Here is a 115343-nt window from a genome sequence, read left to right on the forward strand (position 1 = left end):
GAGTTGAAGGAAAAGGACGTGCTGCGCCGCCGCGCCGACGTCGGCATGGTGTTCCAGAACTTCAACCTGTTCCCGCACCTCACCGTGCTCGAGAACGTCGTCGAGGCGCCCGTCGCGTCGGGCCGCGCGACGCGCGCCGAGGCCGAGCGCATCGCGCGCGAGCTGCTCGCGCGCGTCGGTCTCGCCGCGAAGGCCGACGCGTATCCGCGCCAGTTGTCGGGCGGCCAGCAGCAGCGCGTCGCGATCGCGCGCGCGCTTGCACTGAAGCCGAAGGTGCTGCTGTTCGACGAGCCGACGTCCGCGCTCGATCCGGAGCTCGTCAACGAGGTGCTCGACGTGATCAAGGAGCTCGCGCGCTCGGGAACGACGCTCGTCGTCGTCACGCACGAAATCGGCTTCGCGCGCGAGGTCGCGGACACGATTCTGTTCATGGAGCACGGCCGGATCATCGAAGCGGGGCCGCCCGCGCAGGTGCTCGGCGCGCCCGCGCATCCGCGCACGCGCGCGTTCCTCTCGAAGGTGCTGTGATGGCGGCGCGGCGACAGGCGGACGTGCGGCGCGGCGGCCTGGGCGAAGGCGGTCGCTGCTGTGACGACGTCGCCGAGCGCGAGCGCATCGCGCAATCGCACGCGCTCGCATTGCACCGCGCCGCATCGATCGCATCGGAGGCATCGCCGCGATGATCGACCGACGCACGTTCATCGGCCGCGCGGCGGCGTTCGCGGCCGCGTTGGCCGCCGCGCCGTCCGGCGCGCGCGCCGCCGGCATCGCGGTCGATCTCGATCCGCGTCAGGCGGGCCGCGTGCGCGCCGCCCGCGATCCGGCCGCCATCGACGCCGCGCGCCGCTGCCGTTGGGTCGACGACGGCGCGTTCACCGTCGCGATCGCGCCGCATGCGCCCCCCGTCGCGACGTTCGCGACCGACGCGCGCACCGTCGTCGGCGCGGACCCGGATTACGCGCAACTGATCGCCGATGCGCTAGGCCGGCGGCTCGCGCTCGTGCCCGTTGCGTGGGCCGACTGGCCGCTCGGGCTGAGCTCCGGCAAGTACGATGCGGTGATCTCGAATGTCGGCGTCACTGAGAAGCGCAAGGAGAAGTTCGATTTCACGACGTACCGGCTCGGCCTGCACGGCTTCTATGTGAGGACCGCGAGCCCGATCGCGCGGATCGCCGGGCCGCGGGACGTCGCGGGCCTGCGGATCATCACCGCGTCGGGAACGAGCCAGGAGCGCATCCTGCTCGAATGGAACCGGCGCAACGTCGCGCAGGGGCGCAAGCCGGTCGACGTACTGTACTTCGACGACGACGGCGCATCGCGCGTCGCGCTGCTCTCGGGGCGCGCGGACGCCGAGCTGAATCCGAACGCGACGCTCGCGTACCAGGCGGCGCGCGACGGCAGGATTCGGTGCGTCGGCAACGTGAACGCGGGCTGGCCGGTCAGGGCCGACGTCGCGATCGCGACGCGCAAGGGCAGCGGCCTCGCCGACGCGCTGACGCTCGCGACCAACGATCTGATCCGCGACGGCAAGTACCGGCGGGCGCTCGCGCGATGGGGGCTGCTGTCGGAGGCGGTCGACCGGTCGGAGACGAATCCGCCGGGGCTGCCGTCGTTCTGAGCGCCGACGACGTCCGCTCGGCGCCTTCGCCCCCGCACGCCGCGCAAACGCGCTGGCCGCGATGCCGATGCCCGTGCATAATCTCGGGCCTGATCATCGCGTGACCGCCGCCATGCCCCGATTTTCGCGCCCGACGCCGCCGGCAACCCGGACCGCCGCGCCATACCGTTCGCGCCCGCGCCCGCGCGCCATCGCGTGCGCGCCGGAGGCCGCCGCATGACGCTCGCGCTGCTGACCGCCGTCGTTCTCGTCGCCGCGCTGCTGCGGCTCGCGAAGCGCCGCCGCGCGAGCCGGGCACTGTTCGTCGCGGCCATCGCCGCGTTCTTCGCGATCGGCTGCGGCCCCGTGCCCGCGTGGCTGCTGCGCGGATTGCAGGCGCCGTACGCGGCGCGGCCGGCGATCGAGTGGGGCGCGCGCAACGCGATCGTGATGCTCGGCCTCGGCACCGAGAAGATCGCGGCGACGGGGGCGGTCGAGCCCGGCACGTTCTCCTATTCAAGGGTCGTCGAGGCGGCGAGCCTCTACCGCGACTGCCGCCGCGCGCGCGCGAACGCCGACTGCAAGCTCATCGTGAGCGGCGGCGACGCGCGTCGCAACGGCGTGCCGGAGGCGGCCGTCTATCGCGACGCGCTGATCGGCCTCGGCATCGACGCGGCCGACGTGCTGTCCGAGCCGCGCAGCATGAACACGTGGCAGAACGCGCAATTCACGCGCGCCGTGCTGGACGGCTATCGCGCGGACCGCGTGCTGCTTGTCACGTCGGGCATCCACTTGCGGCGCAGCGTGCTGTATTTCTCGCATTTCGGCGTCGCCGCGACTCCCGTGCGCGCCGAGTATCTGCAAGCGGTGACGTTCCCGCTGCCGCTCGCGCACAACTTCTCGGTCGCCGATCTCGCGCTGCACGAATATCTCGGCATCGCGCGCTACCGGCTCTACGACGCGCTCGGCTGGAACCAGGCGAGGACGCGGCCCGGCGACGCTTGACGACGACGCGCCGCCCGCGGTCGCTGCGCGTCGCTCCCTCAATATTTCGTGCCGGATGCCGTAAACGCGCGAGAGCGCCACGCGGCAAGGGTGGTCGTCGCGTTCGCCGAGCGCCGTCGCCGGCAACCCGACGAGATCCCGCGACGACGATCTTCCGGCACGCGGCGCGCGGCGCGCGGGGCGACGGGTGACGGACCGTCGATCGGCTCGGCGCTGTGCTGGTGCGCGAGCGCCTCGCGCGACACGCCGCGTTTTCGCGCGATCTGATAACCTTGCGCGCTGTAAGAAATGGTTTTCCCTTATTGGTGACGGTTCCGCTATCCGATTCTCTCGCGTTGTCATATAAAGGAAAGACGATAGGCAGCACGGCCCGTCGCCGCCGCGCACGGAGCGGCCGCGCAATCCGCAACCACGCATTCGTTACCCCAGCCACGCAAAATCCAATCCTTCCCCTTCAATACAACCCGCCCGAGACCACCATGCTCCAACTGTCCCGGCGCCAGTTCCTGAAGCTGTCCGCGACGACGCTCGCCGGATCGAGCCTAGCCCTGATGGGCTTCTCGCCGGCCGAAGCGCTCGCCGAGGTCCGCCAATACAAGCTGGCGCGCACTGTCGAAACCCGCAACACCTGTCCATATTGCTCGGTCGGTTGCGGAATCCTGATGTACGGCCTCGGCGACGGCGCGAAGAACGCCACGTCGAGCATCATCCACATCGAGGGCGACCCCGACCACCCGGTCAACCGCGGCACGCTGTGCCCGAAGGGCGCGAGCCTCATCGACTTCATCCATAGCCCGAGCCGCCTCACGCAGCCCGAGTACCGCGCGGCCGGCTCCGACAAGTGGCAGCCGATCTCGTGGAGCGACGCGCTCGACCGGATCGCGAAGCTGATGAAGGCGGACCGCGACGCGAACTTCGTCGAGACGACGGACGACGGCATGAAGGTCAACCGCTGGCTCACGACGGGCATGCTGGCCGCGTCGGCGGGCAGCAACGAGGTCGGCTATCTGACGCACAAGACCGTGCGCAGCATGGGGATGCTCGCGTTCGACAACCAGGCTCGTGTCTGACATGGCCCGACGGTGGCAGGTCTTGCCCCGACGTTTGGCCGTGGCGCGATGACGAACCATTGGGTCGACATCAAGAACGCGGACGTTATTCTCGTGATGGGCGGCAATGCCGCCGAGGCACACCCGTGCGGTTTCAAGTGGGTCACCGAAGCGAAGGCGCATCGCAACGCGCGCCTCGTCGTCGTCGATCCGCGCTTCACGCGCACCGCATCGGTCGCGGACTATTACGCGCCGATTCGCACCGGCACGGACATCGCATTCCTCGGCGGGGTGATCAACTACCTGCTGACGAACGACAAGATTCAGCACGAGTACGTCAGGCACTACACGGATTTCTCGTTCATCGTTCGCGAGGACTTCGCGTTCGACGACGGCATCTATTCCGGCTACGACGCGGACAAGCACGCGTACCCGGACAAGTCGACATGGGACTACGAGCGCGGCGACGACGGCTTCGTGAAGGTCGACGACACGCTTGCGCACCCGCGCTGCGTGTACAACCTGCTCAAGCAGCACTACGCGCGCTACACGCCGGAGATGGTCGAGAAGATCTGCGGCACGCCGAAGGACAAGTTCCTGAAGGTGTGCGAGATGCTCGCGACGACGGCCGTGCCCGGCCGCGCCGGCACGGTGCTGTACGCGCTCGGGTGGACGCACCACTCGGTCGGCGCGCAGATGATCCGCACGGGCGCGATGGTGCAGCTCCTGCTCGGCAACATCGGCATCGCGGGCGGCGGGATGAACGCGCTGCGCGGGCACTCGAACATCCAGGGGCTCACCGACCTCGGGCTGATGTCGAACCTGCTGCCGGGCTACATGACGCTGCCGATGCAGGCCGAGCAGGATTTCGACGCCTACATCCAGAAGCGCGCGCAGCAGCCGCTGCGGCCGAACCAACTGAGCTACTGGAAGAACTACCGCGCGTTCCACGTGAGCTTCATGAAGGCGTGGTGGGGCGACGCGGCCAGCGCCGCGAACAACTGGGGCTACGACTACCTGCCGAAGCTCGACAAGCCGTATGACCTGCTGCAGACGATCGAGCTGATGCACGCGGGCAAGATGAACGGCTACATCTGCCAGGGCTTCAATCCGCTTGCGGCGTCGCCGTCCAAGCGCAAGACGTCCGAGGCGCTCGCGAAGCTGAAGTGGCTCGTGATCATGGACCCGCTTGCGACCGAGACGTCCGAGTTCTGGAAGAATCACGGCGAGTTCAACGACGTCGATTCGTCGAAGATCCAGACCGAGGTGTTCCGGCTGCCGACGTCGTGCTTCGCGGAGGAGCGCGGCTCGCTCGTCAATTCCGGCCGGGTGCTGCAGTGGCACTGGCAGGGCGCGGAGCCGCCCGGCCAGGCGAAGAGCGACCTCGAGATCATGTCGGGGCTCTTCCTGCGGATGCGCGACATGTACCGGAAGGACGGCGGCAAGTATCCCGACCCGATCGTCAATCTGAGCTGGCCGTACGCAAACCCGGAAAGCCCGACGCCCGAAGAGCTCGCGATGGAGTTCAACGGCCGCGCGCTCGCCGATCTGCCGGACCCGAAGGACCCGGCGAAGACGCTCGTGAAGAAGGGCGAGCAACTCGCCGGCTTCGCGCAACTGAAGGACGACGGCACGACCGCGAGCGGCTGCTGGATCTTCTGCGGCGCGTGGACGCAAGCGGGCAACCAGATGGCGCGCCGCGACAACGCGGACCCGACCGGCATCGGCCAGACGCTGAACTGGGCGTGGGCGTGGCCGGCGAACCGGCGGATCCTGTACAACCGCGCGTCGTGCGACGTGAGCGGCAAGCCGTTCGACCCGACCCGCAAGCTGATCGGCTGGAACGGCAGCGCGTGGACAGGCGCGGACATTCCGGACTACAAGGCCGACGAGCCGCCCGAAAACGGCATGGGGCCGTTCATCATGAATCCGGAAGGCGTCGCCCGCTTCTTCGCGCGCGCCGGCATGAACGAAGGCCCGTTCCCCGAGCACTACGAGCCGTTCGAGACGCCGCTCGCCGCGAACCCGCTGCATCCGGACAATCCGCGGGCGCTGAACAATCCGGCTGCCCGCGTGTTCCCGGACGACCGCGCGGCGTTCGGCAAGGTCGACCAGTTCCCGCACGTCGCGACGACCTATCGTCTGACCGAGCACTTCCACTACTGGACGAAGCATGCGCGGCTGAACGCGATCATCCAGCCCGAGCAGTTCGTCGAGATCGGCGAGGAACTCGCGAAGGAGGTCGGCGTCGCGCACGGCGACCGCGTGAAGGTGTCGTCGAACCGCGGGCACATCGTCGCGGTCGCGCTCGTCACGAAGCGGATCAAGCCGCTCACGGTCGACGGCCGGAAGGTGCAGACGGTCGGCATTCCGTTGCATTGGGGCTTCAAGGGGTTGACGAAGCCCGGCTATCTCGCGAACACCCTGACTCCGTCCGTCGGCGACGGCAACTCGCAGACACCGGAATTCAAGTCGTTCCTGGTGAAAGTGGAAAAGGCGTAAGGGGAAAGAGATGGCATTGCAATCGCTCGACATCAAGCGCGTCTCGGCCACCACGACGCCAGCGCCCACCGCGCGCGAGCCGGCGACGGGCAGCGTCGCGAAGCTGATCGACGTATCGAAGTGCATCGGCTGCAAGGCGTGCCAGACGGCCTGCATGGAGTGGAACGACCTGCGCGACGAAGTTGGCACGAACGTCGGCGTCTACGACAACCCGGCCGACCTGACCGAGCACTCGTGGACGGTGATGCGTTTCGCCGAATACGAGAACCCGGCGGGCGACCTCGAGTGGCTGATCCGCAAGGACGGCTGCATGCACTGCGAGGACCCGGGCTGCCTGAAGGCGTGCCCTTCGCCGGGCGCGATCGTGCAGTACAACAACGGGATCGTCGATTTCCACGAGGAGAACTGCATCGGCTGCGGCTACTGCGTGACCGGCTGCCCGTTCAACATCCCGCGGATCTCGAAGCAGGACAACCGCGCGTACAAGTGCACGCTGTGCTCGGACCGCGTCGCCGTCGGCCAGGAGCCCGCGTGCGTGAAGACCTGCCCGACGGGCGCGATCGTGTTCGGCACGAAGGATGACATGAAGCGGCACGCGGCCGAGCGCGTCGCCGATCTGAAGGGGCGCGGCTTCGAGAACGCGGGGCTGTACGATCCGCAGGGCGTCGGCGGCACGCACGTGATGTACGTGCTGCATCACGCGGACGAGCCGTCGCTGTATCACGGCCTGCCCGACAATCCGTCGATCAGCCCGATGGTGAAGCTGTGGAAGGGGATCGCGAAGCCGCTCGCGGTGGCGGGCATCGCGCTGTCCGCGCTCGCCGGCTTCTTCCATTACACGCGCGTCGGCCCGAACGAAGTGACGGACGACGAGGAAGCCGCCGCCCGCGACGAAGCGCGCCGCATCAAGGAGGACGCGAAATGAAGCATGACGACCCGAACCTGATCGTCCGCTACACGGCGAACGAGCGCTCGAACCACTGGATCACCGCGATCTCGTTCGTGCTGCTCGCGCTGTCCGGGCTCGCGCTGTTCCATCCGTCGATGTTCTGGATGACGGCGCTGTTCGGCGGCGGGCAGTGGACGCGGCTCCTGCATCCGTTCGTCGGCCTCGTGATGTTCGCGTCGTTCGCGGTGATGGTCGCGCGCTACTGGCATCACAACCTGCTCGACGCGGGCGATCGCCAGTGGCTGCGGCAGATGGACGACGTGCTCGCGAACCGCGAGGACAAGCTGCCGGAAGTCGGCCGCTATAACGCGGGACAGAAGCTGCTATTCTTCGTGATGGTGGCGTGTCTGCTGTTGCTGCTCGTCTCCGGGATCGTGATCTGGCGGCGCTATTTCTCGTTCTACTTTCCGATCGGCGTGATTCGCGCGGCGGCCGTCGTCCATGCGGCGGCGGCGTTCGCGCTGATCGTCGGCATCGTCGTGCATGTTTACGCGGCGCTGTGGGTGAAGGGCTCGATCGGCGCGATGGTGCGCGGCACCGTGACCGTCGGCTGGGCCAGAAAGCACCATCCGAAGTGGTTTCGCGAGAGCGTGAAGTAACGTCGCATCGCACGAAGCCGGCGCGGCGCGCGGACTCGGTCGGTTCGAGCGCCGCCCGCCGCTTGTCCGCCGGGCCGCCGGGCCGCCCATGCGGGCGGCGGGCGAGCGGACGGCGGACGGAACCCAAAGCGCCGACGATTCGGCGCTTGTTTTTTTAGGGCACTCACGTGACTGACCCAACCCAACGCATTCTCGAACCGGGCGAAATCGCATCGCTCGACCATTCGGCCATTCCGCGCGTGCGGATGCCCGAGCGCGGCGCCGTGTTCGCCGCGCGCGCCGCGCGGCTGCGCAAGCTCGCGGACCTGAACCCGATCGCGGGCTATCTGCGGCTGATGGCGGCCGCCGCCGACGCGCAGCACGAATTGCTGCAGACGTTCGAGCCGAACGCGCCCGCGAAGGCGGCGATCGAGCAGGCGCAGCGCCATTCGATGCCGCTCGCGCCGGCGCTCGGCGGCGCGCGCGATCCGCGCTGGCGCGACGTGCTGCAAAGCCTGCTCGACCGCGTCGAGCGCGCGGGCCTCGTGAATCCGCCGCTCGCGAAACTGATCGACGGGCTGCGGCTGCGCGAGCCCGCCGCGCTCGACGCGCAGGCCGACGCGCTTCTCGCGCAGCGCTTCGCCGAGATCGAGCCGGCGTCGGCGCCGTTCCTGATGGCCGCGCTGCAGGTGGTGTGGACCGCGCTCGCGAGCCGCATCGCGCCCGCCGACGTCCCGTATCTCGAACAGCCCGGCCTGTGCCCGGTGTGCGGCGCGCAGCCGGTCGCGAGCATCGTGCGCGTCGGCGGCCAGCATCAGGGCTACCGCTTCCTCCAGTGTGGGCTGTGCTCGACCGAGTGGCACATGGTCCGCACGAAGTGCTCGCACTGCGATTCGACGAAGGGGATCGCATATCACGGAATCGAAGGCGGCAGCGAAGCGATCAAGGCCGAATCGTGCGACGAGTGCCATACGTACCGGAAGATCGGCTATCAGGAGAAGGACTACGACGTCGAGCCGCTCGCGGACGATCTCGCGAGCCTCACGCTCGATCTGCTGATGGGCGAGGCGGGCTACCGGCGCGCGTCGCCGAATCCGCTGCTGTGGCCCGACTTGCCGGCCGACGCGGCAGGGGACGAGCGGACGTGAGCGGGACGGGCGCGAACGAAGTCAACGTGCTGCTCGCGCGCGTGCCGTCGGTCGAGCGCGTGCTGTCGTCGGGCGAGATGAAGCCGCTCGTCGACGAATACGGCCGCACGCGCGCGCTCGCCGCGGTGCGCGCATCGCTCGACGCGTGGCGCGACGCCGCGCGCCGCGATCCGGCCGCGGCCGGGGCGCTCGACGATGCGCGGATCGCCGCCGACGTGCGCGCGCGGCTCGCCGCCGGCGCGGCGGGCGCGATGCGCGCGGTGTTCAACCTGACAGGCACCGTGCTGCACACGAATCTCGGCCGTGCGCTGCTGCCGGACGAAGCGGTGCGCGCGGTCGTGCAGGCGCTCACGCAGCCGATGAATCTCGAATTCGATCTCGCGACGGGCCGCCGCGGCGACCGCGACGATCTGATCGACGCGCTCGTCTGCGAGCTGACGGGCGCGGAGGCGGCGACCGTCGTCAACAACAATGCGGCCGCCGTGCTGCTCGCGCTGTCCGCGCTCGCGCCGAAGAAGGAAGTGATCGTGTCGCGCGGCGAGCTCGTCGAGATCGGCGGCGCGTTTCGCATTCCCGACATCATGAGCCGCGCGGGCGCGAAGCTGCGCGAGGTCGGCACGACGAACCGCACGCATCTGAGCGACTATGCGCAAGCGATCGGGCCGCGCACCGCGCTCCTGATGAAAGTGCATTGCAGCAATTACGCGATCAGCGGCTTCACGAAGGAAGTGACGCTGCAGGAGCTCGCGCCGCTCGCGCGCGAGCATGGGGTGCCCGTCGCCGTCGATCTCGGCAGCGGCACGCTCGTCGACCTGACGCGCTGGGGCTTGCCGAAGGAGACGACGGTGCGCGAGACCGTCGAAGCGGGCGCGGATCTCGTCACGTTCAGCGGCGACAAGCTGCTCGGCGGCCCGCAGGCGGGCCTCGTCGTCGGGCGGCGCGACCTGATCTCGAAGATCAAGCAGCATCCGCTCAAGCGCGCGCTGCGCGTCGGCAAGCTGACGCTCGCCGCGCTCGAGCCGGTGCTGCGCCTGTACCAGGCGCCCGAATTCCTGCGCGAGCGGTTGACGACGTTGCGGCTGCTTACGCGCGCGCAGGCGGACATCGCGGCGACGGCCGGGCGTGTGCGGCCGGCGCTGCAACGCGCGATCGGCGCGGCGTTCGCGGTCGACGTCGAGCCGATGTTCAGCCAGATCGGCAGCGGCGCGCTGCCCGTCGATCAGTTGCCGAGCTGCGGCCTCGTCGTGCGCGCGAGCGACGGCAAGCGCAGCGGCCGCGCGCTCGCGCAGCTCGAGAAGCGCCTGCGCGGCTGGCCGCGCCCGGTGCTCGGCCGCATCGCCGACGACGCGCTGCGGCTCGATCTGCGCTGCCTCGAAGCGGGCGACGAAGCGGCATTCGTCGCGCAATGCGCGCAAGCGCCGACGGATACGCGCGCATGATCGTCGGAACCGCGGGCCACATCGATCACGGCAAGACGACGCTCGTGCGCGCGCTGACGGGCGTCGACACCGATCGGCTGAAGGAAGAGAAGGCGCGCGGGATCTCGATCGAGCTCGGCTACGCGTACACGCCGCTGCCGAACGGCGACGTGCTCGGCTTCGTCGACGTGCCCGGCCACGAGAAGCTCGTCCATACGATGGCGGCGGGCGCGTGCGGGATCGATTTCGCGCTCGTCGTGATCGCCGCCGACGACGGCGTGATGCCGCAGACGCGCGAGCATCTCGCGATTCTGCACCTGCTCGGGCTCGCGCACGGCGCGGTCGCGCTGACGAAATGCGATCGCGTCGACGCGGCGCGCATCGCGCAGGTGTGCGACGAGATCCGCGCATGGCTCGCGACGTCGCCGCTCGCCGATGCGCCGGTTTTCGAGACGCGCGCGACCGAGCCGGACGATGCGGGCGTCGCCGCATTGAACGCGCATCTGCGCGACACGGCGCTCGCCTGGCGTGCGCGGCGCGACGACGGCCTGTTCCGGCTCGCGGTCGATCGCGTGTTCACGCTCGCGGGGCAAGGCACCGTCGTGACGGGCACCGCGTTCGCGGGGCGCGTGCGCACGGGCGATACGCTCGCCGTCGCGCGCACGGGCGAACCGGTGCGGGTGCGCGGCGTCCATGCGCAGAACCGCGCGACCGACGTCGGCCATGCTGGCGAGCGCTGCGCGCTGAATCTCGCGGGCATCGACAAGGCGGCGCTCGCGCGCGGCGACGCGATCGTCGATCCGCGGCTCGCGACGCTTTCGCCGCGCATCGACGTCGAGCTGACGCTGACGGCGGACGCCGACGTGACGATCTCGCATTGGACGCCGCTGCACGTGCATCTCGGCACGCTGCACAGGGTTGCGCACGTTGCGCTGCTCGAGGGCGATACGCTCGGGGCCGGCCAGCGCGCGCGCGCGCAATTGAATTTCACGGAGCCGGTGTTCGCGGTGCCGGGCGACCGCTTCATCGTGCGCAACGCGCAGGCGACGCGCACGGTGGGCGGCGGGCGCGTGCTCGATCCGTTCGGCCCCGCGCGCAAGCGGCGCACGAGCGCGCGGCGCGCATGGCTCGACGCGCTCGCGCTCTGGCTCGACGAAGGCCGCCTCGATGCGCTGCTCGACGAAGCGCCGCTCGGCATCACGCGCGCGACGCTGATGCACCTGACGGGCTTGCCGGCGGATGCATGGGCGTTGCCGGCCGATGCAGTGAACGTCGCCGCGCCGGGCAGGCATGCGGACGAAGCGCGCGTTGTCGCGCGCGGGCATTGGGACGCGCTGCGCGCACGCGTGCTCGACGCGCTCGCGACGTTTCATCAGCGCTCGCCGGACGAGCAGGGGCCGGATGTCGCGCGGCTGCGCCGGATCGCGGCGCCGCTCGCGGACGATGCGTTGTGGCGTGCGTTGACCGATGCGCTGATCGCCGAAGGCGCGATCGTGCGCAGCGGCCCGTGGCTGCATCTGCCGTCGCACGCGGTGAGCTTCGATGCGCGCGAGGAGGCGTTGGCCGGGCGCTTGCTGCCGCTCGTCGCGGCGGGCCGCTACGATCCGCCGTGGGTGCGCGATCATGCGGCGGCGGCGGGCGCGGCGGAGGACGCGGCGCGCGCGCTGCTGCGCAAGCTCGCGCGGCGCGGCGACGTGCATCAGGTCGTGCGGGACCTGTTCTATCACCGCGACGTGATCGCGGAACTTGCGCAATTGATCGCGCGACTCGCGAGCGAGCACGGCGGCGCGCTCGATGCGGCGACGTTTCGCGACGCGACGGGCCTCGGCCGCAAGCGCGCGATTCAAATTCTCGAGTTCTTCGATCGCGTTGGGTATACTCGCTTCCACCGCGATCTTCACTGGTTGCGCGCCGATAGCCGGTTGCTGATCGGTTCGCAGTAGTCCGGGTTCGGGCTCGTGTAGTTCGCTACGGTTCTCTACGGTTCTTGACGGGGCGGTATGCTTTTTTATATCGGCTCCCGCTTCCGTTCCCGTTCTCGCAGGAAGGCATTCGTATCCGGTGGTGCGGCTGGGCTTCAAACCCAGTTGGTGCGGTCAGCCCGCGCCAGGTCGGTTCGACTCCGGCTGCCTTCCGCCCAATGGGTCTTCCAGGCTATTCCTATCTCTTCTGTTGATGCCATCTAGATCGCTGATTTTAAAGCGGTTTATGGGTAACAGCGTGCTTGCGACTACCGTTGACGTCCCGCACAATTTCCTCGCGAAGTATGGGTAGCGATGTGGGTTTGTGGGTAGGGAGGGCAACATGGCCGGACGACAGTTGCATCGACTCAGCGCTCTGCGAGTCGCGAAAGAAGTAGCGCCGGATCATTACGCGGATGGCGGTGGCCTCTACATGCTGATCGCGGATAGTGGTGCGCGTTGTAAGCACCTCGCGAAGGCCGTTCGCAATACGGTGCGCGCATGATGCATGATCAGGTATCGGGCGATCTGGTTTTCGCGCTCTGGCAATCAGCCTGTGTAGGCCGGTGGGCAAGACTGCTCTTGCAGTTTCCTGGCCAGGTTCCAGGGTAGCAGTTCGTCGATACGGTTGATGGGGTGATCAGCGATATGGGTCAGGACGTATTCGAGGTAGGCGCGCGGGTTGATGCCGTTGAGCTGGCACGTGCCGATCAGACTGTACATCGCGGCAGCCCGTTCGCCCCCGCTATCGGAGCCGGCGAACAAGAAGTTCTTGCGACCCAGAGCAAGCTCGTGTTCATTCTGCCCATATCGGGCAAGAAGTTGAAGTCCATTATCGTTGGCATCCGCTGTATGGTCGCCGCGTCAAGGTTCGAGACGTCGAGAATCGCAGCGGCGGCCGCGTGGTGCATGTCGACGCCGGCCCTGGCGTAGTCAAGGTGGTGGCAGCGTGGATGCTCGATCGGGCCGTGTGTTCAGCCATGGAGCTCGGCGAGCCGAGGGTTACCGTGGCGGTGCTGTGCACCCTGCATAGGCTGCTTGTTGATCGGCGCTTGCGAGCAAACTCGCCGGACGGTTTCAACATCGTCCGGGAGAAACGCAATGGGCCAGCTGCCAAGGGATGTTCCAGCACGACCGCAATCGCCGGCGGTGACGCCGCGCCAGATGAGCATGGTGTTCAACAACGCCGAGCTTCAGGGAATGAACGCGGCGCAGCGCGCAAAGGTAATCGCACATCTTGCAAGCCTGCTGATCCAAGCCGCCGGCGTAACCACCAGGAAGGAGCGTGACGATGACGAACGCTGATCGTTTGCCGGCGCCCCTTCTCCAGCGCAAGGCGGTAGTTTATGTCCGTCAGTCAACGCAGGCCCAGGTCCAGATGAACCTCGAGAGCTAGCGTCGCCAGTACGAGCTCGTGGGAGAAGCAAAGCGGTGCGGGTTTCGCGATATCGAGGTCATCGACGATGATCTGGGTCGATCGGCGAGCGGAACGGTGGCCCGGCCCGGCTTTGAGCGCCTGGTGGCATTGCTCTGTGCCGGTGAAGTCGGCGCTGTCCTTTGCCTGGATGCATCACGTCTTGCCCGTAACGGGCGCGACTGGCACCATCTGCTCGAACTGTGTGGTCTCGTCGAGGCGCGGGTCATCGACCTTGATGGCGTGTACGATCCCTGCCGGCCGAACGACCGGCTGCTGCTCGGCATGAAGGGCCGCATTAGCGAATTCGCGCTCAACGTGCTTCGAACGCGCATGCTGGATGCCGCGCGTGCCAAGGCTCAGCGCGGTGAATTGCGCATCAGCGTACCGATCGGCTACTTCTGGCATCGTGATGTCGGCCTGGGTCTTGATCCGAACCAACGGCTACAGGAGGTGATACGCCTGATCTTTACTCGCTTTCGCGAACTGGGTAGCGCACGGCAGGCCTTCCTGTCGTTACGGGCCGAACAAGTCCACTTCCCACGCCCGACCGATGGCAGGACCCTGACGCACTTCGACTGGACGCTGATACGCTACCGTAACGTGATCTCGGTGCTCAGGAATCCGTTCTATGCCGGAGCCTACGCTTATGGTAAGAGCGGGAAGCAGACGACCATCGTTGATGGCCGTGCACACAAGAGCTACAAGCACCGCAAGCCGTTCGAGGAGTGGGAGGTTCTGCTCAAGGAGCACCACGAAGGCTACATCGACTGGGCAGAATTCGAGCGCAACCAGAAGCTGCTCGCCGCCAACGCCTACGGCAAGGCAGGCGACGTAAAATCAGGGCGTGGCGGGCGAGCCCTACTGGCAGGCCTGCTTGGATGCGCGCGCTGCGGACGTCGCCTGTCGGTAGCCTATACTGGACGCACACCGCGACCGGTCTACCGATGCTATCGCTTTGACCTGCCACCGAAATGCATGAGCTTCGGCGGCTCTCGCATAGACGCCGCGATCGCGAGAGAACTAATGCGTGTCGTGGAGCCAATGGCGATAGAGGCAGCCTTGCAGGCCGAGCAGATGCTTATGGATACCCTGAGCGAGCAGCGTCGGATCATCGAACTTGAACTGCAGCAGGCTCAGTACGAAGCCACGCTGGCAGAGCGACGCTACGTCGCCTGCGATCCCGATAACCGTCTGATCGCCGCGCAGTTGGAGAAGAATTGGGAAGCAGCGTTGCGTTGCGTACTGGCCTGCCAGGCGCGCCTGGAGACTGCACGCACACCGGCGGCACCTATCGCTGCTCCTGACTTTACGAAGCTCGCCGAGGACCTCGATGCCGCCTGGAATGCTCCGGGCGTCACCATGCGCATGCGCCAGCAGGTGGTTCGGGCGCTGATCGTCGATATAGTCGCAGACGTGGACGAGTCAACGCGTGAAGTCATTCTCACGATTCACTGGCAAGGCGGTCAGCACTCGCAGGTGCGGATCCGCAAGCCCAAGACCGGCGAGCACGGATGCAGCACGTCCGACGAAGCGCTCGCAGTCATCCGCAGCATGGCAACCCGATGGTCTGATCAGGATATTGCCGCATCACTAAACCGGATGGGAATACGCACGGGCCAAGGCAAGACCTGGACTGCGCATCGCGTCAGCTCCGTACGGCGAGTGCGCGATATCTATGCGTACAAGTCGGCTGAGAAGGATGGTGACTGGTTGACGATGTCCGAGGCGGCGAAAGCGCTTGGCGTTACCCACTACATAATCCGGCGTCTAATCAACGATAAGGTTCTGCCTGCCGAGCAGGTAATGCCGGATGCCCCGTGGCAGATTCGCGCAAGCGATCTGCGCAGTGAAGCTGTTACGGCGGCGCTGACTCGCAAACATCGCCCGTGTCGCAACGGCGTTGAAGGGCAACTCCCAATGTTTACCGAGGTTTCGGAAGGAGGTGCACAATGAACGCCCAGTCCTCACACAGCGCAGTGCGTTTTCGGCCAGGGCATTGCTGATCTCGGCACGCCCCTCTTGGCAATACAGCACGAGCGCATCCCGCTGATTGAGCGAGTAACGGATCGCCTTGGCAAGGTCGGATTTCTTCGACAGCATCGCGAGCTTGTCCGTCATCCACGTCTTGATGGTCGCGAGCAGGGGCATGCTTTTCTCCTGCCGCACGCGCAGCCGTTCAGCGGCGGGTTTGCCGCGGATGTCCGCCTCGATGCCGTAGAGTTCGCCGATCAATTCGAGTACCTGTCCGGTCGCGTCGGTAGGTGTGCGGTCGTGAACGTCGTGTACCGTCTCGCATGCGCCTTATGCCGAGCTCGGCATAAGGCGCATTATCCCGAGCTCGGTTTTATCCGGGAGAGAACAAGCTTTCGCCAACGTGCGAGCGACGTCTCCGGGGTTCGAACTCCACATAAAGTTGAGCGCGCTCACAAGGACTGTAGGAACGCGAGCAGGTCGCCCTTTGGCTTCCATGACTTTGCGTTCACCGGCTCAATGCAGGCCTTTTTCCAGAACGCCTGCATGGCGTCGCGCTTCATCTGCAGGTTGATCGTGATGTAACGACCTGTCGTTGCGACGCTGGTATGACCCAAGTAATCGCGGATCACCGTCACGTCGGTTCCGGACTGCAGCAACGCGACAGCGCAACTGTGGCGCAGGACGTGCGGGGTGATGTGCTTTCGCATCAGCGCGGGATTGTCCTGAGCCGCCGCGGTCGCGTACTTGGTGAGGATGTAGGCGATGCCGTCGCGCGTCAAGGGTTGCCCGTGCCGATTGACGAACACGCACTGCCCGTCGGCGTCGCGTGACATGCCGCGAAGTCGGTGCAATGCGTTGGCCGTCTCGGGCCACAACGGCAATAGACGTTCCTTTTTACCCTTGCCACGCAGGCGCACCTGCCTTGGTGCAGTCAATTGCAGGTCGTCCCACCGAAGGCCCGCAGCTTCGCTGACCCGAGCACCACAGTTGTATAGGAACAGCAGCAACGTGTAATCGCGCTGCAAAGAGGCAACACCGTGGCCGCTCTGCTCGGAGACGAACTTGAACAGCAACGTCAGCGCATCCCGGTAGGCGCGGATGGTATGAACGCTGGCGCCTCGTTGCCGTGGCAGATACTCGGTGAAGTACGACTGCACATGAGCGAACAGGCCGAGCGACGGCGATCGGCTCATCGCAAGTAGCGCTTGCCACGTGAGTGCTGCTCGAAGGTAAGCGATCATTTACCGACGCCCTAGCATCGGTCACGTGACTCACAGATGCTACGTGTCCACGTGGACACATGGCATCAGAGTCAATGAACGATAAACAGGATTTGCATGAGCGGCTGGTGATCGGCCAGAAACGAGACGGTCGCCGCGAGTACGACGAAGCGGCGCGGGAGGAATTGATCCGGCAATGCCTTCAGCCGGGCGTGTCGATAGCGCGCACGGCGATGGAGTACGGAATCAACCCGAATCTGCTGCGCAGTTGGGTGACGCGCTATCAGCGCAGCCAGAAGACGGCAAATTTGCCGACGGAGCCAGCAGACAACGATGTGATCGATATGCCTGCCTCGTCACCGGCATTTATCCCGGTCGTCGCGGCGGCGGCGCAGCCCGTTACCCCCGAAGCAAAGCTGTCGCTCTCGCTGAACGTGCGCCTGCCCAACGGGGTGGAATTGAAGCTGGGCGAAGCGGGGCTTGAGGAGATCACGACGCTGATCCAGATGCTCGGGAGGCTGCCGTGTTCCGGTTCGACGAAGGGCTGAAGGTCTACCTGCATCGCGATCCGGTCGACTTCCGCATGGGCATCAACGGGCTGTCGATCTTGGTCGAACAGGCGATGCGCCTGAACCCGATGACCTCAGCGCTGTTCGTCTTCGGCAATCGCCGTCGCGATCGCATCAAGATTCTTGGCTGGGGCGGCAACGGCTTCCGGTTGCTACTCAAGCGCCTCGAAGCTGACCGCTTCATCTGGCCGAACGGAGGCGACACGATCATGCTCAGCGCCGAGCAGTTGCACTGGCTGCTCGACGGCATCGACTTGGCCGTGATCCATAAGCATCCCCAGCGATATTACGCGCGGATGAGCTGAACACCACGCGGGTGACATGGTCTAATCGGCCATGCCGAACAATCCCGTCATTTTGAGCGCCGAGGAGTACGAGGCGCTGATTGCCGCGAGCGTCGAACGCGATGCGCTGCGCGGTGAGCTTCGGCTCGTGACGGCTCAGCGCGATCTGGCCGAAGAGAAGCTGCGAGCCTACAAGCACGAATTGTTCGGCGCCTCAAGCGAAGCGCGCCATGTCGACCAGCTGGGCCTGTTCAACGAAGCAGAGGCACTGGCGACGGCTACCGACGCGCCCGCGCGCGAGGATGTGCCCGGTACGTTAGTCGCCGCCCACGCGCGAGGAAAACGCGGGCGCAAACCACTCGATCCGAACCTGCCGCGCGAGATCGTGCGGCACGAATTGCCGGAGTCTGAACGATTCTGCGCGCACGACGGCCATGCCCTCGTGGAGATCGGTGTCGAGACGAGCGAACAGCTTGACGTGATTCCCGAGCGGGTGCGTGTCGTTCAGCACCAGCGGGTCAAGTACGCGTGCCCGTGCTGTGACCTCGGCATTAAGGTCACGCCCGCACCGGCGCGCATCGTCCCGCGCGGGCTGCTCACGGAATCCGCGCTGGCGTGGATCATCACTGGCAAGTACCAGTACGGCATGCCGCTGTATCGTCAGGCCACACTGCTGCGTCGCTTCGGCGGCGATATCTCGTCGAACACGCTGGCCGCCAGTGTGGTGCGGGTGGGACTAGCCACGCAGCCGGTGATTAACCTGATGCGCGACGCGCTGCTCGAATCAGACCTGATATACGGCGACGAAACCACGTTCCAAGTGCTGAAGGAACCAGGACGCAGGCCGCAGGCGAAGAGTTACCTGTGGGCGCAGGTCAACGGCTCAGGGCCACCGGTACGGATGTTCTCGTACTCGCCGGGGCGCGGTGCCCAGCATGCGCAGAAGCTCTATGCCGGCGTGCAACCCGGCACCGTGCTGATGACTGACGGGTACGAACTCTACAACGGCATCGCCCACGATCACCAGCTCGTGCATCTCGGATGCTGGGCACACGTTCGTCGCGGCTTCATCAAGGCCGAGGAGTCGGTGCCGAAGGCTGCACGCTCGCCTGATCTGCTAGCCACGCGCTTCGTGATGCTGATCGGCAAGCTGTTTGCGGCCGAGGCGCGCAGCGCGAAGTGGAAGGCTGAACGCCGGCAGCGACTGCGCGCCCGGTACAGCGCTCGCGTGCTCACCGTCATCGAGCGCATACTGGTCGAGCATCTGCCAAGCGTTGTGCCGTCGAGTCTGCTTGGCAAGGCGCTGCAATACATGAGCGGGCAATGGCCCAAGCTGGTCCGCTACGTCGAGAACGGAAACTGGCCGATCTCGAACAACCTGTGCGAGAACGCGATCCGGCCGTTCGTCGTCGGCCGCAAGGGCTGGTTGTTCTCCGATACTGTCGCCGGCGCGCAGGCCAGTGCTAACCTGTACTCCCTCGTCGAGACGTGCAAGGCGAACGGTGTTGATCCGTATCGCTATCTGGTCTCGCTGTTTAGGGCGTTACCGAAGGCAACAACTCTCAGCGACTACGAAGATCTTTTACCTTGGAGCACTGTAGGCGATGACGTCATCGGACATTCTCATCCGTGAATCGCGACCATCGGATCACGCAACAACTGCATTCTTGCTGCAGCAACTCGGCTACCAGACAACTCCAGCGCTAGTCCTTGAGAAAGTTGAAGCGATGCTTCCGAGCCTGGTAGACAAAATCATTGTGGCGTCCGTGCGAGAAGAAGTTATCGGTAGTATTAGCCTCCACGCACTACCGCTCTTCCACGCGGCGGGCAATCTCGGGCGCATAACTAGCATGGTCGTCGACGAGCGATATCGGGGAAACGGAGTTGGTAGCGCACTGATTGGCGCTGCAGAACACTGGTTTAGGCAGGTCGGGTGTGTAAAGTTGGAAGTGACAAGCGGCGATCACCGACCGGCTGCTCACCACTTCTATGAGCGACATGGTTTCTTGAGGGACGGCCAGCGACTCTCCAAGAAGCTCCATTTATAGAGGGGCGTCTTTGTCTGATCGCTTACCGAAATACGCTGACCATACTCCGTTGTACCGGCAGTCGCAGATTGCCGCGCGCGGCTGACTGCGTGAAGCTCGACCCGGCCAGCACGGGTCGCTGGGGCAGCCAGTGCGAGGCGTTGCGCTGCTACACGATGGCACCGTCCAAGCTGCACGCGGACGACACGCCGATCCCGTTGCTCGCGCCGGGCAAGAAGAAGACGAAGCCTAGATTGATGAAAACCCCTATGTTGTAAACGGACAGTTCTCCTTACATTTATATTACATTTTGATGGCACGCTGATCATGCTGCAGAGAGATCAACCACCCCCTGCCATCAGCCTCATGAGGATTTGAGCATGAACAGGTTTTGCCTCGTCAGATCAAGGTTGCTGGGATTATCGTTCGTTCTTTCCGGCCCTCTCAATGCGGCCATTCGGCACGAGCACGTGCGTCTCACGATCAACCAACAGAAACGAAGGATTCAAGGATATGAAGTTCAATACCCGTAGTCTGATGATGACGGCTGCGTTCTCCATGAGCGTCGTTTCGACCTCCTGTCACGCCTCCGACAGCTCGCAGGACAAACTCAGACAAGTGGTGAGCGAGGCCATCCAGCCGGTGATGGCTAAATACGACGTGCCCGGGATGGCAGTCGGCATCATCGTCAAGGGTGAACCACACGTGTTCAATTTTGGCGTGTCATCGATCGAAACGTATGCGCCTATTACGCGCGACACCTTGTTTGAACTCGGGTCCGTGAGCAAGACCTTGACCGCGACGCTTGCGTCGTACGCGCAGGCGAGTGGCAAGCTGTCCTTGTCGGCCCCAACGAGCCAGTACCTGCCTGCGATGCGGGGTAGCCGGCTGGGCAAAGTGGAACTCCTCAATCTTGGCACGCATACGTCAGGTGGATTTCCCTTGCAGGTGCCAGAGTGGATCCGCAATGACGATCAGCTGATGCAGTATTTCAAGGAATGGCAGCCCGCTTACACGGCTGGAGCGTACCGGACCTATGCCAATCCGAGCATTGGAATGCTCGGCATGATCACCGCGAAAAGCATGGGCCGGGATTTCACGGCGCTGATGGAACAGTGGCTGTTCCCTTCGCTCGGGATGAAGAACACATTCATCAACGTGCCTGAATCCCAAATGGGAAACTACGCACAGGGCCACACTAAGGAAGGCGCGCCGATCCGGGTGGCACGCGGCATGCTGTCGGCGGAAGCCTACGGCGTCAAATCAACGGTGGAGGATATGCTCCGCTTCGTGCGGGCCAACATGGCGCTTGTCCACCTTGACGACACGCTCCAGCAGGCGATCACCGATACGCATACCGGCTACTTCCAGGCAGGGCCGATGACTCAGGATCTGATTTGGGAGCAGTACCCGTACCCTACCAAACTGAAAGCCTTGCTGGAGGGGAATTCGGCCAAGATGGTCTTCGAAGCAACGCCGGTGGTCGCGCTGAATCCGCCGCAAAAACCCCGCCAAGACGTCTGGATCAATAAGACAGGCGCAACGAACGGCTTCAGTGCCTACGTTGCTTTCGTGCCCGAGAAGCAACTGGGGATCGTCATCCTCGTCAATAAAAACATTCCTAATGACGAGCGGATAGTGGCCACGTATCGCATCTTCGCGTCGCTGGTCGATGGTGCGCAGTGATCTGGGGAGCAGCAAGGACCTCAATCGTTGCGCGGCGCTACCAAATAGTCGCCTGCGAGACGAGAGATCGGCAAGCTCCCCCTGCTCAGAAAGCAACTGACAGATCTTGGGTGATGCCGGTGAAAAGTGGCCCACGTATCAAATCGCGCTGCAAGCTGTTTGCGATCGAGCGATGCGCGCAGCCGATGGCGCCTGAGCGCGAAGTGTTGCCGGATCGGCCCGAAGCATGACAGGAAAGACCCGCGCGCTCGGGATGCCGGAACCCTCTCATGGGCATTGTTAACTTGGAGAGATTGAATGCGGGGCGGTGTGAGATGTGAGCGATTTGCTCGAACGGTGCCAACTCAATTTGAGAAAAATAGGATGAGAATTCCAAAGATTTGCCATATCCTCGTCGCAACAATATTTCTGAACCCTGCAGCGTCCCGTGCCGGCGAATTCGCACCTGTCGGCAGCATCTCGGCATTCTATAGATGGAGCGGCGATGTCCCCGCTGTGCCCGGTCAACTGTTGCGGACCGAGTGGCTGACGGCTGAGCAAAGCCTTTCCGAGGCCGGCGAGAACGTCCGCCTTCTCTATACTTCGACCAACGGCGTTGATGGTCACACGCCAATCGTGGTGTCTGGCGCGCTGTATCTCCCAAAGGGCCATCCGCCTCCGGGCGGATGGCCGCTGATCGCCTGGGCTCACGGCACCGTAGGTACCGCAGACATTTGTGCGCCATCGTACGCAGGCCGCAGTCGTCGGGATCGCGACTACTTGGACCATTGGCTGAATAGGGGGTACGCGATCGTCGCAACCGACTATCAGGGACTCGGAACCGTAGGGCCGCATCCGTATGCAGGAACTCGTTCGCTAGCGTACAGTGTGCTCGACGGAGTTCGGGCGGTAGCTGAACGCGGCTTTAACATTTCGAACAAGACAGTAATCGTTGGTCAATCCCAAGGCGCGCGTGCAGCCTTCGCGAGCGCGTTGTACGCAGCGTCGTACGCGCCGAACCTCGATATCGTTGGAATCGTCGCAACCGGCACACCAGACTATCTCTGGGACTCAACCGAAGGTTCCTCCGTTGACTCGCTGGCGACCTCGCCCAAGAAAGTTGATCCCGCCTTTGCCTTCGATCTCTATCAGCTGCAGACGGCTAGACTCCTGGACCCTCCGTTTCGCCCGGAAGACTACCTAAATGAACAGGGGCTCAATATCTTCAAGTTCGCCGAAAATCATTGTGTGCTTGATCTCCAAAACGAAATTGCTCGGACAAAGGCGACCTTTGACAGGAGCTTCAAGAAGAACCCCAAGGACGTGTTTTCCACACTATTTGATCTGGGCGCCTATCCTGAAATCAAGACCAACATTCCGATTTTCTTTGGAACCGGCGGCAAGGATCGCGCTGTTTCCGTTCCAGGCCAGATCGCACTAGTCAAACGAGCTTGCGCAACAGGAAATAGGGTCGAATATCATTTATATCCCAACCTTGATCACTCTGGTGCGTTGCTTGGATCGACGCCAGATTCGACGGTTTTTGTCCGAAAGGCGTTCTCCGGAGAAACAATACTGGGGAATTGCGCTTTGGCGAAACCGACTAAGCGGTCGCAACAAATCAACGAGTAGTCGCCTTGAACCGCACCGGGAATCGTGGAGGCCGGTTGGTTTAAGTTAATGCAGGCACTTCAGCGGCATTGCTGAGTTGCCTGTAGTAGTTTGCCTCAGCCTCAGCGGGCGGGATATAGCCGAGAGGTTCCATCCGCCGATGATGGTTGTACCAGGCGACCCATTCCAGCGTTGCCAGTTCGACGGATTCCCTTGTTTTCCACGGGGCGCGACGATGGAAGAGATCGGCTACCGCACCGACATCTTCTCGCTCGATGGCATCACTGGCAGCCAGCGCGAATACCTGCATTGGCTGATAGGCGCGTGCGCAGCCGATGGCACCGATGTCGAGTCGCTCCTTACGGAGGACGCGATCGACCTGCTGGCAACGAAGCTACGCACACCGTTACAGATCCAGCTCCATCTGACGCTCGCGTTCGAGGCCGGATACCGGACCGGCGAGAAGCCTGTGTCGGCTGCGCTCGTCGAATCGATGCTGTCGCGGCAGCTTGACGATCTCGAGCCGACGCTGACTCGCCACGGCTACCGCATCAAGGACCTTGTCGAGCAGTTCGACGGTAAGCGGCTCGGCTGGGCCGTTTCCTCAGTCGCGCGCACGTGAGGCATGATGGTGTTGGCGTGTCGGAGTCCGTATAGATCACGGGGGATCGTGTCCGCAGTCGCCGATCGTGGACACGATCCATCCCAATCTATTCAGATCTACCCGGTTGAGGGTGTAGGCGGGGTGGCCGGCTTCAGTTTGTCGGCCACGTTCCACGGCAGCAATTCGTCGATGCGAGAGATCTTGTGATCAGCGATGTAGGTCAGGACGTATTCCAGATAGGCACGCGGGTTGATCCCGTTGAGCTTGCACGTCCTGATCAAGCTATACATCGCGGCGGCCCGCTCGCCCCCGCTGTCAGAGCCGACGAACAGATAGTTTTTGCGTCCGAGCGCGATACAGCGCAGGGCGTTTTCGGCAAGCACGTTGCTGATCTCGGCCCGACCGTCCTCGCAGTAGAACGTGAGCGCTGCCCAGTGGTTCAGCGAGTAATTGATCGCTTTGGCGAGCGCGGACTTCGTCGACAGCGTCGCGAGTTTCACCCTGATCGTCGCTTCGAACTTCGCGAGCAACGGCTTGGTCTTTTCCTGCCTCACACGCAAACGCTCGTCAGGCGCCTTGCCGCGGATGTCGGCTTCGATGCTGTAGAGCTCGCCGATCATCTCGAGCAGTTGCTGAGTATCCGGTGTCGGCGTGCGCACGTGAACATCGTAGATGTACCGCCTCGCGTGATCCCAGCATGCTGCCTCTTGGATCTTGCCGTTCGCGTACAACTGATCGAATCCGGCGTAGGCATCGGCCTGCAGGATGCCGTGGAATGCGGCGAGCCGGGTTTGTGGATGGAGCCCTTTGCGATCCGAGGAGAAGTCGAACCATACCGCAGCCGGGTCCGTCGAGCCCGAGCGGCGATCGTCGCGCACGTAGACCCAGAAGCGGCCGGTTGCCGTCTTGCCGTTGCCGGGTGCAAGCATCGCGACCGGTGTGTCGTCGACTTGCACCTTGCCGGGGACCAGTACGTAGCGCTGGATCGCTTCAACCAGCGGTCCGCAGAGCTCCGCGATTTGCCCAATCCAGTGACCCATGCTGGCGCGATCCAACGTCACGCCGTCACGTGCCGCAATCTCCGATTGACGATACAGCGGTTGGTGATCGGCGAACTTCGATACCGCAATATCGGCCAGCAGGCTCGGATGCGCGATGCTGTGCTCGATCGGCAGGCTGGGCATCGCGGGCTGTTCGATGTGCCCGCAATCAGGACAGCACAGCTTGTGGCGAATCGTGCGGATCACTTTGAACGCGGCCGCCACGCGGGCGAACTGCTCGGATACATCCTCGCCAAGTCGCTGCATCGTCGTCGCGCACTTGGGGCAAGCCGGATCCGGCGTGAGTTCGATTTCGTCGCGCGGCAAGTGCAGCGGCAGCGGCTCTCGCGTGGGCGCTCGGCCGGGTGGCGCCTTCGACGTCTTGTCTCGCTGCCCTCGCGTCTCTGCAGCACCCTGGCCGGCCGTCAAGTCTTCGAGTTGAGCTTCGAGTTTATCGATCTGCCGGGCCAGTTTCTCGGACTTGCTCCCGAAGTACATTCGCCTGAGCTTGTCGATCTGCGCCTTCAGGCGCTCGATTTCGTCGTCGCGCGCAGAGCGATCTCCCGCACCATGTTCGCGATCGATGCCTGCTGCTCAAGCAGCGATGCTTGCTGCTCGAGTACCAGGGCCTGGAGCTCAGCGACGGTCGTGGGAAGCGGCGCATATTTCGACATGCATCGCAGTTTACGAGCCTTTACAACATCGACAGAGCAGCGGTACGTCGCGGCTGCCGATCGCGGTAGGGACGTCCCTTTCGGGACGCCCCCCGCACAGATCCGGACGTGCCCAATTAAGGCATCCGGCTCCTACCGTCGGTGTTTGACGAGGAAGCGTTGTTCCGGCCATGGGTGCAGGACGCGTGGCATGGGCAGGTACTTCTCAACGATCACGTTCATGCGACGCCACGTAAGCCGCCGGCGCTGGCTCCGCCTCAGAAGGCTGAGATACCAGCGAATCTTGACCAGGTGGCGAACAGCACGAACAGCCTGAAGGTTGGTCGGCACCGCAAAGTAGGCGTAATGCCCCCGCAGTACCTGAGCCAGCCACCGGCCTTGCTCGTCGATAGGACTTGACCTCATGTGCCGCAGTTCTGTCGCGATTCGCTTGACCGTCTCGGTCTTACGCTTGCGCTTCGTCTTTCTCCAGAGCTGGAAGCCTTTGCCCCCTCGCTTCTTCCCGCAAATGTGCGTGAAGCCGAGGAAGTCGAAGGTCTCGGGCTTCGAGAGCCCTTGCGCCGCGCGCCGTTCGGCAACGAAGCGCCCAAACGCGATCAATCGCGTCTTCTCTGGATGCAGACTCAGCCCAAACTTCGCCAGTCGGTCTCGCAACTCACCCAGAAATGCGTGTGCATCTGATACATACTGGAAACCAACAATGGTGTCGTCCGCGTAGCGGACAACAATCATGTCAGCGTCTGCATGACGTTTCCGCCATGCCTGAACCCACAGATCGTACACATAGTGCAAGTAAATATTCGCAAGCAGGGGTGATATCACGGCTCCCTGCGGCGTTCCCTGAGATGTATCGATCCGCGCGCCTTGCTCCAGCACGCCCGCCTTCAGCCATTTCTGGATCAGGCGGATGATTCGTCGGTCGCCAATACGGTGCTCCATAAACTTGACCAGCCATTCGTGGTTGATCGTGTCGAAGAAGCGACTGATATCGGCGTCGAGAATCCACCAGATGTTGCGCCCCTTGATTCCGTACGCGAGCGCGTCCAACGCATCATGCTGGCTGCGGCCCGGGCCGGAACCCATAACTGAAACCCAGAAACTCCGCCTCGTATATCGGCGTGAGGATCATGACCGTCGCCGCCTGAACGATTTTATCCTCCATGGCGGCGATGCCGAGTGGCCGTTGTTTGCCATCTGCCTTGGGGATGTACACCCGCCGCGAAGGCAACGCCCGATACGCTCCTGCGTGGAGCCGCTGATGCAGCCGCTGGAGATTTTCTTCCAGTGCTGCCTCGTACATTCCCCACGTCATCTGGTCAACGCCCGCTGATGCGCTCTTCTTCAACGACAGGAAGCCCGCACGCAGGACGTCAACGTCAATGTGATGCAGGAGCGCTGTCAGTTTCTCCTTCCCGTTTCTGTTGACAGCTTCCCGTATGCGACTCTGCGCCTGTGACACGGCTTCCCAGCTCTGCGTCCGGACCATGCTTTGCATCATCGCATTCCCTTCGGTCCTGCTCCTTCCCTCCACCAGCTCCGCTGCGGCTGACGCCGCTTTGTTCGCCGGTTTCCCTGGTACTACGAGCGAGTCTGACTTCTCCGGACCGTGCATCATGGTCTACGGCTCCCAGCCTTCACCATGCGGCCCATCGCCCGGCTGGCGAGGGCGGTCTGGAGACCTCGCGGTTCCCGCTCAAGAGACGTACACGCATGCCAGGGTCTACCGACGACGCGGAGCCGCCCACCGCTCGCGATATCGCGGTGGGACGTATTGCCTTCTGCTGACTGGAAAGCATCAGCACTCCGATTGGGAAGTCTTTCGTCGCTCAATGGCTGGCCTACGTGCGCCCCTGTCAACGCTTCGGTGACACTCTCGCGAGTGCCCCCGCATGACTCGGGGCCGATGTGATTCGCTGGTTCTTCATCGCAAAGGACTTTCACCTTCTATCTCTTGACGGTCTCCCGTCGCACCCAATCGATGCCTTCGAGCAACATCGACAGTTGTGCCGCCGTCAGATGAACCTTGCCACCATCAGCCTGTGACCAGATAAAACGGCCTCATTCCAATCGTTTTGCGAGCAACCAGAGCCCGTCGTCGGTCGCCCACAGCAGCTTCACGAGATCGCCGCGGCGGCCACGGAAGATGAACACATGACCGCCCAGCGGATTCTCTTCGAGCGCCGTCTGTACCTTCGCGGCCAGCCCTTGGAACCCCCAGCGCATGTCGGTCACGCCGGCCGCCAGCCAGATGCGCGTACCTGCCGGCAACGCGATCACTTCAGCATTCCTGCAGGAACGCTTCGGTACGCTCGGCAGACAGGCCGCGAATCTTCACGCGCCGCTTGCCGATCTCCACCTCGATCTCGCACACGGGCGTCGGCATCGGTACGCTGCTCATCGCTTCCGACGCCACTGTCGGCTCCGGCGCCCGAAGTACCAATGCCGAGTCGATCACGTCGACGCTCAGCAGTTCCGTGCTTGGCACGCTCGGCGCAACGTCGAGTGCAGGGACGACCAGCTTGCCTTCACGATATTGCTTACGCCATCCGAACACCACATTGGCGTTGATGTCATGCCGTCGCGCAACAATCGACACTGACATGTCGGGCTCTAGCGTCTCTCTGATCACCTGCTGCTTGAATTCTCGCGCGTACGTGCGATGGGGGTGCGCGCGACCCGCTGCGTTCGACATGGCTGACTGGCTCCGTCAATCTAAACGCGCCCATCATGCGTTGGAAAAATCAGCATCAGTAAACGGTCAGGACGAGTCGCTTACGTTCGACGCGAAGCCGGTCGAGATCAAGGCGCTGTTCGGCAACTCGCTGGAGCCGGTGAGGGCCGCGACCCTTCGCGACAAGATGCTCGCGGCCGGGCTGCCGATCTGAAGTCCGTCAGTTGCAGATAATCCCAGTCCATGCCGATGGAATGCAGATCGGCGTGATCGAATGCAGGCTCAGTTGCAGTTAATGCCTCGTAAGCCGTCAATAAACGACGCCCTACCAATGGCAGGCAGAAGGTCAGATACTAGGTGTCCGCGTGGACACATGCACTCAGACCGTGATGACAGAAAAACAGGATCTTCGAAGCAGACTGGTAGTTGGCCGCAGACGGGATGGCCGGCGGGAATTTGATGAAGATGCCGTGCGGGAGCTGGTCGAGTTTTGCTTGAAACCGGGGGTATCGATCGCCCGGGCGGCTATGGAGCACGACGTCAATCCGAACCAGTTGCGCCGCTGGATCTCGCGCCATCAGTAGCAGACACTGCAAACACCAACGAGACCGGACCCGCAGGTGATAGACGGCGTATCAATCGACATCCCAGGCCAGATCACATCATCGTGGATCCGACGGCATGTTCGGCCGATTCGGCTTGGCGCACGCTGTCCACCCAGACAAATTGCAGTGGATAACTTTAAGGCGATGCGCGATGCTTTGAATGTCGAAGTTCTGAGCGAGCCGAAGGTCGGTGGCGCTCCCCGTAGGAGACCGGGCAGTCGTGGAGGAGACGTTCGGACCGGATGCGCCAGTGTCAGGCGTGGCGTGCCGGCACCGCATCAATCCGAACCAGATATTCGCGTGGCGCAAGCAGTGCCAGCGTGCGAGCCTGACGGGCCGTGCAGACTGGCGAGCCGATCATTCCCGCATCGGCGCTGGCTGTCGCCCGCAAGGAGATTCGCACGTTGCAATGGTTATCGGGCAAGAAGATCGTGGAGAGCGAGAGCCTGAAGGCAGTGGTCCAGACGTTTGAGCAAAAAGTTTGATTGCGCGTTCGCGCTTGCTGCCGCAGGACGACCAATGAACACCATCTGCGAACGTCCTCGGCGTGTCACGCTCGGCGTTAGCAGTATAGTATATCTTGCCAGCAAGATGCTTTGGGCCTTGGAAACGGGCGGAAGCGCGGCCCCGATTCGGGCCGCGCTTCGGTCACCGTCCAGCGAGGTCGCCTCTCCAGTCGGAAAGGCTAGGAATTTGCCTGCTTGAACTCATCAAGGCTTACACGACCATCTTCATTGGTGTCCATTTTGCTAAACATATCTTTTATTTGAGAATCAGTCAAATAGTCACCTAGAATTTTCGTCAACTCGGACTCGGTAATAACTCCATCATCATCGTTGTCATACTCCTTGAATCGGGTGATAATTTTCTCCATCTGATTTTCGGTTAACTTGCCCATTTTGATCTCCATTTCAGAAATGTGAATACAGATCTACTTTTTTGACAGTTGAAGCATATTGAAGATAGGTCGTTGTATCCGTTTCGTCAATCGAATCTATTGATGTGATCCGTCCTGAAATAGGTTGACACTTTTTCGCCGAAGCGAAGAGGTACCAAGTGGAGCAAGGGATCAATCGGACGCTGCGGGACTACAGCCTGGCTTTTAAGCTATCGGTGGTGGCGCAGGTCGAAAAAGGCGAACTAACGTACAAAGAGGCGCAGCAGCGTTACGGTATCCGGGGACGCTCGACAGTGCTGGTATGGTTACGTAGTCGGCCCTGAACAATTCGTTTTACTGTGCGGCGGCGTCATGCCGCCGATAGTGCGGCAGTCTCGCCATTGAGCAGGACAGCAAGAATCAATGCGTAAAAAAGCTGCAGCTTTCTCAGGATCATCCGCAGGTTGTGGCCGGCGCCGCACAGCACCGCATGAATTGCATCGCCCAACGAGCCCTTGAGCCAATTCCGATCGAGCTTGCCATCGGCCTTCATGTGTCCGATGGCCGGCTCGATCGCGCTGCGACGCCGGATCATTGCGCGCAGGCCGCGCGTGATGCCGCGTCGCAAGCCGGGGTGATAGATCTTCACGCCGTCGACGGCGACACCCTTGTAGCCGCGGTCGACGACGGCAATCTCCGGTTGTACGTCGCTCAAGATCGCCGCTTGCTCCAACGCTTCGGCCAGCGTGTGCCCGTCGTACGGATTGCCCGGCATCGAACGCGCTCCGACGACCAAACCTTCCTTGTGCGTCGTCGTGATCGACACCTTTACGCCGAATTCGTACGGCTTGCGCGCTTTGCCTTTCGCCAGGCACTCGACTTCCGGCGCGTGCAGTGCATACAGCTTGTTTTTGTCCTTCTGCTTCTGCGTGAGAATCCGCTTCGTGCGGCCAATCAGCTCTTCCAGCGCCGCCCGACCTTGCTGAGCGACGCCGTCCAGTTGGCGCTCGACGTCGCGCATCACGCGCCCCACTCGCGAACGCAAAGTGCGCAGCGCTTTCTTCATCCGCTTGTACTGCTTGGCATGTGCGTAGCGCCCGATCTGGCCCGCCAGACGCGGTGCTTCGCGGTTGTAGTTCTGCCGCAGCTTCAGTCCCTGCTCGGCAGCAGCCTTCACCAGATGTTCCCGGCAACGCTCGAGCAGGCGCGAATCGGTCGGATATGCAATCGCCTTCTCCATGACCGTCGTATCGACGATCACCCGCTTCAGGCTCGAGGTCTTGATGACGTTTGCGCGTTTGAGTGACGACATGGAATTTGTCGAAGGTGATGCGGGCGTTGGGCAGGTGCTCGCTGACGCCCTTGATGAAGGCCGGCGACATGTCGATGCTGACCGAGGTGATTTGCTCGGGCGTGGCGTTGTGCGCTTGCAGATGGGCGGCGAACTGCTCGATGGTGGCGGCGTCCCGGCCTTCGGTAACGAACACGACCTTGCGTTGTTTGGCGTCGGCCACGAGCGTCAGATAGTTGTGCCCGCGCTTGTAGGAAGTCTCGTCGACGGCGGCGCTCGTCACGTCCGACAGATCAATCTCGGCCAACGCCAGCTCGACGTAGCGCTTGCAGATCGCGTGCACGCGGTGCCACGACTCGCCAACGGCGCGGGCCACCGCGGCAAAAGGCATCTGCTGGGCGAGCGTGAGCACCATCGCCTCGAACAGCAGCGTGAAGCCGCTGAGCTTGCTGGCCCAACTGGGCTCGACGAGCGCGACGCGGCCATCGGGCAGCTTCACGCGCGGCGTGCGCACTTCGAGATAGCAGTCGTGCTGAAAGAAGTTCAGGTGCCGGTAGCGCTTGACGACAGTGTCATGTACGGGATGCGCGCCGGCCACTTCCGGATACGGAAAGCGGGTGCCGGCAGTGAAGTCGATCTGAATCGTCAGCCGTTTGGCGGCCGCGTCGAAATCGACGCCGCTCACGAACCACGGATCGCTCACACCCAATGCGGCTTCGAACAACTGGCTATGCATGACTTCCCTTCGTCTTGTCATGCGAAAAATCGGACCATACCACCCACTCAGAATTCAACAGAGGCACATCTACTTTCAGATGGGGGCGTCCTACCGCCTGTCGCAGCGCGATCGACAGATTTTCGACGAGTTCCGCGGTGACAAACACGGAGATCTGGCACGGAAGTACGGTGTCTCGCTCCAGTGGGTCTAAAAGATCATCAAGGCCGTGCGGCGCGAGGAACTCGCCGCCCGGCAGAGTGATCTGTTCGAATAATCGGGCGGGCGGCACCGCTGGTAAAGTACGACTTTCCAGACTGCGCGCCGCCTTCCAGCCTATGAAACAGATTTTCCTCGCCGCTCCCGTCTGATCCCATTCAGTCCCGGTTCGTCCCGGTTTTATCTCGCGGATTCGTCTCGGGTTATCTCACTTCCTCTCACACGTACGGCACGTCATGTGAATTAGAGACGGTTTCATAAAGACTGCTGGGCTCGCCGCAGGGTATTCCAGCAGATCAGGCAGCAGCCGAGTTTGAGGAACGCTTCGTGAATGTCGGCGCGACGTTCAAAGCGAATACGTAGACGGCGGAAATGATGCAGCCAAGCATGAGTACGTTCGACGACCCAACGGACTTTTCCAAGGCCACTACCGTGCGGCTGACCGCGCCGCGCAATGCTGGTGGGGATGTTGCGCTCGTGAAGGATGCGTCGGTATTTGTCGTGGTCGTAACCACGGTCGGCGTAGACGCGGGCAGGACGGCTCAGAGGCCGTCCACGCACGCCGCCGATCGGCACAATGGCCTCGATCAGCGGAACCAGTTGGGTGACGTCGTTACGATTGGCGCCGGTCAGGATTGCCGCGATCGGCGTTCCGTTGGCGTCGGTGGCGATGTGGTGCTTCGACCCGGGTCGAGCTCGATCGGTGGGGTTCGGGCCAGTTTTTCGCCCGCCCCAACCGCACGAATCGACGATGAGTCGACGACCACACGGGAGAAGTCGATCTTCTCGGCTGCTCGCAGTTTCGCCAGCAGCACCGCGTGCAGTCGATCCCACACACCGGCTTGCTGCCAATCGCGCAGCCTGCGCCAACAACTTACGCCTGAGCCGCATCCCATTTCGGACGGTAAGTCGCGCCAACGAATGCCCGTCTTCAGCACAAAAAGGATGCCCGTCAAAGCCGCACGGTCCGCTACCGGCTTGCGACCGGGGTACTTGAAGCGGCGCGGCTTTGGCGGAGGTAGCAGTGCTTCGATCAGTGCCCACAGTTCGTCATCAATGATTGGCTTACCCATCTCCTTGGCCCGTCTGTCACGACGGCCAAGGTTAACAGGATGCTGAAAAAGTTAACAGCCCCTTGGACTCTTTTTGAAACCGTCTCTTAGCCGGAACTTGACTTGACAGGTAGTCGGGTCGATAGCGAGGAAGCGATCAATGGGGGATGAGCTTCTCCCGGGCAAGATCCAGTGAATCGCGGAAGGTGCACCCGTGCGCTGGGCAACGAGGCACTGGACGCCAAAGTGGCGGCGATCTATCGGGCCACTCACACCAGTCAGGGCCGCCCCCGTATCGTGCGGCAATTGAAAGCCCGAGGCCGTCCAGGGTCAACCTATCAGATGTGAGAGGTCCGTTTTCGAGTTTTCTGACCTATTATCAGGCAAATAGGTACCAATGCCGGGCGTCTTGCTTTCGACCGCCTCCTTACCCGCTTGTCTCAGTCGCGGTGCACATATTTCCGACCGCGTGTGCGGTTGTGGACGTTGTCAAGTTGCGCTATTGGAATGGACGCCCCCACGCGACGACATCGATGTATCAAAGTGGTGAGTGTTACCACAACCCATCTAACCGGAATGGGAGCGCACACCATGAAGGTTACGATCACTGTGCGGACTGCCCAAGCCAACCAGATCCGTGGGTTGCCGGCCGAGTTTGGCCTGGTTGTTCCTCAAGGTATCGAAAACATTGTCAGGCCGGTACTGGAACTGATCGAGGCTGCGCCGACCCGCTGCCGGGGACGTTCTGTTTGCTCATCTAGCGATTGCCGGAGCACCTTAAAGAACTCGATCGCCAGGCGGATGAAATTGGCGTGCAGATTGAGGCGTGGCGCCGGAACAGCGACTTGGGCCGCGAGGTGGCGAAAGGTCCCGGAATTGGGCCGCTTATCGCCAGCGCACTGGTAGCGACCGTGGGCGACGCGCGAAGCTTTGTCAGCGGACGCCAACTGGCAGTGCGGCTTGGCTTGATGCCTCGGCAAAACTCCGGCAGAGGCAAGAATGTCCTGTTCGGCATCAGCGTGGCGATACGTGTTTATGAACACTGCTTATCCACGGGGCTCGCGCGGTGATCTACAGAAGCAAACACAAGAGCACGATGCGCGAGCGTCCCCATCTTTGCACGCGCCACTTCCAGCAGTCGGCTGTCGGGCGGGAACGCGATCGCCTTCGCTTGCACCGTGCTGTCGACGATCAAGCGCTTGAACTCGTTGCGTGCAACGGCCTTCATGTCCGCGGCAACCGCGATCGTTGTCGCCAACAGTTCTTCGACGCCGGCCTCGGCCAGCCGCTCGCTATAGCGAATGCTGACGTATTGCGACCCCCTGTCGGAATGATGAATGAGCGTACCGTCATTGTCCGGCCGGCGAGCGTACAGCGCCTGTTCAAGTGCGCCGAGAACGGAGTCCGTGGTCATCGGCGAACTGACGCGCCAGCCGACGATACGTCGGGCGAACGCGTCGATTACGAACGCCACATAGAGCCAGCTCTGCCACGTCGAAACGTATGTGAAATCCGAAACCCAAAGCTGGTTCGGCCGATCGGCCTTGAACTGACGGTTGCTGCGATCCAGCGGACGTTGGGCCGTGACATCAGGGATGGTCGAGCGAATGCGTTTGCCGCTATCGACTTCTTCTCGCTTGACCCACCCCGGCAAGGTCTGGCTCGTGCAGCCGATCTTGGGGGCAATGGATTCGATCGCCGCCCACTGTGACGGATACTCGTCGCGATGCTCTCGTACCATGCGCACTGCACGTTCACGGACTTCAGCAGAACACTTGTTCGACTTGTTCATAGCTCCATTCTCTCAAGAGTTGGAGCCTCTACCAAATCCGGGGCGGTTCAGCCAGTAACGGGAAGACGAGCATTATGCCAACTTCGGAATACCTTGATAATGCCAGCAAGAGCTCACACAAAGACTCCGGGTCTGAGGATATGGCCGGGCAACAGGAAGAGCTGAGCTTTGATACACCTCCTGGTGAGGCGTCAACACCTGACATGGACGCATTGAGGTCTCGCCTGCGGGCCACTATCAGTGATTTTCTGCCAGAGTTTTACGAATTTCATCAGACGGGACGCAATATCCTGTTCCCCAAGCCTGTCGACATTAAAACATTGAAAGAGCGAATCAGCTCGATGCGGATACCTGCATTGATACAACCGTTGCAGAAGGAACTGGAACAGGCCGCCAACGCTTTTTTGGACCGGTTCAGACTGTTTCGAAAAGAGAGGGGCAGACATAACTATTCACTGGAATATGTTAAATTTCGCTCAGCGGTGAAAGAGGCGGGCTGGGATGATCGTGAAACACGGGATTATAATGAGGCGCTTAAGCATGCAAACCGCTTGAGCGGTTATCTCGCGGAAACGCTGGATCTCATCAGCCTCCTCAATGAAAATCAGGAGCGTTTGTCATCGTGGGAAGATTTCTGGAAAAAAAACTATGATGTGCTCCGCAATGAGATTCTTCCGATGGATGCGGACAATCACAGAAGCCAATATGCAGCCAAAATTCGCGGGAACCTGACTAAAAACAATCCCGAGAACATAAAATTTGAAACTATTGTGAACTCAGTTACGCTGGATGAACGGCTGGTTCGTGAAACTCTAAGCGCGGAGACGAAAGGGCGAGCAGAGAGATTGCTGAGCAGCATAGCACTGACCAGGAAATATGCGGAAAAGGCAGATAAAAAAAGAGAAGCCACCAAGTTAGCCAGCTACATCCTTGATCTCTGTCAGGTCTTAAAGGTCGTTATCAAAGCAATCCAGACCAAAAATGAACAAATCCAACCTTCAGCAGACAGAGTGTTCGCTGAACACAGATTGCCTGAGCAGGAAGAAGAGCACACTATAGCAGAGGCAGCAAAACGGCAAATTGTAAAGACGCGGGGAGTGATGACATCGCGAGCACAGCGAGCAAAGGCCGTTTTTGATAAGTTATCTGACAAGGCAAATAAAAATAGGCACCGTATTGCATACAAACTACCTTCCCGTACAGACCCCGATACGGATACAGGCCACGGTAAAACAAACGAAGCTGTCTTTCGGGCCGGCATGATACTCCTTGATAAAATTCAGCAAACTACCGCCAATATATATAAAATCAAACAGGCTACTCGTCCATTGCAGCAAGCAGTGACACAGTCCGATGAACTGGATAAAATATTATATGGCATGCAGGCCATCAGGATATTAGATGAAAAGCTGATTTCTGAATCCGGCAGATGGAAAGGAAAGGCCGAGGGGGCGGAAAATCGACTGCTGCAAGCGCTCGAGATAATGATGCCGCTGAAAGAAGCACGTGAGAAAAATGAATTTCTGTCGAACCTGAGAGCTGAATTAAACCGTGCCTCCCTGGATCCAGCATCAAGAAGCATCATCAGTGATTTTGATGCACATGTAAAAATAATCGTTGAGAGATTGGCCACGATTGAAGCCGGCGTGAATCAGGCCGCAGTACGCCTTTCCAAACATGGTGAAGTAGGTGGGAGAGAACTGAACCAATACCTGTGGCCATTATTGCAGCAGCTAGATCGCATAAAAGGAGAACTGAAAACCAACATTACTCAGGCTACTGGGCGGTCGATCAACAATTTTTCTCGGCATGGCATGTTGGCCAGGAGGATGGGGGAGTGGAATGAGGCTGAGAAGCAACGCTATCTGGAGGAACTTTCTGCAGAAGACCGTGCAGTTGCCGAAACACAATATGACACATTGTTTCTCGAGGTGATTCAGGACTACCTTCCCTTGTTATCCAAGGAGAACGATCCGGAGGGCGAGCGTCTTCTTCAACGGTTGCGCCTCGAAGTGGGCAATGCGGCAGAAGGCACAACGCTTTATCCTGCGACCATGGCCGAAATCCTGGCGGGGATGAAAAGCACTGAAAGAGCAATAAGGGACTGGTCAAGAAGAAAACTGGTCAGGGGCGCCTTTTTGGCAGCCTGTCTGCAAGGTGTCAAGCTGATACCGAAATTGGCATCACTGCCGCTGCGTATCGCTATCAAATTCGTTATCACGGGGGCGAAAGTGGCGTGGGTTGCCCACAAAGGGCAAATAGCCATACGCGGTGGTGAGGGTGATGTAAATGATGAGATAAGGGAATATGCAAAGCGGAGTTTTAAAACTGCAACCATCAAAGTGGTGCTATCACTTCCCCCGGGGCTGGCAACGATGCTGGGGGTTGCCTCGATTGTACTAGACGTTTACGAGGGAGGGTTGCAAGGTGCGGCGAAAAAAATAGCGAAGGATATTGTGGGTGAAGCTCCCTGGCGTGCGCTGGATGTGGGAAGCAGAATGGCGACCATAAATTATACAAAAAAATCGCTGAAAGACTCATTGGATGCAGAAGAATGGTTGCTGGATGATAAGACGGACACTCAGGTAGAAGAACATCACAACGAGTCTGATTCGCAAGAAAATCGTGTGGGTCCCCCAACGGACCCGGGGGAAACGCTCACGCCGTTCAGTGCCCAAAAAGAACTATCGCGTATGGCCGACTCGGCAGACCAGGAGCTAAAGGCACTCGCTGCGCGCCTGCTCGCTCAGCCAGGTATTGGTGAGGTACCACTGTGGCAGTCGAATCTCAACGGCCGCAGCTTTTATAACGTGTCCGGTCGTTGGATAAAATTGAGTGCTGGTGCGTCTGACTGGGAGATGATGCACGAAATTACTCATAGTCTGACTGCGCATAAGTTACGGTACGGACTGAAGCACCCGTCATCAGAACTGGGGCAACTGGTCGCGCGGCTCGATATCCTGCGTAGTAAAGCATCAGCCGCTTATGAAGGTACGGAACCGGACACGCTGTATTACCTGAGCAATCTGGATGAGTTTGTGGCAGGACTGTATTCTGGCAACAGCGACTTTATTAACCATCTAAAGGCTATAGATGCCGATGGCAGGAGTTTGCTGTCGTTGGTGATGGAGGCTATTTGCTCGGTACTAGGCCTGACCACAGAGCACGAGAGTGCCCTGACCCGGGCAATGGGGCTGACCGATGAGGTGATGGGTAAGAAAATACCGGCTGGCACGGACGAACTTGGCGAAATTGACGACGCAGACAGGGTGCTATTTAGTGCGACGGGTGGCTCGGGAAATACGATTCATAGCGGGAAAGACAGGGCTCTGGACGAGCTAATGGAACGCCATCGTATTCCAAAAAATCTCTGGTTGAAAAAAGATAGCAAAATTAACATAAGAATTGGTGAACATAATATGTTGGGAAATATTATTGCTACGCATCATAAGCAGATCAATATTGACGCGCTTGTCACTAAAAGCGAGAGCGAATGGTTGGATTTATCACTATATACATATCCAGAATTTGAGGTTGTCTGGTCAAGTGCATACCCGTCCGCGTTAAGACAAGAGATACGCACTGCTGCCTTTCGCGAACGATATCTCTCCAGCATCGAAAGGTCGAATGCCGGACCAACAAAGCCGCTTGGTTCTCAAGAACTTCACCCGGTGCCGCAAGTGAGTTCCGAGCGCGGGGTTGGTGAAGCAGTGGTGACTAAAACGCATATTGATGAAAATGAAGAAACCTGGGAATCTGATAATCATCAAAAATTCTCTTTGCAAGGAGAGCGAGATCTGCTTGCCGGTGAGGAAATATTGGTATCGGTTACAAACGAGCTGGGTCTTGTGGAATATATGGAAATTGTCATTCCTGATGACAAGCTCAGTAAAGATAAATGGCCGGCCTATGTTGCATCAATCATAAACGGTAACATGAAATTCACCCGGATTGGGGATGTTGATAGCCAGGATACGGCAGCGCCCATTGACCTGAAAACCGGGGAGGATAACTATTTGTGGACCATGAATGATTGCGTTGTGGAATGGCAAATTATCAGGGGAGGCGCAAGTGAGGGGGCGGCAGCTCAGGGTAATGCACAGGCCGGTAACAACTGGGCTCCAACTCCATATAGATTGGCTTTTTCACGTCCCCCATATTCTGATGAAAGTCTGGTGGTTTGGGTTGAAAATAAGAATAATGGTGAATTGATTGAGAGGCTGGAAATTTCGACCATTCAAGATCCTGATGTAAAGAAATGGGGTGGCACTATTAATAATAGTGCCAGGCATATTCGGGTTGGCGAGCAGTCTCAAGGAGCGTTTGTTCCGGCGAGTGATGTGGCCGGGGGGAATGTTTTTTGGGTGGATAATAACGATTATGTCGTCAAGTATGCGTTGGTTCCCTCGGTGGCCCTTGATAAAAATTTAAAATTACAGCAACGTTATCAATTCCTGAATCAGGTCAAGAAGGATAGTCAGGGAACAAGAATGCATTTTGCTTATAGAAAGCGCCATCCATACAACGCGTTGGATCGTGCTGAAATAGGAAGAATTTTCGGGATGGATGCTGAGGCCATCGAGAGAGAGTTAAGTAAAACAAGGAATGAATTGACGGCCGCCGGTCTTTCTCCCGAGGAGGCGACGGACGATAAGGTTTGGGCGAACAAGGAGAGAAATTTTATTAAGGGTGTGGTTGCATTTAGATCCGGCAATCCGTTGTTGGGTTCGTCTGCCGAGAATGTCTCTTTCGCCAAAGCCAAAACAGATGCCCTTCGTTATATTTTGAGCAAGAATCCGGCTCTGGCGAACGGAACTGGAATTTCATCAGCTACAACCGATCAACATCAATTGCTGAGGGCGGCTGATTCCATTTACTCAAAGATGGATATTGAGCAGCAAAATGATTTTATTTTCGCTGCTGCATTGAACTGGAAGCTTGCAACGGATTCCAAATTCGACGATAGAATTTCTACCCTGACGGATGGTGCGGGTCTTGGTTTATTTTCGCTTCGCGAGGAATTGCTTGCGGATTATGGGGCCGAGATGGCGAAACATCTATTTGATACCCATGCTTTTGAGATTCATGATTTTAAATCGCGTAATGAATTTAAAGATGATACGGAATATTTTGCGCAGTTCTCGAACTACGCTAAAAATAATCTGGATGATGATGCGAAAAGGATGTCTCGGCTCCTGGCGAGTCAATCTGGACTCAGTGGCTTCGATTTGAATCGTCCGGCCAAGAGAAGTGTAAAAATAACGCCGAAGGTCCTGTCTCGAACCACAATCACCTACAGGACAGGGAGCAAGGATGATGTTCGGCACAGGTCTTTAATCGGGGATGTTAATTTATTTGAAGCCGATAGTGGTCGATTTTTTATCTACAGCTCAATAGGCGGGCAGGCATTTCTGGAGGATGTGACGGATATCTTCAATGAAGCTGAGTTGAACGACATGCTAAGAGGGAGGGTAAGTTCGGAATCCGCGAAAAAACTTGAGACTCTGTTAAGCAAAAATGTCTCTCTGGATGATGCTGAAACGGAAGGTGGGTATGGATCATATAATCAAACCATTGGAGAAAGGGTCTACGCCGGCCGCAGCAAGTACCAATTCAGTGCGCAGGTTGAAAGTAACGGGCCGGATGGGAATTTGCAAACAAAACTGAATGCCTTTAATTCTGGCCTTCTTAGGCGCACGGTAAATCAGGTGAAGGAGCAGAAATTTCCGCAAAGTGTGTGGGAAAAAATTCGTGATTCGATGATCCCGTTTTATAAGCGCTGGAGTCGTTCGTCTACTGATCCGGATTACGTGCATAGTGATGAAGACTCATATCATGATTTAATGAATTTATTTGGACTTGCCTCTGTTGGTGCCGCGGGTGGTAGTGGAGCAGCGAAATCCGGCAGGGCTCTGTCGGCCGTATTTCGTAACAGCGCGCCAGCTAATGCGCGGGGCATGCTGGCATTGTTTGCGCGGGGGGCACGGGCCGCCGCGCCTGGATTGCGCGAATCGCTAAAAGGGATGACAACACAGTTGGCCGCTGAAATGTTTCCGCCACTTGATTTGGTCAGAGCGGCTCGTGTGGGTGGCAAATATGCGCGACGTGCGTTCACGGCGCCTGATAGTATGAGTGGGCTTCAGGGCATGGCTGGGAGAGGCGGTCAGTCGCTCCGGAGTAGTACACCGTTCGACCCTAAAAACAGTGTTAATGTTGATTTGTCTGACGCGCAACGCTATCAGCCATTGGGCTATAACTCTGTAAATGCACCGAATAATTTGTTTACAAAAGACGGTCGAACATATCTTAGGCAAAACGGTAGCATTTTCGAGTTGGACGCAACTCAAGGAGGAAGAACGTTAAGGGTTCGAATTCCTGGTCAAACGCCTCATACTGGCCCGGAAATAATACATACAAGCGCAGGCTTTATAAGGAAGGAGCCGAGTGGGCTAGGAGGAGGGCGGGAGTGGGGGGGGGCGCGAGTACCGCTGGGTGATAATCGCGGCCAACCCATCCGGGGTACGCTCGGGCGTCCTCTCTATGGTCGGGATAATCCGCTTTCAAAGCCCCGATTGGACCTGAACGAAGCAGGTCAATGGCCGGGCGCGCAAGGAAAGCAGCCTGGGGAGGGGCCGATGCCAGTAGTACGTCCAACGGATACCCCGTGGCCAGGCGCACGGGGAAAGCTGCGTGATGAATGAGGTCGGCAGCGACCCTGCTTCGATTCCACGTACAGCAAGAGGTTTGAAACTTTTTGACTGTACGGAGAGCATGACAGCGAGGGAGGTGCCGAGAAGGCGATATCCGAAGGAATTCAAGCTGGAGGCGTCGCGTTTAGCCGAATCAGTCGGCCAGCGCGAAGTCGCTCGCAGGCGGGATGTGCCGCTGCGACTGATCGCGGCAGTTCGCGGACAGGAGAAAATTATGTCCCATGAAGTGGTGATGGTCGGTGGGGTACGGACGGCGATTGGCGAATTTGGCGAAAGCTTATCGAAAACCACGCCGGGCGAGTTGGGTGCGTTAGTCGTTCGGTAGGCTATGCGTCGTGCAGGTGTTGGAGAGGGTGAGGTCGAGCATATCGTCTTCGGCAACGTGCACCAAACCAGTTCCGCAGACGTGTATCTTTCCCGCGTCGTCGCCATTCAGGGCGGCGTAGGGAATCAGGCTGCGGCACTCACCATCAATCGCCTGTGCGCGTCCGGCCTTCAAGCGATCATAAGCGCGGCGCAATATATCGAGCTGGGTGATGCACGCATCGCGATCGCCGGGGGAGCGGAGGTCATGAGCCGAATCCCGCATGTCCGGGCTGCGTACCGGCCAGCGCATGGGTGATACGATCGTTGTGGATATGCTGGCGGGTGGCCTGACTGATCCTTTCAATCGGATGTTGATGGGCGAAATTGCCGAGCGTATGGCGTGCGACGAGAAAATTTCCCGTTCCGAGAAAGACGAATATGCGCTCAGCTCCCATCAGCAGGCTGCGCTTGCGCAGTCCAAAGGTCGATTTAGTCAGCAAGTCGTTCCGGTCACGATTCCCGGAACGGGGGGGCGATACACAGTTCGAGATAATGAACGCGTCAAGACGGGCATTTCGCTTGAGGAACTCGCCAGGATGCGACCGGCATTTGCGAAGAATGGAACCGTGACTGCCGGCAATGTGTCAGGCATTAACGATGCGGCTGCTGCCATCGTGCTTATGGACTGGGAAACGGCGGCTCGTCGTGAGGTGCATCCTCAGGGGCGATTGGTTGCGTATGCTCACGTCGGGGTTGATCCACTCCAGATGGGTTTAGGCACGGTGCCGGCGACGCGCCGGGTGCTCGAAAAAGCCGGGTTGGTGATCGACGAGATGGATGTCATCGAGGTGAACGAGGCATTTGCGGTGCAGACTATCGCAGTCGTTCGTGCGCTGGAATTGCCACTGAATAAAGTCAACCCGAATGGTGCAGCGATCGCGCTTGGCCACCATGTCGGAGCGACAGGGGCCATCCTCATCGTCAAGGTCCTTGCCGAGCTCGAGCGCATAGGCGGACATTATGGGCTCGTGACACTCTGCATAGGCGGCGGCCAGGGGATGGCAATGATTGTTGAGCGGCTCGCTCTTGCTGGCAAGTCGAGCGCATCTCAAGTCTTGGACTGAATTATTCGATAAATGCAGGGGACTTCAACTCCGGGCTGAAACAGGAAAGGTTGATGGATGGGAAGCGCGAGTAAGGTAAAGATTACCTTAACTCGGTTCTATCACCTGCCAATCGATTTCAGGATGCCTGAAACGTCCGAAAGGGGCGCCCAATGGAGAGCGGAATTGAAACTCATCGGAAGCCAGCAGGCACATGCACTCAGCGCGGGCAGATTCGCTGACGAGCTTTAATTCCGCGCACATTCTAATTTGAGCGATGCGGCCCGTATCGGGAATGCGGGGGGCGGCGTTGCCGAATTTTCAACGCGCAGTTTCTCAGGCGGCCCAGATCAATTGCGGGATGGACCGACAGGTGTTCAGTTGGGCAGTCATCCGCGACCGGCAGCACCGGCGTGATGATCAACATCAATGCAGGGGCGACGGGCAGCTATGTGTTGCCCACCACGCGGACGCCGTTTTCCGTCGACACGTCGAGCGCGATCACCAACAACGGCAACCTGCCGATGTCCGGCAACGGCACGGGCGTTATGAACCGCGGCGCGGCGCTGCTCTGCGTGAACAACGGCAACACGCTCACCAACGGCGCGACCCGCGTAATTTCGACGACGGGCGCGTACAACGACGGGATGGCCGCAAACGGCAACAACAACACGCTCGTCAACAAAGGCACGATTACAACCACAGGCAACAATTCGTACGGGATGACAGCCGCGTGGTGGCAGAGCAATCCCGGCGCGTCGGGCAACCAGATCGTCAATACGGGCACCGTGACGATGTCCAGCAACAACGCGCGCGCGGCGTCGCTGCTCGGCGGCAACGGCACGATCACCAGCGGCACGAGCCAGACCACGGGCAACGCGACGAGCGGCGGCAGCGTCGACGCGGTCGTGTCGAACACGCTCGGCAGCTCGTTCACCGCGACGATCACGAACCAGGCCGGCGGCAGGATCATCAGCAATAACGGCATCGGCGTGCGCTCGACCAACGGCGCGACGACGATCACCAACGCGGGGCTGATCCAGGGCGGCGGCGGCACCGCGATCCAGGGCGGTAACGGCAACGTGACGCTAATCCTGCAGACGGGCTCGCAGATCGTCGGCACCGCGAACGGCGGCGCCGGCACCAACACCAAGACGCTGCAGGGCACGGGCACCGCGTCGAACGCATTTACGAACTTCCAGAGCCTGACGATGGCCGGCACGAACTGGACGTGGGCAGGCACCGGCACGTTCTCGACCGCGCTCGTGCAGAGCGGCACGCTGAATCTCACCGGCACGCTCGGCACGACGACGGCGTCCTTCGTCGCGACCGTCAACGGCCTCGTGCGCTTCCAGCAGGACAGTGCCGGCACGTACACGGGCACGATCGGCGGCACGGGCGCGGTGGAGAAAACCGGCGCGGGCACGTTGACGGTCGCGCCTGCGGCCGCCGGCGGCAACACGTATTCGGGCGGCACGACGATCACGCAGAGCACGCTGTCGGTCGCGGCCGACAACGCGCTCCGCGCATCGTCAGGAAGTCTGACCTTCAACGGCGGCACGCTGCAGCTCGGCAGCGCGTTCAATCTCGCGTCGGGCCGCGCGGTGTCGATCACGTCGAACAACGGCACGATCGATACGCAGGGTTTCAACTCGACGTTGACGCAGGGCATCACGGGCGCGGGTTCGTTGACCAAGTTCGGCAGCGGTACGCTGACGTTGAACGAAGCGAGCAGTTATGCGGGCGGTACCAACGTCAAAGCGGGCACCGTGATCGTCGGCGACGGCACGAGCGCGTCGGCAGCGCTGGGCGGTGGCGGGCCGGTGACGGTGGCGTCGGGCGCGACGCTCGGCGGCTACGGCAGCGTCACGGGCAACGTGACGAACAACGGCACGCTCTCGGTCGCGAACGCGCTGGTGAGCCTCGCGAGCGGCACGATCGGCAATTTCCAGATCAACGGCAACCTGACGAACGCGGGGCTCGTGCAACGCGCCGGCAGCGGCGTCGGTAGCACGCTGACAGTGGCCGGCAACTACGTCGGCCAGAACGCGACGATCGCATTGAACATGACGCTCGCCGGCGACGGCGCGCCGTCGGACAAGCTGATCGTCAGTGGTGGCACGGCGAGCGGTGCCAGCACGCTGAAGGTGACGAACGTCGGCGGCGCGGGCGCGCAGACGACCGGCGACGGCATCCAGGTCGTGCAGGCGACCAACGGCGCGACGTCGAGCGCGAGCGCGTTCACGCTGTCGGGCGGCGCGGTGAGCGCCGGCGCGTATTCGTGCTTCCTCGCGAAGGGCGGCGCGGCGACCGGCACCGGCGATAGCTGGTACCTGCGCAATACGGTGCCGCCGAAGCCGGAGCCGCCGGTCGTCGAACCAGGGCAACCGACACCGCCGCCGGTGACGCCTGTCACGCCGGCCGAGGGCACGCCCGAATCGATCGTCGAAGCCGTCACCGATGCAGGCACCGGCGGCAACCCGGAACCGATCTACCGCCCCGAAGTGCCGCTGTATGCCGAAGCGCCGGCCGTCGCGTGCCAGCTCGGGCTGCTGCAGATCGACACGTTCCACGACCGGCAGGGCGAACAGGGGCTGCTGAGCGAGAACGGCCCGATGCCCGCGTCGTGGGCGCGCGTGTGGGGCGGCAACAGCAACATCAAGCAGAAGGGCGACGTGACGCCGTCGTTCGACGGCACGGTGTGGGGGATGCAGGTCGGCCAGGATCTCTATGCCGACGCAGGGTCACATCCCTCTTGCAAGCACGTTCGGACGGAAGTTGTGCCGAGCATTCCAGGTTGATTGTCATATCACCTATCAACATCGATAGGTGCTTTTTTATTTTTTAATCATATAATTATATTGCCTGGGCGGTGCGGGCTTAATTAACAAGGTATTTATCTACTAACTTTCCACCAAGGATTTGCTATGTCTACCACGCGATCGTCAGCACATGGAAAACAGATCATTGGCTATATTACGCAATATGATGGCTGGAAGGATGTTGCGGGATTGGTGACCCCGGGCAGTTTCAATCAATTGAACGTCAAATTAAGTAATTACACTATGCTTAATTTTTCATTCTTTGGTTTGGCAAAGAATGGCACTTTGCATAGCGCGGATTATAGAAATAAAAATATTTGGCAGAAAGGGGCAGTGCAAGAGCCGGCGCCACTTGTTTACGAGGATGTATGGAGTAGCTATGATCCGTTTATTTTGTATGGATCGAGTGGCATTCCTGGTAATAACGCGGATGGTTTGGTGAAATTGGCGCATAATGCAGGCGTCAAGGTTATGGCTTCATTGGGTGGATGGAGTATGTCCAAACATTTTTGTGAGGTGGCTAAAGACCCCGGCATGCGCAGCACGCTTATTAGCCAGTGTGCCGATCTGATCACACGATTTGATTTCGATGGCATCGATTTCGATTGGGAGTATCCTGGTGCGGCGGGTATGAATATCGAGCACTATTCCGATGACGATTATGAAAATTTTGCGATTGTGATGGAAGAGTTGCGAGTAAGGTTGGATCAGATTAAACCGAATCTCCTGATTACTGCTGCCATGTCTGCTGATCCTAATTATCTGGAGAAATATGATTGGGATAGATTGCAGGCGGTCATGGATTATTTCAATATTATGACTTATGACTTCAATGGCGGTTGGTCCGATAAGGCTGGGCATAACGCTCCGCTGTATGAATATCCCAATGCGGAAAGGCCGCTGTCCATTGATACAGTAACCCAGTACCTTAAGAGAAAAAATGTGGCGATGGCTAAGGTCAACCTTGGTGTGGCATTTTATGGTCGTGGTGTGATTACTAGGGGGCCGGCGGCGCTCAATGCTGAAACCGTCGAAAAAACACAACCGGAAACAAACACACCTGGTTTTGAATTTCAGCCGGATGGACCAATCTTAAGCTGTGGCGATTTCGTCAACTGGAAATATTTTGATGCCACGCCTTTTTATAGCGCCATTATGCAAAAAACTGAAGGCGGGGGAGCTGATGAGTGGGTATATCATTTTGATCCTGATGCAAAGGTTCCATATTTAACCAAGGATAATTATTTCCTTAGCTACGATAATGAACGCTCGGTGAGTATGAAGGCGCAATATGTGGTGAATCAAGGATGTGCGGGAGTTATTATTTGGAATGTTTTTGGGGAAATGCAGAATTTGCTTGAGGGGCAATATCTCGTGGGTAACAAGCTCAAGAAGTGCCCGAACACAACCTACGTATTGTCTGACGCTATTAATGACACGTTTAATGAAGCCAAGCGCTGAATTCCGTCGAGATGGAGGCGTTGGGTTTTTAAGTAGTGCAGCTTTCATGTCGTAAGCATTGGGATATTTGCATGATTGTTGACAAACCATGTGGAGAAGTGGTTGTCTGGTGATTGCTGATGCCATGTCCGATTGACTGAAAATCGGTCTGTAACCATCTGCCGCCGCGCATTGGATCATGATGCGTGGCGGCAGTCTTATTGGATTCAATTCTTTGTGGGCGCAAATATTTTAGGCATATGAGATCAAAATAGTGCCCGATATCATGCTCCGGATATCCATTTTTTGCGGTGGACCAGAGCGCATTTTCCTTGCATATACGTTCAAGAGAAGGGCGAACTTTCGCACACTCAGCGGTTTCCTTGGAGCGTGCTATGCACTGTTCATCGGCGCCAGCGTCCAAAGGAGATGGAAAAACGCAGGTCCTGCCCGAGTGACGTAACGGACGAAGAATGGAGTTTCGTCGTGCCGTATCTCACGCTGACGAAGGAAGATGCACCGCAACGGCAATTTGAGTTGCGCGAGCTTTACAACGCGTTGAGCTGGTTGGCCCATGCACGCGCACTGTGTCGGCTGTAGCCGACGAACTCTCCGCCGGGAGGCAGTGTACGAACAAATCCAACAATGGCTGCGTGCAGGCTGCTTTGAAGCGACGACCGGCGATCGGCGCATGATCGTTCGCGTGGCACCTGGACGCCAGCGCCCACCCAGCGCGGTGATTCTCGATGGGCGAATTTGCAATTGACGTGTGAGAGTGGCCCGCAGGCAGGATATGACGGTTACAAACGCAAACGCGGTTGCAACGTGCGCATTACCGTCGACACGATGGGCCATCCGCTGACGTGCACATCATGCTGGCTAACGAGCGGGCGCGCGCTCAGGTGAACAACCGGCACGGCAGGTTCCGCAGCCCGTGGGCCAGACGGTAAAGCACGCTTTTGCTGATCTGGGTTATGCCGGCGACGGTGCGGCGCAGGCCGCGCGTGACGACGGCATCGAGTTGCAGGTCGTCAAGTTGTCCGAGGCGAAGAAGGGTTTCGTGCGGCTGCCACGGCGCTGGGTGGTCGAACGCAGTATCGAAGTGCAAAACACGGTTCTGTCAGAAAACGGAAAAAAATACCGGATAAGTTTGAATTGAGGCGAGGCGGGTAAATCAGGCAGTATTTTTTTCGGGTGGAGATTCGTGCTGCATTGCTGCCCGCTGGCCACTGAATTGCCAACGATTGTGCCAATTATTTTAAAAATGTAAATTGTGCAATCAACAAGACAAAATCGTTGCATAACCAAGTATCGCGCTTGCGGCGCGCATCATCTTAAGCAATTTCAGAACACCGCCCAACCAAGGGATAACCGTGATTGCAAATGGCTGGTGCAAGGCCGCGCGTGGGTGGCGTACCCCAGATGCTTATAGGGTCGACAAATCATTCTTGATAACAAAATAGAAAGAATATGCTATTTCATTTATGAATTTGAATTTCTGGAGGGGGCGACGTATGCTGATTAGGCAGGACGCGAGAATGATCGATTTCCATTGAGGCGCGTCCTCGAAATGCGCTCGATTTGGCCCGATTTGGCTTAGCCTGATCGCTTGCGCATCGAGAATTCGTAAGACTTGTTATAAATTAGTAATCCTGATGATGGCGATGTATTAGCCCATGGTAGCTACGCGCTGTGGAGCGCTGTATCACATGGAATTTTTGCAACCCGGGGCATCATTGCTGATGCAGTTGGGGAGGTGGAGCGGGCCCGTGCGTGTGTTGGACAGGGCCCATTGCGTGTGCGGCCGTTGGTCAACCTTCTTTCATGTTTCAAGGAGAAATCACCATGGACGCCAATAAAAATCACCAATCGGCAATCGAAGTCTTTCAACTTTTCCTCAGCAAGCTCCGTTCGCTCCACACTTCCCAAACGGAGCTTGTTCACGATGACGATCTAGACGCGGACTGGAAATCGGGGAAGATCAATGCACAAGAGTATGCAAGTCCGCCTGGGCTCTGGGGCGCAAGTTTGTCGATAAAGGTCCAATGCGTGAGTATCGACACGACCATTGGGGTTGCCAATAAACTCGTCGAGGGTAACAAAAATTTCACAAGTGTCGTTTTCGCATACGAACGTTTGGGCATTGCCATTCCGGCAGGTCCTGTTCTCGATGAGGTACTTTCCGGGCCGAGCGGATATAAGTTCCGGATCAACCATGGGTGGGTCACTGGATATCGCGTGAGCCTCGACGCCTATTTCCAAATGCAGTCGATTGGTCCGGTCGTCAACCCGGCGTCGGATGACATTGACCCGAACTGGGTGATGTCGCCGATGACCGATGGGGCGAACAAGGACCGACTCGTTAACGCAGTGCGTACCCGCAGTACCTGTTGCTTCAGCAGGGGGCGTGGGGATCGTGAAGCAGGACGGCGGCATGATCCTGCATACCAACGGCGCAGCCCATTTCACAGACCACCCCGAGTTCGGGCACATCCCCGGTGGGCTGCATTATGTTGATCTGACTCAGTGGGAAGGCGAATCGCGCGATTTCACGGAGGATGACATCAAGAAAATTAATTGATCTGTTTGCGCGTTGTAAAAATGAAGGGTTTGCTAGCCGAGCGCATGTTATCGACACGCGCTCGGCCTGGGTTGGCTTGACCGCTGTAAGCGGCGAACCAGACCCGTCGTGACGTGGATGTCGAAGGTCAGGAAGATGGCGTGCGTGGGCTTCATCGAGTCACACACCCGTCATCGATTCGATCTGAGCTCCCCATGCCCGGCTCGACGGGTCCAGCCCGTGCGCCACGCAAGCCCATCGTTTGTAATCATGCGCGCCGTGCGCCAACGTCGTGTTCGAATGGCAATCCCTCCGCGGAACCGGCGGGATCGGAAGTAGGATTTTCTCGTTGAGGGTGTTCTGTAGAATGAATAAGTCGGGATTCACGGACAGTCAGATCATGGAGGCGTTGAAGGGCGTCGAGTCGCAGCTTGTGGTCCCGGACCGGTGCCGGGAGCCGGACACTAGTCCGGCGACGTTCCATAAGTGGCGCTCGAAGTACGGCGGCATGGACGTTTCGCTGATCGCGCGAATGAAGGAGCGGGAGGCCGGGAATTCCCGGCTGCGCAAGATGCACGTCGAGGAAAGGATCAAGGCCGGGATTGTTGCGGAGGCGCTCGCAATAAAGACCGAGGCCATCTCGCCGGCTTGAGATGGCCACGCGAGCGGTACTCGGCCGAGACGTAGCGATCTGGCTGGCATGCGAGGCGTTCGGGATCAGCCAGGCCTGCTGTCGGTACGTCAGCGTGCGCAATGTCGAGAACGACGACACCGCGAACTGGCTGCTGCGTCTGACAGGCAACCGCAGGAGCCGCCGCTTTGGATTGTGCTTCCTGTCCCCGCGCAACGTGAAGGGTTTCGGCTTGAACGACAAGCGGGTGTACCGGATCCATCGCGAACTGACGCTGAACCTGCGGGTCAAGCCTCGCAGGCGGTTGGTCAGGCAGGTGCCTGAACTACTGGCAGTACCATCTGCCGTCAACCAGGTCCAGTCGATGGACTTCATGCACGACCAATTGGCCGAAGGTCGCAGCATCTGGCTGTTCAATGTGATCGACGACTTCAACTGTGCCGCGCTCGGCATCGAGAGCGACTTCTCGTTGTCGTCGGAGCGGGTGATCCGTGCGCTGCGACAAGTCATCGGCTCGCATGGCAGGCCGAAAGCGGTTCGGTGTGACGACGGCCCGAGCACCTGCGTGCAGCAATCACCGAATGGGGCCGACAGTATGGCCCGGTTCGATTCCATCCAGTCGGGCAAGCCTCAACAAAATGCCTAAGTCGAGCGATTCAACAGAATCATGCAGTACGTCGCAGTACCACTGGGAGGATCTGGACCACGTACAGCGTTTCGCGGCTGACTGGATGAGGACTTGCCATCGCGGCCGCCCGAACATGGCCCTGGCGGATTTGCACGAAAGCTGCGGCTGGCCATGGCCGCTTGGTTTCTACTTCTGAACCCGATGGAAAACGGAGGGATTACCTGCTGTTTGATAGAACACAAGATTCGATGGTGCGCTAGCATCACAACCACGCAAAGAGGGTTGATATGTCCCCCGACCTTGTCGAGAAAGTCTTGCCGATACTAGAGTCTGCCGATGAGGCGACCTGGTTCAGTGCGATTGAGCGCCTGGCACATTCGTTGGGGTTTGAGCAGATTCTGCTCGGAATCCTGCCGCGGCCGGGTTTGCTTTGGGAGGATGCATTCATACGCACTACGTTTCCAGAATCCTGGCGACGACTGTATCAAGAGCAAAAACTCGCCGATATTGACCCGACCTTGATACATTGCTTGACGCATTCTGTTCCTATCATTTGGTCTTCAGAAATTTTTACAACTTCGGCTCAGCATTCGATGTATGAGCTGGCATACGGGCATGGCTTGCGTGCTGGAGTGGCATTGCCAATCCATGGGCCGAGACAAGAATCCGGCATGCTGTGCTTTGCGAGCGACAGCGATCTGAATGCCGAGATATTGCGGCACATTAACGCCCTGCTCCCCGATCTCGTACTGGTTCGAGATATGGTGGCGGAAACAAGTGTGCGTCATACAAATAGCTGCGCAACCGGACACGTTCCGACGCTTACGCCACGTGAGCGAGAATGCCTGCAATGGACGATGCGCGGCAAAACCAGTTGGGAAATTTCACGTATCTTGAGCTGTTCGGTGGCAGCCGTGAACTTTCACATGAAAAACATAAGAGAAAAATTTGGTGTGCCGACGCGACGTGCGGCAGTGGTTATGGCGATTCGTCTAGGCATCGTGGACCCAGCATGACTGTCTGAACCGCGCGGGGGTTCTTCGATGCGCAAATCGCCGCCAAATCATCATGGCACCGGCTCGCAGCTCACGGAATCATCCGCATTGAAGGCATGTCAAATGTACCTGAGGTGCGACAACGTCGAGCTTTAGAGAACGATCCGGGCGCCACGCTCGACGGTAATTGTGCATCTCGAGCCCACCGACGCTACGCCTCAATCTTGCGTTTCGCCTTCGCCAGCGAACGGGCCCAGCGCAGCCCCGGGCTCCCGGCAATATCATCGTGAACAGGCGAGGTGACATACCGTTGCAGCGCATGACCCATTCATCGTGGCTACCTGCCCGTATCCAGGGAGCGTGCACATCTCCACGATTCCCGGGAAGCAGTTCGTTATGCTTTGGCGAAATAAAAGCAATCGTGCTTCGATTGTCAAGATTTTATCTTGCTGGGCGCGTTGTTCGCCAAGACGCTGGGAGATGCAGTGCATTAGGAGCTTCGTTACCTCTCAATTTTGATAGGTTCTCTTTTCCGTCATGACACTATACTTGGACAACACATCGGAGGGAGGTTTTTTATTGGCATTTGGAGCAATCGAGTGTTTATCCCTGGATGGTTGAGTCATGTATAAGAATTACTTTCAATGTAATGCGATTGGTATCGTTTGTTGAGATGGCATCCTGCCACGCTTGGCTTTATAAACCGTGGCGACGGCGACATATTCGTCTCGCCAATCTGCAAGGGGCTTTGTATGTCGCTAACCGCCGAACAAATGGCTGCGAGTTATCCCATCCCTTCCTATCGCTTTCGCGTAAGCGTTGGCAGCGAAGAAATCGCGTTCAATAAAGTTACTGCGCCGACAATAAGTTTTCAAACGATCAGCTATAAAGATGGTCTTGGTGGATGGTTTCAAATGCCGGGGCAGCAGGATGTCATTAATATCACGCTAACAAAAGGGATTTTTCGCGGGCAAGCCCAGTTCTATGACTGGATTACCTCAATTTCCTTGAATAAGGTGGAAAAGAAAGATATTTCTATCAGCCTGACGGACGACTCCGGTACTAATCTCCTTGTGACTTGGAACGTTGTGAATGCTTTCCCGACCAAGCTTACGGCACCGAACTTCGACGCGTCCAGCAACGACGTTGCGATTGAGCAATTGGATCTGACAGCCGATCGTTGCACCGTGAAATATCATCCATGATCGAATCCCGGTTGCAGACTTCGCGCGAAGCCGAGAGTCGTGTACGAGCGAAATGCCTGTAAGTCTTTTTAATGAGGAAGCGTTATGCCAACGAACGTGGTGACGAAATGGCCTGGAGTCTATATTGAGGAAGTGCCCAGCCTGTCATTAGCGATCTCCAGTGGAGCAACCGCGGTTCCTGTTTTTGCTTCCGGGCCGTCGCGTACGGCCAATCCAAATGTTCCGTGGCCGATAATCCGGTTGAACTCCTGGCTGGATTTTGTGGATGGTTTGGCAAATTTAAAAGATGAACAGGGAAATCCTGCTCCTCAAGTCCCGCAATATAATAAAGCCGTTCAGGCAGCTCTCAGGGCTTATTTTGAAAACGGCGGAGGTTATTGTTATCTTGTGCCGACTGATCTACTCTCAACGTACGTTCCTGTTCTGGATGATGTGACTTTGATCGTTGCCGCCGGACAGCCGATGCGCGAGGTCGAATCTGAAGTGACCAACATGATGAGCGCAGACCCCAACTTAAAAATATTTACAATCTACGATTACGCTAAACCAGACGAAGAGCTGGGATTTGATACTAATCTGGATCTTCCGGCAGCCAGTGATCAAGCGGCCATTTATTATCCATGGCTGAAAGCCCCTTGGGCGGTACACCCGGCAAATCAGGAAAGTGAAATGCCTGTTCCGCCAAGTGGTGCAATCGCCGGTGTGTACTGCTCGGTCGATAGAGAGCGCGGCGTATGGAAGGCGCCAGCCAACGTACCGTTGAAAGGTGGTTTGCGGCCAATTTTCAAGATATCTGACGAGGTACAGGGCCATTTCAACAAAGGTAAGGCGATCAACATGATTCGCGAGTTTCACGGCACAGACCCGTTGGTATGGGGAGCAAGAACCCTGCAGGATACGGATTCATGGCGATATGTCTCAGTGCGCCGGCTATTTAATAGTGCGGAAAGGGACATAAAAAGAGCGATGGCCTTTGCGGTGTTCGAGCCTAACAGCCACCCCACTTGGGAACGAGTTCGAGCGGCGGTCGACAATTACCTTTACGAGCTGTGGGAGGAAGGCGCTTTGCTGGGCAACACGCCGGAGGAAGCGTACTTTGTGCGCGTAGGCAAAGGTGTCACCATGAGCGAAACCGACATCAAGCTAGGCAGGATGATCGTCAAGATCGGTATGGCGGCCGTACGGCCCGCAGAATTCATCATTCTGCAGTTTATTACGGAGGTCGGGCGCGGTTAAGCAGAATGCCTGCTTCGACGCGTCGCTATCTCTCTGCTTGCATGTTTGCCAAATATGATTTGGCGGTTCGTGCCCGTGCCCCCTATTCAAGGTTTTAGATCAATAATGGACTAGCATATTATGAATTCAACTCCAGGAGTATCGATTGAGGAACTGTTTTCATTGTCGCTGTCAGTGAGTTCCAGCGCGACTGCGGTTCCGGTAATGATTGGAAAATTTGTTAAGCCGGATGGGACTCTGGTGCCTGTTAGTGATGGATGTGTCAAAGTAGTTGACTGGCTGGATTATCAATCGAAATTCGGTATACCGGATTTGAAGCCTGGAGAGGTGACTGTCACATCTTCGTCGCTTAATATTACAAACCCAAAGGCGACTGAAAAAGGCGTGCGCCAAAAGAAATCGCACGCAACTAATGAGAATGGTGATTCTCTTTATACGTATGAATTTTCCGTAGAGAAATCTCTTGGTTATTCTGAGTATCAATTGGGTGTGTTTTCGCTCATGCATTATTTTGAGAATGGCGGTGGCCCGTGCTATGTGCTGTCATATACCGCCTCGGGAGATTATGATAAATTCTCATCTGAAATCAAGAAGCACCCGGAAATTACATTGATCGTGTTGGCGGAAAATTCATCTGATGAAGGTAGAATATATGCTAAATTAAACGGCTTGCTCGAAAAGGATAAGGGGGAGGGGTATTTTCTCATTGCGCATGGTGACAATGGTGTCGACCCCCCGGTTGGCCGACCGGATACTGGCACGAATCCGGAGCAGACCGCTTACTATTACCCTCGATTGGGCGTGCCGTACAAGCTGCCAAGTCTTGCAGAAAGCGTGCTTGGACAAATTGCTGTAACCGGCTATGTTGATGACGAGAACGACGTCAATAATTTGTCGGAGCTGAAAAACATCAATCCAGATCTTCATGCGCAAATCACTGCAGCGATCAAGAAACAATATGCCGAGTTTCAGTTGATTTTGCCTCCGAGTCCTGCCGTTGCCGGTGCCTATTGCCGAACCGATCGTGAACGTGGTGTATGGAAAGCGGCAGCCAATATCACCTTGCGCAGTGTTGTTTCGCTTGAAGATGTGGTGAGCGATGCACGGCAGAGTGATATGAATAAAAACGGAATCAACGTCATCCGTCAGTTTTCTGGCCAGGGTGTCGTGATCTGGGGGGCCCGTACATTGGTGAATGAGGCCACACCTGATTGGCTGTATGTCCCGGTGCGTCGCTTGTTCAACGCCGCTCAGCGCGATATTTCTGCAGCGATGCGTTTTGCGGTATTCGAACCGAATAGCCCTCCGACCTGGGAGCGTGTACGGGCCGCAATCGACAATTATCTCCATGATCTTTGGCAACGCGGTGCCTTGCTGGGGACGACGCCGGAGGAGGCTTACTTCGTTCAAGTCGGCAAGGACATCACCATGACAGATACTGATATCAAGCAGGGCAGGATGATCGTCAAGGTTGGCATGGCGGCGGTGAGGCCAGCGGAATTTATCATTCTGCAGTTCACCCAGGAAATGGAACAAAGCTAACTGCATTTTTACATCGAAATGCCGGATAAGCCATTATATCGCTGATGCCGAGTGAGGGAGGCTGACACGCCGATTGTTTAATGCCGTGCGGTACGAGGCCATTGGAATCATGCATTGTCGAGGTGTTCGGGTCAAATGGCCGTCAACCGGGAGTGTGTGCGATAGCGGTCGCCAACAGTTTCGGCGATTTCCAGCGGCACGAGGCCTTGGGGAGGAGGCGCCCCGGGACACCGCACGCCACGCAAGTGGGCAGCGATATCACCGCGACCGATATCGCGACGTCAAACAGGACAGGATGGTAGTCGGGACCGGCTTGGCAAAGGTGTAGCCTGCAGGATTGATCTTGCTGCAATTTCCGCAGTGCATGATCTGATGAGCGGCAGATTGATAATCGGTGGCTGATGACGCAAGCCGCAGCTACCAATGTTTGAAAAACGTGAGGAGTGATCGGTGCATCTCAACCAACAACCGGGTGTGACTATTTCCGAGTCGATGATGTCGCTGTCACGACAGGAAATGCCAACAGCGCTACCAGTATTCGTCGGGTTTACTGAGTGCAGCCGGGAGGACGCAGAGAGCGAGCACGACGAACAGATCGTGCTCCACGCCATCGATTCTTTTGAACATTACGTATCAAAACTCGGTGGCCCTCCGCCGCCGATGAATGTCGCGTCCTCAAGTGTGATGTACCACACTGTCAAGCACTATTTTGATAATGGTGGTGATCCGTGTTATGTCATATCTGCTGCAACGTATCGGGAAATTGACGATATTACCGACAAGGAAAAATTCATCGATAAGTTGCTTGAGGCCATCGAAGTTGTCAAACAGGAGCCAACGATTACATTGCTGGCCGTGCCAGACATGTTGATACTGGACGATGACAACGACGATGAAGCCACCGCCATGAAGAAAATGTGGACTGAGGTGGTCAAGTTTGTTGGTGAGGGCAAGCTGTTTGCCTTGCTCGATCCTCCCGCGTCCCCACAACATGCAAGAACATGTGCAGATGCACTGCAGTTGCTTGGATTATCTGCCAATCTGGCTCGATGTGCATCTTATTGGCCGCATTTGATCAGTGATTACCGGAGCAATGCCAATGATGCCAGTTCATCTTTCGTACGCGTAGCGCCATCTGGTGCAGTCGCTGCTGCGATACAGCGTATCGACAGGGAGCGCGGCGTCTGGAAAGCGCCAGCCAATATTGCATTGCTGCGTGTCGTTAAACCACAATACGGCCCCAGTCATAGCGGTGCGGATGAATCCTTGTTTCGACCGACGGCTGCCAGCATCAACTTGATTCGCAGTTTTCCCGGACGTGGCGTGCGGATCTGGGGCTGTCGAACGCTCGCGGCGGATACGCCATGGCAACATATCCAGGTGCGCCGGCTCGTGTCTTATGTTGAAAGCAGTCTGGGCGATATAGCACGTTCCATTGTATTCGAGCCTAACAATGCCATTACATGGTTCAAGTTAAAAGGATTTGCAACTGTTTGGCTGCGAGAACTGTGGCAGCGCGGCGGATTGTATGGCACAAAAGAAGAACAGGCATTTCAGGTACTGGTTGGCCTGGGCGAGAGCATGACGCAAACCGATATTCTGCAAGGAAAACTGCTGATGAAAATATTTCTCGCGGTATTGCAGCCTGCCGAATTCATTGAACTAAGCCTGCAATTCGATATTGGTGACGTGCAGATCAATCGCGTCTCGTCTCCGAATCGGAGTGTGCTGGCATGAATAGTCTGTTCGAGCCCGCGGTATCGCATCGCTTCATGGCGACTTTTCTGTTTCACATCGGTCCGCTACCGATTCCCAGTCCCATCGATATGCGATTCCAGAAAGTGACCGGCCTCAGCCGCACGCTGGAGACCGGGGAAGCCTATCGGGAGGGGGGTAATAATATCGGCCAAATTTACCTGCCGCAACGTGTGACGCACCAAAATCTGGTGCTCGAGCGCGGCGTAATGACCGTTACGCCATTAACCTTCATGTTTGACGACGTATTGGGAAAGTTCAAAAGCCACTACGTCGACGTCATGGTTGTGCTGTTGAATGAATGGTCGTTGCCTGTATGTGGATGGACGTTTACAAAGGCCATGCCGGTAAAATGGGACACCGGTGATCTTGACGCAAATAGCAATGCAATATTAATCAACAGGCTCGAGTTGGCGTATCGTGAAATGCAATGGATCGGGATCAAGGCATGACAATTGAAATCAGGGAATTGATTATTGAGGCGCGGGTGGTCAAGGCGACATCTGAGTCGCTGGCGCCGGCTGTTGGCGTTTCCAGTCTGGGGCGCGGAGAGCAGGAGCGCCTGATAGAACTCATTGTGCGACGAGTTTTGGAAAAACTGTATGATGAACGGGAGGAAATGTAATGTTTTCCCTGGGGGGCGGATTATCAAAACTGATCATTACCGGTTATCGTGAGGACGGAAATCTCACGAAGGAGATCGGGAAGATTGCTGCGATGTACAACCCGGCATCCATTGAGTTGGGCTACAGCAACGATTATGCCGATGATCAATTTATCAATCAAAGCATCCCGGGGAAGCATTATATTGGTACGAAAGCCAGCGATTTATCCCTGAGTTTGATATTTGACGCCATGTTGGCCGATAACGATAAATCGGTTAATGATCAGTTGGCGCAACTGCGCGCACTTTGCTACGACGTCGATCTGGATTCGAGAGAAAAGTGCTTGCTAAAGATCCAATGGGGTAATATGGAATGGGGTGGGAACGGCCATCGCTATTTCATGGGGCGTCCAATGTCCCTGACGCTGCAGTACACACTGTTTGATCGAGATGGTGCTCCATTGCGAGCGACTGCAACGCTAAGGCTCGCCGCGGAATATTTGAAGCCGAAAGACATAGCGCTACCCGACGTGTCGATTCTTCCGATTCCTGACGGAAGCACCCTTCCGCTCTTGATTGCAAGTCTTGGTATGGCAGCAGGGGCTGGCCTTATCGATTATCTTGATCTGTCTGCGGCGAATCAGTTGGATAATCTTTATAACCTTGTGCCAGGAGATTCCCTGGTTTACCGGCCCGGGGAGTAAATGGCATGGCGACCAAGGATTCTCAATTCAGACCTCCTGATCTCGAATTGCTGTTCGGCAAGTCGAAAGAGGAATTGCGGGATTTTCAGTTGGTATCGCTTGAGGTGCGACATGGCATTAACCAGATTCCGACCGCAAAGCTGATTTTGTCGAGTTCGAAAGGTATAGGATGGGACGCTGAAAAATTTGGTAAAGATATTAAACTTTGTCGGATTGGAGAGAGCGTTGAATTAAAGATAAAGTCTGGCGACAGTGTGCTGTTTTCCGGGGTGGTGGTCCAGCAAGAGTGTTTGCTTAACATGGATAGACTGGATATTTCGCTCAAGATGAAGCACAACCTGCATAGATGGAATATCGTCCGTCGCAGCAAGATTTTTGAAGATATGAGCGATGCCGATATTTTGAGGGTCATCCTTAAAGACACTGATATCCACGACGAAGAGACCACGGTCGGAAAGCTGGAGGCAATGGCGGCGGTGCATCAACAGATGATTCAGTTTGATTGCACTGACTGGCAATTTATCAAGGCGAGATTGAATGCCAATGGTGTCTGGCTGATGCCTACACCGGAAGGGATTGATGTTGTCGTGCCAAAACTCACCGGAAAAACCGATCACACAATATATCGCAGTGCTGAAAAAAACAAGTCTGACATTTTGATGTCCGAGGCGAGGTGGCAGTTCAATAGCGAAATCCAACCGGAAAAGATCGAGGTTTTCGATTGGGAGATGCCAGAGCAGAAAATGTCGGATGCCTATGAAGGTAAATCGCTGGAAATGGGCCGGGATGCACTGGATCCCGCGAAACTGCCGGCGCTCACAACATTGCCATGGACCATTGCTCATAGCCTGACGCTGGCTGGCGAGGAACAACTGGCGCTCGCCAATGGCAGGTTGTTATCTCGGCAAGCATCCGGAATTGTCGCCAGTTTCACTGTCTTGGGAAATGCGAATTATGCGTTGGGACAGTCTCTTGCGATATCCGGCTATGGGGAGCATCTCGATGGTGTTGGTCTCATTAGTGAAATCACTCACGCGATGACGCAAGGTACATGGCGTACCACGCTCACTCTTGGAAAAGAAACTAGAGGCACGCCGGAAGACAGTCTTATACCCAGTGTACCAGGGTTGCACATAGGAATTGTTGCCGAATATGAGGAGGATCCCAATACGGACTGGAACCGTATTAAGGTAATCATTCCCATGCTCAGATTGGATGACCAGCCGCTCTGGGCTAGATTTGCTGCGCCGTATGCCAGTAAAGACAGCGGTTTATGTCTTTATCCGGAGCCGGGTGACGAAGTGGTGTTGGGATTCTTTGAGGAAGATCCGCGCCATCCTGTCATTCTTGGTGCCTTGCACAACCCAATCAACAAACCACCTTATCCACCTAGCGAAGAAAATGCGGAGAAGGGACTGTTTCTTAGCGTTGATGGATTGGTGCAGAGTCTGATATTCGATAGGGAACAGGCTACTGCTACGCTGACGCTAACAAAAGACGACGACAAGCACGAGCTGAAGTTTAGCGAAGACGGAATAAGCCTGAGTACCGTAAAAGATATCACCGCCGAGGCTGAGGAAAACATCACGTTGAAAGCGGAAAAGAAATTGAAGGCCGAAGGCGTGGACGGTGTTGATGTTGTCGGCAAAAAAGTCGATCTGAAGAATTGAGGGAGAGAGTGATCATGGTTAATAAAGTAACGGAGGGCGTTTATGGTCGTGGCTGGGCTTTCCCGCCACATTTCAATGTCAATCTGAATGACAGCGAAGGTGGTGGCGTAGCCATGGTGCACGATATCGAAGATATTCGGCAAAGTCTGTTGATTTTATTTAGCACTCAGCCCTATGAACGCATCATGCGAGAAGACTATGGCTGCGATCTGCAATCCGCGGTTTTTGAAAACATCAATGATGATCTTATTGCCGACATAACAAGTAAAATTACTGACGGTATTTTGCGCTATGAGAAACGTGTTACCTTGGTCGCATTGGACATCACACAAGATAAAAAGCGGCCATATGTGTTACGAATTCTACTCACTTATCGCGTGCGTGGCATGGAGACCGAGGAACGGCTGGGAGGGCAGCTCGATATCGGTGAAGGGCAGCGGAGAGGGTTTTTCCTATGAGCAGACTCGTCGTGGTGGATGGTGATGAATTGCAGTTTGAGACGCAATTCGGTGCTCGTATGGTTACACCAACCGGTCCCGCGAAAATCAACGGCAGCGGTCATGCGACCATCAATGGCAAACGTATCTGTGTAAAGGGAGATGAAAAAAAAGTCACAGTGCAGGCGAATTACCAATCGGGTCCGTATCAAGGCGGTCAAGGTATTATTACTATCAAGATGCTGGCGTCCGACCAGGAAGCACCGCGCTGCACCAGTGGTGCAGCGATAATACTCAAGGGTAAGAAATTCACAGCACTATTTACTGTTACCGTGCCCGGTACATCGCCTTCAGGCGACGCCGATTCCTCGTCACCCGAGAGCGACGGCAACGGGAGTTTTGATGTCAGGCAGAAATTCGTTACGGCTGGCTGATGCATTTTATTTGCATCGTGCCATGCATTTTATTGTTTCGAACGGAATGACAAGAAAATGAGCCAGTTTAATTTAATCGATCCACAATCGCTGTGGCTGAACATTGCCGAGCAAAATGACAATACGTCGGACGATAGCTTTATTCTGGACGATCGCACATTGGCATTCCGACTGGCAACGTTTAGGGAATATTGCAACCTCATTCCCTTTGATGACGAGCGGAAATTCACCTGGGCGGATGTCTTTTTTATTGAAAATGTACTTGCTGGAAAAGTAACCCCAGAGCACCTAGCACAATTATATTACGATGCTGACAATGCTGGCGGCGACATGCTGCCGCATCAGGCTTTCTTGCTGGCGTTCTTCTGCATGCTCGAAACGCCACGCGCGCTATTCAATAGCTTTCCCGCTCGCCATCGACAACTGTATTATCGCGATTTGTTGGGTTTGAGAGAGCGGCGTCTGATACCAGATCGAGTGGTTGTGTCGTTCAAATTGAGTGGTAATACGCTGGAGTTGCCGTTGTCTGCCGGGCTGTTACTCGATGGCGGGCAGGATGGTCAAGGGACATCTCGCCAATACAGACTGGAGCAATCGGTAATGCTCAATCACTCACGCTGGACGGATCTACGGTGGCGCCAGCCACCAGATGATGGTAGCGGCGGATGGGAAATCGAGCGTGTAGTGTATGACGAGAAAAATAAAATGCCTTGGCCCAAACAAGGGGTCAGGTTGTTCCAGTACAACGAGGATCTTGACCGGGCTGTCGTGATTGGGCGTTCACCGGTCGCGTCTCTGGACGATGATATAAAAAAGAACGAGACGAAATGTATCGTGCCCCGATCGTCGAAATTGTCCGAGTTGCCGGAGCCGTTGAAGATTACGGCACCGGATAAGACTGCGCGGGCCTATTTTGGCGCAGCGGTCAGTGTTAGCGCAGATGGTCGCATTCTGGCAGTTGGCGCAGAAGGGATTCAATGCGTCTATGTATATCGTCGCAATAGGCAGGACTGGGAATTATCTCCGGAAAGAATCATCGGAGGGAGTGGATTTGGGGGGTGGGTGAAGCTCAGTGCAAATGGTCGTCATCTGGTGGTAAGAGAAGGCACCAATCTTCTGCTCTATGAATATGATGTTATTACATCAGAGTGGAACATGCAGCAGCAGTTTAAAGGACCCACCGGTGATGCCTGGGGCCGCGGCGTGAGCTTCAGCGCCGATGGATCAACGCTCGCGGTGAGCGAAGTGTCGTCTGTTGCTGAACCCGATCCGGATTTTGAATCGGAGACAGACGTTCATTTCAAACCGGGTAAGGTATATGTGTATCGTCGAGAGGACGAATGGCAGGATCCTGTTACTCTAGCCTATGAAGAAACGAAATCGTTTGGGCGATCGGTCAGCGTCAATATAGATGGCACGATCCTGGCAGTAGGTGTGCCTGGCAAAAGACAGGTGCTCGTATTTGATGATGATTGGGAAAAGCCCGTGCATCTGGAATACGGCGATGAGAAGGCAGTGGCAATGGGCGTGGAGATCAAACTAAATGCTGCTGGCGACCAAATAATTGTACGATCAGACGACGGATCAATTCTCGCCACCAGCTATCGTGAGCTGGGTAAATGGGGCTCTTTGAGGGGAGTTTCGAATGTCACTTATCCAGCGCTCGAAATGTGCTGCGAACGTGGAATGCTCGCGCTGGGGAACAAGGACGCCGTCAATTTGGTTGGAGCGGCCTATGTATCAAGCTTTATCGGTGGCCGGTGGAGCGAGGCGATAACTCTGAATGCCGAGGGCGAGGATGCCCAGCGATTTGGCTCAGCGATGGACTTGAGTGTCGACGGATGTGTTCTCGCGGTGGGTGCCTACGCAAAAATCGTCGACGGGAAATATGGTGCTGGTACGGTTTATCTATATAAGCTGGCGGACCCGCCAGAGGCAACGCGGCAGCTTTACCTTGGTTTTCAGGGCATCGAGCCCGGCCAAGCACTGAACCTGCACTTGCAATTGGAAAGTCCGCAGGCGTTTGACATTACATGGGAATACTTGAGCAAAGACAATCGATGGCGCAGTTTGACGTACGCAGTAGCCGACGCCACGGGCGGTTTGTTGTATTCGGGTTTATTGTCCACGCCGCTACCAGAAGACGCAGGCTTAACCGTTTCAGGGATGCCTAGTGGACGTTACTGGATACGTGGCGTGTTGCGACCTACTCGATCCATCGAATCTGATGAATCCGAGCAGGACACATCGCGCTACCCCTGGTTGAAGGGGTTGTATTGCAATTGTGCGACTGCGGTCTTGTATAACGGCGAGCTCCTGGAACCAGCGCATTTCGATGCGCCTCTACCGGCTGGCACCATCAAGCGAACTACGGTGCCGCTGGCTGGACTGACGGCAGTTCTTCAGCCCTTGCCATCGACGGGCGGCCGAGCTCCGGAATCGGAGCGCGCTTTTCTGCAACGTGCCGCTGAACGGCTGAGGCATCGAGGTCGTGCGCTCACCTGGCGAGATGTGCAAGCCTTGTTGCAAGAACGTTACCCGGAGGTACAGGCGGTTCGTATTCCTCCCCCCGAGACGCTTAGCCTGCCGCACCTTCCGCCAATCCTGGTAGTTATTCCCGCCATCGACAAGATGGATAACACTGATCTTCTGCGACCTGCATTCAATCCATCGCGGCTGCGCGACATGGAGCACTATTTGCACAGCCTCGCTTCGCCCTGGCAGAGATTGGCTGTACGCAACCCGCGTTATACCGATGTCGAGGTCGCCTATCAGATTGCCTTTCATGCTGGCGTCAATCTCGATTACGGCTATCACGAGTTGCGGCTCGCGTTGGAGCGGCAGTACATGCCGTGGAGTTGGGATGGAAGTCCTGTCACACTCGGGTACCAGTTGGATTACTATGAAATGATCAGCTTCATCCAGACTCGGCCTTGGGTCGAACGGGTGATTACATTGACGTTGAATGGAAAGCGTGAATCGGTCACCAGCGGCGATATCGATGTTTTGATTCTGACCAGTTTTTTGGTACTCCCGAATACGTCGGCTTTCAGTTGCGTCGGCCAGGTCTGATGCAACGCTTGAAAATTCCTTGACCAAGGAACTACGCAATGACGATCAAAATACCCGCCACCTGCACAACCGGCTCCATCTTGTCGAGAGTGAAAGAGCAGATCCACTTCGATTCCCTGTTGGCGCAGGCGCAAGATGTATTGGTTGCTCAAGCCGCTAAGACCTGGACCGACAAAGAGGAACATGATCCTGGCATTACGCTGCTGCAAGCGTTGTGCTTTGGTGTCGCAGACTTGGCTTATCGTCATACATTGCCACTTCCGGACTTGCTAACACCCGCAAATCCCGTGCCAGGTACGGGTATTTTTCCCATTGTGTTCGGACCGCAGCAGGCGCTCACCTGTGGCCCGGTGACCGAAGACGACTATCGGCGTGCCTTGCTGGATTTGCACACCCCTCCCGAAGAACGGCTTGCAGCGCCCGATGCCGCGGCACAAGATCACTTCGGCAGCTCCGTCAGCATGAGTGAAGACGGCGATATCCTGGCAATTGGGGCGCCCGGCAAAGCAGGTGGTGGTACGGTTTATCTATTCCAGCGAAAGGAGCAGGGCTGGGAGCCACAGCAGCCCCTCTCGCTTCCCGTTGTTGCGAAGTCGGAGCCTCTCAATTTTGGTGTCTGGATAAGTCTCAGCAAAGACGGAACGCGATTGGCGGCGACGGCCGGTACAACAAGCAAGACCATTTATCTATTTGAGTTTAATGGGCAGAGTTGGGAAAAGTTAACAGAAATTACCAATTCGAACGTGAATTTTGGGTTCGCAATCAGCTTCAGTTCGGACAGTTCTGTCGTGGCAGTGAGCGCGCTGCAGACTGATGGCATGGGCGACGGCGAGGTCTATGTATATCGATATGCCGGGAGCAATTGGGAGCCAATAGCAGATTCGCCGTTACGATACCCCGGAAGTTCCTTTCCGTACTCGGGTTTCGGATTTTCGCTTAGTTTAAATGAAAATGGCAGTGCCTTGGCGGTGGGAGCGCCTTGGGCAAACGATTCAACGGGTGAGGTCTGTATTTTTGATATTAGGCAGGGGGTATCCACTCGGCAATCAGAGGTGGTCAAGGTAGCCGTCGGAGACGGTGTGGCACGAAATTTCGGCTCTCAAGTATGCCTCGACGCAGAAGGGAATGTGCTCGCGGTAAGAGCTTCCGGCGAAAATTATCCATCGAGATCAGGGATTTATTTTTGCCAAAGGAATGATGGGGATAAATCAAAATGGATTGCTCCGAAAAGGATTTTGGATGGCCATATAAATGGCGATCGATATACCGGTATGGGCTTGAGTGGAAACGGGGCGGTATTGGCGCTGACCCACGCAGGAGTGGCGGGGGCAGGGGCAGTCTATGTATGGAATTATTTCAATGATCGGTGGAATCCACCAATAACACCAATTCTCGCAGATGATTCAGGTCCTGGCGATGAGTTTGCTTGCTCCGTCAGCCTGAGCAACAACGGCTCTGAAATTGTGATTGGTGCACGCAACAAGAATATCGATTGGCAAACAAACAGTGGTGCGGCTTATGTGTTTCGTAGTGAGACGGAGTTTCGGCGATATTCGGAAGACGCAGGAAGCTACCAGACACGGCAGGATGCCGGCTATTTCTATTTGAGAGACGCACAGTTAATAACGGAACCCGACGAAAAGCAATATAAATATTGGTATGATCCGGCAAGAAGGGAATACTTATTTAAAAAAAGGGAGGATGTTGACGAAAATTCACTTCAAGAGATGCGCGTATTGGGAGGATATCACTTATACCTCGTGCCAAGCCGTGATGCAGAAAAAAATATGCAATTAACAGAGTCGGTTGTAAATATTTTTTTGGAAAATAATCGTAATCTGTGTGAGCGTGTACGTCATATCACCTGGCTCGAACCGGAAGACGTGAATATTGAAATCGTGATTGAGGTAGACGATGACTGTCAGGAATACGCACGTGTCCTTGCGCAGATTTTTTCGGTTACAGAGGCGTTTGTCAGCCCTAACGCAAAGCGCTATAGCGCGGCTGAACTGAAATCCACGGGGCTCGATAACGATTCGATATACGAAGGACCACAGCTACAGTATGGCTGGATTCCCGAGCTGTTGCCGGCGCCTGATTACAATAATGGACAACATGTCAACATTAGTTTGTTAGCTAACAAGTTGCTGAATATTGAAGGTGTTCGGAGTATCAGCAAACTTTGTTTCGAGGGGGCGGACGAAAACGCTAGCTGGGATTGGTTTGCCAGCGACAAAAATAAGTATCTCCGTTTGTGGGGTGAAGATCCCTTCGAGAAACTGGCTGCTCCCGGCAGTCCGGTACGCCTGCTCAAACGCGGACAGGCAATTCCCGTGCCGTCGGCAAGCGAGATTGAAATGGAAGTCCCGTCCCCAGCTTTAGTGCATGAAACTTCGATGTTGCTGCCATACGGGCTTTGGCGCCGACCTGCGCAGCACTACCCGGTAAGTAATCTGATTCCGCCCTGTTACGGTTTGCAGAATACTAAACCAGATCGATGGCAAACTCAGTTACACCAGTATATGTTGCCCTATGAGCAAATTGTCTCCGACGGCTGCCAGCAACTTGCCATGTTACCGCAACTTCTGGCCTTTGATCGCGGTGATGACGATAACGATGCAGCAATATGGGGAGGCCAATGGCCGTTTCCAATACTTCCACCTGATGAGATCGACATACCAAATGAGATACATGGTTCTTACTCGGATGAGCTGAAGACATTCTCTCAGGATCGACGGAAGGACAATGGCAAGGAATTGGCACTGACTGATTATTTGCTTGGTTATTTTGGCGCCAATCGGGCATCACGTATCTTGCAGGCGGAATCCGAAGATGAGTTTCTGAGGGTTCAGCACTATTATCTGTCTCAGATAACCGAGCTGACCTATCAGCGCGCCAATTTCCGCATTAATTCACTGTCGGCCTTGCATCGACGTATCGCTGCTCGCTTAGGATGGGGGGCGGCGTTGTTTTCAGGGGGCAATATCGGCGAGTTGCCGTTCTATATCGTCGAACACCAAAGTTTGCTACCTGGTATGCCGGACGATAGGCATGATGACGCGACGAACGTCATCAACGTCGATTTTAAGGATGGAGAAAATATTTTGACCATCCATTCTTCTGGCGAGATTTACCTTCAGCCCGGTCAATTTATTAATCTGATTATAGCAAAAAACCAAAAATTCAGCACAGACGATGGGGATGTCATTTCCAATGTCTTGGTATCTAAAGTCGGTGGAACGGAATTTGACGTGGATTCAAAAAGCAATGACCGGATTTTGGCAAAAAAGGAAGCTATTTCGGAAGCCGCGGAGAATGGAAATTTATTCTGGATGAATTCTAATGCGTGGCTGCAGGACATGTCGTATCCACTGAGCTACGTCGATCAATCCGGCGACGCATCGGGAACCAGGCGCTTGAAAGCGGAGCCATATCCAGCGACCTTGAAGGTTGGCGACATGATTGTCGTAACACCGCCTGAATCTGTCAGCATAGCTTCATTTAAAGTGACGGTGACTGAAGTGGATCCGTTGGATGGTACGTTCATAGTGGAGCACGAAGACAAACTGCCTGAATCACCCAAAGACTATAGCTGGCATCTGGACCGCGATACCGCAGAAGACAGTTTTTCTTTCGTCGTCAGCATTGTTTTCCCAAAAGATCTATTGAAAAACGTAGAAGATCGAAATGCTGCCGTAGATTGGATTAACGAAATTATCCAGGATGAAATTCCTTGTCATATTTCGGTTCGCGTTCATTGGCTCGATTTTGATGGCGACGACGAGTCTTTTCCAAATATCTATCGTAAATGGTACAACAACGGTAAGCCGTTGGGAGATTTGGCTCATCGTCTGCTAAGTGTTCTTGGGTTTGGGCAGAAGCAATCTGTCGAGCGCGGCATCGGTATAATGAAAATAGCTAGTGAATATCAGAGGAATGAAGTTATTGGAGAAGACGAAAGCGAATGGAACAAGGATAAAATAGACGAATATGAACTCTTATATGTACCGCCGTCTGTAGATACCAACGGCGGAGCATGAAATGCTGCCCGCGCGTGCGTGTGTCCGACAGTGACTGATCGCGCTTGGCCGAGTGAGTAACTTGCTCGCGGCGCTATCATCGCCGTTGTCTGACGCGATACTAATTGACCCGTTGACATTTCGATAGGCGCCTAAAATGGAAGAATTCGATTTTTCACATTTGAAGTCCCAAATTCATGATGCCGCGTCAGAAATGACCCCTATTGCCGGAAAGAAAATCATGATGGGATTTTGGCATAATTGGAACGGGTGGGCGGAGGGTAGCGAAGGTTATGACGGTGGGCGATTTCGCAATGTGCAATTGAGAGATATTCCTTGTGAATATAATGTTATCGCTGTGGCTTTCATGAAGAGTAAGCAGCCCGGCGAAATCCCGACGTTCGAGCCTTATAATTTAAGTCCGATTGAATTTAGGCAACAAGTTGGAATGTTGAATAGCCAAGGGCGCGCGGTATTGATTTCTTTCGGCGGGGCCGATGCACACATTGAACTGCACGACGGAGATGAAACCCCTCTGGCGGAAGAAATTGTCCGTTTGGTGGAAACTTACGGTTTTGACGGTCTGGATATTGATCTAGAGCAGGCCGCCATTGATGCTGCGGATAACCAAACTGTGTTACCCGCAGCACTTAGAATCGTGCGTGAACACTATGACAGAGAGGGTAAGCATTTCATCATCAGCATGGCGCCGGAATTTCCATATCTGAGGAGTGACGGCAAGTATATCCCCTACCTCGAGGCTTTGGAGGATCTCTATGACTTTGTCGCGCCTCAATATTACAATCAAGAAGGAGATGGTGTGCACGATGACGGGGGGAATTGGATTGCTCAAAATGATGATGAGAGAAAGGAAGATTTTCTTTTTTATTTGACTGATAGTTTGATTTCCGGCGATCGTGGTTTTACGCGAATTCCCCCCGATAAATTTGTCATCGGTTTGCCAAGCAACAATGATGCGGCAGCCAATGGATATGTTATAAATCCTAATGCAGTATTCAATGCTTTTGCAAGACTTGATGGGATGAATAAGAGTATCAGAGGGTTAATGACTTGGTCTGTCAATTGGGACGGTGGAACAAAAAAGACAGGCGAGATGTACAATTGGGAGTTTCGCGACCGCTATGCATCGTTGATCCATGGAGATGATATTCCAAATGATGATGCCTCGGAAATGCCATCGATCGACGGTAAGAATATTCTGATGGGATATTGGCATAATTGGAGTGAAGTTGCCGCGCGAGGTGGTGGTAATCGTGGTGGAACATTCGCCGCCATGGATTTGAAGGACGTACCAGGGCAATATAATGTAATCGCAGTAGCTTTCATGAAAAGTGAAAAGTCTGGTGATATTCCTACGTTTATCCCATATAAATGGTCAGATGACGATTTTCGACAGCAAGTGGGGCTATTGAATAGCCGCGGATGTCCGGTGTTAATTTCCCTGGGAGGTCCTGAATCGAACATTGCACTCCAAGAGAGCGATGGTGAGAGTTTGAGGGCTGAAATTATTAGATTGGTGGAGAAATACGGTTTTGATGGCCTTAATATCGATCTGGAACGAGATGCCATTGGTGCCGCTGCGAACAAAACCGTACTCCCTGAAGTGCTTAAGATGGTGCGCGGTCATTATGACGCTCAGGATAAGCATTTCATCATCAGTATGACACCAGGATTTCCGAGCTTATTGGAAAGCGACGAATATATTTCATATTTGGAAGAATTGGAGGGTGTTTTTGATTTTGTCGCGCCGAAATGTTACAACCACGGAGATGACGGCGTAGATGTCGAGGGAGTAGGGTTGATTACACAGAATGATGATGAAAAAAAGGAAGAATTTATTTTCTTTTTGGTTGACAGCCTTGTGTACGGCACGCGTGGTTTCCACCGAGTTCCGTCGAACAAATTGGTCATAGGTTTGCCAAGCAACGATGATGCGTCGATCGATGGTTACGTAAGCGACCCTAATGCGATATTTAAAGCCTTTGCGAGGCTCGACGGCGATGGCAATTCAATCAGGGGGTTGATGACATGGTCTGTCAATTGGGACAATGGCACAGACATATCGGGTGATAATTACAATTGGGAGTTCCGCGATCGGTATGCGTGGTTGGTTCATGGCGAAGACAAGCCGATTGTTCCTGTTGGACCGGAAACAAGAGTACTCGTGGAAAGATTTGGGAGAGGGCGAATTCCGTTAGCAAAAGATTATGCCGATTTGCTCGCTATCGCTGAAGTTGGGTTGAAGGCCGTCGCCTCACCCACACCAGGGGGCGGCCTGATGCTGGAAAACGGGTTGCTTGCTGTCAATATTGGCGACGGACTCGGTTTCGATGAACACAGCGCCATCACTGTGACGGAACCCAAACCCGGCCCTGTTGGTGCTACCGGCCCTACAGGTGCTACGGGCAGCACTGGTGCAAGTTGTACTGGTCCTACGGGCCCCGAGGGTCCTCCAGGTCCCGAAGGTCCTACCGGGATTCCGGGCGGTGCCGGCGGTTCGTTCCCTCCGCTAGCTAACAGATGGGGGGTTTTGTATTTGCGGGATCAGGCACTTCCAGACGACTGGCGACCTGTGGGGCAAGTAACTTTTGAAGTCGAAGACGCAACACAATCAAGTAAAGAAACAGCAACGTTTATATTAGTTCGTGGTCCTAGACCAGAATGAATGAGTATGTTTTTTTAGGAAAGAAATTATGGCGAACAAGAAATCCACGCGTGGAGCTAGTGGACGAAGTAAAGCAGCAGCACTGTCTCGAAAAAAAACAGGGCCTGCTCAGGTTGCATCGAAAGTGATCCAGACCAAGGAGAAATTCGATGCTCAAAAAATTCCACTGGCTGCAGATTTCGAGGCCTTGATCGCTATTGCTGACGTCGGGCGCAAAGCTGTCGGCTTGCAGCCAAATGGGAACGGTCCAGGAGACGGATTGCGCTTGCTCGACGATGGGCGGCTTGCCGTGCGGATTAGCGAAGCGCTCGTATTCGAAGGCGGGGCAATTTCGAATCCGGCGGCATCGCTTCCCGGCCCAACCGGCGCTACTGGCCCAACGGGCGCTACTGGCCCGGAGGGCACTGGTGGCCCTACAGGCGCGACTGGCCCGACGGGTCCCACCGGTCCAACGGGGCCAACTGGTCCCCCGGCGGTTCTAACCAGCGCTGAAATTGCTGATGAGAATCTTTTGAAGCAAAATGTTCGTATTTTATGGCCAATTAGCGAAGATTTGCCAGGTGACTGGGAAATAATTGGTGAGGTGAGGTTGCAGAAATATACAGGTGATAATCAGCCGATAATCGGTGAATTCGAGGATTTGTTTCTGCTTAAATTTAAGATCGTTTGACTGTCTTGTTCGTTGGCGCGCGAATCCTTTTCGCAAACATGTGTTTTAAGGAGGTGGCCGGAGGGGGCGAGCCAAAATTTCTGCTTTCGAAAAGATGTGATCCAGTTATATGCGAACGTGATGAGGACCCTGATAAAATATCTTGAGTGTAGATTGATATAAGGTTTTCTTTGGTAAGCGCTGCAATTTGTGTTTTTATAGGAGGGCGTGATGGCGAACAGGAAAAATATGGCGAAGGGTGAAGGGATTTTAAATGTAGCTGAGATACCTCGGCAGACGGACGTGCCTGATTCAGTGGGGCCGGAAACTGGAGAACTCACGGCCAAGTTTGGCGAAGGGAGAGCGCCATCTGCAGAGGATTTTTCTCACATCATCGAGATCGCTGACGTGGGGCGTAAGGCTGTTGGATTACAGCCGAAAGGCTATGGGGTGGGAGACGGATTAGTCTTGTCTGATGATGGCGTACTGGCCGTCAACGTTGGCGAAGGGCTCACGATTCATGATTCCACCGGTCAAATCATTGCGGAGGCGTCAAATGTTCCGGGTCCTTCCGGCCCGGAGGGTGCTCCGGGCCCTACCGGTGGTTCTGGAACTGGCGCTACGGGCGCTACCGGTGCTACGGGTGCTACCGGTGCTACGGGCGCTCCCGGAGAGGACGCACCGAGTGGTTTTCAATTTCCGGCACTGGCGAGAGGGCTATGCGATCATGATCATATCACAAATCCAGACGAAAATTGGGAGTCAATTGAAGATATTTGCGTTAGGCTGGACAATAATATTGGGGCGGTATTATTTTCGTTTATTAGAAGAAAATAAAAGTTACTTTTTCGAAGTGCACTATTTAAAAGTGGAATGAAATTCACCGGTCTACGTGTGCGGCGGCTGCGTGTTCCCGCTTTTATGGCGTTTCGCAGCAGCGCCTGGCACTCGTGCAATTGCCGACTTGGCTCAACAACCGCGCGGCATGATACCTGGCGTTGACCATCTCTCGACGCGACATTCCGTACTACCAGCTATCAGCGCTCTGGAAAAGTGGATATCGCATGGCACGCATTTGCCTGAACATGATCGTCAAGAACGAAACGGCAGTGATGTCGCGTTGCCTTGAGTCGGTTCGCCCTTGGATCGATCACTGGGTCATTGTCGACACCGGATCCACGGACGGTACCCAGAAGCTGGTACGCGAACTCATGCGTGACGTCCCCGGCAGCTTGCACGAGCGTCCGTGGCACGACTTCGCCCATAATCGGAACGAAGCGTTGATGCTGGCGCGAGATCACGGCGACTATTTATTGTTCATCGACGCCGACGAGACGCTAGACATGCCTGACGGCTTTGGTTGGCCAGATCTGAGCGACGAGGCCTACCAGTTTCTTTGCGAACTGAACGGCTGGCGTTATCTGCGCAACGCGCTAGTCAGCACCCGCCGCGCATGGCGATGGGAGGGCGTGCTGCACGAATACCTCACTTGCGATCAGCCCCATAAGTGGCAGAAGCTGCCTGGGCCGACTATCGTAGTGGCGCATGACGGCGCCCGTGGCAGGAACCCCGACACTTACCTGCACGATGTTGAAGTGCTTGAGGAAGCGCTTCGACGCGAACCTGGCAATAGCCGCTATCGCTTCTATCTGGCCCAAAGTTACCGTGACGCGGGTAAGCCCGAGGCCGCCCTCTACCAATACCGCGCACGCCTGTCCATGGGCGGTTGGGATGAAGAATGCTGGTTTTGCCTGTTCCAGATCGCGGTGCTCAGTGAGCGACTGGCGATGCCACCCCGTGAGGTCTGCGCTTCGTACCTGGCGGCATACCAGGCACGGCCTCGCCGCGCTGAACCATTATGCGAGCTGGCACGCTATCACCGCTTGCGTGGCGAATACGCGCTGGCGCATGTCTACGCCCAACAGGCGGCGGCGATTGCAATGCCCGCTGACTCCCTTTTTGTTGACGGTGCTGTCTATGCGTGGCGCGCTCGCGATGAACTCGCTATTAGTGCGTTCTATGTTGGGGCATTTGCGCAGGGGAAGGAGGTTCTGCTGCGCATGCTGCACGATCAAGAATTTCCGGACGATCAGCGCGTGCGGCTTGAGCAGAATCTGCAGTGCTATCTCATTCGAGAAGAAGCCTGACTGGCAGTTACATTCCTGGGAGGGGGCGCGGAACCGTGTCGCACGTCTGGACTATCAGTATTGATAGGTGGCTTCGATTCGGATTGGGACTATTTTAGTAGCGTGATGATGGGAAAGGAAATGTCGATGTCATTTTTGCAGAGGACGTAAAATGGCGACCACGAAAAAAACAGTGAATGGAAAGCAGATCATCGGTTATGTGACGCAATATAGTGCGTGGAAGAATATTCCCGGGCTCGTATCAAAGGGCGCCTATTGCCAGTTGAATCTTGATTTCAGCAAATACACCATACTCAATTTCTCCTTCTTTGGTCTCGCGCGCGATGGAACCTTGCATAGCGGCGATGACCGCAATAAAGATATTTATAAACCGGGAGAGGTTCAAAATCCTGCGGATCTCCTCCATCAGGATTACAATGATGAAATCCCGGAAGACCCTGACCCCAATGCCCCTCCGCCGAAGGGTATGAGCTTCGACAAACCTATCTTGTTTGGTCAGACTGATGGGCCGCCGGGCGGTGCTCATGGATTGCTGAAGATGGCAAAGGATGCGGACGTCATGGTCATGGCCTCGCTGGGTGGATGGAGCATGTCCAAGCATTTTTGTGAAGTTGCCGCTGATACGACCATGCGTGAAACGCTTGTCCGACAGTGCCGTATGCTAGTCGACGATTATGGATTCGATGGCATCGATTTCGATTGGGAATATCCAAATGCAATGGGCATGAATATCGAAAACTATTCTGAGGCCGACTATGGAAACTTTGCCAAATTAATGGGGGAGGTGCGTGACGCAATTGGTCCTGAACGTCTAATTACGGCCGCTATGTCTGCGACCCCGGCGAATCTGGGTGGATTTGACTGGGCTGAGCTGGAGCGGTACATGGATTATTTCAATCTTATGACCTATGATGTCAATGGCGGCTGGTCTGATATTGCGGGGCATAATTCGCCGCTCTATTACTATCCGGGTTCAGAATCACCCGTCTCATTGGATGGTACAACCCGCTTTCTTTTGAGTCAGGGTGTGAAGCCTGAAAAGATCAATTTGGGTGTTGCATTTTATGGGCGCGGCGTTATTACGGAAAGTTCGGCTGCACTGAATGCTCCCACGGTCAAAAAAATGGTTGAGGTTGATCCGGATGGGCCAATTCTAAGCAGTGGTGATTTTGATAATTGGCCGCAGTATTCGGAAGAGATACCGGATGGGTGGGATGCCACACCATTCACGAGTGCAATTTTGCAGAAAACTGGCGGCGGTGGGAGTGGCGGCTGGAAATATCATTGGGACGAAGATGCGCAAGTTCCGTATCTTACCAAGGGAAAGTATTTTCTGAGTTATGATGATGAGCGCTCGGTCAGGGCGAAAGCAGAGTATATTAAAGAAAATAATTTGGGTGGAGTAATTATATGGACCACCTTCGGAGATTTGATGGATTTGACGAAGGAGGAGGTGGTGGTTGTGGATAAATACCCCCTTATTAAAAGCGGAGGCCGCAGGTCCATTCTCGTTGATGAAATTTATAATGAATTTTCGAATGGATTGGCTTGAGTGATGGCGTAATATTGTGAATCAATGCGATATTTATTGGTGTTGTATTTTCGCCGAGAATGACGGCGAGTCAAAATAACCTGGTCGCAGGCCGATAAGCGGGTTTTTCGACGCACTCCCCGCAGTTTGTCATCGAGTATCGGGATGGCCATAGCCTCCTCGTTTGCGAAACAACGAAAAAGTCAGCTCGGTGCGATGAGGGTTAGCGAGCCCCCGCGAGCCAGATTGTTGGCTTTACCGTGACAGAACCGTCTTGGAGAGGGAGCATGCCTGCAGCCGTAAATATGATCGCCGATCGGCAGTCGTTGTTCGCAAGGCGCGGAAAAAAGCTTGCCGATTTGAGCGACGTGAGTGACGAAGAGGAGACGCAAAGGAAAGCGAAACGACGCCCCAGCACGATCGCGATCCGCGGCAATTCCGTCAACCCACGCAGCCCTCGTAGCCCCGGTGGGCCAATGTCTTCCGATGTGTTGAAAAGAATAGCGAGGGAGTTTGTCGTGCCGTCACATATGAATGCGATCGGTGAGGCCTCGCGCAAGGGGAACTTCGCGGTCAGCTTCCGGGCGGCCGGCGAAGCGACCGTAGCCAGGCTTATACAGGGGGCGGCGGCAAAGGGGCACGATATCCTGGAGAAAACGATCAAAAAGTCTTCGCTGGAAAAGGCTTATGGCACAGCCGGGCATGAGATGCTGCAAAGGGCACGGGAGGCGGGCATTGAAGGCTATGTCGGGCGGTGGGAGGGTAATGCGCTAACTGGCCTCTACATGAGCAGCGACTCCCCTGTCGGCGATCTGGTCGGGGACGAATCCGGTCACGTGCACAGGATATTACCGATCGATATGGCCGATCTCGAAGGTTCGCTGCGTCCGCTGAAACAGCAGACAGCCTGGGAAGCCCTGCCTTTCACCGGTGATTACGATACGCACGACATGATCCAGTTCGGAGGGAGCGGACCCGCACACACAGTGGCATCGAATAGTGCTGAAGAAAACCGCATCATCAATCTCCTCAATAAGGCCGTAGCTCAAGCCGACCCGCTGAGAAAGGGCAAGCCGGTAGAATTCAACGTTGTCCGGCACGGACCGCAAGTGAATTATCCAGCCTTCAGGATGGCCGAGGAACACAGTTCCAGGCTGGTTGGCGCCGTCGCGCGCGCGGGCGAGTTTCCGCTCGCCATAGTCAGCAGGGGAGAATGGTCAATTGCCGAAAACATTGAACAGTTGCAGGCCTTCTATCAGAATTCAGGCGTACGTATGAAAGAAAGCTGGCGGCCAGGGGGGCGCCGTAGTTTCGATGAAGTCGGAGGGCCAGGTAGCGCTGCCAGGCTTGCTCGGCGACCGTCTGAAAAAAGTCTTCCGTTTGGTTTGGAGCGCCTAACCGGATCAGGCTTTTGGAAATGACGCTTTGTCAAGTTGACGGCGGTGGCGTAACAACAAGTGACCTTTCCCTAGTCTTCCCCCCACTGAAGTATGCCACTGTAAAGTTGGTGGTGAGGCCGCTGGAGAAGCCTTGTCATGAAGAAGTCGCGGCTCGGTGAAGGGCTGGCGTAGCCGCCATGGCGGCATGGATGTGTCGGAAGCGCGACGATTGCGGCAGTTGGCGCAGGAAAAACAGCGACTCAAGCGGCTGGTGGCGGGCCAGGCACGGGGTATTCAGGTTCTAAAGGACGTTCTCGGAAAAGAGGTGAGTTCGCCCGCGCAGTGCCGTGAAGTCTTGCAGCAGGTGATTGAACAGCACGACTATTCTGAGCGCAGCACGTGTGCGCTCACAGGTGTGAATCGCCGGACGTTCCAGCGGCAGGTGCCGCCTGACCCCGACTACGAAGTGCGGCAACGGCTGCGCGAGCTGGCACAGGTGCGGCCACGATTTGCTCGCACCGCCTGCGTCTTGCTACGCAGGGAGGGCCTGGTTCAGAATCACAGGCGCACTGAGCGGCCGTACTGGGCCGAAGGGCTGTCGCTTCGCCTGAAACGGCGAAAGAAGGCGCCCGAGTCATCTGCGCGTGGTTATGCCGATGCCCAACGGCGCAGACGAATGCTGGCAATGGACTTTGCTGCTGACGCGCTGGCGCATGGCCGAAGCATTCGCACGTTGACTATCATTGACGTGTGGAATCGCGAGTGCCCGCACATCGAGGTCGGCTTCTCGCTCACGAGCATACGAGTCGCGCGCGTTCCGGAGCGGCTGCATAAGCGGGGACGGCGGCCTAATCCGATTCAAGTCGACAACTGGCCGGAATTCGTCAGCGAGGCGCTCAAGGCATGGGCGCAAGAACATGGCGTCAAGCTGCAGTTCATCCGTCCGGGTAAACCGGTGGAAAACGCGCGCATCGAAAGCTTCAAAGCTTATCTTGATAATCAGCGCATCAAGCCACGAAAATGATAAATACAGGAATGCGGCTTCCCCGTGCACAACGACGAGAGGTCTTGTAAACCGGAGGTGATCATGTACGAGTGGGAACAAATGATTGCTCGGCGGAATTCGAATCAAAGAATGAATGATGCTGAGACCGATTCCAGCGAAGAAGCTACCTCTGTCCAGGGTATGCAAAGGGGGCTGGCGCTTGGAATCGATGCATCTTTCCATCATCCTGAAAACGGCATGTCAAAGAGAGACATGGAAGCCGCGTCGAAGGTTGCAGACATTCTCGACGAAGTCATCATGTTCCGCTCGACAGGACCATGGTCGTTGCGCTGGATTGAAGCGGAGTATCCGACAAAGAATTTTCACGTCAAAGGAAAAAGTTCCGACTGGGGGCCTCAAGCCGGCCTAGTGCCTTACGATGGCCGCTATAGCAAGGTCGGTCACAGCGCCCAACGAGCTGCCGCGGGCACCAAGGCCAATCAGGACGGAATTAATGATAATTACGCCCGGACGACGCAATTGACGCTGTCGCGCGAGATGTTGGAGCGACAGTTGAACGAGCTGGCCGGCCGACCAGCCCGACGGGCAATCTACCGCATGGAACAGCTTCCAGCTAGCAAAGATCTCCTCTTGTTTGCGCGACGCAGCGGGGACGACAAGGAATTTTGCTTCCGCGCTGTTCCAAATGGAGATGTATACAAAATTTGGGTCTATCCGGAAGAACTGGGCACAGATGCAAGGAGGTTGACATTCGAGCGACCGCTTCCGCTTATGGTGATGACCTCATCGGAGGTTGGTGCGCGCAACCGTGCGATGACTGGCGACTACGATTTGATGGCGATCTGCCCCCGTTGGGGAAACTACGGCAGCGCGTCAGTCCGGGAAATTTCGAAGCCCGGGCTCGTCTTTGCCGGCGTCAGAGGACAGCAACCCGGACAGCTATTTCCCGCAGGAATGGGGTTGGACAAAGTGCTCGATATGAGAACCAACACCGGGGCGCGTCCGCGAGGAGGGGTGACTGATGCAACGTTTCAAGGGTTGACAAAAAAGGATGCAGGTGGGCTGGAAGAACATAGTGATATGGGAAACATTAGTCCACGTATTCTGCGCACCATAAACGAATTAAACAAGGCGATGAATGCGACCGGTGCAAATTCACCTTTTAGACGAGTTCACCACAATGCGGAATCGCATCGTAATCACATATTTGGCGCGATCACTCGCGCGGATATGGAAAAGGGTGAAGGCTTCCCCATTACTGTATTCCAGCCCCGTTTTCTTCAGGAAGCCAGCTCGTCGACGCAAAAATATCGCGATGTTAGTACTTTGGAAACGCTTTCTGAATTTGAAAAATACGTGGAGCTGGTCAACAAAATGGGATACTTCGTACCGAGAAACTGGACGTGGGGCATGTCAATTCGTGACCTAAAAAAGTAATGAACGCAACAATCCGGATTTTTCAGGCGTTTCGCGGTGCCCGCTGCAACCCGCGGATGACCCGCTAGAAGCACGGTTTCTTTACGCTTTGATCCTGACCATCCCGGCCAACTGCTGGACAGTCACGTTGTTGACAGTATAACGCTCATGAAAGGAAGATCGAATCGCTCAAGACCGGATTACTGATCGGAAATGCATGAACTTGAATCAAGCTGCATAGCGAATTGGTTCGTGCATGAAGTAGCGAGCAAGCCGTTGAGGCGATTTTTGGAGGCGGCGCAAATGACTGATGGCGGCTTTCTTGAGGTGTCCCTTGATCCGAGCCGGAGCCAGCTTCGTCACGCTCGCCTTCAGGACGGCGTTGAGCATCTCGTCGGGGTTCAGCTCCGGGCTGTACGACGGCAGGTAGAACACCTCGATTTTGTTGACGTGTTCGGCCAACCACGCCTTGACCGGCCTGGCGTGATGCACCTTCAGATTGTCGAGGATCAGAAACGCCTTCTTGCTGCGCATGTCTTTGATCAGCCGCACTTGGCCTCGGTTGGTCACGGTCGATATCACCAACAAGCCTTCGCGTCGGTTCATCACGCGCCGCTCGGGCGTGTTGCCCATCGGGGCGTAGGACCGACTTTCCGCGCTTTCCGCTTTCGCCCGACACGCAATCTCCGGGTAAGTCTCGTTCAACCACGTCCGCACCGCTTCCGGTCGCTGCTCGTAGGCCCGCGTCATCGGTTTTTGCGGCGTGAAGCCCCAGCGCGCCAGATACAGGCCGACACCCTGCAACGTCAGCGCCAAACCACATCGTTGCCGAATCAGCTCGCGCCCCGCATGTCGCGTCCACAACGCGAACGACATCTTCAACTGATCCGGCATCTGGTCGCGCAGCAGCACGCGAATGTCGACTTCCTGTTGCTCGGTCGGCGCGCGGCCTCGATTCACCGCACGTCCACTGGGTTTGTGGCGCAGCACCGCCGCACCTTCACGGACATACCGCTTGCAGATGTCGAACACGCCCATGCGGGACAGATTCGTATGGGCGGCAATCTCGTCGTAGGTCCAGCCGCGCTCGCACAAGCCAATTACCTGTCGGCGCTGTCCTTCACGTGCCTCACGCAGAAGCGATCTCACGTATCGTTTTCCATACCCCCTCGCATAGGGGGGGCGATTTACTAATTTAAAGATCGATCGTTCCTGATCAATAACGCTTGACGAAACACATAGGGGCACCCCCCTGATAGGCGGCCAGCAGTTGAAATATTTTAATTTGCTGTGTTAATCAAGTGGCACATATTTATTATCGTTTTTTAAATGGATGTATGGTAATTTAATAAATAAATTGGGGAAACAATATTGCCGCCATGGCAATCAGTTGTGTTTATCTGGATTTTTTCTAAAAGGGGCCCGGGAGACTTGCGTCGACTTACCTATCATATTTGAGAGGTACATTTTCGAAATCTCTGATCTAGTCTACGAGCTGCGTTGATGTATGAATTCGTCGGCTGCGAAGGGTTCCGATGTATATGCGCAACAACTGCCAGGGTGTGGCCAATAACAATTCGGGTTTCTGCGTAGATTCGGTATTTTTGCCGAGAAGATGCGCAGAGACAGGACCAAGACGTGCGAGCCGAAGGCACGCCACCGCGTCAGGAACTGTGCGGCCTGCAACGCTGACCTAATCAACCGAGGTAACGTCGTGATGTGGATCGATAAAGCCGTACTTGCCAGCGCACCCGACTTCGAGTCCAGGTGCGGGCGCCCGCGCCTGGACAGCGACGCGTTGATCCAGGCACTCAGGACCGTGTTCCGCATGCCGCTTGCGCGCTGGAAGACCTCGCGCAATGCCTGCGCGGCCTGGCTGTCGCCACCTTGCCCGTGCCGCACGACACGATACTCCGCCGCCGCGCCAGCACTTGGGATCCGGTTGCCGATCGTCCGAGACGTTGAACCGGTCCATTTGGTGGTCAACAGCACGGGCGCGAAGGTCTACCGCGAAAGTGAATGGAAGGTGCGTCAGCACGGTTACTCGAAGCGCCGCACATGGCGGAATGTCCCCCTCGCACTCGACGCGAACCACAGTCAGGTGCGTGCCGCGCTGATGACGTGCCAGGGCGTTGCCGGCGGCGACGTCCTTGCCGAACTGCTCGACCAGATTCCGGACGTCGAGCAGCTCGCGCAATTTCTGGCGAACGGTCCGTGAAATCGCAAAAACCTATTTGTTCGGTGTAGAACTTCGGCATCGTTGACATAATGAACGAACTTTCCGACCCGCCGCAGACTTCAAATATTGACCGCCTCCATTTCGTTCTGAAAACAGACAACGAGTTGGCAAGCGCGTTGCAACAGCGCTGCAGTGTCCTGTTTCACCAGCAGTTGCGGGCACAGCTAGCCAATTTGTTTATGCAATGCGCATCGCGGTCGCCCGGCGCCGTCCTCATTGATCGCCTGACGTTGGATCTGGGGCAGATTTCGGAGGCGGAATTTGAGGTTCAGTTGAGTGAACGGCTGTTGCGTCAATTAGCGCAGCAGTTGCTGGAATTGTTCAGTTCCGCAACCAATCTGGCACCAGGAGAAATGCTGTGGAAGCAGGGAACGACGATGTCAGTTATAGCCGCCGTCAAGTCGGACCGTGGCGCCGAGAGCAGGGCGCGGGCTCACGCTGAAGCTGATGCCGTAGCGCAGAATGAAGGAAAGCCCAGTGCTACGAACGCTACTCAGCGAAATGACCCGATTGCGCAATTCGTCCGCTACCTGCAAACCGGTTACTTGGCGCAACCGCGGATCTGGCAAGATCATGGCGGTCCTGACAATTGGCTATTGACACAGTTGGAGCAAGCGCCGTCGCGCTGGCTAATAGTGTTGGCACACAATTGTTTGCGGCAGGGACCATTGCGACGTTTGCGGCAGACCTTTAGTGCACCGACGTTGCATCGCGTGGGCCAGTTGCTGACGGCAGACGTACAGTCCCTGCCAGGCGGTTCTCCCTTGTCGTCAGCGGTCGCGCTGGAAGGGGCAGAGGGTTGGTCATTGTATCTGGCACTGAGCGCTTTGCTATTTTTTCACGCGCGTGCTGCGGCGCCCAGCGCAACGCTGCCTGGATCGGTTCCATCATTTCCCGCGCCAACTGAGTTGCAGGATGTGACCACACCGGTTTTGAAGCATTGGTTGCGAAACTTGACGGCACAAGCGCGTCCGCGCTCGCGGGCAATGATGGAATCGATTCAGGTTCTGTTGGATTCGGTGTTGCAGTCGCCGCCAAATGAATTCCCGAACGTTTCGACAACCCAACCCACTGAATCTGCCCAATCTGTTCAAAGCCCCATGACAAAGTCCGCGACCCCTCTTGGTACAGAGGCGATGCCGGTCAGCAACGCCGGCATTGTGCTGCTATGGCCTTTCTTGCCGGGCTGGTTGGGGCGCCTGGGGCTGCTTCACACGGTGGAAGATAAGCCTGGTTTTATCGATGAACAAGCGCAGATGCAGGCGGTGCGCTGGCTTGATAACCTGGTGTGGGGGGGCGATATCAACGAAATCGCGGAATGGCGCATGCTGCTCAACAAATTGCTGTGTGGCATGTCACTGGATGCGGCGCTGCCGGAGTCATCGTGGCGCGCGTCCGAAGCGATTGTCGTTGCCCTGCGCGACCAGTGCCTGGCTAGCCTGCCGGCGCAGTTGCCTGGCCTGCAACGTTGTGGAGCAGGGGATATACGCAGCATGTTTTTGCAGCGGCCAGGGCAACTGCAATGGCGCTCCGACCAGTTGGGGACCGAGCCACACTGGCAGTTAAATGTCGAGCAAGATGCCAGCGACATTCTGCTTCGCGAGCTTCCATGGCCGCTTGAGCAAGTGATATTTCCCTGGCTGGAGCAACCCTTGTCGATCAATTGGCTATAGCAACAGAACCATTGCAAGCATCCGGCGAAGTCCCGGCAACGTAGTCATAGCAAGCGACGCCTTCTTGGATGTTCAAGGCGGAGCAGGACAGGATAGGGATCATGAAAGGAGCGCCGCAAATCCGCGATATTGCCGCCCATCTCGACGCGCCGGAACGCGCCACGTCCGAGTACCATCACTTGTACAATTTGTTGGTGGTGCTTGCGCCCATGGACGACCTACTGCGGCGGCGTCTGAACGACACGCTCTCCGAATCGCCGCTGGACTGGACCGACGTATCGTCGACGTCCCCTGATGCGCTGCTGATGCAAATCCACCAGCGGCTGGGCACGGAGCAATGGGCTCAGGATCTCGCCGAAATGGGTGACGCCCGGTGCCTGCCGGATGTATTGCCGGATAACAGATTCGGCAATTTGAGCGAACGGCTGGGGCTATCCGCATTCGAGCGCCGCTTGCTTTTGCTTGGCCTGCTGCCGCAAATCGACGTACGTTACGGCGGGTTGTATGCGTTTCTGCAGCAAAATCAATCCAGAACTGCGCTGACCGTCGACTTGGCGCTGTCACTGTTATGCGACGACATGGTCGAGCAGGTAGAGTGCCAAGCCTACTTGACGCCGCACGCCACGCTGTTCCGATATGGCATTTTGCGCCTGCAGCGACGAGAAAGGAGGCGTTCTGTACGGGATGACGGTGAATTGCAGCTTGACAGCGCGATTCTTCATTTTCTTCTCGGACACGACTATCTGCCGACGATACTGGCGACCAGCGCGCGGTGGCTTGCGCCGCCTGCATGGGAGCCCGACGAGGCTGAGCGGGATTTGGTGCGCCGCCTGTCGACTTGCATCGGTACGGACCAGGAAGCAACGCAATGCATCGTGCTGCGCAGCCAGCTACATTCCGGTCGGGCAGGCACGGTCGCTCGAGCGGCCGCCGAGGTCGATGCAGGCGCGCTCGAACTCGATCTTGGAACGTTACCCAGCGACGACGACGACGCTGAGGATGTCCTCATCGGCGCTTTGCGTGAGGCTGGCATGCGTGGCGCCTGGCTGGTCCTGCGTGGCCTAGACGACATGGCATCCGAGCGCAAGCATTTGTTCGCACGGTGGCGCGCGCATTTGCGCGCGCATCGATGGCCGGTGGTATGTCTGATCGCGGCGCATGCTTCAGCGATATGGCTCGGCGATCTGCCGCAACTGGTACTGGACGTCCCGCGGCGCTCATTGGCCGAGCATGAGGCGGCAATGCGCGGAGCGCTTCGCGATACGCAATTGGCGGGCCCGTTCGATGTGCCGACGCTGGTGAAGCGCTACCCGGTGCCGGTGGATCAGTACGAATCCGCGGTGCAGGAAGCGAACGGCTATTGCCGTCAGCGCGGCCCAGGCGCTCGAATAAGCGATGCAGACTTGCGGCGGGCGCTCAGCCTGCGGACACAGCAGAATTTCGGCAAACTCGCACAACGTATCCACCCAACGCGCGACTTCGACGACTTGATCGTGGGCGACGATCTGCAGCGGCACTTGCACGAGATCCTTGCTGCGATTCGCCACCGAGACTGGGCGTTGCAGCAGGGGTTTCAGCGCAAGATCGGGGAGACATGTGGAATCAGCGCGCTTTTCTTTGGAGATTCCGGCACTGGCAAGACGATGGCTGCAGAAGTGCTTGCAGGTGAGCTGGGCGTCGACTTGATCAAGATCGACTTGTCGACGGTCGTGAACAAATACATCGGCGAGACGGAAAAGAATCTCGCGCGGGTATTCGATCTAGCCGAAGCGGACTGTGGCGTGCTTTTCTTTGATGAAGCCGACGCGTTGTTTGGCAAGCGCACAGAGACCAAGGATGCCCAGGATCGACATGCGAACATTGAGGTGTCTTATCTACTGCAACGCCTCGAGCAATATCCCGGGCTTGTGATTCTATCGACGAACAACCGGACGCATCTGGATAGCGCGTTCAATCGGCGGTTGACGTTTATCGCGCGTTTTCCGTTTCCCGACGCCGCACAGCGTGCGCGCATGTGGCGTGCGATCTGGCCGCCGGCACTCAAGGTGAGCTCCGACATCGATTTTTCTTCTCTGGCGAAGAAATATGAAATCACGGGTGCCAATATTCGCAATATCGCGCTGCTCGCAACGTGGCTCTCGGCAGAAGATGGAGCGCCGCACGTTGCGATGATACATGTTGAGCAGGCAATCAGGCGCGAGTTGAGCAAGATTGGGCGAATCATCACTTAGCATCAAAGGGATACATCATGGATCAGACCTTGCCGGAGCTGAATGCCGCCATTGAAGACGCATTACGCGATTACGTGCCATCTGCGGACGATCTCGAAATTCGCTTTGACATACCGGACGAGAAAAAATTACCCACTATACCCACGATTAGCGTGTTTCTCTATCAAGTCGAGGAAGATCTGGAAATGCGTGTGGGCGAATCTCGGAAATATAACGCTGGGAGTGGTCAGCTGATACCCCGCGTAGCACACGTACGATGTTCGTACCTGATTACCTACTGGGATGGTGCGACCGATGAAGCATCTCGTGCGATGACTGGTCCGCGAAGTCAATCGGTTGAAATAATGGATCAGGTGTTGTATGCGTTGCTACACAATCGCGAATTGCGCGGAATGCCAAACTCTTATTCTCGCGTGATGCCGCCCGAACATTTGAACACGCTCGGACAGTTCTGGCAGGCGCTGGGGAACAAGCCGAGACTTTGCCTCAAGTATGACGTGACTGTGCGTGTCACATTGGGGGATCGCGTAGACGAGGTAAGCCCGGTGCGCACAATCGACGCACGGATCGCACAAAAAAGCGCTGTCGATATCGTTCGGCAGGCAGAGGTCGTCTTTCGGCGCAAGTTGCGCGATGGCCTGATTGACGAAGGGGATGGGCTCAGTGATGAAATGCGTATTCAAATTGAAAATCTTCGCTTTGACCTGAAGTTGATTGATGGCGTGCCAGGGAACGAACGGGCTGAAGACGCGGCTTACTTCTTTAATTTATCGGGATCCGGCGCGTTGGAGCCAGAATTGCACGCTCGGGTCGTTTCGATGATACAAGCCTGGAGCGGCAGTGATATTGGAGAAGTAGGCGGAAAAGCGCTAACGCTCAACGAGGTTGACATAGGCGAGATAGTCCGGGTTGACGATATATCGATCGATCGAGCTTGATTCGGATTGTGAAATGAAGGATGACCATGTCGAGGGCTATAGGCATGCCGCAGCCGCAATGATCCACCGAAATCTGCGCATGTCGAGCAGCCAGAGCGAATGCCTCAGCCGGGTTTTCACCGTCAGCGCCTGGCATGGCCGTCGATCGTTGTGGAACTGAATCCTGAATCGCCCCGGGAATCATGGAGGCTGGTTGGTTTAAGTTGATGCCGGCACGGCGATGGTGTCGCTGAATTGCCGATAGTAGTTTGCCTCAGCTTCAGCGGGCGGGCTATAGCCGAGCGGTTCCATGAGCCGATGGTGGTTAAACCAGGCGCCCCATATTCGAGTGTTGCCAATTCGACGGACTCACGCGTCTTCCACGGCGCACGACGATGAATCTGTTCTGCCTTGTACAAGCCGTTGATCGTTTCAGCCAGCGCGTTGTCGTAGCTGTCTCCCCGGCTGCCGAACGACGGCTCGACGCCGGCCTCGGCCAGCCGCTCGCTATAGCGAATGCTGACGTATTGCGAGCCCCTGTCGGAATGGTGAATGAGCGTACCGTCATTGTCCGGCCGGCGAGCGTACAGCGCCTGTTCAAGTGCGTCGAGAACGAAGTCCGTGGTCATCGACGAACTGACGCGCCAGCCGACGATACGTCGGGCGAACACGTCGATTACGAACGCCACATAGAATTGGCGCGGCGCAGTTCCTTGACTGCGCGTTCCAGCGCCTTGATCCGTTCGCGTTCTGACATGGTCACGCCCTCGCACTCGCCGCTGTCGACTTCTTCTCGCTTGACCCACCCCGGCAAGGTCTGGCTCGTGCAGCCGATCTTGGGGGCAATGGATTCGATTGTCGCCCACCGTGACGGATACTCGTCGCGATGCTCTCGCGCCATGCGCACTGGACGTTCACAGACTTAAGCAGAAAACTTGTTCGACTTGTTCATGGCTCCATGCTCTCAAGAGTTGGAGCCCACACCAAATCCGGGGCGGTTCAGATCAACCGTATTCACTTTGTCCTGGGGGGGGCCAAATGGGAAATAACACTTTCGAGAAAGAAACGCGGACTGTTGATCGCACGAAGGAGAAAGTGGATGCGATGTCTCAATGGTATGGCTATGGTCAGGATGAAGCAGGCTCATTCCCACCCGATGAGGGGGGGAAACTTTCGCCGCCGCGGCGGCAGGCCGGGAGCAACGATGATGACTTTTTCTCGTTTATCCGCAAGGCGCATTTACACGAAGCACAAGAGTTTAGGCGCAAGGGGTACAACAGTCAGGTGCCCGAGGTTGACCCCATATTATTTACACAGCTCCGGGAAGCCATAGCCGCTGTCAAGCCCCTGATATACCTCCATGCACCCCTGGAAGGCCGTCTTGACCAGTCATGGCTGCTGGAGCAAATCCGCCAGCTTGAACGGTTCATTGACCGGCTTTCGGGGAGCGTGATTCAGGACTGGGTTAAAAATGAACTGCCGAGCAAAAGCACCGTGGCAGGGGGGGCTGACACGTTGGGGAGCCGGAACGCGGCCCAGGCGCTGGTAAGGCGGCTGGAGTCGACCTTGCAAACGCTGACCCGTGTTGCCCATGCGTTAGGGTCAATTGTGGACTACAGCACGCCGAAAAATCTGCAAGATGCTGTGCGCGAAGTGCTTGTCTCCGAACTCACCAACGCTTTCGCCTCCGACGACGAGGCGGCAGTGACGCAGGCCCTAGGGCGGATGATGGCGAATGCTGCAGATAACGCCGCTTGGTCCGCGCTCATGCATGCCAGAGTGACGGCTTGGGAAGCCGACAAACCGGCAACCTTTGGCGCTGTGATAGAGACGGCACGCCGTGATGCAGAGAAAGCCAACAAGAAAGCCCGCGAACTGTCGGGGAGCGCTCAGGCTTTCTTTAGTGACATCGCGACCTTTCTCCAGCGCCTGTCCGGAGAATTGACGAAAGGGCTGATGTCGTCAGGCCCGGATGCCGTTCCCGAGATGATAGGGAAAACGTATGATGATGAGAAAGCCACGCCTTTGCAATGGTTAAAGACCTCTCCCCATAAACTCAAGGCCAATTTTAAGAAGGGAAAGTTACAGCTCGCTATCGCGGGGACCCTAGCTTCAAAGTATGGGAGAAGGGCTGCCCGAGTCATACAGCACGGGCATACAACAGCAACCCCATCAAAGACACCCGAGAATGTCATTGCCGATTCCATCACCAGAAGTATCTTATGGCAATGGCAACAGCCGGCAATAAAAATTCAGTACGCCAGTGGGGCGATATTGTCAAAAGTAGCAGAACTGAAAAAAATAAAGGGCCTGTTTCTCTCTGGCGCAATGACATATGACAATGGGAATGAAAAGGAGGACAGTGATATTTCGGCCAATGAGTCGAGTGAAGATGATGTTTATACTCAGGTCAGGCAATGGGTACATGACAGGATTGAGCAGGAGAAACCGGAAGGTCAAATGGCAGCAAAGCTGACCGTGCTAAGCCAGTTGCTGGACAGTGATATCGCCAACGCCCGCAAGATAGTGGCGCGTTTCGGTAAAACGCAGGAGAGTATTCAGGATGTGCTTAATCGGCAGCGGATTGCCGTCGAGAAAATGCTTGATGAACCGCTTTCTTCTGACATTGCCGCCCCTCTAAAGGCGGTTAATAAACTTCTGCCTGATATTGCCAAGGACCTAACAGGTGCCGTTGCAGCCCTGGAAAAAGCCATGCTGGCGGCCGAACACCCCGCACGCGATTTTATCGAAGCCAAAAAACAGGCTAACAAGGCGCAATTACTGGCGATAAAAGTCAAGGAATATATATCGACAAAGTCAATATGGTTCACCGAGAGGCCTCTGGATGAGCATTCACGTGGCGCACGGCTTGCCAAACACTGGGCAAATCTTGCCAAAGAGCGGAGCCGCAGCAATTGGCAGGTGCCTGATGTAGAGGGGGTGTTTGCCTCACTGAAAAACAAGGGGCTGCTTGACGCTACGCTTTCAACCGGCGACCCTGAGGGCTACCTCTTTGCTACACGGCTTGCCGGTGAGCTTGAAAACGCCAGAGATGATGAGCTGAAGTTGCCCATGAGCCCTGATGAGTACGTGGCACTGGAAAAGAACCTTGTTGAATTTATCGTCAGTTGGGGGCAAAAAAGTGTCACGAGAGGCACCGCACGTCTGGTTGTCGAGTTAAGTTTTGAACAGGCGTTGGACACGGTCACCGTTGGTCTGGCGAGCATGATCAGGATGCCATATAAGGTTCTCAAGGCGACAATAAAGATCCCCTATAAAGTTAACAAGATAAATAATTACACGATGCCTGGTCAGGACAGACCTTACAAGGCCATCTATGGCATGCTGGGGAAAAAGTTGACGCACCTTGGCTTTAATCTGGTGACGGCCCCTCTGCCAGGGGTTATCAAGTTAGGGATAGGGGCGGGGGTCACGGCTGGGGCGGCAATCTATAATCACCATGTGGAATCTAAAGAAAAAACCTTCAGCGCTGTCTATGAAAGAATGACACAAGGCAAGAAGAGTGAAAAAATTAAAATTAGTTCACTGAAAGGGATGGCATTTGATAGTGCAATGGAAGGCGTGTTCATGAGCGGGTTTAAAGGGATACGCAGGGCGATATCACCTTTGCGGCCAGGAGATATCATTCCCGAGGAGAGAGATACGCAACTGTCGCCGGAAGATGAGGAGGACAAAGGGGGGATTATACTCAATAATGGTGGCGTTATCTTGATAGAGGGAGATCGCGAATTCCGTTCTGCCGTTCGCCAGCATATTGAAGAACTTCAGAAACATCCGTCAGGGCGTGCCCTGCTAGAGAAGCTAAAGCATCATGTGATTGAGATACGTCCGCCGCATCATGAAGATTGGCTGAGAACAGAGCAGGATGGTCGGCATTATTTCGGTAGTCGCGTTGTCGGGAATGTCGTTTATTTTGACCCCTATAATACCTATTACGGTAGCGATCGAGAAGAACACATCGAAGATTGGCGTGATTTACACCCCAGTATCGTGCTTTTCCATGAACTGCTACACTTATATGCCGAAGATGCCGGACACGACACTATCATCCCATCCGATCCAAATCGCCTGGATGAGAATGATTACCGAAGAGAATTTTATGAATCTCGCGAACAGAAAGTCATAATAAGACCATTCACTGAATTTCATGGTGAAAGCGATCATGACGTTGCGCGTTATGCTCCGCAAAGACGTAGAGCGCGCAATGATTTTGAACGATTGATTGACAACCATGAATACAAGAAACTGTCGAAAGATAAAAAAAGATTAACGTATTTGTATGCTATAAACAATATACTGATGCAAATTCAAAATGATAATGCGCTGCCTGAGCAGGCTCAAAGAAATGCTTATAATGCGAGAATTGGAATATCATGCGTCGTCCCCGTTGATTTCTATGGCTACACCGCGACGAACGCTTTTTTTATTCCTGATAGTCCTGGCGCCAAATCCGGCATACTTGTCAATCTGGATAACGAGAATCAACCCTACGCTTATGTCAAGCGTGGCAGTGATATTGAATCTGGGTTGAGATCTAATCTTCCAGACAATGCCCACGAAGCGGGATTATGGCGCAGCAACGGGTTTCAGGCCTTTGATCATATCAGGCGAGGGACCTGGGATTTTAATCAATACTTCAACTACAACAGCCCGACGGCAAAAAATATTTATGAACTTTCCGAGCAGCTTGCCGTGGGTATCGAAGATAAATACAAAAAACGCCCAACGATAGACCACAACAGGCATGTGGTGCAAAAAGCCATCGTTGGCTCTCAGATACCGGATCTAGATGTGAGTGCCACTCCGGTGGCCTATAAGCTGGAATTTACCTGGGCTGCACTAACACCGGCAGAATATCTGCGAGCTTTTTCGCGCCCGTTTGCAACGCTTGCCGGACAAGGGCAACTGGTCGTCAGCCATGTTAGCGGCGACAGCATAGAAACCACAGAGAACAGAGTTGAGCAGGCGAAATACATTGGGGCGTGGATTGATACGACTGTGGGGGCGGTCACCTCGTTTACCGGTGCAGGAATTGTCCTTGGTGTCGCGCAATCCGTGGCGGGAATTACCGCGGATTTGGCGGAGGGTAAGGATCCCGATCCCTTAGAGGTGGCTGGCCTGGTTCTTAATTGTATCCCTGGCGGGAAAGTCGCCGGTCGTATAGGGAAATTCAGCAAGGCAGGAGAGAAAGGTTTTAAATTTTTATTACAGATTGGAAGAAAAACGGTTGATCTGACCGAGATGGGATACGCCATAAAGCAGGCCATAGAAACCGGGGATCCGCTGGCGATTTACCAGGCCTTAATTGCAACGGGCATGAACAGTGTAGAGGCTCGTAATATTTCGCGGGAAATGTGGTCCCGTTTGGGTAAGAAGGGATCGAGCACAGAGGGTAAGACTCAGGCAGGAACCTCTGTTAAACCACAGGAATCCCCCTCTGTCGCAAAAGGTCAAGAAACTTCAAAGCCAAATCATTCCCGCGCTGCATCAGGGCGAAAATTCAAGATCGGCCAGACAGAAATGCTGGGTAGAAAAAAAGGAAAATCGATCGAGATATCCCTTGATGGTGGGGTCACCTGGAAAAAGGGCAGCAATGTTCATATGCTCGCGTTTGCGCTGCAAAACGCCGGTGGCAAGTCTAAACTGCCGGAAGAGGGAGGAGCACGTAAGGGTAGCGTCCCCCGGGAGCCCAATATCGTGGTACAAGACCAGAAAAGAACCAGGCCGGATGCCGAGGCTGAATTTACTAGGCATGTGGAAAATGAAGGTGATCCGGAACAATATTTTTCAAGAATTAAAAGCGAGGTGCCTAATGAAAAATTCAAGACATTTAAATTCTTTGCAAATGTCATGCAAGGAAGAGTGCGCAATGGCGTATTTGAAGTTTCCCGAAATAATGGCGATACCTGGGAAAAAGGATGGTGGTTACAGGAAGCCGTTTGGCGCTTCAGAGGCAGGGGTAAGTTACGCTCGACTGACCTGGATGCACAAATTAACCGGGCTAGTAAGCGAGATCCCTCCGGTTACAGTTTAGCGTGTTATCGGGGCGCATTTAATGATGCACAACAAGCCGGAGTCATTAGTTTCGGGGCAAATGATTGGTTGATCAATAAAGTGGCCAGGCCCAACGATCGTGGTGAAATAATGGATTCTGATAATTATCGCCAGGTATTTGGCTTGCAGAATAAACAACCTATGACAAATTTTGCCTCCGCCAATATCACTGAATCTGGTTTTATGCATGTTGGGGAACGCCGGCCGGATGGAACCATTCATTATGATCATGTGGTTTATGTGCACGTGGATAAGAATGGTATTTACCTGTATCAAGTCAATGGTTCTGACTTTTTACTTGCACTTAATGGCTCGGATGCGTCTGGTGAATATAATAACATTGGCGAAAATGTCTCTAAAAGCCATTACAAGCACAAAATGGATGGAGACAGAATTAACTTATTTAATCAGTATTTTAACCACCAGGGTGATGTTGCCGCCTCACAGTCTGTTTTTACCTTTACGTCAGCCAATGAAGTGCAAGAGACTTATGTCAGGCACACTCAAGGAGAAGATGGCCCCTCTAAACTTTCTGGCGAGCGGGCGCTTTCGATTGCTAACGGTAAAATTGACAGCAAGCCAGGAGGTAACCCGAATAACAGTCCTTCCAGAAAGCTCGATACCGAGCGTCAAGGAGCCGATAGAGGTGATAACACTGCATCGGCAGGAAAAACATCGACAAAAGGATCTTTGCTTTTTGATTTAGAGCCGCAACCTGGCACATCTGCTGCGCAAAAAGGAATCGCCGGAGTTCAGAAAGAGAGTAGTGATATGGTCTACCCTCTTGACAATGGCGGGGCGGTAAATAGTGCGCAATCTCCTCAACAGGGCGGCCGTTTTCACAAACCCTTCGGTGAAGGCAGTTATATCGAAATGGGACCCAATAACAATACCGTGATTGTTCGGGCTCACGGCTACCCTGGAGACACTGGTCATTATACGGCTGATGGCGTCGCAGCAGTGATTCGTGACTATCTTGATTCCAAGGGGATCAAATTGCAGGATATCAGATATATCGAACTGCAATCCTGTTATGGCAACACACTGGGGCCGTTGTCTCAGGCCCAGGCGATAGCCAATAAATTGCAGGTGAGGGTTAAAGGATATTCTGGAAAATTCACCCCGAGAAGAGGCACCGATCCTGATGACGGTTCATTTTCCGAACCGTACCGCAATCCAGTCGCAAGCGCAGTGTCGAACGGGGGTAATGCTGCCGCTTTTCATGTATCCGAAGCTGTGCTTTCGATCAGACGGAGACTGGGTATCAGCGGTTCCTCATCAACCCAGGCAGGCAATACCGAAACCTATTCCTTGGCGCACATCTCCGGCAATACAAGATCATCTGCAGGCGGTAGTACCAGGAGGGGAAGAAGGAGACGCAGGGGGCGGACAGTGATCCCCAATGGTTTCAATGCAATGAGTCTGGGGAGGAGCTCGGCAGGCGATACTGCACAGACCGGCAATGCGGCAACGCGTTACATCAATGGTTTCACAGGGACAGGGACAAATCGTCCGGCGACGCGTCCAGTCTACCCCACCGATCGCAGTACGTTGATGCCAGGGCAGTCAGCACGCGATTCACGCGATCCTATGATTACAGGTAACGATCTGACCAATACCCGTCCTTCCACCGACGCTTTCGGGCAGGTATTTCTTCGTCTTGTGCAAGACATACCATCGCATTCAAAAGCAAAGGCCGGCGTGCTGATTGGAGGTATGTTGTTATTGGGCGGAGTGGGCATCTACGCGGGGAAATTGGATTATGACGCTGATGAGGCTCGGACCGCACTTGAGAACGCGGAAAATAATCTGTCTGACCTCAAGGAGATCATGGACTCAGATGATCCAGATGCGAAGGCCGAGCTGCAGACGATTCTACAGCATTACTTCGGTAATGAAAATCTGAGCTCAGAGGATATTCAGGAGATAATTGCTTTTATCCGCAAGGTAAGAACAGCGGTGACTAATGCAGAATTGAATCAATTGATTTCAGGCACGCTGCCGGAAAGATTTTCAGGAGATGTGCCCGCTGTATTTGCGCGATTTTCTCCGCAGTGGATTATTGGTTTTTATATGCACATCTTCGGAGAAAGTATGGTGGATGTGAGTCACTCTGGGATTCCTGGAGGCGATGGTATGCCACTCGGTAGCACTCCGAGAAGAAGCCTGACCGAAAGCGATGTCGACAGGCCTATAAGTGTTGTGCATACTGGGACTTCAGACCGTATAGTAAAAATAAGAATTATAAGGCCCCAGAAAAAAACGACATGAATCGCCCCGAATTTGGTGGAGGCTCCAACTCTTGAGGCTCTGCTGAAATTTGAGTGGGTTATGCCGCATGCGGGTTGATTGAATCGAAGTCGAGCTTGCGGCGATCAGGAACAGCACGGTACGCATGATGGTGAGGTTGGCGTAACCCGCGCGCGTCGCTTGGCGGCCTGAAACAAGCCGTTGAGCGCTTCCAGGAAGCGGTTGGTCTGACGCGTCCGGGTCCAGGCGACGATGCCGTCGAAGTGCTTGCGGATCATGCGCGCAACCTCCTTCATGGGTTCGACCTTGGAGCGCATCACGTTGGTACACCACTGCTCGAGCATCTCGGAGACGACGTTGATCTGCTTGCGATCGAGGATGTCGCGCAATTGCTCGCGATAGAGCCAGGCCCGGGCGGTGCGCTTGGTCGTGATGTTGGCAACGAGCGCGTCCAGATCGGCACGCTGCGCCACGCTCAGCCGGTCGCGGTCCTTGAGCAGTGCCCAGCGCAGGCCCTTGAGGTCCGGGTCGGTCTTCTGTTCGAGCCGCCGCGTCTTGTCCAGAGCAAACGATGCCTGAGCGACGAAGTGGAATTTGTCGAAGGTGATGCGGGCGTTGGGCAGGTGCTCGCTGACGCCCTTGATGAAGGCCGGCGACATGTCGATGCTGACCGAGGTGATTTGCTCGGGCGTGGCGTTGTGCGCTTGCAGATGGGCGGCGAACTGCTCGATGGTGGCGGCGTCCCGGCCTTCGGTAACGAACACGACCTTGCGTTGTTTGGCGTCGGCCACGAGCGTCAGATAGTTGTGCCCGCGCTTGTAGGAAGTCTCGTCGACGGCGGCGCTCGTCACGTCCGACAGATCAATCTCGGCCAACGCCAGCTCGACGTAGCGCTTGCAGATCGCGTGCACGCGGTGCCACGACTCGCCAACGGCGCGGGCCACCGCGGCAAAAGGCATCTGCTGGGCGAGCGTGAGCACCATCGCCTCGAACAGCAGCGTGAAGCCGCTGAGCTTGCTGGCCCAACCGGGCTCGACGAGCGCGACGCGGCCATCGGGCAGCTTCACGCGCGGCGTGCGCACTTCGAGATAGCAGTCGTGCTGAAAGAAGTTCAGGTGCCGGTAGCGCTTGACGACAGTGTCATGCACGGGATGCGCGCCGGCCACTTCCGGATACGGAAAGCGGGTGCCGGCAGTGAAGTCGATCTGAATCGTCAGCCGTTTGGCGGCCGCGTCGAAATCGACGCCGCTCACGAACCACGGATCGCTCACACCCAATGCGGCTTCGAACAACTGACTATGCATGACTTCCCTTCGTCTTGTTATGCGAAAAATCGGACCATACCACCCACTCAGAATTCAACAGAGGCTTCTTTTTTAAGGTGGAAAGCAGTTGAGCCGGCGGCGTACACGTGTTCGTATTCGCTACGGCTCGTGGTTGCATGCTCCGATGTCCGCTCCCGCACGGACGCCGTCGCCTTTGGCGAAGCGAGCGGGCTTCAAACCCGGGAGGCGCAGCCGCTCGCGGGCGGATTCGATGCCGGTTGTTTCCCGCATCAGCGGCGTGAGTTTTTCTGTTCGATCGCGCTGGTGCCCGACATCCTCGGGTGTCGCAGGTGCCATTCCGTCGCCACTTGATACGCATCCGCAACGCACGCGAGCCTGGCTTCGGAAAAGTGCGCGCCGATCATCTGAAACACCAGCGGCAACCCGTTCGCGGACATGCCGCACGGCAGAACGATGGATGGAATGCCCGCCATGTTGAACGGGCATGTAAACCGATGGAGATCTGCAATCAAAGCGTCGTCGACTTTCGACATCCGCTCGATCGTCGGCACGCCGCCAGCGAGCACCGGCAGGGCCACGATGTCGACGACGTCGAACACGGCCGCGAGCTTGCCCTGGAAGACCTCACGTCGCAGGAGCAATCGCTGGAGCGCCATTCCGGAAAGTGCGCGGCCCTGTTCGATCAGCGCGGCGAGGCTCGCACTGTATTCGTCCTTGCGCGACGGATACGTGGCCTCGTGTGCAAGCGCCGTTTGCACGGCGCAGACCGGGAACCAATCCCGGATCATGTCGCTCACGTCGGGCAATGTCACGGCGACGATTTCCGCGCCGAGTTCGCGCAGTACCGCGATGGCGTTCGATATCGCGTGCTCGGTCGCGTCGTCGAGGCGAGCGCCGAGCCACGAATCGTCCACGCCGAGCCGGATGTCTTTCAGATCGCGAGTCAGCGCTTTCGAGAAATCGGGGACGGGCAATCGGGATGTCGTTGGATCGGCAGGGTCCGTGCCCGCGATCGCTCCGAGGACGGCGGCCGCGTCGGCGGCGGAGCGTGCAATGACGCCGACATGATCGAGCGTCGCGGCGAGTTCGAAGGTCCGATGGCGGGAGACGCGGCCCCATGTAGGCTTGATGCCGGTGACGCCGTTGGCTGCCGCGGGAAGCCGGATCGATCCGCCGGTTTCCGATGCGAGCGCGGCGTAACAGAGTCCCGTGCAGATGGCGACGGCGCTGCCGCTGGACGACGCGCCGGGCCAGTACGCGTCATGCCACGGATTGCGCGGAGCCGCGAACGGCGTGCGGTGCTCCGCATACGCGCCCTCGGTCATCGACAGCTTGCCGAGCATCACCGCGCCGGCGTTTCGCAAACGCCGGACGACCGTCGCATCTTCGTCGGCGACGGCGTTCGCGTGAATGCTCATGCCGGCCGTCGTCGGGACGCCCTTCATGTCGAAGATGTCTTTGATGGCGACGGGAATGCCGTGTAGCGGCCCCCGATCGATTCCGCGCGCGATTTCCTGCTCGGCGCGTCGAGCGTCGGCGAGCGCGGATTCCGCCGTGACACGGTTGTATGCGTTCAGATGCGGATTGAGTTGCGCGATGCGTGCGAGCATCGCCTGCGTCAGCTCCACCGGAGACAGGCGCCCTTGCCGCAATTGCGACGATACGTCCAGCAGGCCGAGATACTCGAAATTCTCGTGCATGGCTATAGGCTCCTGATCGCACAAAAGGGAGCGGCTCACGGACGACAATCGATCGTCGTCGAGCCCGCGCGTATCTGTCGGTTCGAGACGTCGAACGGCTGAGCCGGTTTGCGGCACGAGTGCCATCATCTCTCGATTTGACGATCGAACGGAACAACGACGGCGCCGCGACAACGCAACGTCGATATTCGATCGGCGACGATTGCAACAATCGTCGCGAATCACGAGAACGACGCAGGCATCGCCGCGGCGATCGTTCTGTCGATTCCCTCGGCTCTCGCTTCCGAAAATGATCGCGCGCCGGCGAATTCGCTTCGCCGGCGCGCGATCCGTCATCGCTCATCGCATCCGGTACGGCCGCCTGCGCCGGATAGCCGAATGCCGTCCGAATGCGGACGATCCGCCCGCGCGATCAGAACAGCAAATGGCGAATCGTCGCATCGGTCACGGAAACGTTGCTTTCCGGATCGCTGGGGACGCCATAGTTGTACGCCGCGTACCCCGACTGGGAGCCCACGGGAATCACCGCGTTCAGGTGGAAGATGATCGGAAGTTGCGGGCCGATCCCCCAGTGCGGATTCCAGTGCAGGTTCGGATAGCCGACCAGATTGATCTGCTGGGTCTTGACCGGAAAATTCGGATCGCGTTGCTTCTTGACCGGCGGGAAATAGCCGAAGTCACCGTGGATGATGAGATCGACGAATTCCGACGTGACCTTGGGCGGCTTGTTCTTGCCCCAGGCGATGCGGCCGAAGCCGGTGATGCGATGGCTTTGATCGTCGAAATGCAGCTTGAGCTCGACGGTCGGGGCCGAGACGGACGACGGAGTCACTTCTCCGCCCGTCACGCTGTAGACGTTGTGAACGATGTGCAGCAGGACGTCTTCTTCGGTGGTGGTAGCCATGATGCGAACTCCTATCTTGATGGTGACGACGACCGTCGTGCCGATTCGGCGGCTCCAGTCGCGCCGGGTGTCGGCCCTTTGCAGACGGGCCATGCTTGAGTTCGTGAAACGGGAATCGCCTTGACGAGACGCATGTCGATCGACATCGCGGTTTGCAATTTGATTTTCTGTTTGATTGGATAGGTCTTGCTTCCTCGTTTTTACGGGATATGCGCATCTTGTGTCGGCTGTGCGCTTGCGGGAACCATCGTAGGTGGGAAAGGTGCGAGGGGAAACTACAAGTTCTGGTAGTCCGATGCGGAGGAGATCGGGAGGAAATCGAGAGAACGCGGAAGAGGAGCAAGAAGGGGGAACAAGAAGAGGCGTGCGCTCGATGGCCGATTCCGGATGACCGGCGTCCTGAGCATTCCTGACGATCGCGTCGGATTGCCGATCGGATGGCGGCGCCGCCGCCATCCGTCGCCACCGTCACGGCTGCTGAAGTCGAATATCGCGCGAAGACGCTCCCACGTAAATGCGTCCGCCGTTCGCGAGCGTCCATCCGTTCCGGTTCGTATCCCACACGCGCCGCATTTCGGAAGGAATCACGATGCGCACGCGCCGCGCTTCGCCTGCGCGCAGGCCCACCTTGTCCCATCCGACGAGGCGCTTCGGCGGCTCCTGCGGGTCGTCGAGATCGCCGAGATAGACCTGCGGCACTTCGGCGCCGGCGACCGTGCCGTCGTTGGTGAGCGTGAACGACACCGTCGTCGCATCCGGGCGCTGCTTCACTTCCAGCCCGGAATACGAGAAGTGCGTGTACGACAGGCCATGACCGAACGGGAACATCGGCGCGATGCGATTCGCGTCGTACCAGCGATAGCCGATCTTCAGCTTTTCCGAGTAGACGGGGTTCGGCGCGAGCGTGCCGCCGGCGCCCCAGGTCGGCGTGTCCTCGTCTCGCACCGGGAACGTGACGGGCAGCTTGCCGGACGGGTTGACCTTGCCGAACAGCACGTTGGCGATCGCGTTCCCGCCGCCTTCGCCGGGGAACCATGCCTGAAGGATCGCGCTCACCTGGTCGCGCCACGGCATCAGCACCGGATTGCCGCTCTCGACGACGACGATCACTCGCGGATTGGCCTGCGCGACCGCCTGGACGAGCGCGTCCTGATTTGTCGGATTCGCGAGCGCGAGGCTGCGCAGCTCGCCGAAATCCTCGCCGGCCGCTTGCGTGACGAAGACGATCGCCACGTCCGAGCGCCGCGCCAGATCGACGGCCGCATCGATCTGCTGCTGCGTATACGCGGCGAACGGCGATTGCTGGTCGCTGTTTCCGGCGAAAGCGATCGTCGCGCCCGGCGCGAGGTTGCGGATCGCCTGGACGATCGGCACGTCGAGCTTCAGCCACGGATTCGGCCACCAGTTGCAGCCCGTCGTCGTCGGGAACGTCAGGCCGCCGCATCCGGCGAACGCGCCGGTGACGGGATGCCGCGTATTGCCCGATCCGCCGCCCGTCAGCACTGCCGCATCCGCATGGCCGCCGATCACCGCGATCCGCTTCAGGCTCGCGGCGTCGAGCGGAAGTTGGCGATCCTGATTTTTCAGGAGCACGATCGACTGTTCCGCCGCATACTGGGCAAATCGATTGGCCGCGGCGAAATCGATCGCGCTGCCACCTTGTGGCGGATCGTCCATGACGCCCGTGCGGATCATCGCGTAGAGCTTGCGCCGGACCATGTCGTCGAGACGCGCCGGCGTGATCTCGCGATTCGCGAGCGCCTGCTTGACGAGATCGGGCGTGAGGAACACGGTCGGCCCGACGTCTTCCTCTTCGTCGAGCCCGGCGTTGATCGCGTTCGCGGTGCTGTGCGCGGCGCCCCAGTCGGACTGCACCTGTCCCTGGAAGCGCCATTCGTTCTTGAGCACGTCGGTGAGCACGTGTGTGTTCTCGCAGGCATAGTCGCCATTGATGCGGTTGTAGCTGCACATCACGTTGCCGGGGCGCGCGGCCTTCATCGCGATTTCGAACGGCAGCAGATAGAGCTCGCGCAGCGTGCGTTCGTCGATCTGGTCGTTGCCGCCCATCCGGTTCGTTTCCTGTTCGTTGCCGACGTAGTGCTTGATCGTCGCGATCACCTTGCGGTCCTGCGTGCCGCGCGTGCGTGCCGCGAGCATCTCGCCGGCGAGAACGGGATCTTCGCCGAGATACTCGAACAGGCGCCCGCCGCGCGGCTCGCGCGCGAGGTTGGTGCCGCCGCCCAGGCCCATCGCGAATCCTTGCGCGCGCAACTGACCGGCGATCACGGCGCCGAATGCATACGAAAGGCGTTTATCCCAGCTCGCCGCGAGCCCGATCGTCGCCGGAAACGTCGTGCTCGGCTGCGACGTGCTGCCCGAGCCCGTCGCCGAATCCACCATGTTCAGATCGGGAATGCGAAGCCGCGGAATACCCTGGATGAAGCCTGCGCCGCCGCCTGGCACGTCGCTCATTTGGTACTTCGAATGAATGAGCTGCAGCTTCTCGTCGAGCGTCATCTGGCGAACCAGCAGGTCTGCGCGGCGAAGCGCGAAATCGTCCTGAAAGGCGAAGTCCTTCGACGACGCGCCGTTTTCGGCGGCATGCGAGAAAACGCACAGCGTGGCGGAAAGAAGGGCGACGGAAAAGTGTTTTGCGTGCATGGGTTTGTCTCCGTGAATGCCTGTTTCGTTCTGGCGCTTGGCGCGACACGTCACGCCGCGCGAGCGTGGGCTCGCCGTAGCGACGTTGCGTCGTCAAGCGTGTGACGGATGAAACTCGATCATGCGTCGCGGGCAGCCGGGCGCAGCCGGTGAAGCATTCGGCGCGAACGGCGGGCGCGTGGAGATGTAGCAAAACTTCAGGGTTAGTGATAGCGCATAAGTAGACTGACTACAAGTAAACTTTTGAACGATTTGGTTATCGATCGATGCCGTTTTGGATTCGCGAAGATTGGGCCGCGCGTGCGCAATGGATCTGCGCTCGGCCGAGCGGCTTCGTGGCTGGCGGCGCGCTGTCGAACGATGTTTTGGTTGCCGAATCGTCGTCGGGTTGGCGGCGGATTCAATGCCGACGTTCCAGGCCGACCTGCAGCGATTCTGTCGCAGCGACGCGCAGGAACGGCACGATCAGCAGCAAGGTTGCGAAGGCGAGCACCGCGAACGCGGCGCGCATGCCCAGCGGCTCCGCGATCGCGCCGGCGAGGCCCGCGCCGATCGGCATCGCTCCCCAACTGAACAGGCGAGCCGCCGCGTTGTACCGTCCGAGCAGCGGCCCCGGCACGAGATGCTGGCTGATCGTTCTTGCATTGACCGTCCACAGCGTGCCGCCCAGGCCGCCCGCGAATGCGCTCGCCGCGATGGCCCACAGATTCGTGCTCAGGACCGGCACGGCCATCATCGCGAACGTGCCGAGCAGATCCGTCAGCATGACGGCGCGCCGCCCGAAGCGGCGATTCAGCGAGGCGACGGTCAGTGCGCCGACGAAGCCGCCGATGCCGAGCGCACTGACCGTCACGCCGTAGCCGCGCGAGTCGAAACCCAGGGTCGTTGTCGCGAACAGCGGCATCAGCGCGAGCCATGCGCCCCAGCACATGCAGAGCACCGTCAGCGCGACGGCCATCAGCCGGAGCAGCGGCTGATGCCACAGGCATCCGAGCCCTTCGGCAATCTGCCGGCGCACGGGCTCCGGGCGCGCGTGCGCCGCATGCGCGACGCGAAACCGCCCGATCAGGAAAAATAGCGTGACGATGCCGGCGAAATAGCCGACGGAGACGGCGCCGAGTGCGATCGCCGTGCCGGCCGCGACCAGCATTCCACCGGCGAGCGGGCCGCAGAATTCGTTGCAGACGGTTTCCGCGCCGGCGATCCACGCGTTGGCGCGCTCACGGCCCGAGGGCGCGACGGCGTCGGAAATCAATGCGGCCGCGGAAGTGAGCGCGACGACCTCGGCGACGCCGAGCGTCAGGCCGCTTGCGTACAACATCGGGAGCGTGACGCGGCCGGACAGCAGCAGGGCGACGAGCAGCGCTATCGCGGCAATGCGCATCGCGTTCGCGATCCACAGTAGCGCGCGGCGATCGACGCGGTCCACCAGCACGCCGACGTGAAGCGCGACGAGCAGCCACGGCAGCGTCAGCGTCAGCGACACGCCCGAGACTCGCGCGGGGGAGTGCGTGAGCGTGGTCGCCATCAACGGCAGCGCGACCTTGGTCACGCCATCGGCGAGATTCGTCAGGGCGGTGAAGACGACGAGAACGGCGGTATTGCGATTGCCGATGGCTTCGCTTGCCTGCGAGGGTTCCGCGATTGACGTCAACACGACCTCCGATTGGATGGCGGCGCCGCGCGCACGCCGAGTTTTCAGCGCATTGCTCGATCGGCAACGCGACGAACGCGAACGCTACGCCTGCCGTCGATAACCGAGCGCCGCGCTCGTTGCGTCGGCTTCCCGCCGCAGCGCGGCCGCGAGTTCCGCCTGAGCCATCGCATCGATCGTCGAGTCGTCGAGCAGGTCGAGAAACAGCCGCCCCGTCGCGGACCCGAGCAGCGACAGCACCGAACCCGCGCGCACGTTGACGATCACGGGCAGCCCCGGTTCCTCGATGCGCAGGATCGTCGGCCCGCGATTGCCCATCACCGCGACGAAGCACGTCAGCGCGAGCGTCTCGCGCAGCCGCACGAGCGCGGGCTCCGCCGCGCGGATCGGCTCGGCCTGGAGCATTGCGGCGACGCCGATCAGCAACGCCTCGGTGCCGAGGCAGTACTGCTGCGTGCCGCGGTCCTGCGACACGAAGCCTTCCTCGATCAGGCTCGCCAGATAGCGATGCTCCTTCGCCGGACTCTCGTCGACGTGCGCCGCGAGCGCCGTCAGCGTCGCGCGTCCGCCGAGCCGGGCCAGCCCCTTGAGCACCGCCATGCCGGTCGCGGCCGCCTGCACGCGCTGCCGGCGCTCGCGCGGAGCGGACGGATCGGCGGCGGACGCGGTCGCATCGCGCGTTCGGGTACGGATGGCTCTCGCGGGTTTCAGGGTAGGGGGCCTTTTTCGTCATCCGGGGATTGTAGTGCGTCGTGCGGAGTGGTGGAGCGTCGCCGGCAGGCGCACTGCGCCCGCCGCGTGACTACGATAGGAATGCGATGCAGGTTAACCCCTCGATCATTGCTTTGCGCAATGCGTACTAGAGTTACGCAAAATGTGATTCGACCACTGGAGGACTGCCATGACGCATCCCGTGTCCACGCCGCCGGCTTTGCCTGCCGCGCAGTGTCCGTTCCATCCCGCTTCGGCGGACGTCGCCCCGCATCCAGCCGGTTGCCCGGCGAGCGCGGCGGCGGCGGCATTCGATCCGTTCGACGACGCCTATCAGCAGGACCCGCCCGAATATGTGCGCTGGGCGCGCGAGCAGGAGCCCGTGTTCTACAGTCCGAAGCTCGGCTACTGGGTGGTCGCGCGCTACGATGACATCAAGGCGATCTTCCGCGATAACCGGACGTTCAGCCCGTCGATCGCGCTCGAGAAGATCACGCCGACGGGCGCCGACGCAAACGCGGTGCTCGCATCGTATGGCTATGCGATGAACCGCACGCTCGTCAACGAGGACGAGCCCGCGCACATGGCGCGGCGGCGTCTGCTGATCGAGCCGTTCACGCCCGATGCGCTGCGCGCGCACGAGCCGATGGTGCGGCGGCTCGCGCGCGAATACGTTGACCGCTTCGTCGACGACGGCCGCGCGGACCTCGTCGACCAGATGCTGTGGGAAGTGCCGCTCACGGTCGCGCTGCATTTCCTCGGCGTGCCCGAAGAGGACATGGACACGCTGCGCCAGTACTCGATCGCGCACACCGTCAACACGTGGGGAAGGCCGCGGCCCGACGAGCAGGTCGCGGTCGCGCACGCGGTCGGGCAGTTCTGGCAGTACGCGGGCAAGGTGCTCGAGAGGATGCGCGAGGATCCTTCGGGGCCTGGCTGGATGCAGTTCGGCATCCGCATGCAACGCGAGCATCCGGACATCGTCACCGATTCGTACCTGCATTCGATGATGATGGCGGGCATCGTCGCGGCGCACGAAACCACCGCGAACGCCACAGCGAATGCGCTGAAGCTGCTGCTTCAGCATCCGCACGCGTGGCGCGAGCTGTGCGAAGCCCCTTCGCTGATTCCGAACGCGGTCGACGAATGCCTGCGCCACAATGGCTCGATCGCCGCATGGCGGCGGATCGCGACGTGCGACACGATGGTCGGCGGCGTGGCGATTCCCGCCGGCGCGAAGCTGCTGATCGTCACGTCGTCGGCGAATCGCGACGAGCGCCGCTTCGCCGATCCGGACCTGTTCGACATCCACCGCGACGATTGCGCCGATCACCTGACGTTCGGCTATGGCTCGCATCAGTGCATGGGCAAGCATCTCGCGCGGATGGAGATGCAGATCTTCATCGACGAGCTGACGCGCCGCCTGCCGCACATGCGGCTTGCCGAGCAGCGCTTCACGTACATGCCGAACACATCGTTTCGCGGTCCGGAGCATCTGTGGGTCGAGTGGGACCCGGCCGCGAATCCGGAGCGGCGTCGCGCGGATGCGCGGCGCTCGGCGCTCGCCGTGCGGATCGGCGAATCGAACGCGCGCAGCGCGGGGCGCGCATTGTGCGTCGACAGCGTGACGCCCGCGGCCGAGCGCGTGCTGCGCGTGCGCCTCGTCGCGCCCGACGGCGCGGCGCTGCCGCGCTGGAGCGCGGGCGCGCATATCGACGTCGAATGCGGGGATACCGGCCTTTCCCGACAGTATTCGCTGTGCGGCGATCCGGCCGAGCGCGGCGCATACGAGATCGCGGTGCTGCGCGAGCCGGCGAGCCGCGGCGGCTCCGCCTGGATGCACGAGCGGCTGCGGCCCGGCATGCGCGTGACGATTCGCGGGCCGCGCAACCATTTCCGGCTCGACGCGCACGCGGGCCGCACGATCCTGATCGCGGGCGGCATCGGCATCACGCCGATCGGCGCGATCGCGCGCGAAGCGCGTGCGCTCGGCATCGACTACACGCTGCATTACTGCGGCCGAAGCCGCCGGACGATGGCGTTCGTCGACGCGCTCGCCGCGCTGCATGGCGGGCGGCTTCGCCTGCACGTGTCGGACGAAGGCACGCGGCACGATTTCTCCACGCTCGACGTCGCGCCCGGCACGCAGGTCTATGCGTGCGGACCCGCGCGCATGCTCGACGCGCTCGCCGCCCGCGCCGCGCATTGGCCGGCGGACGCGCTGCGCGTCGAGCATTTCGCGGCCGCCGCGCCGCGCGTCGATCCGGCCGCCGAGCAACCGTTCGAAGTCGAGCTGAAGGATTCGGGGCTCACGCTGACGGTGCCCGCGAACCGCTCGTTGCTGGCGACGCTGCGCGCCGCGAACGTCGACGTGCAGAGCGATTGCGAGGAAGGGCTGTGCGGCTCGTGCGAGGTGCGTGTGCTCGCGGGCGAGGTCGATCATCGCGACAGCGTGCTGAGCGCGGGCGAGCGCGCGGCGAACACGCGCATGATGGCATGCTGCTCGCGCGCGAAGCGCGGGAGGCTCGTGCTCGAGCTGTAGCGCGAAACCCTTTGCCCCGGCGCAGCGCGGATGACGACGGCGACATGACAAGGAGACGACGAATGACGACGCGAGTGGACGTGCGCGAGATGCTCGACAACCGCCGCTTCGGCGCATATCAATGGGCGATCGTCGCGCTGTGCGCGGCGTGCCTCGTGATGGACGGTTTCGACGTGCAGGCGATGGGCTACGTCGCGCCCGTCGTGATCCGCGAATGGGGGATTGCGAAGGAGGCGCTGTCGCCCGTGTTTGGCACCGGATTGTTCGGCATGCTGATCGGCTCGCTCGTGTTCAGCGCGCTTGCCGATCGGATCGGCCGGCGTCCGGTGCTGATCGGCGCTTCGCAGCGGGGCTCGGGCTCGGCTGCATCATGCCGAACGCGATGATGCTCGCCGGCGAATACAGTCCGTGGCGCATCCGCGTATCGCTGATGATGATCGTATCGTGCGGCTTCACCGTGGGCGGCGTGGCGGGCGGGCTCATCACCGCGGCGCTGATTCCGCACGTCGGCTGGCGAGCCGTGTTCTTCGTCGGCAGCGCGGTGACGGAGGGGCGAGCGGCTCGCGCGGCGCCGGCGGCTCCGGGGCGAGGCCGGCCGCGTAGATTGCCGGCGGCGCCCACCGTGCGCGATGCGCCGAACGTCGAGCGCGCCGGCATCGAATCGTTGCGTCGCGGCCTGGCCAAAGCGTCTCGCGCATCCTAATTTAAGAATATGCGCCGCCGCGCGATACGCGATACGCGATTCGCGTCGACGCGAGCGAGACGGGAGCAGGTGTCCGGCATCGACAACGCGATTGCAGCCGGCGGTCCGCGAAGCCGCTATTGCGGCGAAGCGATCGCAACAGGTTGATCCGAATGAAATGCCGAGCCGGATTGACACGGCGATGTCAACGCGCAAGCGCGATCGAATGCGTGCTGCATCCGATGTGCGCCTGCGCGGCGGCGCCGCGTTCGTTCGGAAGCATCCGCACCTGCATTTCACGAATTTCACGAGCCGAGGAGAACCGCGATGGCATTCAAGATTCTCAGTTGCGACGGTGGCGGCATCAGGGGATTGATCACCGCGTTGCTCATTCAGGATCTCGATCGACGCAGCGGCATCCTGGCGAAGGCGGACGGCTTCGCCGGCACGTCGACGGGCGGCCTGCTCGCGCTCGCGCTTGCGCGCGGCGTGTCGATTTCCGAAGTCGTCGACGTCTACCGGAACCGGGGAGCCGAGATATTCCAGGAGAGCGGCGCGTGGCTTGAGCAGAGAGAGACGATCGCGACGGGCGCGGCGAGCTTCGCCGCGTCCGCCGGGCCGGGGCTTTTCGCGTGCCAGTACGTGAACACCGGGCTCAAGCGCATCGCGCAGGAACTGCTGCGCGGCGGCGATCTGACCGAGTTGCGCAGGCTGACCGTCATCAATTCGTCACGGCTATGGGACCCGGCGCTGCGCAGTTGGTCCGCATGCACGTTCTCGAACGCGAGCGGCAATGCGTATCGCCATGTCGCGCTCGTCGACGCGGCGCTCGCGACGTCGGCCGCGCCTTCGTATTTTCCGCCGTACGAAGTGCCGTCGCTCGGCTATTTCGCGGACGGCGGCCTGTTCGCGAACAATCCTTCGATGACGGCCGTTTCCGAGGCGCTTGCGAGCCGTCTCGGCGGCGAGCTCGGCAATTTGCGGGTGCTGTCGCTCGGCACCGGCATCAGTCAGGAAGGCATCCGCCCGAGCGCGATCGGCGATCCGCTCAGATGGGGCGTGACGACGTGGTTTTGGCCCCTCGAGAGCCACGATGTGCCGGCATCGGCGCTGCTCGGTCTCACACTCGATACGACCGCGATGCTCGCGACGCAGCAGGCGACGCAATTGCTCGGCGAATGCTACCGGCGCGCGAATTTCGTGCTCGGCGAAACGGTCGGGCTCGACGACTGGCGCAAGGCGCCGCTGCTGGAGAGCGAAACGGCCGCGTACATGAAGACGCCGGCGTGGGAGGGCGTCTGCCAGTGGGTCGACGCGAACTGGCGCTGACGCCGCGCGCGAATTGCTCGCGAAAGATTGAGTGATTCGCACGCGGCGCTTCTCGCGTCTTCCGGTATCTCCCACGTTTTCCCTAGTGCGCCTGATCGTTCGCGCTGCCGATATCCAAGAAAAAGAGAAATCGGGAATGAGGGCATCATGAGCGAACGAGCGAAAGCGAGCAGTCCTTCGATATCGATACACAGCAACGGGTCCGCCGGGGAGGACGACGCACGGCCGGCGTGTGCGGCGGGCGACGCGCCCGCCGACGAGCCGGTCGTGCTGCTCGTCGACGACGAGCCGAGCGTGCTGTCGTCGCTCAAGCGCGTGTTCCGCCCGAAGCGTTACCGGATGCTGTGCGCCGACAGCGGCGAAGCGGCGCTCGCCCTGCTGGCCGCGGGCGAAGTCGACGTGGTCGTGTCCGATATGCGGATGCCGCGGATGAGCGGCGCGGAATTTCTCGCGCGCGTGGGCGAACGGCATCCGGACACGATGCGCATTCTGCTGACCGGTTATTCCGAAATCGATTCGGCGGTGCGCGCGATCAACGAAGCGGGCATCTACCGGTACCTGACGAAGCCGTGGGACGATCACGACCTGTTGCTGACCGTCGAGCAGGCGCTCGAGCAGCAGCGCCTGCGCCGCGAGACCGCGCGGCTCGACGCGCTCACGCGCAAGCAGAACGATGCGTTGCGCGCGTTCAACGCGGGGCTCGAAGCGCAGGTGCAGGCGCGCGTCGAGGAGATCCGCCAGACGATGCTGTTTCTCGAAGACGCGCAGCGCGACCTGACGCACAATTTCACCGCGATGGTTCAGGCGTGCGCGAACATGATCGAGCTGCGCTGCGGCGCGCCCGGCGGCGAATCGCAGCGCGTCGGCGAGGCGGCGCGCAATCTGGCGCTCGCGCTCGGCATGAGCGGCTGGCAAGCGCAGGAGCTGTTCTTCGCGGGGCTGCTGCACGGCATCGGCAAGCTGTCGTTGCCGGACGAGCTGCTGCACAAGCCGCTCGACCGGATGGCGCCGGACGAGAGCCGGCGCTATTTCCAGCACCCGTTGCGCGCGCAGATGGTGCTCACGCCGGTTCAGCAGCTCGGCCGCGTCGCGCACCTGATCCATCATCAATACGAGCGGTTCGACGGGCGCGGCACGCCCGACGGACTCGCCGCCAACGCGATTCCGCTCGGCTCGCGCATTCTGGCCGTCGCGCGCGACTTCGACGCGCTGTGCAGCGGCAGCATGTTCAAGCGGCTGTACACCGTGCAGCAGGCAATGGCGGTGCTCGTCTCGCAAGCCGGCCTGCGCTACGACGCGCGCGTCGTCGACCGGTTCGTCGCGCTCTCGAAGGAATCGCTGGCGCTCGACCGGCGCGCGAGCGTATCGCGAATCAACGCTTCGCAACTCGCGGAAGGCATGCGGCTTGCCGACGACCTGCACAACAGCCGTGGCATCCTGCTGATGACGAAGGGCAGCGTCGTGTCGTCGCATCAGGCCGCGCAGGTGCGCCGTTTCGAAGCGAACGAAGTGGCGCCGTTCGTGATTTTCGTCGATGCGGGAAGCGGCGAGCCGCCGCCGCGCGGCCTGCTCGATTGACGCATCGCGGCCCGCGGCGGCGATCGGCGCCGCGCCCGGCCACGAAGACATCGGCGCGTTTGACGCCGTCTGATGAAGGGGAGATCTGGCGTGACCTCGTTGTCCTCTTCGATTCCCGCCGTGCACTCGACATGCGCTGCCGCGCGCGCTGTTCACGGCCGAGACCGCGCTGCTCGAATCGCTGCAGACGTTCACGATCGAGAGCGGGCTCGCCTGCGCGTCGCGCACGAGGAAGTCGATCTCGATTACCTGCGCCGGGACATCGGAACGCTGATCGACGAATCGATCGAGGGCGCGTCGCGCGTGCGGCGGATCGTGCAGGACCTGCGCGACTTCTCGCGTGCGGGCAGCGAGGAATGGAACTTCGCCGACATCCACGAGGGATTGGAGGCGACGCTGAACGTCGTGCGCAACGAGCTGAAGTACGAGGCGGAGGTCGTCAAGGATTACGGCGAGCTGCCGGCCGTCGAATGCATGCCGTCGCAGTTGAACCAGGTCGTGATGAACCTGCTGATGAACGCCGCGCACGCAATTGCCGAGCGAGGCACGATCACGATCCGCACGCGCCGGGACGGCGACGGCGTGACGATCGCGATCGAGGATACGGGCGTGGGCATTCCGGCGGACCGGCTCGCGAAGATCTTCGATCCGTTCCATACGACGAAGCCGGTCGGCAAGGGCACGGGGCGCGGGCTATCGGTGTGCGTGCCGGATGCGCCGAGTGTGCGGCAGCGGCGCTGGCGCCGATGACATGCGCGCTTTCGGTGCGCACGTTCGAACCGATTCGACGTCGCCCGGCCGGGTCTCATGTCGCGAGCGGCGTTTCATGCAGATGCCGCCAGACGATGCGCGACGCCGCGTCGTACTCGAACACGACCGTCGAGCGTCTCGTGTTCGGGCGATCTTCGCCGTCGATCTGCGTTTCCCGGTAGCCGATCACCGCGCCGTCGCGCCACGCGCCGATCCGTTGCAGTTCGTCGATCTCGATGCGCAGCCCCGGACGTTGGCCGTGTCCCCGGCGGAACAGTTCGTCGAGGCCGGCGTGGTCGAGCGACGCGCCGCGCGCGGCGATCATCGAGAAATGCGGCGAAAAGCGGCCCAGCAATGCGGGCAGGCGGTCGAATTCGGCCTGCCCGGACAACCAACGCTCGATGTCGACGTGCGCGTCGATGACTTCCTGAAAATACGGGTTCGTTTCGTTCATGATCGACTCGATTGGGTGTCCACGGAAACAGCGGGCGAGACCGCCGCGCGACGCGAGCCGAGCCGCGCGACGAGCGGCAGCGGCAGCAGCGTCAGCAGCGCGCCGAGCGCAAAGCACTGACGATACGCAAGCGGCGCGGCGCCGCCGTTGAACGTCAGCAGGAAATTGAGCGCGCTGCCGAGCGCGGCGACGCCCAGGCAGAAACTCAACTGACGATTGAGGTTCCAGAGCGCGCTCGCTTCGCCCATGCTGGCGGCTGGCACGTCGAGAAACGCGGCGCTTTGCGACGTGCTCGTGCAGAGGCTCGCGCCGAAGCCCATCGCGGCGTAGGCCAGCACGCGGCCCGCCTCGTGCGCCGCGAACGGCGTCGCGAGCAGTGCGACGCCGATGCAGTCGATCACGATGCCGCAGGCGAGCAGCGGCCTTGCGCCGGCCGATGGGAAGACGCGCCGTGTTGTCGCGATCGCGGCGAACGATGCGGCGGACCACGGCACCATCAGCGCGCCGACCTGCGTCGCGCTGAGCCCCAGCGCGTTCTGCAGAAAGAGCGATGCGATCAGATTCACGCCCGTGAAGACGCCGGGCACGCACAGATAGACGACGATGCCGACGCGCAGGAGCGGCTGCGAGAGCAGCGCGAGATCGAGCAGCGGCGCGCTCGATCGGCGCGCATGTCGGACGTATGCGAGGCCGGCGGCGCACGCGGTCGCGAGCGCGGCGATCGCCGGCATTTCCGCGCCGCGCCGGCTCGCGAACGTGAGGCCGAGCAGCAGCGCGACGAGCGCGGCCGCGCTGAGGCCGAGGCCCGCCGCATCGAGCGTGCGAGGCGCATCGCTGGCGACGTCGGCAGGCAGCCACGCGAGCGCGAGCGCGCACGACAACGCGGCGAGCGCGAGCATTCCCGCAAACACCGCGCGCCACGAGGCATGGTCGACGATCACGCCGCCGAGCGCGGGCGACGTCGCGGGAACGAGCAGCGCGACCATCATCACGATCGATGTCAGGCGGGCGCGCGCTTCGCGCGGATAGGCGCGATAGGTCATCGCCTGGCCGACGGGAATCAGCAGGCCGCCGCCGAGCCCCTGCACGAGCCGCGACGCGAGCAGCGCGCCGATCGACTGCGCGCTCGCCGCGCCGGCGCTGCCGAGCGCGAACACGAGCAGCGACGCCGCGAGCAGACGGCGCTCGCCGAACCGGTGCGCGAGCCACGCGCCGAGCGGAATCACGACGGTGAGCCCGAGCATGTAGAGGTTGCCGATCCACGCGAGCTGCGCGACCGATGCGTGCAGCTCGCGCTGCAGCGCCGGGTATGCGGCGTTGATTGCGAACATGTTCGCGAGGTCGATCGAGAAGCCGAGCAGATAGACGGCGGCGATGCGTGAGCGGGCGGACATGGAAGCAGCCGGTGACATCAGGCTGCGTAGTGTAAAGTCCGCGATCCGTGGCCGTCAGTCCGATTGCCCGGATAGACTGATCGAAAAATTTTGACAATCGAGGGCGCGATGGTGAGCTTGGATCGTTTCGACGTATTTCGCGCAGTCGTGGAGGCCGGTTCGTTCACGGGCGCGGCGGACGTGCTGAACCAGGCGCGCGCGGCCGTGAGCTTCAACGTCAAGCAGCTCGAGGCCGAGCTCGGCGTGACGCTGCTCACGCGCACGACGCGGCGCGTGGAGTTGACCGAAGCGGGCGAGCGTTTCTACGAGCGCTGCCTGCGCGTGCTCGCCGAAGCCGAAGAGGCGATCGACGATGCGCGCGGCGAGCACGGCGGGATGCAGGGCAGCTTGCGGGTCACGTCGACGGTCGAATACGCGCTGCGGGTCGTCGCGCCGGCGCTGCGCGAATTCACGAGCATGCATCCGGCGCTGCGCGTGCGGCTCGAGACGCATACGTCGCAGGCGGACCTCGTGCGCGATCGATTCGACGTCGCGATCCGGCTCGGCCGCTTCGAGCAGTTCCAGGACTTGCCGTACCGGGGCGTGTGCATCGACACCTACGACGTGCGGCCGGTGGCTTCGCCCGCGCTGCTGGCCGAGCACGGCGCCGCGCGAATCGAATCGCCGGACGCGCTCGCGCGCTTGCCGCAGCTCGGGCACAGCCGTCTGTCGCAGGTTGCGTCGTGGTTGCTGCACGATCGCGACGGGCGAGAGCACGTATATCGGCCTGCGGCGAAGCCGCATCTGATTGCGGACAACGCATCGGTGCTGTGCGCGTTCGCGCGGCAGGGCAGCGGCGTCGCGCTGCTGCCCGAGTGGCTCGTGCGCGACGATCTGGACAACGGAACGTTGATCGACGCGCTGCCGGATTATCGGTTTCCGCAGCAGGGCGTCTATGCGCTGTATCCGTCGACGCGGCACGTGCCGCAGAAGGTTCGCGCGTGGGTCGATTTCATCAAGTGCTACGTGCGGCGGCGCACGGAGGGCTGATGCGGGGTTGGGCGTGCCGTCTCTGGCGACGAAGGGAGCGGCATGGCGTGAGCCGCGCAGCGGGCGTTGCTTCGGCGCGTTGTGAAAACCACCCGCGTCGTTCACAATGCCCGATAGCTCGAATCGAGCCTTCGATTCGACCGTGGGCTCGTCGATCCGGGAGGGCGCGTGCGTTTCGACATCACCGATCTGCGTCTGTTCGTCGCCGTCGTCGAGGCGGGCAGCATCACGCACGGCGCGAGCCGGGCCAATCTGGCGCTCGGCTGCGCAAGCGGACGCATCAAGCAAGATGGAGGCGACGGCCGGCGTGCCGCTTCTCGTGCGCGAACGGCTCGGCGTGAAGCCGACGGAGGCGGGCACACGCTCGATGCGATCTGCCGCCTCGTCGAAAACGGCGTCGGCGTATCGGTGGTGCCCGAGTCGGCCGCGCGGCGCTGCAAGCGAACGATGTCGATCAAGACGCTCGAGTTGCGCGACGACTGGGCGCGGCGCGATGGCGATACCCATTCTTTCTTTAACAAGGAGGCGAGCATGAGCACGACGATTTCCGCGTATCGACAAATCGGCGACAAGCGGTTTCGCGAGATATCCGGCCTGTATTTCGAGGATTTCGAGCCGGGCAACGTCTATGAGCACCGGCCGGGCCGCACGATCACGGACGTCGACAACATCTGGATGACGCTCCTGACGATGAATACGCAGCAGGTGCATTTCGATGCCGAATACGCGGCGAAGACCGAATGGAAGAAGCTGCTCGTCGACAGCACGTTCACGCTCGCGCTGCTGACCGGCATGAGCGTGCGCACGGTCAGCGCGAAGGTGGTGGCGAATCTCGGCTGGGACAAGGTGAGGGCGAGCGCGCCGGTGTTCGCGGGCGACACGCTGTACGCGGAATCGACGGTGCTGTCGCGCCGCGAATCGAAGAGCCGGCCGACGCAGGGGATCGTGACCGTCGAGACGAAGGGCGTCAACCAGCACGGTGTCGTCGTGATGTCGTTCGAGCGCACGATGCTGATCTACAAGCGCGGTCATTCGCCGGAAGCCGACGCCAACTACTGAACGGCGAAAACTGAACGCCGGGGAGGTTCGGGATGCTGAAGAAAGTCTATGCGGGCAAGCTGACGTCGCCGGAGCGGGCGGTGTCGGAAGTGCGCAGCGGCTCGGCGACGCATTCGACGTGCCGGACATGCTGCGCGAGGCGCAGGACGCGGAGCAACCGGGGCGGCGCATCACGGAGGCGCTCGCGGCGCACGGCGCGCCGCGCGCCGACGCTCTTCTGCATTCCGGGCGCCGGCGCGAGCGTGACGACGCGCAACCCGCTTGCCGATCGAGCGATCGGGATGCCGATCGCGTGCCCGCCGGCATGATTCGCCGGATCAGCGAACGGATGTGACGCTGGTCGCCCCCGAAGCCCCCGAAGCCCCCGAAGCGCGGCCCCCTCGATCCGTCTTCCCGTCGCCCCCCGGCCGCTGCGCGAGCCGCCGGACCTGCTGCGCCAGCTCCGCAAGCGAAATCTGCCCGCGCATCTCGGTCACGAAATTCCCCGCCAGCACCGCGACCATCAGCACTGCGATCGCGCCCTTGAGCGGCTGGCCGACCGACATCAGATCGAGCTTCTGCGCCGACCGCGCGACGAACGCGAGGCCCAGGTCGACGAGCACCAGCATCGCCATCATCGGCGTCGCGATCCGCGCGATCATGTTCATCAGCATGTCGATCCGCGCCTGCGCGAACGCTTCGAGCAGCGGCGCGGGAACCGGATCGAACGACCCGAGCGGCCACCATGCATACGATTCGACCAGCGCGCCGAGCAGGAACGTCATGCCGCCCAGCAGCCAGAACGACGCGATCGTCAGTTGCCCGAACAGCGTCGCCATCAGCGATGTCTGCGTGCCCGAGCTCGGGTTCTGCATCTGCACGTTGTTGAAGCCGGCAACGTCGTCGACATACGTGCCGATCGCCTCTGCGGCCCAGAACACCGTCGACGCGGCGATGCCGAGCACGAGCCCGATCACGGCCTCCTTCAAGCAGGCGATCACGAGAAACGCGCCGTGAAGCTGCGGAATCAGCGCCTGCTGCCCGC

The 115343-nt window shown here is 58.3% G+C and carries 70 protein-coding genes, 1 tRNA gene and 25 pseudogenes (2 of these 96 running past the window's edge); 70 read left to right on the forward strand and 26 right to left on the reverse strand.

What is annotated here, in order from left to right; genetic code table 11:
* The 11 genes from WS92_RS36965 to WS92_RS35585 all read left to right on the forward strand — a co-directional run.
* Positions 1-528, forward strand: the 3' end of a protein-coding gene (locus tag WS92_RS36965; protein WP_082743713.1) for an amino acid ABC transporter permease/ATP-binding protein. It extends 1338 nt beyond the left edge of the window; only the last 528 of its 1866 coding nucleotides appear in the window; its start codon lies off the left edge, out of view; its stop codon occupies positions 526-528.
* Between the two features lie 151 nt (positions 529-679).
* Positions 680-1618 carry an ABC transporter substrate-binding protein gene (locus WS92_RS05965; protein WP_059931961.1) on the forward strand — a complete coding sequence of 313 codons (939 nt, stop codon included), beginning with the start codon at positions 680-682 and terminating at the stop codon, positions 1616-1618.
* Between the two features lie 216 nt (positions 1619-1834).
* Positions 1835-2602: a YdcF family protein gene (locus WS92_RS05970; protein WP_006028670.1), complete on the forward strand. Its 768-nt coding sequence runs from the start codon at positions 1835-1837 to the stop codon at positions 2600-2602.
* Positions 2603-2692: 90 nt separating this feature from the next.
* Entirely contained in the window at positions 2693-2869 is a 177-nt protein-coding gene (locus tag WS92_RS35580; RefSeq protein ID WP_156443000.1) for a hypothetical protein, read from the forward strand.
* Positions 2870-3081: 212 nt separating this feature from the next.
* Positions 3082-6153, forward strand: coding sequence for a formate dehydrogenase-N subunit alpha (gene fdnG, locus WS92_RS05980; protein ID WP_141667968.1), 3072 nt, complete (start codon positions 3082-3084; stop codon positions 6151-6153).
* Between the two features lie 10 nt (positions 6154-6163).
* Positions 6164-7078 (forward strand): formate dehydrogenase subunit beta, encoded by a 915-nt coding sequence (gene fdxH / locus WS92_RS05985; RefSeq protein WP_059931965.1) that lies wholly within the window; start codon positions 6164-6166, stop codon positions 7076-7078.
* Complete coding sequence (locus WS92_RS05990) at positions 7075-7701, forward strand: formate dehydrogenase subunit gamma (RefSeq protein ID WP_015604143.1); 627 nt, start codon at positions 7075-7077, stop codon at positions 7699-7701. Before fdxH ends, WS92_RS05990 begins: the two co-directional genes overlap by 4 nt.
* Before the next feature lie 167 nt (positions 7702-7868).
* Entirely contained in the window at positions 7869-8828 is a 960-nt protein-coding gene (gene fdhE, locus WS92_RS05995) for a formate dehydrogenase accessory protein FdhE (protein WP_006028675.1), read from the forward strand.
* Positions 8825-10267 (forward strand): L-seryl-tRNA(Sec) selenium transferase, encoded by a 1443-nt coding sequence (gene selA, locus WS92_RS06000; protein ID WP_059931967.1) that lies wholly within the window; start codon positions 8825-8827, stop codon positions 10265-10267. The genes fdhE and selA overlap by 4 nt, the downstream gene beginning before the upstream one ends.
* Positions 10264-12189: a selenocysteine-specific translation elongation factor gene (gene selB / locus WS92_RS06005; protein WP_059931988.1), complete on the forward strand. Its 1926-nt coding sequence runs from the start codon at positions 10264-10266 to the stop codon at positions 12187-12189. The genes selA and selB overlap by 4 nt, the downstream gene beginning before the upstream one ends.
* 100 nt (positions 12190-12289) lie before the next feature.
* Positions 12290-12382 (forward strand) — tRNA-Sec (locus WS92_RS35585).
* A 374-nt stretch (positions 12383-12756) separates the two neighbouring features.
* Here WS92_RS35585 and WS92_RS31195 read toward each other — a convergent pair.
* Positions 12757-12996, reverse strand: a pseudogene (locus WS92_RS31195) (transposase domain-containing protein); the annotation flags it as partial.
* A 312-nt stretch (positions 12997-13308) separates the two neighbouring features.
* Here WS92_RS31195 and WS92_RS31200 point away from each other — a divergent pair.
* Positions 13309-13512, forward strand: coding sequence for a hypothetical protein (locus WS92_RS31200; protein ID WP_063534587.1), 204 nt, complete (start codon positions 13309-13311; stop codon positions 13510-13512).
* Positions 13513-13621: 109 nt separating this feature from the next.
* Positions 13622-15577 (forward strand): recombinase family protein, encoded by a 1956-nt coding sequence (locus WS92_RS06015; RefSeq protein WP_231755938.1) that lies wholly within the window; start codon positions 13622-13624, stop codon positions 15575-15577.
* On the opposite strand, the pseudogene WS92_RS31205 reads toward WS92_RS06015, so the two are convergent.
* Positions 15578-15910, reverse strand: a pseudogene (locus tag WS92_RS31205) (transposase); the annotation flags it as partial.
* 137 nt (positions 15911-16047) lie between these two features.
* Positions 16048-16839 carry a tyrosine-type recombinase/integrase gene (locus WS92_RS06020; protein WP_231755939.1) on the reverse strand — a complete coding sequence of 264 codons (792 nt, stop codon included), beginning with the start codon at positions 16837-16839 and terminating at the stop codon, positions 16048-16050.
* Positions 16840-16913: 74 nt separating this feature from the next.
* Here WS92_RS06020 and WS92_RS06025 point away from each other — a divergent pair, with 74 nt between their 5' ends.
* The 6 genes and pseudogenes from WS92_RS06025 to ampC all read left to right on the forward strand — a co-directional run bounded on the left by WS92_RS06025 (position 16914) and on the right by ampC (position 21384).
* On the forward strand, positions 16914-17366 hold the full coding sequence (locus WS92_RS06025) for an IS66-like element accessory protein TnpA (RefSeq protein WP_059933741.1): 453 nt from the start codon (positions 16914-16916) through the stop codon (positions 17364-17366).
* Positions 17342-17692 (forward strand): IS66 family insertion sequence element accessory protein TnpB, encoded by a 351-nt coding sequence (gene tnpB / locus WS92_RS06030; RefSeq protein WP_061083813.1) that lies wholly within the window; start codon positions 17342-17344, stop codon positions 17690-17692. The genes WS92_RS06025 and tnpB (WS92_RS06030) overlap by 25 nt, the downstream gene beginning before the upstream one ends.
* Positions 17693-17723: 31 nt before the next feature.
* Positions 17724-19304 carry an IS66 family transposase gene (locus WS92_RS06035; RefSeq protein ID WP_061083814.1) on the forward strand — a complete coding sequence of 527 codons (1581 nt, stop codon included), beginning with the start codon at positions 17724-17726 and terminating at the stop codon, positions 19302-19304.
* A 94-nt stretch (positions 19305-19398) separates the two neighbouring features.
* Entirely contained in the window at positions 19399-19719 is a 321-nt protein-coding gene (locus tag WS92_RS31210) for a GNAT family N-acetyltransferase (protein WP_242425353.1), read from the forward strand.
* A 4-nt stretch (positions 19720-19723) separates the two neighbouring features.
* Positions 19724-19946: pseudogene (locus WS92_RS31215) on the forward strand (transposase); the annotation flags it as partial.
* Between the two features lie 265 nt (positions 19947-20211).
* Positions 20212-21384 (forward strand): class C beta-lactamase, encoded by a 1173-nt coding sequence (gene ampC, locus WS92_RS06050; protein ID WP_059933820.1) that lies wholly within the window; start codon positions 20212-20214, stop codon positions 21382-21384.
* Between the two features lie 131 nt (positions 21385-21515).
* Here the strand turns inward: ampC and WS92_RS36390 are convergent.
* A pseudogene (locus WS92_RS36390) lies at positions 21516-21655 on the reverse strand (IS6 family transposase); the annotation flags it as partial.
* A 92-nt stretch (positions 21656-21747) separates the two neighbouring features.
* On the opposite strand from WS92_RS36390, the gene WS92_RS31225 reads away from it, so the two are divergent.
* Positions 21748-22995 (forward strand): alpha/beta hydrolase, encoded by a 1248-nt coding sequence (locus tag WS92_RS31225; protein ID WP_082743893.1) that lies wholly within the window; start codon positions 21748-21750, stop codon positions 22993-22995.
* A 40-nt stretch (positions 22996-23035) separates the two neighbouring features.
* Here the strand turns inward: WS92_RS31225 and WS92_RS34315 are convergent.
* Positions 23036-23224, reverse strand: a pseudogene (locus WS92_RS34315) (IS3 family transposase); the annotation flags it as partial.
* Between WS92_RS34315 and WS92_RS36395 the strand changes: the two are divergent.
* Positions 23210-23596 (forward strand): phosphoribulokinase/uridine kinase, encoded by a 387-nt coding sequence (locus WS92_RS36395; protein WP_082743895.1) that lies wholly within the window; start codon positions 23210-23212, stop codon positions 23594-23596. The pseudogene WS92_RS34315 and the gene WS92_RS36395 overlap by 15 nt on opposite strands.
* A gap of 98 nt (positions 23597-23694) precedes the next feature.
* Here the strand turns inward: WS92_RS36395 and WS92_RS06060 are convergent.
* From WS92_RS06060 to WS92_RS34320, 4 pseudogenes are all read right to left on the reverse strand, one after another.
* Positions 23695-25190, reverse strand: a pseudogene (locus WS92_RS06060) (IS66 family transposase).
* A 234-nt stretch (positions 25191-25424) separates the two neighbouring features.
* Positions 25425-26904, reverse strand: a pseudogene (gene ltrA, locus WS92_RS06065) (group II intron reverse transcriptase/maturase).
* A gap of 332 nt (positions 26905-27236) precedes the next feature.
* Positions 27237-27515 (reverse strand): annotated as a pseudogene (gene tnpB, locus WS92_RS06070) (IS66 family insertion sequence element accessory protein TnpB).
* Between the two features lie 292 nt (positions 27516-27807).
* Positions 27808-27921: pseudogene (locus WS92_RS34320) on the reverse strand (transposase); the annotation flags it as partial.
* Between the two features lie 61 nt (positions 27922-27982).
* On the opposite strand from WS92_RS34320, the gene WS92_RS06080 reads away from it, so the two are divergent.
* The 3 genes and pseudogenes from WS92_RS06080 to WS92_RS36405 all read left to right on the forward strand — a co-directional run.
* The gene (locus WS92_RS06080) at positions 27983-28177 is read left to right on the forward strand and encodes a hypothetical protein (protein ID WP_231755980.1); all 195 of its coding nucleotides are present in this window, start codon (positions 27983-27985) and stop codon (positions 28175-28177) included.
* Positions 28178-28352: 175 nt separating this feature from the next.
* Complete coding sequence (locus WS92_RS36400) at positions 28353-28547, forward strand: transposase (protein ID WP_231755981.1); 195 nt, start codon at positions 28353-28355, stop codon at positions 28545-28547.
* Between the two features lie 165 nt (positions 28548-28712).
* Positions 28713-29139 (forward strand): annotated as a pseudogene (locus WS92_RS36405) (transposase); the annotation flags it as partial.
* 114 nt (positions 29140-29253) lie between these two features.
* Here the strand turns inward: WS92_RS36405 and WS92_RS06095 are convergent.
* Complete coding sequence (locus tag WS92_RS06095; RefSeq protein WP_171845191.1) at positions 29254-29466, reverse strand: EF-hand domain-containing protein; 213 nt, start codon at positions 29464-29466, stop codon at positions 29254-29256.
* A 158-nt stretch (positions 29467-29624) separates the two neighbouring features.
* Between WS92_RS06095 and WS92_RS34325 the strand changes: the two are divergent.
* Positions 29625-29777: pseudogene (locus tag WS92_RS34325) on the forward strand (IS3 family transposase); the annotation flags it as partial.
* Positions 29778-29815: 38 nt separating this feature from the next.
* Here the strand turns inward: WS92_RS34325 and WS92_RS06100 are convergent.
* A pseudogene (locus tag WS92_RS06100) lies at positions 29816-30745 on the reverse strand (IS5 family transposase); the annotation flags it as partial.
* Between the two features lie 49 nt (positions 30746-30794).
* Positions 30795-31493 (reverse strand): annotated as a pseudogene (locus WS92_RS37120) (helix-turn-helix domain-containing protein); the annotation flags it as partial.
* A gap of 58 nt (positions 31494-31551) precedes the next feature.
* Between WS92_RS37120 and WS92_RS36415 the strand changes: the two are divergent.
* Positions 31552-31665 carry a Mor transcription activator family protein gene (locus tag WS92_RS36415; protein WP_082744128.1) on the forward strand — a complete coding sequence of 38 codons (114 nt, stop codon included), beginning with the start codon at positions 31552-31554 and terminating at the stop codon, positions 31663-31665.
* Between the two features lie 260 nt (positions 31666-31925).
* On the opposite strand, the gene WS92_RS31240 is transcribed toward WS92_RS36415, so the two are convergent.
* Positions 31926-32743, reverse strand: a protein-coding gene (locus WS92_RS31240; protein WP_085954781.1) for an IS5 family transposase whose coding sequence is annotated in 2 segments (ribosomal slippage) — positions 31926-32395 and positions 32395-32743 — 819 coding nt in all. Because the reading frame shifts where the segments join, the coding sequence is not laid out codon by codon here.
* A gap of 192 nt (positions 32744-32935) precedes the next feature.
* On the opposite strand from WS92_RS31240, the pseudogene WS92_RS34330 reads away from it, so the two are divergent.
* Together WS92_RS34330 and WS92_RS36420 are read left to right on the forward strand one after the other, a co-directional pair.
* Positions 32936-33055: pseudogene (locus WS92_RS34330) on the forward strand (IS3 family transposase); the annotation flags it as partial.
* Positions 33056-33633: 578 nt separating this feature from the next.
* Entirely contained in the window at positions 33634-33792 is a 159-nt protein-coding gene (locus WS92_RS36420; protein ID WP_231755932.1) for a hypothetical protein, read from the forward strand.
* Positions 33793-33833: 41 nt separating this feature from the next.
* On the opposite strand, the pseudogene WS92_RS36425 reads toward WS92_RS36420, so the two are convergent.
* Both WS92_RS36425 and WS92_RS06120 read right to left on the reverse strand, forming a co-directional pair.
* Positions 33834-34007, reverse strand: a pseudogene (locus WS92_RS36425) (IS5/IS1182 family transposase); the annotation flags it as partial.
* A pseudogene (locus WS92_RS06120) lies at positions 33987-34514 on the reverse strand (DDE-type integrase/transposase/recombinase); the annotation flags it as partial. The pseudogenes WS92_RS06120 and WS92_RS36425, both read right to left, overlap by 21 nt.
* Before the next feature lie 74 nt (positions 34515-34588).
* Here WS92_RS06120 and WS92_RS34335 point away from each other — a divergent pair.
* The 28 genes and pseudogenes from WS92_RS34335 (at position 34589) to WS92_RS31320 (ending at position 79222) form a co-directional block, all read left to right on the forward strand.
* On the forward strand, positions 34589-41215 hold the full coding sequence (locus WS92_RS34335) for a hypothetical protein (protein WP_141667970.1): 6627 nt from the start codon (positions 34589-34591) through the stop codon (positions 41213-41215).
* Between the two features lie 223 nt (positions 41216-41438).
* Positions 41439-42654 (forward strand): annotated as a pseudogene (locus WS92_RS06125) (acetyl-CoA C-acyltransferase).
* Between the two features lie 395 nt (positions 42655-43049).
* A complete protein-coding gene (locus tag WS92_RS06130) occupies positions 43050-45434 on the forward strand; it encodes an autotransporter-associated beta strand repeat-containing protein (RefSeq protein WP_231755931.1) in 2385 nt (794 codons plus the stop codon).
* Positions 45435-45560: 126 nt separating this feature from the next.
* Positions 45561-46916 (forward strand): glycoside hydrolase family 18 protein, encoded by a 1356-nt coding sequence (locus WS92_RS31250; RefSeq protein WP_082743688.1) that lies wholly within the window; start codon positions 45561-45563, stop codon positions 46914-46916.
* Positions 46917-47324: 408 nt separating this feature from the next.
* Positions 47325-47991 (forward strand): annotated as a pseudogene (locus WS92_RS31255) (transposase); the annotation flags it as partial.
* 1320 nt (positions 47992-49311) lie between these two features.
* Complete coding sequence (locus WS92_RS35595) at positions 49312-49476, forward strand: hypothetical protein (RefSeq protein ID WP_171845192.1); 165 nt, start codon at positions 49312-49314, stop codon at positions 49474-49476.
* Between the two features lie 346 nt (positions 49477-49822).
* A pseudogene (locus tag WS92_RS06145) lies at positions 49823-50894 on the forward strand (transposase); the annotation flags it as partial.
* Between the two features lie 107 nt (positions 50895-51001).
* Positions 51002-51730: a helix-turn-helix transcriptional regulator gene (locus tag WS92_RS31260; protein WP_082743689.1), complete on the forward strand. Its 729-nt coding sequence runs from the start codon at positions 51002-51004 to the stop codon at positions 51728-51730.
* A gap of 731 nt (positions 51731-52461) precedes the next feature.
* Positions 52462-52914, forward strand: a complete 453-nt coding sequence (locus WS92_RS06150; protein ID WP_059931706.1) for a phage tail protein — start codon at positions 52462-52464, stop codon at positions 52912-52914.
* An 84-nt stretch (positions 52915-52998) separates the two neighbouring features.
* Positions 52999-54150, forward strand: coding sequence for a phage tail sheath family protein (locus WS92_RS06155; RefSeq protein ID WP_059931708.1), 1152 nt, complete (start codon positions 52999-53001; stop codon positions 54148-54150).
* Between the two features lie 120 nt (positions 54151-54270).
* Positions 54271-55692, forward strand: a complete 1422-nt coding sequence (locus WS92_RS31265; RefSeq protein ID WP_082743690.1) for a phage tail sheath family protein — start codon at positions 54271-54273, stop codon at positions 55690-55692.
* Positions 55693-56142: 450 nt separating this feature from the next.
* Positions 56143-57429, forward strand: coding sequence for a phage tail sheath family protein (locus WS92_RS31270; RefSeq protein ID WP_141667971.1), 1287 nt, complete (start codon positions 56143-56145; stop codon positions 57427-57429).
* Positions 57426-57899, forward strand: a complete 474-nt coding sequence (locus WS92_RS06170; protein WP_059931713.1) for a phage tail protein — start codon at positions 57426-57428, stop codon at positions 57897-57899. Before WS92_RS31270 ends, WS92_RS06170 begins: the two co-directional genes overlap by 4 nt.
* Entirely contained in the window at positions 57896-58072 is a 177-nt protein-coding gene (locus WS92_RS35600; RefSeq protein WP_156442997.1) for a DUF5908 family protein, read from the forward strand. The genes WS92_RS06170 and WS92_RS35600 overlap by 4 nt, the downstream gene beginning before the upstream one ends.
* Complete coding sequence (locus tag WS92_RS06175; protein WP_059931715.1) at positions 58072-58755, forward strand: CIS tube protein; 684 nt, start codon at positions 58072-58074, stop codon at positions 58753-58755. Before WS92_RS35600 ends, WS92_RS06175 begins: the two co-directional genes overlap by 1 nt.
* Positions 58756-58760: 5 nt before the next feature.
* Positions 58761-60425 (forward strand): type VI secretion system tip protein VgrG, encoded by a 1665-nt coding sequence (vgrG, locus tag WS92_RS06180; protein WP_141667972.1) that lies wholly within the window; start codon positions 58761-58763, stop codon positions 60423-60425.
* A 14-nt stretch (positions 60426-60439) separates the two neighbouring features.
* A complete protein-coding gene (locus WS92_RS31275) occupies positions 60440-60883 on the forward strand; it encodes a GPW/gp25 family protein (RefSeq protein ID WP_082743692.1) in 444 nt (147 codons plus the stop codon).
* On the forward strand, positions 60880-61296 hold the full coding sequence (locus tag WS92_RS31280) for a hypothetical protein (RefSeq protein ID WP_171845193.1): 417 nt from the start codon (positions 60880-60882) through the stop codon (positions 61294-61296). Before WS92_RS31275 ends, WS92_RS31280 begins: the two co-directional genes overlap by 4 nt.
* A gap of 57 nt (positions 61297-61353) precedes the next feature.
* Positions 61354-64368: a hypothetical protein gene (locus tag WS92_RS34340; RefSeq protein ID WP_141667973.1), complete on the forward strand. Its 3015-nt coding sequence runs from the start codon at positions 61354-61356 to the stop codon at positions 64366-64368.
* Between the two features lie 38 nt (positions 64369-64406).
* Entirely contained in the window at positions 64407-68408 is a 4002-nt protein-coding gene (locus WS92_RS31285; protein ID WP_082743693.1) for an FG-GAP repeat protein, read from the forward strand.
* A gap of 136 nt (positions 68409-68544) precedes the next feature.
* A complete protein-coding gene (locus WS92_RS35605) occupies positions 68545-71073 on the forward strand; it encodes a glycosyl hydrolase family 18 protein (protein ID WP_171845194.1) in 2529 nt (842 codons plus the stop codon).
* A 28-nt stretch (positions 71074-71101) separates the two neighbouring features.
* Positions 71102-71743: a hypothetical protein gene (locus tag WS92_RS36085; protein ID WP_141667974.1), complete on the forward strand. Its 642-nt coding sequence runs from the start codon at positions 71102-71104 to the stop codon at positions 71741-71743.
* A 210-nt stretch (positions 71744-71953) separates the two neighbouring features.
* Positions 71954-72559, forward strand: coding sequence for a hypothetical protein (locus WS92_RS31305; RefSeq protein ID WP_082743696.1), 606 nt, complete (start codon positions 71954-71956; stop codon positions 72557-72559).
* A gap of 227 nt (positions 72560-72786) precedes the next feature.
* Complete coding sequence (locus WS92_RS06210; protein WP_059931727.1) at positions 72787-73869, forward strand: tetratricopeptide repeat-containing glycosyltransferase; 1083 nt, start codon at positions 72787-72789, stop codon at positions 73867-73869.
* A 151-nt stretch (positions 73870-74020) separates the two neighbouring features.
* Positions 74021-75421, forward strand: a complete 1401-nt coding sequence (locus tag WS92_RS31310) for a glycoside hydrolase family 18 protein (protein ID WP_082743697.1) — start codon at positions 74021-74023, stop codon at positions 75419-75421.
* A gap of 266 nt (positions 75422-75687) precedes the next feature.
* A complete protein-coding gene (locus WS92_RS06220; protein WP_141667975.1) occupies positions 75688-76821 on the forward strand; it encodes an Insecticial toxin in 1134 nt (377 codons plus the stop codon).
* 133 nt (positions 76822-76954) lie between these two features.
* On the forward strand, positions 76955-77803 hold the full coding sequence (locus WS92_RS31315; RefSeq protein WP_141667976.1) for a DDE-type integrase/transposase/recombinase: 849 nt from the start codon (positions 76955-76957) through the stop codon (positions 77801-77803).
* A 63-nt stretch (positions 77804-77866) separates the two neighbouring features.
* Positions 77867-79222 (forward strand): anthrax toxin-like adenylyl cyclase domain-containing protein, encoded by a 1356-nt coding sequence (locus tag WS92_RS31320; protein WP_141667977.1) that lies wholly within the window; start codon positions 77867-77869, stop codon positions 79220-79222.
* A gap of 207 nt (positions 79223-79429) precedes the next feature.
* Here the strand turns inward: WS92_RS31320 and WS92_RS06230 are convergent, their stop codons facing one another.
* Positions 79430-80350, reverse strand: a complete 921-nt coding sequence (locus tag WS92_RS06230; RefSeq protein WP_059931733.1) for an IS630 family transposase — start codon at positions 80348-80350, stop codon at positions 79430-79432.
* A gap of 568 nt (positions 80351-80918) precedes the next feature.
* Here WS92_RS06230 and WS92_RS31325 point away from each other — a divergent pair.
* From WS92_RS31325 to WS92_RS31330, 4 genes are all read left to right on the forward strand, one after another.
* On the forward strand, positions 80919-81419 hold the full coding sequence (locus WS92_RS31325) for a transposase (protein WP_231755933.1): 501 nt from the start codon (positions 80919-80921) through the stop codon (positions 81417-81419).
* Positions 81420-81469: 50 nt separating this feature from the next.
* Entirely contained in the window at positions 81470-83113 is a 1644-nt protein-coding gene (locus WS92_RS34345; protein WP_141667978.1) for a contractile injection system tape measure protein, read from the forward strand.
* A 101-nt stretch (positions 83114-83214) separates the two neighbouring features.
* A complete protein-coding gene (locus WS92_RS06245) occupies positions 83215-85344 on the forward strand; it encodes an ATP-binding protein (protein WP_171845196.1) in 2130 nt (709 codons plus the stop codon).
* 17 nt (positions 85345-85361) lie between these two features.
* Entirely contained in the window at positions 85362-86282 is a 921-nt protein-coding gene (locus WS92_RS31330) for a Pvc16 family protein (protein ID WP_082743701.1), read from the forward strand.
* 198 nt (positions 86283-86480) lie between these two features.
* Here WS92_RS31330 and WS92_RS31335 read toward each other — a convergent pair.
* Positions 86481-87162: pseudogene (locus WS92_RS31335) on the reverse strand (IS3 family transposase).
* Positions 87163-87299: 137 nt separating this feature from the next.
* Between WS92_RS31335 and WS92_RS34350 the strand changes: the two are divergent.
* On the forward strand, positions 87300-94607 hold the full coding sequence (locus tag WS92_RS34350) for a DUF8038 domain-containing protein (protein WP_141667979.1): 7308 nt from the start codon (positions 87300-87302) through the stop codon (positions 94605-94607).
* A 58-nt stretch (positions 94608-94665) separates the two neighbouring features.
* On the opposite strand, the pseudogene WS92_RS06275 reads toward WS92_RS34350, so the two are convergent.
* The 6 genes and pseudogenes from WS92_RS06275 to WS92_RS06300 all read right to left on the reverse strand — a co-directional run.
* Positions 94666-95890 (reverse strand): annotated as a pseudogene (locus WS92_RS06275) (ISL3 family transposase).
* A 251-nt stretch (positions 95891-96141) separates the two neighbouring features.
* A complete protein-coding gene (locus WS92_RS06280) occupies positions 96142-97572 on the reverse strand; it encodes an amidase (RefSeq protein WP_059932348.1) in 1431 nt (476 codons plus the stop codon).
* Between the two features lie 412 nt (positions 97573-97984).
* Positions 97985-98476: a DUF1842 domain-containing protein gene (locus tag WS92_RS06285; RefSeq protein ID WP_015603734.1), complete on the reverse strand. Its 492-nt coding sequence runs from the start codon at positions 98474-98476 to the stop codon at positions 97985-97987.
* Positions 98477-98944: 468 nt separating this feature from the next.
* Entirely contained in the window at positions 98945-101137 is a 2193-nt protein-coding gene (locus tag WS92_RS06290) for a beta-glucosidase family protein (RefSeq protein ID WP_059932346.1), read from the reverse strand.
* Between the two features lie 400 nt (positions 101138-101537).
* Complete coding sequence (locus WS92_RS06295) at positions 101538-102791, reverse strand: MFS transporter (protein ID WP_059932344.1); 1254 nt, start codon at positions 102789-102791, stop codon at positions 101538-101540.
* Positions 102792-102932: 141 nt separating this feature from the next.
* Positions 102933-103577: pseudogene (locus WS92_RS06300) on the reverse strand (helix-turn-helix domain-containing protein); the annotation flags it as partial.
* 115 nt (positions 103578-103692) lie between these two features.
* On the opposite strand from WS92_RS06300, the gene WS92_RS06305 reads away from it, so the two are divergent.
* The 5 genes and pseudogenes from WS92_RS06305 to WS92_RS06325 form a co-directional block, all read left to right on the forward strand.
* A complete protein-coding gene (locus tag WS92_RS06305) occupies positions 103693-106044 on the forward strand; it encodes a cytochrome P450/oxidoreductase (protein ID WP_059932340.1) in 2352 nt (783 codons plus the stop codon).
* A gap of 62 nt (positions 106045-106106) precedes the next feature.
* Positions 106107-106588 (forward strand): annotated as a pseudogene (locus WS92_RS06310) (4-hydroxybenzoate transporter); the annotation flags it as partial.
* Positions 106589-107053: 465 nt separating this feature from the next.
* Positions 107054-108055 (forward strand): patatin-like phospholipase family protein, encoded by a 1002-nt coding sequence (locus WS92_RS06315; RefSeq protein WP_059932338.1) that lies wholly within the window; start codon positions 107054-107056, stop codon positions 108053-108055.
* 147 nt (positions 108056-108202) lie between these two features.
* Positions 108203-109633: a nitric oxide response regulator c-di-GMP phosphodiesterase NosR gene (locus tag WS92_RS06320; protein ID WP_059932336.1), complete on the forward strand. Its 1431-nt coding sequence runs from the start codon at positions 108203-108205 to the stop codon at positions 109631-109633.
* A gap of 207 nt (positions 109634-109840) precedes the next feature.
* A pseudogene (locus WS92_RS06325) lies at positions 109841-110335 on the forward strand (sensor histidine kinase); the annotation flags it as partial.
* Between the two features lie 103 nt (positions 110336-110438).
* Here the strand turns inward: WS92_RS06325 and WS92_RS06330 are convergent.
* Positions 110439-110837: a hypothetical protein gene (locus WS92_RS06330; RefSeq protein ID WP_059932334.1), complete on the reverse strand. Its 399-nt coding sequence runs from the start codon at positions 110835-110837 to the stop codon at positions 110439-110441.
* Entirely contained in the window at positions 110834-112231 is a 1398-nt protein-coding gene (locus tag WS92_RS06335; protein ID WP_059932332.1) for an MFS transporter, read from the reverse strand. Before WS92_RS06335 ends, WS92_RS06330 begins: the two co-directional genes overlap by 4 nt.
* 108 nt (positions 112232-112339) lie before the next feature.
* Between WS92_RS06335 and WS92_RS06340 the strand changes: the two genes are divergently transcribed.
* From WS92_RS06340 to WS92_RS06350, 4 genes and pseudogenes are all read left to right on the forward strand, one after another.
* Positions 112340-113260: a LysR family transcriptional regulator gene (locus tag WS92_RS06340; RefSeq protein ID WP_009915589.1), complete on the forward strand. Its 921-nt coding sequence runs from the start codon at positions 112340-112342 to the stop codon at positions 113258-113260.
* Positions 113261-113428: 168 nt separating this feature from the next.
* Positions 113429-113618 (forward strand): annotated as a pseudogene (locus WS92_RS35615) (LysR family transcriptional regulator); the annotation flags it as partial.
* A gap of 173 nt (positions 113619-113791) precedes the next feature.
* Positions 113792-114319, forward strand: coding sequence for a (R)-specific enoyl-CoA hydratase RipB/Ich (gene ripB, locus WS92_RS06345; protein ID WP_009915588.1), 528 nt, complete (start codon positions 113792-113794; stop codon positions 114317-114319).
* 127 nt (positions 114320-114446) lie between these two features.
* Positions 114447-114653, forward strand: coding sequence for a hypothetical protein (locus WS92_RS06350; protein ID WP_141667980.1), 207 nt, complete (start codon positions 114447-114449; stop codon positions 114651-114653).
* Here WS92_RS06350 and sctT read toward each other — a convergent pair.
* Positions 114637-115343 carry the 3' portion of a type III secretion system export apparatus subunit SctT gene (gene sctT, locus WS92_RS06355; RefSeq protein ID WP_059932364.1) on the reverse strand. The gene runs 187 nt beyond the window's last position, so the window shows 707 of its 894 coding nt (coding positions 188-894); its start codon lies beyond the right edge, outside the window; the stop codon is at positions 114637-114639. The two genes, WS92_RS06350 and sctT, sit on opposite strands and share 17 nt — an antisense overlap.

Origin of the sequence: Burkholderia sp. MSMB1588, assembly GCF_001546925.1 — a bacterium.
GTDB classification, from domain to species: Bacteria; Pseudomonadota; Gammaproteobacteria; order Burkholderiales; family Burkholderiaceae; genus Burkholderia; species Burkholderia humptydooensis.

Bases quoted from the DNA above. Each gene is read 5' to 3' on its own strand.
- WS92_RS05965 (WP_059931961.1), top strand. From the start codon at position 680: ATGATCGACCGACGCACGTTCATCGGCCGCGCGGCGGCGTTCGCGGCC.
- WS92_RS05970 (WP_006028670.1), top strand. From the start codon at position 1,835: ATGACGCTCGCGCTGCTGACCGCCGTCGTTCTCGTCGCCGCGCTGCTG.
- fdxH (WP_059931965.1), top strand. From the start codon at position 6,164: ATGGCATTGCAATCGCTCGACATCAAGCGCGTCTCGGCCACCACGACG.
- WS92_RS05990 (WP_015604143.1), top strand. From the start codon at position 7,075: ATGAAGCATGACGACCCGAACCTGATCGTCCGCTACACGGCGAACGAG.
- selB (WP_059931988.1), top strand. From the start codon at position 10,264: ATGATCGTCGGAACCGCGGGCCACATCGATCACGGCAAGACGACGCTC.
- WS92_RS31200 (WP_063534587.1), top strand. From the start codon at position 13,309: ATGGGCCAGCTGCCAAGGGATGTTCCAGCACGACCGCAATCGCCGGCG.
- WS92_RS06020 (WP_231755939.1), bottom strand. From the start codon at position 16,839: ATGATCGCTTACCTTCGAGCAGCACTCACGTGGCAAGCGCTACTTGCG.
- WS92_RS06025 (WP_059933741.1), top strand. From the start codon at position 16,914: ATGAACGATAAACAGGATTTGCATGAGCGGCTGGTGATCGGCCAGAAA.
- WS92_RS06035 (WP_061083814.1), top strand. From the start codon at position 17,724: ATGCCGAACAATCCCGTCATTTTGAGCGCCGAGGAGTACGAGGCGCTG.
- WS92_RS31210 (WP_242425353.1), top strand. From the start codon at position 19,399: ATGCTTCCGAGCCTGGTAGACAAAATCATTGTGGCGTCCGTGCGAGAA.
- ampC (WP_059933820.1), top strand. From the start codon at position 20,212: ATGAAGTTCAATACCCGTAGTCTGATGATGACGGCTGCGTTCTCCATG.
- WS92_RS31225 (WP_082743893.1), top strand. From the start codon at position 21,748: ATGAGAATTCCAAAGATTTGCCATATCCTCGTCGCAACAATATTTCTG.
- WS92_RS36395 (WP_082743895.1), top strand. From the start codon at position 23,210: ATGGAAGAGATCGGCTACCGCACCGACATCTTCTCGCTCGATGGCATC.
- WS92_RS06080 (WP_231755980.1), top strand. From the start codon at position 27,983: ATGGCTGACTGGCTCCGTCAATCTAAACGCGCCCATCATGCGTTGGAA.
- WS92_RS36400 (WP_231755981.1), top strand. From the start codon at position 28,353: ATGACAGAAAAACAGGATCTTCGAAGCAGACTGGTAGTTGGCCGCAGA.
- WS92_RS06095 (WP_171845191.1), bottom strand. From the start codon at position 29,466: ATGGGCAAGTTAACCGAAAATCAGATGGAGAAAATTATCACCCGATTC.
- WS92_RS36415 (WP_082744128.1), top strand. From the start codon at position 31,552: ATGGGGGCGTCCTACCGCCTGTCGCAGCGCGATCGACAGATTTTCGAC.
- WS92_RS34335 (WP_141667970.1), top strand. From the start codon at position 34,589: ATGCCAACTTCGGAATACCTTGATAATGCCAGCAAGAGCTCACACAAA.
- WS92_RS06130 (WP_231755931.1), top strand. From the start codon at position 43,050: ATGATCAACATCAATGCAGGGGCGACGGGCAGCTATGTGTTGCCCACC.
- WS92_RS31250 (WP_082743688.1), top strand. From the start codon at position 45,561: ATGTCTACCACGCGATCGTCAGCACATGGAAAACAGATCATTGGCTAT.
- WS92_RS31260 (WP_082743689.1), top strand. From the start codon at position 51,002: ATGTCCCCCGACCTTGTCGAGAAAGTCTTGCCGATACTAGAGTCTGCC.
- WS92_RS06150 (WP_059931706.1), top strand. From the start codon at position 52,462: ATGTCGCTAACCGCCGAACAAATGGCTGCGAGTTATCCCATCCCTTCC.
- WS92_RS06155 (WP_059931708.1), top strand. From the start codon at position 52,999: ATGCCAACGAACGTGGTGACGAAATGGCCTGGAGTCTATATTGAGGAA.
- WS92_RS31265 (WP_082743690.1), top strand. From the start codon at position 54,271: ATGAATTCAACTCCAGGAGTATCGATTGAGGAACTGTTTTCATTGTCG.
- WS92_RS06170 (WP_059931713.1), top strand. From the start codon at position 57,426: ATGAATAGTCTGTTCGAGCCCGCGGTATCGCATCGCTTCATGGCGACT.
- WS92_RS35600 (WP_156442997.1), top strand. From the start codon at position 57,896: ATGACAATTGAAATCAGGGAATTGATTATTGAGGCGCGGGTGGTCAAG.
- WS92_RS06175 (WP_059931715.1), top strand. From the start codon at position 58,072: ATGTTTTCCCTGGGGGGCGGATTATCAAAACTGATCATTACCGGTTAT.
- vgrG (WP_141667972.1), top strand. From the start codon at position 58,761: ATGGCGACCAAGGATTCTCAATTCAGACCTCCTGATCTCGAATTGCTG.
- WS92_RS31275 (WP_082743692.1), top strand. From the start codon at position 60,440: ATGGTTAATAAAGTAACGGAGGGCGTTTATGGTCGTGGCTGGGCTTTC.
- WS92_RS31280 (WP_171845193.1), top strand. From the start codon at position 60,880: ATGAGCAGACTCGTCGTGGTGGATGGTGATGAATTGCAGTTTGAGACG.
- WS92_RS34340 (WP_141667973.1), top strand. From the start codon at position 61,354: ATGAGCCAGTTTAATTTAATCGATCCACAATCGCTGTGGCTGAACATT.
- WS92_RS31285 (WP_082743693.1), top strand. From the start codon at position 64,407: ATGACGATCAAAATACCCGCCACCTGCACAACCGGCTCCATCTTGTCG.
- WS92_RS35605 (WP_171845194.1), top strand. From the start codon at position 68,545: ATGGAAGAATTCGATTTTTCACATTTGAAGTCCCAAATTCATGATGCC.
- WS92_RS36085 (WP_141667974.1), top strand. From the start codon at position 71,102: ATGGCGAACAAGAAATCCACGCGTGGAGCTAGTGGACGAAGTAAAGCA.
- WS92_RS31305 (WP_082743696.1), top strand. From the start codon at position 71,954: ATGGCGAACAGGAAAAATATGGCGAAGGGTGAAGGGATTTTAAATGTA.
- WS92_RS06210 (WP_059931727.1), top strand. From the start codon at position 72,787: ATGGCACGCATTTGCCTGAACATGATCGTCAAGAACGAAACGGCAGTG.
- WS92_RS31310 (WP_082743697.1), top strand. From the start codon at position 74,021: ATGGCGACCACGAAAAAAACAGTGAATGGAAAGCAGATCATCGGTTAT.
- WS92_RS06220 (WP_141667975.1), top strand. From the start codon at position 75,688: ATGCCTGCAGCCGTAAATATGATCGCCGATCGGCAGTCGTTGTTCGCA.
- WS92_RS31320 (WP_141667977.1), top strand. From the start codon at position 77,867: ATGTACGAGTGGGAACAAATGATTGCTCGGCGGAATTCGAATCAAAGA.
- WS92_RS31325 (WP_231755933.1), top strand. From the start codon at position 80,919: ATGTGGATCGATAAAGCCGTACTTGCCAGCGCACCCGACTTCGAGTCC.
- WS92_RS34345 (WP_141667978.1), top strand. From the start codon at position 81,470: ATGAACGAACTTTCCGACCCGCCGCAGACTTCAAATATTGACCGCCTC.
- WS92_RS06245 (WP_171845196.1), top strand. From the start codon at position 83,215: ATGAAAGGAGCGCCGCAAATCCGCGATATTGCCGCCCATCTCGACGCG.
- WS92_RS31330 (WP_082743701.1), top strand. From the start codon at position 85,362: ATGGATCAGACCTTGCCGGAGCTGAATGCCGCCATTGAAGACGCATTA.
- WS92_RS34350 (WP_141667979.1), top strand. From the start codon at position 87,300: ATGGGAAATAACACTTTCGAGAAAGAAACGCGGACTGTTGATCGCACG.
- WS92_RS06280 (WP_059932348.1), bottom strand. From the start codon at position 97,572: ATGCACGAGAATTTCGAGTATCTCGGCCTGCTGGACGTATCGTCGCAA.
- WS92_RS06285 (WP_015603734.1), bottom strand. From the start codon at position 98,476: ATGGCTACCACCACCGAAGAAGACGTCCTGCTGCACATCGTTCACAAC.
- WS92_RS06290 (WP_059932346.1), bottom strand. From the start codon at position 101,137: ATGCACGCAAAACACTTTTCCGTCGCCCTTCTTTCCGCCACGCTGTGC.
- WS92_RS06305 (WP_059932340.1), top strand. From the start codon at position 103,693: ATGACGCATCCCGTGTCCACGCCGCCGGCTTTGCCTGCCGCGCAGTGT.
- WS92_RS06315 (WP_059932338.1), top strand. From the start codon at position 107,054: ATGGCATTCAAGATTCTCAGTTGCGACGGTGGCGGCATCAGGGGATTG.
- WS92_RS06320 (WP_059932336.1), top strand. From the start codon at position 108,203: ATGAGCGAACGAGCGAAAGCGAGCAGTCCTTCGATATCGATACACAGC.
- WS92_RS06330 (WP_059932334.1), bottom strand. From the start codon at position 110,837: ATGAACGAAACGAACCCGTATTTTCAGGAAGTCATCGACGCGCACGTC.
- WS92_RS06335 (WP_059932332.1), bottom strand. From the start codon at position 112,231: ATGTCCGCCCGCTCACGCATCGCCGCCGTCTATCTGCTCGGCTTCTCG.
- WS92_RS06340 (WP_009915589.1), top strand. From the start codon at position 112,340: ATGGTGAGCTTGGATCGTTTCGACGTATTTCGCGCAGTCGTGGAGGCC.
- ripB (WP_009915588.1), top strand. From the start codon at position 113,792: ATGAGCACGACGATTTCCGCGTATCGACAAATCGGCGACAAGCGGTTT.
- WS92_RS06350 (WP_141667980.1), top strand. From the start codon at position 114,447: ATGCTGCGCGAGGCGCAGGACGCGGAGCAACCGGGGCGGCGCATCACG.